At 37.0% G+C, this 115343-nt stretch carries 117 protein-coding genes, 11 tRNA genes, 1 riboswitch and 3 other annotated features (1 of these 132 running past the window's edge); of the genes, 17 read left to right on the top strand and 111 right to left on the bottom strand.

Annotated elements, in window-relative coordinates; all coding sequences use genetic code 11:
- From smc to AC6UC9_RS02600, 7 genes are all read right to left on the bottom strand, one after another.
- A protein-coding gene (gene smc / locus AC6UC9_RS02630) for a chromosome segregation protein SMC (protein ID WP_500701055.1) crosses the window boundary here: on the bottom strand, positions 1 to 2386 show its 5' portion. The gene continues 1148 nt to the left of window position 1, outside the view; 2386 of the gene's 3534 nt are visible here — the first part of the coding sequence; the start codon lies at positions 2384 to 2386; the stop codon falls past the left edge of the window.
- A gap of 13 nt (positions 2387 to 2399) precedes the next feature.
- The gene (gene rnc, locus AC6UC9_RS02625) at positions 2400 to 3131 is read right to left on the bottom strand and encodes a ribonuclease III (protein ID WP_500693716.1); all 732 of its coding nucleotides are present in this window, start codon (positions 3129 to 3131) and stop codon (positions 2400 to 2402) included.
- Positions 3132 to 3211: 80 nt separating this feature from the next.
- The gene (locus tag AC6UC9_RS02620; RefSeq protein ID WP_500693715.1) at positions 3212 to 3484 is read right to left on the bottom strand and encodes an acyl carrier protein; all 273 of its coding nucleotides are present in this window, start codon (positions 3482 to 3484) and stop codon (positions 3212 to 3214) included.
- Positions 3485 to 3496: 12 nt separating this feature from the next.
- Positions 3497 to 4528 (bottom strand): phosphate acyltransferase PlsX, encoded by a 1032-nt coding sequence (plsX, locus tag AC6UC9_RS02615; protein WP_500701054.1) that lies wholly within the window; start codon positions 4526 to 4528, stop codon positions 3497 to 3499.
- Between the two features lie 15 nt (positions 4529 to 4543).
- A complete protein-coding gene (gene recG / locus AC6UC9_RS02610; protein ID WP_500701053.1) occupies positions 4544 to 6574 on the bottom strand; it encodes an ATP-dependent DNA helicase RecG in 2031 nt (676 codons plus the stop codon).
- A gap of 76 nt (positions 6575 to 6650) precedes the next feature.
- Positions 6651 to 8351: a DAK2 domain-containing protein gene (locus tag AC6UC9_RS02605; protein WP_500701052.1), complete on the bottom strand. Its 1701-nt coding sequence runs from the start codon at positions 8349 to 8351 to the stop codon at positions 6651 to 6653.
- Positions 8352 to 8381: 30 nt separating this feature from the next.
- The gene (locus AC6UC9_RS02600; protein WP_010021513.1) at positions 8382 to 8744 is read right to left on the bottom strand and encodes an Asp23/Gls24 family envelope stress response protein; all 363 of its coding nucleotides are present in this window, start codon (positions 8742 to 8744) and stop codon (positions 8382 to 8384) included.
- A gap of 193 nt (positions 8745 to 8937) precedes the next feature.
- Here AC6UC9_RS02600 and rpmB point away from each other — a divergent pair, with 193 nt between their 5' ends.
- Complete coding sequence (gene rpmB / locus AC6UC9_RS02595; protein ID WP_500693710.1) at positions 8938 to 9123, top strand: 50S ribosomal protein L28; 186 nt, start codon at positions 8938 to 8940, stop codon at positions 9121 to 9123.
- A 61-nt stretch (positions 9124 to 9184) separates the two neighbouring features.
- On the opposite strand, the gene AC6UC9_RS02590 is transcribed toward rpmB, so the two are convergent.
- The 24 genes from AC6UC9_RS02590 to miaA all read right to left on the bottom strand — a co-directional run bounded on the left by AC6UC9_RS02590 (position 9185) and on the right by miaA (position 28564).
- Positions 9185 to 9829: a thiamine diphosphokinase gene (locus AC6UC9_RS02590; protein ID WP_500695682.1), complete on the bottom strand. Its 645-nt coding sequence runs from the start codon at positions 9827 to 9829 to the stop codon at positions 9185 to 9187.
- Positions 9830 to 9831: 2 nt separating this feature from the next.
- On the bottom strand, positions 9832 to 10491 hold the full coding sequence (gene rpe, locus AC6UC9_RS02585; RefSeq protein ID WP_500695683.1) for a ribulose-phosphate 3-epimerase: 660 nt from the start codon (positions 10489 to 10491) through the stop codon (positions 9832 to 9834).
- 2 nt (positions 10492 to 10493) lie between these two features.
- Positions 10494 to 11399: a ribosome small subunit-dependent GTPase A gene (gene rsgA, locus AC6UC9_RS02580; protein WP_500701051.1), complete on the bottom strand. Its 906-nt coding sequence runs from the start codon at positions 11397 to 11399 to the stop codon at positions 10494 to 10496.
- A gap of 9 nt (positions 11400 to 11408) precedes the next feature.
- Positions 11409 to 12749: a 16S rRNA (cytosine(967)-C(5))-methyltransferase RsmB gene (gene rsmB / locus AC6UC9_RS02575; RefSeq protein ID WP_500701050.1), complete on the bottom strand. Its 1341-nt coding sequence runs from the start codon at positions 12747 to 12749 to the stop codon at positions 11409 to 11411.
- Positions 12736 to 13680, bottom strand: coding sequence for a methionyl-tRNA formyltransferase (fmt, locus tag AC6UC9_RS02570; protein WP_500701049.1), 945 nt, complete (start codon positions 13678 to 13680; stop codon positions 12736 to 12738). The genes rsmB and fmt overlap by 14 nt, the downstream gene beginning before the upstream one ends.
- 10 nt (positions 13681 to 13690) lie before the next feature.
- Entirely contained in the window at positions 13691 to 16114 is a 2424-nt protein-coding gene (priA, locus tag AC6UC9_RS02565; RefSeq protein WP_500701048.1) for a primosomal protein N', read from the bottom strand.
- Between the two features lie 20 nt (positions 16115 to 16134).
- Entirely contained in the window at positions 16135 to 17340 is a 1206-nt protein-coding gene (coaBC, locus tag AC6UC9_RS02560) for a bifunctional phosphopantothenoylcysteine decarboxylase/phosphopantothenate--cysteine ligase CoaBC (protein ID WP_500701047.1), read from the bottom strand.
- 104 nt (positions 17341 to 17444) lie between these two features.
- Positions 17445 to 17648 (bottom strand): DNA-directed RNA polymerase subunit omega, encoded by a 204-nt coding sequence (gene rpoZ / locus AC6UC9_RS02555; protein WP_500693702.1) that lies wholly within the window; start codon positions 17646 to 17648, stop codon positions 17445 to 17447.
- Positions 17648 to 18265, bottom strand: coding sequence for a guanylate kinase (gene gmk / locus AC6UC9_RS02550; RefSeq protein ID WP_500693701.1), 618 nt, complete (start codon positions 18263 to 18265; stop codon positions 17648 to 17650). The genes rpoZ and gmk overlap by 1 nt, the downstream gene beginning before the upstream one ends.
- A gap of 82 nt (positions 18266 to 18347) precedes the next feature.
- Positions 18348 to 20054 (bottom strand): DNA repair protein RecN, encoded by a 1707-nt coding sequence (gene recN / locus AC6UC9_RS02545; RefSeq protein WP_500701046.1) that lies wholly within the window; start codon positions 20052 to 20054, stop codon positions 18348 to 18350.
- Between the two features lie 12 nt (positions 20055 to 20066).
- Complete coding sequence (locus AC6UC9_RS02540) at positions 20067 to 20885, bottom strand: TlyA family RNA methyltransferase (protein WP_500701045.1); 819 nt, start codon at positions 20883 to 20885, stop codon at positions 20067 to 20069.
- A 7-nt stretch (positions 20886 to 20892) separates the two neighbouring features.
- Positions 20893 to 21765: a polyprenyl synthetase family protein gene (locus AC6UC9_RS02535; RefSeq protein WP_500701044.1), complete on the bottom strand. Its 873-nt coding sequence runs from the start codon at positions 21763 to 21765 to the stop codon at positions 20893 to 20895.
- Positions 21752 to 22003 carry an exodeoxyribonuclease VII small subunit gene (locus tag AC6UC9_RS02530; protein WP_500693697.1) on the bottom strand — a complete coding sequence of 84 codons (252 nt, stop codon included), beginning with the start codon at positions 22001 to 22003 and terminating at the stop codon, positions 21752 to 21754. The genes AC6UC9_RS02535 and AC6UC9_RS02530 overlap by 14 nt, the downstream gene beginning before the upstream one ends.
- Positions 22003 to 23352: an exodeoxyribonuclease VII large subunit gene (xseA, locus tag AC6UC9_RS02525; RefSeq protein ID WP_500696733.1), complete on the bottom strand. Its 1350-nt coding sequence runs from the start codon at positions 23350 to 23352 to the stop codon at positions 22003 to 22005. The genes AC6UC9_RS02530 and xseA overlap by 1 nt, the downstream gene beginning before the upstream one ends.
- A complete protein-coding gene (locus AC6UC9_RS02520; RefSeq protein ID WP_500695693.1) occupies positions 23342 to 24205 on the bottom strand; it encodes a bifunctional 5,10-methylenetetrahydrofolate dehydrogenase/5,10-methenyltetrahydrofolate cyclohydrolase in 864 nt (287 codons plus the stop codon). The genes xseA and AC6UC9_RS02520 overlap by 11 nt, the downstream gene beginning before the upstream one ends.
- Before the next feature lie 91 nt (positions 24206 to 24296).
- Positions 24297 to 24695 (bottom strand): transcription antitermination factor NusB, encoded by a 399-nt coding sequence (gene nusB, locus AC6UC9_RS02515; RefSeq protein ID WP_500693694.1) that lies wholly within the window; start codon positions 24693 to 24695, stop codon positions 24297 to 24299.
- Positions 24692 to 25120 (bottom strand): Asp23/Gls24 family envelope stress response protein, encoded by a 429-nt coding sequence (locus AC6UC9_RS02510; protein WP_500695695.1) that lies wholly within the window; start codon positions 25118 to 25120, stop codon positions 24692 to 24694. Before AC6UC9_RS02510 ends, nusB begins: the two co-directional genes overlap by 4 nt.
- 43 nt (positions 25121 to 25163) lie before the next feature.
- Entirely contained in the window at positions 25164 to 25724 is a 561-nt protein-coding gene (gene efp / locus AC6UC9_RS02505; RefSeq protein WP_039143941.1) for an elongation factor P, read from the bottom strand.
- Positions 25725 to 25838: 114 nt separating this feature from the next.
- Complete coding sequence (gene rpmA / locus AC6UC9_RS02500) at positions 25839 to 26135, bottom strand: 50S ribosomal protein L27 (RefSeq protein WP_010021538.1); 297 nt, start codon at positions 26133 to 26135, stop codon at positions 25839 to 25841.
- Positions 26136 to 26161: 26 nt separating this feature from the next.
- Positions 26162 to 26482, bottom strand: coding sequence for a ribosomal-processing cysteine protease Prp (locus AC6UC9_RS02495; protein ID WP_500701043.1), 321 nt, complete (start codon positions 26480 to 26482; stop codon positions 26162 to 26164).
- A 5-nt stretch (positions 26483 to 26487) separates the two neighbouring features.
- Positions 26488 to 26796: a 50S ribosomal protein L21 gene (gene rplU / locus AC6UC9_RS02490; RefSeq protein WP_500693691.1), complete on the bottom strand. Its 309-nt coding sequence runs from the start codon at positions 26794 to 26796 to the stop codon at positions 26488 to 26490.
- Between the two features lie 16 nt (positions 26797 to 26812).
- Positions 26813 to 26886 (bottom strand) — a sequence feature (ribosomal protein L21 leader region).
- Between the two features lie 98 nt (positions 26887 to 26984).
- Positions 26985 to 27058: transfer RNA gene (locus tag AC6UC9_RS02485), tRNA-Arg, on the bottom strand.
- 74 nt (positions 27059 to 27132) lie between these two features.
- A complete protein-coding gene (locus AC6UC9_RS02480; protein ID WP_500701042.1) occupies positions 27133 to 27657 on the bottom strand; it encodes a hypothetical protein in 525 nt (174 codons plus the stop codon).
- Positions 27644 to 28564: a tRNA (adenosine(37)-N6)-dimethylallyltransferase MiaA gene (gene miaA, locus AC6UC9_RS02475; RefSeq protein WP_500701041.1), complete on the bottom strand. Its 921-nt coding sequence runs from the start codon at positions 28562 to 28564 to the stop codon at positions 27644 to 27646. Before miaA ends, AC6UC9_RS02480 begins: the two co-directional genes overlap by 14 nt.
- 92 nt (positions 28565 to 28656) lie before the next feature.
- Here miaA and AC6UC9_RS02470 point away from each other — a divergent pair, with 92 nt between their 5' ends.
- Positions 28657 to 28833, top strand: a complete 177-nt coding sequence (locus AC6UC9_RS02470; protein ID WP_500693688.1) for a DUF3042 family protein — start codon at positions 28657 to 28659, stop codon at positions 28831 to 28833.
- A gap of 43 nt (positions 28834 to 28876) precedes the next feature.
- On the opposite strand, the gene AC6UC9_RS02465 is transcribed toward AC6UC9_RS02470, so the two are convergent.
- The 7 genes from AC6UC9_RS02465 to AC6UC9_RS02435 all read right to left on the bottom strand — a co-directional run bounded on the left by AC6UC9_RS02465 (position 28877) and on the right by AC6UC9_RS02435 (position 34139).
- Positions 28877 to 29281, bottom strand: a complete 405-nt coding sequence (locus AC6UC9_RS02465) for a rhodanese-like domain-containing protein (protein WP_500696736.1) — start codon at positions 29279 to 29281, stop codon at positions 28877 to 28879.
- 20 nt (positions 29282 to 29301) lie between these two features.
- Entirely contained in the window at positions 29302 to 30264 is a 963-nt protein-coding gene (locus AC6UC9_RS02460; protein WP_500693686.1) for an ROK family glucokinase, read from the bottom strand.
- 1 nt (position 30265) lies between these two features.
- Positions 30266 to 30493, bottom strand: a complete 228-nt coding sequence (locus AC6UC9_RS02455; RefSeq protein WP_010021549.1) for a YqgQ family protein — start codon at positions 30491 to 30493, stop codon at positions 30266 to 30268.
- Positions 30494 to 30529: 36 nt separating this feature from the next.
- Positions 30530 to 31204, bottom strand: a complete 675-nt coding sequence (locus AC6UC9_RS02450; protein ID WP_500701040.1) for a rhomboid family intramembrane serine protease — start codon at positions 31202 to 31204, stop codon at positions 30530 to 30532.
- A gap of 10 nt (positions 31205 to 31214) precedes the next feature.
- Positions 31215 to 31748 (bottom strand): 5-formyltetrahydrofolate cyclo-ligase, encoded by a 534-nt coding sequence (locus AC6UC9_RS02445; RefSeq protein ID WP_500701039.1) that lies wholly within the window; start codon positions 31746 to 31748, stop codon positions 31215 to 31217.
- Between the two features lie 55 nt (positions 31749 to 31803).
- Positions 31804 to 31953, bottom strand: coding sequence for a 50S ribosomal protein L33 (gene rpmG / locus AC6UC9_RS02440; protein WP_500693683.1), 150 nt, complete (start codon positions 31951 to 31953; stop codon positions 31804 to 31806).
- A gap of 122 nt (positions 31954 to 32075) precedes the next feature.
- The gene (locus tag AC6UC9_RS02435; protein ID WP_500693682.1) at positions 32076 to 34139 is read right to left on the bottom strand and encodes a peptidoglycan D,D-transpeptidase FtsI family protein; all 2064 of its coding nucleotides are present in this window, start codon (positions 34137 to 34139) and stop codon (positions 32076 to 32078) included.
- A 147-nt stretch (positions 34140 to 34286) separates the two neighbouring features.
- Between AC6UC9_RS02435 and AC6UC9_RS02430 the strand changes: the two genes are divergently transcribed.
- Positions 34287 to 36926: a YfhO family protein gene (locus AC6UC9_RS02430; RefSeq protein ID WP_500701038.1), complete on the top strand. Its 2640-nt coding sequence runs from the start codon at positions 34287 to 34289 to the stop codon at positions 36924 to 36926.
- A gap of 45 nt (positions 36927 to 36971) precedes the next feature.
- Here AC6UC9_RS02430 and greA read toward each other — a convergent pair whose 3' ends face one another.
- From greA to AC6UC9_RS02390, 8 genes are all read right to left on the bottom strand, one after another.
- Positions 36972 to 37448: a transcription elongation factor GreA gene (gene greA, locus AC6UC9_RS02425; RefSeq protein ID WP_500693680.1), complete on the bottom strand. Its 477-nt coding sequence runs from the start codon at positions 37446 to 37448 to the stop codon at positions 36972 to 36974.
- 63 nt (positions 37449 to 37511) lie between these two features.
- On the bottom strand, positions 37512 to 38186 hold the full coding sequence (gene udk / locus AC6UC9_RS02420; protein ID WP_500701190.1) for a uridine kinase: 675 nt from the start codon (positions 38184 to 38186) through the stop codon (positions 37512 to 37514).
- A gap of 12 nt (positions 38187 to 38198) precedes the next feature.
- Positions 38199 to 39326, bottom strand: coding sequence for an endolytic transglycosylase MltG (mltG, locus tag AC6UC9_RS02415; protein WP_500701037.1), 1128 nt, complete (start codon positions 39324 to 39326; stop codon positions 38199 to 38201).
- Positions 39327 to 39339: 13 nt separating this feature from the next.
- Positions 39340 to 41751, bottom strand: a complete 2412-nt coding sequence (pheT, locus tag AC6UC9_RS02410; protein ID WP_500701036.1) for a phenylalanine--tRNA ligase subunit beta — start codon at positions 41749 to 41751, stop codon at positions 39340 to 39342.
- 14 nt (positions 41752 to 41765) lie between these two features.
- Positions 41766 to 42803: a phenylalanine--tRNA ligase subunit alpha gene (gene pheS / locus AC6UC9_RS02405; RefSeq protein ID WP_500701035.1), complete on the bottom strand. Its 1038-nt coding sequence runs from the start codon at positions 42801 to 42803 to the stop codon at positions 41766 to 41768.
- A 262-nt stretch (positions 42804 to 43065) separates the two neighbouring features.
- The gene (locus tag AC6UC9_RS02400; protein WP_500693676.1) at positions 43066 to 43404 is read right to left on the bottom strand and encodes a winged helix-turn-helix transcriptional regulator; all 339 of its coding nucleotides are present in this window, start codon (positions 43402 to 43404) and stop codon (positions 43066 to 43068) included.
- A 17-nt stretch (positions 43405 to 43421) separates the two neighbouring features.
- Positions 43422 to 43904, bottom strand: coding sequence for an HDIG domain-containing metalloprotein (locus AC6UC9_RS02395; protein ID WP_500693675.1), 483 nt, complete (start codon positions 43902 to 43904; stop codon positions 43422 to 43424).
- Between the two features lie 87 nt (positions 43905 to 43991).
- Positions 43992 to 44759, bottom strand: a complete 768-nt coding sequence (locus AC6UC9_RS02390) for a TrmH family RNA methyltransferase (protein WP_500701034.1) — start codon at positions 44757 to 44759, stop codon at positions 43992 to 43994.
- Positions 44760 to 44845: 86 nt separating this feature from the next.
- Here AC6UC9_RS02390 and AC6UC9_RS02385 point away from each other — a divergent pair, with 86 nt between their 5' ends.
- Together AC6UC9_RS02385 and yidC are read left to right on the top strand one after the other, a co-directional pair.
- Positions 44846 to 45130 (top strand): acylphosphatase, encoded by a 285-nt coding sequence (locus tag AC6UC9_RS02385; RefSeq protein WP_500693673.1) that lies wholly within the window; start codon positions 44846 to 44848, stop codon positions 45128 to 45130.
- Positions 45131 to 45200: 70 nt separating this feature from the next.
- Entirely contained in the window at positions 45201 to 46172 is a 972-nt protein-coding gene (yidC, locus tag AC6UC9_RS02380; RefSeq protein ID WP_500695709.1) for a membrane protein insertase YidC, read from the top strand.
- Positions 46173 to 46259: 87 nt separating this feature from the next.
- Here the strand turns inward: yidC and rpmF are convergent, their stop codons facing one another.
- From rpmF to AC6UC9_RS02255, 25 genes are all read right to left on the bottom strand, one after another.
- Entirely contained in the window at positions 46260 to 46439 is a 180-nt protein-coding gene (gene rpmF, locus AC6UC9_RS02375) for a 50S ribosomal protein L32 (protein ID WP_010021570.1), read from the bottom strand.
- A 42-nt stretch (positions 46440 to 46481) separates the two neighbouring features.
- A complete protein-coding gene (locus tag AC6UC9_RS02370) occupies positions 46482 to 47036 on the bottom strand; it encodes a YceD family protein (protein WP_500696743.1) in 555 nt (184 codons plus the stop codon).
- A gap of 82 nt (positions 47037 to 47118) precedes the next feature.
- Positions 47119 to 48237, bottom strand: coding sequence for a nucleotidyltransferase (locus AC6UC9_RS02365; protein WP_500701033.1), 1119 nt, complete (start codon positions 48235 to 48237; stop codon positions 47119 to 47121).
- Positions 48238 to 48242: 5 nt separating this feature from the next.
- On the bottom strand, positions 48243 to 48980 hold the full coding sequence (locus AC6UC9_RS02360) for a class I SAM-dependent DNA methyltransferase (RefSeq protein ID WP_500701189.1): 738 nt from the start codon (positions 48978 to 48980) through the stop codon (positions 48243 to 48245).
- A gap of 1 nt (position 48981) precedes the next feature.
- Positions 48982 to 49341: a ribosome silencing factor gene (gene rsfS / locus AC6UC9_RS02355; RefSeq protein WP_500693669.1), complete on the bottom strand. Its 360-nt coding sequence runs from the start codon at positions 49339 to 49341 to the stop codon at positions 48982 to 48984.
- An 8-nt stretch (positions 49342 to 49349) separates the two neighbouring features.
- A complete protein-coding gene (gene yqeK, locus AC6UC9_RS02350; protein ID WP_500701032.1) occupies positions 49350 to 49952 on the bottom strand; it encodes a bis(5'-nucleosyl)-tetraphosphatase (symmetrical) YqeK in 603 nt (200 codons plus the stop codon).
- The gene (locus AC6UC9_RS02345; protein ID WP_500695712.1) at positions 49945 to 50514 is read right to left on the bottom strand and encodes a nicotinate-nucleotide adenylyltransferase; all 570 of its coding nucleotides are present in this window, start codon (positions 50512 to 50514) and stop codon (positions 49945 to 49947) included. The genes yqeK and AC6UC9_RS02345 overlap by 8 nt, the downstream gene beginning before the upstream one ends.
- A gap of 11 nt (positions 50515 to 50525) precedes the next feature.
- Complete coding sequence (gene yhbY / locus AC6UC9_RS02340; protein WP_500695713.1) at positions 50526 to 50837, bottom strand: ribosome assembly RNA-binding protein YhbY; 312 nt, start codon at positions 50835 to 50837, stop codon at positions 50526 to 50528.
- A 12-nt stretch (positions 50838 to 50849) separates the two neighbouring features.
- Complete coding sequence (gene yqeH / locus AC6UC9_RS02335; protein ID WP_500701031.1) at positions 50850 to 51968, bottom strand: ribosome biogenesis GTPase YqeH; 1119 nt, start codon at positions 51966 to 51968, stop codon at positions 50850 to 50852.
- The gene (locus AC6UC9_RS02330) at positions 51968 to 52513 is read right to left on the bottom strand and encodes a YqeG family HAD IIIA-type phosphatase (protein ID WP_500693958.1); all 546 of its coding nucleotides are present in this window, start codon (positions 52511 to 52513) and stop codon (positions 51968 to 51970) included. The genes yqeH and AC6UC9_RS02330 overlap by 1 nt, the downstream gene beginning before the upstream one ends.
- Before the next feature lie 103 nt (positions 52514 to 52616).
- The gene (gene rplT / locus AC6UC9_RS02325; RefSeq protein ID WP_010021582.1) at positions 52617 to 52973 is read right to left on the bottom strand and encodes a 50S ribosomal protein L20; all 357 of its coding nucleotides are present in this window, start codon (positions 52971 to 52973) and stop codon (positions 52617 to 52619) included.
- Positions 52974 to 53007: 34 nt separating this feature from the next.
- The gene (gene rpmI, locus AC6UC9_RS02320) at positions 53008 to 53202 is read right to left on the bottom strand and encodes a 50S ribosomal protein L35 (protein ID WP_010021583.1); all 195 of its coding nucleotides are present in this window, start codon (positions 53200 to 53202) and stop codon (positions 53008 to 53010) included.
- A gap of 41 nt (positions 53203 to 53243) precedes the next feature.
- Entirely contained in the window at positions 53244 to 53750 is a 507-nt protein-coding gene (gene infC / locus AC6UC9_RS02315; protein ID WP_500693664.1) for a translation initiation factor IF-3, read from the bottom strand.
- Positions 53751 to 53788: 38 nt separating this feature from the next.
- Positions 53789 to 53913: a sequence feature (ribosomal protein L20 leader region), on the bottom strand.
- Between the two features lie 17 nt (positions 53914 to 53930).
- Entirely contained in the window at positions 53931 to 55904 is a 1974-nt protein-coding gene (gene thrS / locus AC6UC9_RS02310) for a threonine--tRNA ligase (RefSeq protein WP_500701188.1), read from the bottom strand.
- Between the two features lie 261 nt (positions 55905 to 56165).
- Positions 56166 to 57092, bottom strand: a complete 927-nt coding sequence (gene dnaI / locus AC6UC9_RS02305; protein ID WP_500701030.1) for a primosomal protein DnaI — start codon at positions 57090 to 57092, stop codon at positions 56166 to 56168.
- A 2-nt stretch (positions 57093 to 57094) separates the two neighbouring features.
- A complete protein-coding gene (locus AC6UC9_RS02300; RefSeq protein WP_500701029.1) occupies positions 57095 to 58438 on the bottom strand; it encodes a DnaD domain protein in 1344 nt (447 codons plus the stop codon).
- Positions 58435 to 58926, bottom strand: coding sequence for a transcriptional regulator NrdR (gene nrdR, locus AC6UC9_RS02295; RefSeq protein ID WP_500693661.1), 492 nt, complete (start codon positions 58924 to 58926; stop codon positions 58435 to 58437). Before nrdR ends, AC6UC9_RS02300 begins: the two co-directional genes overlap by 4 nt.
- Positions 58927 to 58943: 17 nt before the next feature.
- Positions 58944 to 59537, bottom strand: a complete 594-nt coding sequence (gene coaE / locus AC6UC9_RS02290) for a dephospho-CoA kinase (protein WP_500701028.1) — start codon at positions 59535 to 59537, stop codon at positions 58944 to 58946.
- Positions 59530 to 60372, bottom strand: coding sequence for a DNA-formamidopyrimidine glycosylase (gene mutM / locus AC6UC9_RS02285; RefSeq protein ID WP_500695718.1), 843 nt, complete (start codon positions 60370 to 60372; stop codon positions 59530 to 59532). Before mutM ends, coaE begins: the two co-directional genes overlap by 8 nt.
- A gap of 12 nt (positions 60373 to 60384) precedes the next feature.
- On the bottom strand, positions 60385 to 63048 hold the full coding sequence (gene polA / locus AC6UC9_RS02280; RefSeq protein ID WP_500701027.1) for a DNA polymerase I: 2664 nt from the start codon (positions 63046 to 63048) through the stop codon (positions 60385 to 60387).
- A gap of 93 nt (positions 63049 to 63141) precedes the next feature.
- A complete protein-coding gene (locus AC6UC9_RS02275; protein WP_500693657.1) occupies positions 63142 to 63843 on the bottom strand; it encodes a Bax inhibitor-1/YccA family protein in 702 nt (233 codons plus the stop codon).
- A gap of 12 nt (positions 63844 to 63855) precedes the next feature.
- Complete coding sequence (gene murC, locus AC6UC9_RS02270) at positions 63856 to 65187, bottom strand: UDP-N-acetylmuramate--L-alanine ligase (RefSeq protein ID WP_500693956.1); 1332 nt, start codon at positions 65185 to 65187, stop codon at positions 63856 to 63858.
- Between the two features lie 77 nt (positions 65188 to 65264).
- The gene (locus AC6UC9_RS02265) at positions 65265 to 67583 is read right to left on the bottom strand and encodes a DNA translocase FtsK (protein WP_500701026.1); all 2319 of its coding nucleotides are present in this window, start codon (positions 67581 to 67583) and stop codon (positions 65265 to 65267) included.
- 44 nt (positions 67584 to 67627) lie between these two features.
- Complete coding sequence (ytpR, locus tag AC6UC9_RS02260; RefSeq protein WP_500693655.1) at positions 67628 to 68266, bottom strand: YtpR family tRNA-binding protein; 639 nt, start codon at positions 68264 to 68266, stop codon at positions 67628 to 67630.
- A 19-nt stretch (positions 68267 to 68285) separates the two neighbouring features.
- The gene (locus AC6UC9_RS02255; RefSeq protein WP_500699529.1) at positions 68286 to 68609 is read right to left on the bottom strand and encodes a thioredoxin family protein; all 324 of its coding nucleotides are present in this window, start codon (positions 68607 to 68609) and stop codon (positions 68286 to 68288) included.
- Positions 68610 to 68691: 82 nt separating this feature from the next.
- On the opposite strand from AC6UC9_RS02255, the gene AC6UC9_RS02250 reads away from it, so the two are divergent.
- Positions 68692 to 69024 carry a hypothetical protein gene (locus AC6UC9_RS02250; RefSeq protein WP_500693653.1) on the top strand — a complete coding sequence of 111 codons (333 nt, stop codon included), beginning with the start codon at positions 68692 to 68694 and terminating at the stop codon, positions 69022 to 69024.
- Here AC6UC9_RS02250 and trmB read toward each other — a convergent pair.
- From trmB to AC6UC9_RS02235, 3 genes are read right to left on the bottom strand one after another with little or no spacing between them, the layout of a single operon-like run.
- The gene (gene trmB / locus AC6UC9_RS02245; RefSeq protein WP_500701187.1) at positions 69021 to 69662 is read right to left on the bottom strand and encodes a tRNA (guanosine(46)-N7)-methyltransferase TrmB; all 642 of its coding nucleotides are present in this window, start codon (positions 69660 to 69662) and stop codon (positions 69021 to 69023) included. The genes AC6UC9_RS02250 and trmB overlap by 4 nt on opposite strands.
- Before the next feature lie 9 nt (positions 69663 to 69671).
- Positions 69672 to 70886, bottom strand: a complete 1215-nt coding sequence (locus AC6UC9_RS02240) for an ABC transporter permease (RefSeq protein WP_500701025.1) — start codon at positions 70884 to 70886, stop codon at positions 69672 to 69674.
- A complete protein-coding gene (locus tag AC6UC9_RS02235) occupies positions 70879 to 71616 on the bottom strand; it encodes an ABC transporter ATP-binding protein (RefSeq protein WP_500701024.1) in 738 nt (245 codons plus the stop codon). Before AC6UC9_RS02235 ends, AC6UC9_RS02240 begins: the two co-directional genes overlap by 8 nt.
- A 115-nt stretch (positions 71617 to 71731) precedes the next feature.
- Between AC6UC9_RS02235 and AC6UC9_RS02230 the strand changes: the two genes are divergently transcribed.
- The 3 genes from AC6UC9_RS02230 to AC6UC9_RS02220 all read left to right on the top strand — a co-directional run bounded on the left by AC6UC9_RS02230 (position 71732) and on the right by AC6UC9_RS02220 (position 73468).
- A complete protein-coding gene (locus AC6UC9_RS02230; RefSeq protein ID WP_500701023.1) occupies positions 71732 to 72172 on the top strand; it encodes an HIT family protein in 441 nt (146 codons plus the stop codon).
- Between the two features lie 3 nt (positions 72173 to 72175).
- Positions 72176 to 72466 (top strand): hypothetical protein, encoded by a 291-nt coding sequence (locus tag AC6UC9_RS02225; RefSeq protein ID WP_500693648.1) that lies wholly within the window; start codon positions 72176 to 72178, stop codon positions 72464 to 72466.
- Positions 72467 to 72586: 120 nt separating this feature from the next.
- Entirely contained in the window at positions 72587 to 73468 is an 882-nt protein-coding gene (locus tag AC6UC9_RS02220) for a peptidylprolyl isomerase (RefSeq protein ID WP_500695727.1), read from the top strand.
- Positions 73469 to 73504: 36 nt separating this feature from the next.
- Here AC6UC9_RS02220 and AC6UC9_RS02215 read toward each other — a convergent pair whose 3' ends face one another.
- From AC6UC9_RS02215 to AC6UC9_RS02185, 7 genes are all read right to left on the bottom strand, one after another.
- Positions 73505 to 74464: a 3'-5' exoribonuclease YhaM family protein gene (locus tag AC6UC9_RS02215; RefSeq protein ID WP_500701022.1), complete on the bottom strand. Its 960-nt coding sequence runs from the start codon at positions 74462 to 74464 to the stop codon at positions 73505 to 73507.
- A gap of 15 nt (positions 74465 to 74479) precedes the next feature.
- Positions 74480 to 77041 (bottom strand): AAA family ATPase, encoded by a 2562-nt coding sequence (locus tag AC6UC9_RS02210; RefSeq protein WP_500701021.1) that lies wholly within the window; start codon positions 77039 to 77041, stop codon positions 74480 to 74482.
- On the bottom strand, positions 77031 to 78242 hold the full coding sequence (locus tag AC6UC9_RS02205) for a metallophosphoesterase family protein (RefSeq protein ID WP_500701020.1): 1212 nt from the start codon (positions 78240 to 78242) through the stop codon (positions 77031 to 77033). Before AC6UC9_RS02205 ends, AC6UC9_RS02210 begins: the two co-directional genes overlap by 11 nt.
- Positions 78243 to 78301: 59 nt before the next feature.
- Positions 78302 to 78649, bottom strand: coding sequence for a YlbF family regulator (locus AC6UC9_RS02200; RefSeq protein WP_500693643.1), 348 nt, complete (start codon positions 78647 to 78649; stop codon positions 78302 to 78304).
- A gap of 53 nt (positions 78650 to 78702) precedes the next feature.
- Complete coding sequence (locus AC6UC9_RS02195) at positions 78703 to 80817, bottom strand: transglycosylase domain-containing protein (RefSeq protein ID WP_500701019.1); 2115 nt, start codon at positions 80815 to 80817, stop codon at positions 78703 to 78705.
- A 100-nt stretch (positions 80818 to 80917) separates the two neighbouring features.
- Complete coding sequence (argS, locus tag AC6UC9_RS02190; RefSeq protein ID WP_500693641.1) at positions 80918 to 82609, bottom strand: arginine--tRNA ligase; 1692 nt, start codon at positions 82607 to 82609, stop codon at positions 80918 to 80920.
- 220 nt (positions 82610 to 82829) lie between these two features.
- Positions 82830 to 82900: transfer RNA gene (locus AC6UC9_RS02185), tRNA-Gly, on the bottom strand.
- Positions 82901 to 82961: 61 nt separating this feature from the next.
- On the opposite strand from AC6UC9_RS02185, the gene AC6UC9_RS02180 reads away from it, so the two are divergent.
- On the top strand, positions 82962 to 83327 hold the full coding sequence (locus tag AC6UC9_RS02180; RefSeq protein ID WP_500701018.1) for a DUF1516 family protein: 366 nt from the start codon (positions 82962 to 82964) through the stop codon (positions 83325 to 83327).
- 22 nt (positions 83328 to 83349) lie between these two features.
- Here the strand turns inward: AC6UC9_RS02180 and AC6UC9_RS02175 are convergent, their stop codons facing one another.
- The 4 genes from AC6UC9_RS02175 to AC6UC9_RS02160 form a co-directional block, all read right to left on the bottom strand.
- The gene (locus AC6UC9_RS02175) at positions 83350 to 84075 is read right to left on the bottom strand and encodes an aspartate/glutamate racemase family protein (protein WP_500701017.1); all 726 of its coding nucleotides are present in this window, start codon (positions 84073 to 84075) and stop codon (positions 83350 to 83352) included.
- A gap of 4 nt (positions 84076 to 84079) precedes the next feature.
- Entirely contained in the window at positions 84080 to 85336 is a 1257-nt protein-coding gene (locus AC6UC9_RS02170; RefSeq protein ID WP_500701016.1) for a carboxylate--amine ligase, read from the bottom strand.
- The gene (locus AC6UC9_RS02165) at positions 85326 to 86873 is read right to left on the bottom strand and encodes a UDP-N-acetylmuramoyl-L-alanyl-D-glutamate--2,6-diaminopimelate ligase (RefSeq protein WP_500701015.1); all 1548 of its coding nucleotides are present in this window, start codon (positions 86871 to 86873) and stop codon (positions 85326 to 85328) included. The genes AC6UC9_RS02170 and AC6UC9_RS02165 overlap by 11 nt, the downstream gene beginning before the upstream one ends.
- A gap of 210 nt (positions 86874 to 87083) precedes the next feature.
- A complete protein-coding gene (locus AC6UC9_RS02160) occupies positions 87084 to 87542 on the bottom strand; it encodes a MarR family winged helix-turn-helix transcriptional regulator (protein WP_500693637.1) in 459 nt (152 codons plus the stop codon).
- Between the two features lie 131 nt (positions 87543 to 87673).
- Here AC6UC9_RS02160 and AC6UC9_RS02155 point away from each other — a divergent pair.
- A tRNA-Leu gene (locus AC6UC9_RS02155) sits at positions 87674 to 87757 on the top strand.
- A gap of 111 nt (positions 87758 to 87868) precedes the next feature.
- Here AC6UC9_RS02155 and AC6UC9_RS02150 read toward each other — a convergent pair.
- From AC6UC9_RS02150 to AC6UC9_RS02140, 3 genes are all read right to left on the bottom strand, one after another.
- On the bottom strand, positions 87869 to 88714 hold the full coding sequence (locus tag AC6UC9_RS02150; protein ID WP_500701014.1) for a glycosyltransferase family 8 protein: 846 nt from the start codon (positions 88712 to 88714) through the stop codon (positions 87869 to 87871).
- A gap of 104 nt (positions 88715 to 88818) precedes the next feature.
- Positions 88819 to 90090, bottom strand: coding sequence for a BspA family leucine-rich repeat surface protein (locus tag AC6UC9_RS02145; RefSeq protein WP_500701013.1), 1272 nt, complete (start codon positions 90088 to 90090; stop codon positions 88819 to 88821).
- A gap of 297 nt (positions 90091 to 90387) precedes the next feature.
- On the bottom strand, positions 90388 to 90624 hold the full coding sequence (locus tag AC6UC9_RS02140; protein WP_500693634.1) for a hypothetical protein: 237 nt from the start codon (positions 90622 to 90624) through the stop codon (positions 90388 to 90390).
- 588 nt (positions 90625 to 91212) lie between these two features.
- Between AC6UC9_RS02140 and AC6UC9_RS02135 the strand changes: the two genes are divergently transcribed.
- On the top strand, positions 91213 to 91440 hold the full coding sequence (locus tag AC6UC9_RS02135; RefSeq protein WP_500693633.1) for an SH3 domain-containing protein: 228 nt from the start codon (positions 91213 to 91215) through the stop codon (positions 91438 to 91440).
- 32 nt (positions 91441 to 91472) lie between these two features.
- Here AC6UC9_RS02135 and AC6UC9_RS02130 read toward each other — a convergent pair whose 3' ends face one another.
- From AC6UC9_RS02130 to AC6UC9_RS02120, 3 genes are read right to left on the bottom strand one after another with little or no spacing between them, the layout of a single operon-like run.
- Positions 91473 to 91973 carry a phosphatidylglycerophosphatase A family protein gene (locus tag AC6UC9_RS02130; RefSeq protein WP_500693632.1) on the bottom strand — a complete coding sequence of 167 codons (501 nt, stop codon included), beginning with the start codon at positions 91971 to 91973 and terminating at the stop codon, positions 91473 to 91475.
- A gap of 3 nt (positions 91974 to 91976) precedes the next feature.
- Positions 91977 to 92603 (bottom strand): hypothetical protein, encoded by a 627-nt coding sequence (locus AC6UC9_RS02125; RefSeq protein WP_500701012.1) that lies wholly within the window; start codon positions 92601 to 92603, stop codon positions 91977 to 91979.
- Between the two features lie 14 nt (positions 92604 to 92617).
- Positions 92618 to 93292, bottom strand: coding sequence for a CPBP family glutamic-type intramembrane protease (locus AC6UC9_RS02120; protein WP_500693630.1), 675 nt, complete (start codon positions 93290 to 93292; stop codon positions 92618 to 92620).
- A gap of 169 nt (positions 93293 to 93461) precedes the next feature.
- On the opposite strand from AC6UC9_RS02120, the gene AC6UC9_RS02115 reads away from it, so the two are divergent.
- Positions 93462 to 94094 (top strand): deoxynucleoside kinase, encoded by a 633-nt coding sequence (locus AC6UC9_RS02115; RefSeq protein ID WP_500701011.1) that lies wholly within the window; start codon positions 93462 to 93464, stop codon positions 94092 to 94094.
- Positions 94095 to 94131: 37 nt separating this feature from the next.
- Here the strand turns inward: AC6UC9_RS02115 and pepV are convergent, their stop codons facing one another.
- Positions 94132 to 95535, bottom strand: a complete 1404-nt coding sequence (gene pepV, locus AC6UC9_RS02110) for a dipeptidase PepV (RefSeq protein WP_500696766.1) — start codon at positions 95533 to 95535, stop codon at positions 94132 to 94134.
- Positions 95536 to 95645: 110 nt separating this feature from the next.
- Here pepV and AC6UC9_RS02105 point away from each other — a divergent pair, with 110 nt between their 5' ends.
- The gene (locus AC6UC9_RS02105; protein WP_500701010.1) at positions 95646 to 96470 is read left to right on the top strand and encodes an NAD(P)H-hydrate dehydratase; all 825 of its coding nucleotides are present in this window, start codon (positions 95646 to 95648) and stop codon (positions 96468 to 96470) included.
- Positions 96471 to 96513: 43 nt separating this feature from the next.
- Here AC6UC9_RS02105 and AC6UC9_RS02100 read toward each other — a convergent pair whose 3' ends face one another.
- Positions 96514 to 98196, bottom strand: coding sequence for a putative polysaccharide biosynthesis protein (locus AC6UC9_RS02100; RefSeq protein ID WP_500693626.1), 1683 nt, complete (start codon positions 98194 to 98196; stop codon positions 96514 to 96516).
- A gap of 73 nt (positions 98197 to 98269) precedes the next feature.
- Entirely contained in the window at positions 98270 to 100687 is a 2418-nt protein-coding gene (leuS, locus tag AC6UC9_RS02095; RefSeq protein WP_500701009.1) for a leucine--tRNA ligase, read from the bottom strand.
- A 62-nt stretch (positions 100688 to 100749) separates the two neighbouring features.
- Positions 100750 to 100943: a binding site (T-box leader), on the bottom strand.
- A gap of 87 nt (positions 100944 to 101030) precedes the next feature.
- On the opposite strand from leuS, the gene mnmM reads away from it, so the two are divergent.
- The gene (gene mnmM, locus AC6UC9_RS02090; protein ID WP_500696769.1) at positions 101031 to 101600 is read left to right on the top strand and encodes a tRNA 5-(aminomethyl)-2-thiouridylate-methyltransferase MnmM; all 570 of its coding nucleotides are present in this window, start codon (positions 101031 to 101033) and stop codon (positions 101598 to 101600) included.
- Between the two features lie 2 nt (positions 101601 to 101602).
- Here mnmM and AC6UC9_RS02085 read toward each other — a convergent pair whose 3' ends face one another.
- Together AC6UC9_RS02085 and metK are read right to left on the bottom strand one after the other, a co-directional pair.
- The gene (locus tag AC6UC9_RS02085; protein WP_500701008.1) at positions 101603 to 103072 is read right to left on the bottom strand and encodes an MDR family MFS transporter; all 1470 of its coding nucleotides are present in this window, start codon (positions 103070 to 103072) and stop codon (positions 101603 to 101605) included.
- Positions 103073 to 103133: 61 nt separating this feature from the next.
- A complete protein-coding gene (gene metK, locus AC6UC9_RS02080; RefSeq protein ID WP_500695744.1) occupies positions 103134 to 104321 on the bottom strand; it encodes a methionine adenosyltransferase in 1188 nt (395 codons plus the stop codon).
- Positions 104319 to 104400: riboswitch (SMK box riboswitch) on the bottom strand. It overlaps the preceding gene by 3 nt.
- A 105-nt stretch (positions 104401 to 104505) precedes the next feature.
- Between metK and AC6UC9_RS02075 the strand changes: the two genes are divergently transcribed.
- Positions 104506 to 105201 (top strand): hypothetical protein, encoded by a 696-nt coding sequence (locus tag AC6UC9_RS02075; RefSeq protein ID WP_500701007.1) that lies wholly within the window; start codon positions 104506 to 104508, stop codon positions 105199 to 105201.
- A 37-nt stretch (positions 105202 to 105238) separates the two neighbouring features.
- On the opposite strand, the gene AC6UC9_RS02070 is transcribed toward AC6UC9_RS02075, so the two are convergent.
- The 7 genes from AC6UC9_RS02070 to AC6UC9_RS02040 form a co-directional block, all read right to left on the bottom strand.
- A complete protein-coding gene (locus AC6UC9_RS02070) occupies positions 105239 to 105976 on the bottom strand; it encodes an amino acid ABC transporter ATP-binding protein (RefSeq protein WP_500701006.1) in 738 nt (245 codons plus the stop codon).
- The gene (locus AC6UC9_RS02065) at positions 105976 to 106692 is read right to left on the bottom strand and encodes an amino acid ABC transporter permease (RefSeq protein WP_500693619.1); all 717 of its coding nucleotides are present in this window, start codon (positions 106690 to 106692) and stop codon (positions 105976 to 105978) included. The genes AC6UC9_RS02070 and AC6UC9_RS02065 overlap by 1 nt, the downstream gene beginning before the upstream one ends.
- A gap of 24 nt (positions 106693 to 106716) precedes the next feature.
- On the bottom strand, positions 106717 to 107496 hold the full coding sequence (locus AC6UC9_RS02060; RefSeq protein WP_500693618.1) for a transporter substrate-binding domain-containing protein: 780 nt from the start codon (positions 107494 to 107496) through the stop codon (positions 106717 to 106719).
- A 314-nt stretch (positions 107497 to 107810) separates the two neighbouring features.
- Positions 107811 to 109112 (bottom strand): uracil-xanthine permease family protein, encoded by a 1302-nt coding sequence (locus AC6UC9_RS02055; protein ID WP_500701005.1) that lies wholly within the window; start codon positions 109110 to 109112, stop codon positions 107811 to 107813.
- Between the two features lie 229 nt (positions 109113 to 109341).
- On the bottom strand, positions 109342 to 110397 hold the full coding sequence (locus tag AC6UC9_RS02050; RefSeq protein ID WP_500701004.1) for a zinc-dependent alcohol dehydrogenase family protein: 1056 nt from the start codon (positions 110395 to 110397) through the stop codon (positions 109342 to 109344).
- Positions 110398 to 110474: 77 nt separating this feature from the next.
- Positions 110475 to 111710: a cytosine deaminase gene (codA, locus tag AC6UC9_RS02045; RefSeq protein ID WP_500701003.1), complete on the bottom strand. Its 1236-nt coding sequence runs from the start codon at positions 111708 to 111710 to the stop codon at positions 110475 to 110477.
- Position 111711: 1 nt separating this feature from the next.
- A complete protein-coding gene (locus AC6UC9_RS02040; protein ID WP_500701002.1) occupies positions 111712 to 113076 on the bottom strand; it encodes a purine-cytosine permease family protein in 1365 nt (454 codons plus the stop codon).
- A 745-nt stretch (positions 113077 to 113821) separates the two neighbouring features.
- On the opposite strand from AC6UC9_RS02040, the gene AC6UC9_RS02035 reads away from it, so the two are divergent.
- Positions 113822 to 114355: an Ltp family lipoprotein gene (locus tag AC6UC9_RS02035; RefSeq protein ID WP_500695751.1), complete on the top strand. Its 534-nt coding sequence runs from the start codon at positions 113822 to 113824 to the stop codon at positions 114353 to 114355.
- A gap of 189 nt (positions 114356 to 114544) precedes the next feature.
- On the opposite strand, the gene AC6UC9_RS02030 is transcribed toward AC6UC9_RS02035, so the two are convergent.
- The 8 genes from AC6UC9_RS02030 to AC6UC9_RS01995 all read right to left on the bottom strand — a co-directional run bounded on the left by AC6UC9_RS02030 (position 114545) and on the right by AC6UC9_RS01995 (position 115341).
- Positions 114545 to 114629 (bottom strand) — tRNA-Leu (locus AC6UC9_RS02030).
- A 30-nt stretch (positions 114630 to 114659) separates the two neighbouring features.
- A tRNA-Cys gene (locus AC6UC9_RS02025) sits at positions 114660 to 114730 on the bottom strand.
- Positions 114731 to 114787: 57 nt separating this feature from the next.
- Positions 114788 to 114860 (bottom strand) — tRNA-His (locus AC6UC9_RS02020).
- Positions 114861 to 114874: 14 nt separating this feature from the next.
- Positions 114875 to 114945 (bottom strand) — tRNA-Trp (locus tag AC6UC9_RS02015).
- A gap of 10 nt (positions 114946 to 114955) precedes the next feature.
- Positions 114956 to 115038 (bottom strand) — tRNA-Tyr (locus AC6UC9_RS02010).
- A 6-nt stretch (positions 115039 to 115044) separates the two neighbouring features.
- Positions 115045 to 115117, bottom strand: a tRNA-Phe gene (locus AC6UC9_RS02005).
- A 68-nt stretch (positions 115118 to 115185) separates the two neighbouring features.
- Positions 115186 to 115260: transfer RNA gene (locus AC6UC9_RS02000), tRNA-Asp, on the bottom strand.
- An 8-nt stretch (positions 115261 to 115268) separates the two neighbouring features.
- Positions 115269 to 115341, bottom strand: a tRNA-Val gene (locus AC6UC9_RS01995).
- Positions 115342 to 115343 lie beyond the last annotated feature (2 nt).

Raw genomic sequence — 115343 nt, 5'->3', positions numbered from 1 at the left:
TCTGACTTTTGATTGAGGTATTCTTAGACTGATTTTGCTTAATTTGCATTTTTAAATCATTAATCTTATGAGAAAGATCAATCTCATTTACACCATCATCACTAGTTGTGTTTTTTAATTGTAATCGAATTGCATCAGCATTTCTTTGAGACTCCTTTAAACTACTTTGATTCATACTAATGCTTTTTTGTTTAGCTTGAATCTCTCCTTTTAATTCATTTAATTTTTGACGAAGTTCATCGTGCTTATCCTGCTTTATTGTGTGCTGATCTTGGAATTTTTTGATAGTCACCTCACCAGCATTCATCTTCTGGCTCATTTCTTCAACTTGCTGATTTAAGTGGACCAATTTTTCTTTTTGACTTAGTAAGCCAGTGGACTGGTTGCGATTCGATCCACCGGTGATTGCACCTCCAGCATTAACGACATCCCCATCTAAAGTTACCACTTTAGCCTTATGACCAATTGTCTTACTGATCTTTGTAGCACTTTTTAAATCAACTGCAATCATCGTACCACCCAGCAGGTGATTCTTAATCCGTGTCATATTCGATGGCATTTTGACCAGGTCCGAAGCAATTCCAACAAAGCCAGAAATCGATTTTACCTCATTTAACACATTAGAGGATAAATAACGTTCATTAACGGCATTCATAGGCAAGAACGTAACTCTTCCCAGTTTCTTCTCGCTTAAATAGTGAATTGCTTCTCTAGCGTCTTTAACGTTCTCGGTGATAACCTGCTGAATCTGACTTCCCAGTGCTGTTTCAATGGCTAGAACATAACGATCAGGAACTTCAATAAAATCACTTACTGTTCCTTTAATACCAGTTAAATTCGCTTTGCTTTTTAATAAGTTTCGCGTCCCGCGATAAAGCGAATTATGATTTTCCAAGATTGACTTAATACTATCTCGTTCCGTTTTAGTCTCCTGAAAAACACGTAATGCAGCATACCAGCTTGCCTTTAATTCTTTTTCTTTGTCCCTTGAATCTGACAACTTCTTATCAACTTGCTTTAATTCATCCACCATTTGTTTCTGGTTGTTTTGAAGTTTCGATAATTCGGTCTCTTCTGAAGTGATTTCTTGCTTTAAAAGGTTGCTTTGATCTTCAATCGCATTAATCCGCTGGTACTTCTCTTTTACCTCACTATCACTACGCTTGGATAATTTTTGCATTAACTTTAAATTATTCTTGGCACTGGCTAATGACTGCATCAAATCTATGTAATCATTTCTTATATTTTCAAGTTCTGTTTGTTTTTCTAATAAATTTTGCCGAATAGAAGCTGCTTCAAGCTGCTTCATCTTATGAGAATAGTCGGAAATGAGAGCTTGCTTTTTACTAATTTGGCTTTGATTATCAGTAATATTGTTTTTAACGTTTTCCAGTTGCTCTTTTAAATCACTTACTTTACTTTCTAAGTCGTTAATCTTTTGTTGATTAAATTCACGTCGTTGCTGAGATAACTGCTGATCACTATGAGCTGATTCGAGTGATTTAGTGTCACTTAAAAGTTGATTTTGAAGTTGTTCACGCTTTTGACCCAAACTTTTAATCTTATTCGTTAACCCTTGTTTGCGTTCTTTAACTTCCTTAACTTTTATTTTTAAATTAGTAAAAGTAGTGTCTTGCTTTTTAAGTTCATTTTCTAGATTCAATTTTGCGTCTTCATGATTTTTAATCTTAATCACTAATTTAGAATACTTCAATTGATCAAGATATTTTTTCTTATCCAAATAGAGGGACGCAGCATCACTTTGCTCCTTTAGAGGCCCAATTTGTTTGTCCAACTCGTTAATAATATCTGAGATTCGATCCAAATTTCCTTGAGTATCAGCTAACTTTTGTTCAGTTTCCACCTTTTGTTTTTTATATCGATAAACTCCAGCAGCTGTCTCAATAATTGATCGCCTTTTTTCAGCATCATCATTGAGAATTTCATCAACATTCCCCTGAGAAATAATGGAAAGGGAACCTTCACCTAATCCAGTATCCATAAAAAGATTATTAATATCCTTCAAACGACAATCTTTATCATTGATTGAATAAGAACTATCACCATTTCGATAAACTTTACGTGTGATTTTAATTTCGGTATAATCAGAATCCAAAAAATGATCAGAATTATCAAAATAAATGCTAACTTCTGCACGACTAAGAGCTCTGCGCCCCTTGGACCCAGAGAAAATGACGTCTAACATTTTTTTACCACGTAAAGTTTTGGCCGACTGCTCACCTAAAACCCAACGAATTGCCTCGATGACATTACTTTTTCCGCTACCATTTGGACCAACAATTCCAGTAAGCCCATCCTGAAAGTCAATTGTGGTTTTATCTGCAAAAGATTTAAATCCTGCAATCTCAATTGATTTTAACTTCACCTTAATGCCTCATTTACTTAATACTTGTGCTTACTCCCAGTTCATTGAGTGCTTTCTTTGCCGCTTTCTGTTCTGCATCTTTCTTGGAATGTCCTAACCCGACTCCCATTTCTTTGCCGTTAATTTTTACCGCAACTTTAAATTTACGGTCATTATCAGGACCATCTTCACTAACTAGTTCATAGTCTAAATCTACTGGGCCATTTTCTTGAACAACTTCCTGTAATTCAGTTTTATGATCAAAGAATTCGTCAAACCAACCCTCATCAAGCTTAGGAAAAATCACAATCTGACAAAAATTCCTCACCGTTTCTATTCCTTGATCGAGATACACCGCTCCAATAAATGATTCAAAAATATCACATAAAAGTGAGTCACGTTGTCTGGCATTCGCCTTTTCTTCACCTTTGCCGAGTCGGATATACTTGTCAAAATGACATTCACGGGCAAAACGACTAAAGCTATGCTCATTAACCATCGCAGCCCTTAATCTAGTCAGTCGACCTTGTGGTAATTCTGGAAAACGTCTAAAGATGTAGTCTGAAACCACTAATTGATAGACAGCATCCCCTAAAAACTCCAGACGTTCATAAAATTTTAATCCTTGACCGGGATGCTCGTTCACGTATGATGCTTGGGTCATTGCTTCATCTAAAAGTGCTTCATCGTTAAACTTAATATTAAACTTGTCTTTTAACAAGTCATCAAACTGCTTTTGCAATTCTATTTCCTCCAAAGGTAACATTTTTTCTTTTAATTATATCATTAATGCCTAAATTACGATAATTGCATAATAAAAAATGACCCGTCATAACAACGAATCATCTATTTCTTTGCAATGTGTTTTTTCGTTTTTGGATCAATATCTCGCATAATTACATTTACTAGATCGCCGACATCACTGATATTCTCAGTATTTTCACTGGTGAAAACATCGCCAAACTCATCCTCTAATTCAACGATAAATCCCGCCATATCAATAAAATCAGCGCCTAAATCATTAGTAAAGTTTAAGTCATTCGTTACCTTATCAACCGGAACCTTAAAACGACTTGAGGTGATTTCTGCTACTTTTTTAAATACTGTTTCTCTATCCATCAGTGATCCCTCCTACTGCTCACCATTTTTAATACTATCCATTTCATCAGTATGATTAGAAAAATATTCTTTCACTGAATCAACAAAATTAGAATTAATAATTTGCTGAATTTGAAGTATCGTATTTCTAATTGTCTTAGCCTTACTACTACCGTGGCTCTTCACCACTGGGGCCTTCAATCCAAGTAGGACGGCACCCCCATACTTAGTGTAATCCATCTTGTGGGCAATCTTTCTTAAAGTATTCTTGAGTAATAAAGCACCCACTTTGGACTTCACTCCACCATTTATAATGCCGTCTTTTAACATATTAATCATTGACAATGCAGTTCCTTCAATACTCTTTAAAACCGCATTACCGGTAAAGCCATCGGTTACCGCTACATCGGTAACTCCATTCAGCAACCCTCGTGATTCGATGTTACCAATAAAATTAATGTCATCATTTTTTCTTAAAGCACGATACATTTTTTGATGAATCTTATTTCCTTTGTCAGACTCAGTGCCATTATTAATCAACCCAACCCGTGGATTTTTAATCTTTAAAACTCTTTCAGCATAATACTTACCTAGTAGTGCATACTGATAAACGTTAACAACCTTAGCATCAGCATTTGCTCCACAATCAATTAACGTGAAACCAGTATCGTTATCAATTACTGGTAAAGTAGTAACCAGTCCCGGACGATCAATTCCTTTGATTCTACCGATTATCAATAAACCAGCAACTAGAATGGCACCAGTATTTCCACAGGAATAAAATGCATCAGCTGTTCCATCTTTAACAGCTCGAGCAGCCATGACCAGACTTGATCCCTTTTTTTCTTTTACTGCTTTAACGGGTTCATCTTCCATTTTAATAACTTCATCTGATTGAATCACTTTGATATTTTCTTTGTTATTTAACAACGAATTGATTTTATCAGAATCACCAAAGAGTTGAAACTCCACGTGATCCATTTCATCACGAGCGAGCTCAATCCCTCTGACAATTTCATCAGGTGCATTATCGCCACCCATTGCATCAACAGCAATTTTTATCATTATAGGCAAAGCTCCTTAATCAAACTTAACATCTTGATTTAAAGATTTAAGTCTTTTTACTAACTTTCGATTTTGCGGTTCCTGTTCCCAGTTAACATCATCAACAATTTCTTTTGCAACGGTCTGCGCTGTGCTCAAAATATTAATGTCAGCAACTGGATCTCCAACTTTAAAGGTTGGCATTCCAGACTGATTTTTACCGAGAATGTCCCCAGGACCTCTTAATTCTAAATCTTTTTGTGAAATAAAGAAACCATCAGTTGATGAACACATCACATTCATTCGTTTTCTACCAGTTTCATTTTTAGGATCAGCAATTAAAATACAATAAGCTTGCTGGTCCCCTCGCCCCACACGACCCCGAAGTTGATGTAGTTGAGCCAACCCAAAATGGTCAGCATCATAAATCACAATGGTACTTGCGTTGGAAACGTCAACTCCGACTTCAATTACGGTTGTAGAAACTAGAACTTGTACCTTATTAGTCTTAAAAGCATCCATTACTTTATTTTTGTCTTCATCACTCATTTGACCATGGAGTAAGCCAACCGTGTATTTATCACCAAGTTCTTGCTGAAAGTTTTGGTATGTATCAGTCACGTTTCTCATATCCACTGCTTCAGATTCACCGATAAGGGGGACTACCACGTAAACTTGTTCTCCATGATTTAAGCGCTTTTTGACAAAATTAAGCATTGCATCAATCTGTTGATTCTTAATCCAAGCCGTTTTAATTGGTTTTCTACCACCTGGCAACTCATCAATTACCGAGACATCCATTTCACCATACGCTGTGATCGATAGAGTTCGTGGAATAGGAGTAGCGGTCATCGATAACACGTTCGTTGATTTACCCTTTTCTCGCATGGCCTTTCTTTGGTTAACTCCAAACCGATGCTGCTCATCAATGACAGCTAATCCTAAATTATGGTATTTAACCTCTTTTTGAAACAATGCATGAGTACCCACCACCAAGTTAATCTCGCCACTTTCAATACGGGGTAAAAGTTCATTTCGAGCGGATCTAGAAGTATCACCAGTCAATAGTCCAATACTAACACTAGTATTCTTAAAAAGATCAGCAAGTCCGTCAGCATGTTGTTCGGCTAAAATTTCAGTGGGAGCCATTATTACGGCTTGTTTCCCAGAAAGAACCGCAGCATAAATTGTGATAGCCGCTACAACCGTTTTTCCGCTCCCAACATCTCCCTGTAAAAGCCGATTCATCTGATATGGGCGCTTTAGATCAGATAAAATTTCTGAAATAACCTTTTTTTGTGCCAGGGTCAATTCGTACGGAAGAGAACTCACAAACGTCTGTAATTTAGCACGATTAATGGTTATCGCAGAATTAGGGGCCTGATTTTTCTGACGTTTTAAAGTTTGCATTCGCATTTGAAACAAGAAAAATTCATCAAACTTTGCGGTTCTACGTGCGAGTGCTGCTGCTCTTTGATTTTTTGGAAAGTGCATGTTAGAAATGACACTTTTTAAATTTTCTAATTTATACTTTTTTAAAACCCAATTGGGGATGAAATCTTCAATTTGACCTTGGTACTGATCATAGGCTTCGGTTACCAATTGGCGAATGGTATTCTGGGTAATCTTATGGCTAGCGGGATAAATCGAACCAAATTTTTCGCCATCACCAGCTTTCAAAATTTTAATTCCGGCCATCGATTTTTTATTTGCATCAAACTTTCCGTAAATCAAAATTTCATCCCCGGCTTCAACCTGTTTCTTTAGCCACGGCTGATTAAAAAAGGACACCGGAATCACATCATTACCAACTAGTAACTTAATAGTTAAACGACTTCTACGTCTTCCAAAAAAATTAACCGTTGGATTGATAGCAACCTTACCCTTCAGAGTGACCACCTGCTGATCAGAAATTTCAGAAAGATCTTTAGTTCGAAAATCTTCATAACGAAATGGAAAGTATGTCAGTAAATCATAAATGGTCACAATCCCCAAATCATTTAGAGCTTCAACTTTTTTGGGACCGACTCCTCTAAGCGTTTCCACATGGTCATCTAACCCACTCATCAAATTCACCTCCTAAAAAGACTGTTAATCCACAAGGACTAGCAGTCTTATTAAGTATCTATCTATATAATATTACCTATTCAACGGAAATAATCAACGGATAAACTGGTTGATCCCCCTCATGAGTCTCAACTTCTAATTCATCGTCCACTGATAAGGCAGCATTCGAAACTTTATCAGCATCATCTTGATCAGCGTCTTTTCCAAAAATAATCGTAACGTTTTCGCTATCATCATCTAACATTTTTTTCAGCATCTTAATAGCTGCATCATCTAAAGAAGAACCAAGGACCTGAATGTCTCCATCAATAATTCCCATGTAACTACCCTTTTTAATGTCCATTCCATTAATCTTTGTATCACGAACAGCAGTCGTCACTTGGCCACTTTTAACGGTATCTAAAGAGTCGTCCATCTGGGTCTGGTTTTCTTTAAAAGTATTATCAGGATCAAATGAGAACATCGCGGTTAATCCTTGTGGGATTGTCTTGGTGTGGACAACTTCCATCGGAATGTCTGTGATTCCCTGGGCTTGCTCTGCCGATAGGAAAATATTCTTATTGTTAGGGAGAACGATCGCCTTTTTAGCATTACTGTTATTAACAGCGTCAACAATATCTTGCGTACTAGGGTTCATCGTTTGTCCGCCACTAATGATGTTAGTTACTCCTAAGCTCTTAAAGAGCTTCTCTAAACCTGCTCCCGCAACCACCGCAATAATTGCTAAGTCACGCGGCTTTTTATGCTCTTTTTCTTCCTTTAAATCATCGGTCTTTTGAGCTTTTTCATCGCTTTCCATGATTGACTCTTGTTGCAGTCGCATGTTATCAACTTTAACGGTTGCTAAGTCACCAAATTGTTGTCCCCACGATAAGACCTTGCCAGGATGCTCCGTGTGAACGTGAACGCGAACCACTTCATCATCATTAATAACCAAAAGTGAGTCCCCTAATTTCGCCAGATAGTTATAAAAAGTATCGTAGTCGAATTTCTGGGTAACCTGCTTTCCCTTCCCAATTCGCACCATAATTTGGGTACAATACCCATAAACAATGTCTGCTGGGTTTAATTTACCTTGAGCACTCTTATGATGCTCAACATCAATCATTTCGTTCATTTCTTCAGAATTAGGTTGATGTTCGCCTTTATCTTCAATCTTTCGACCATTTAAAACATCATCAAAAGCTTGAAAAACAAATACCAATCCCTGTCCACCAGAATCCACCACTCCCACTTGCTTTAATACTGGGAGAAGATCTGGAGTTTTTTTAAGAGCTTTCTCAGAAGCATCAAGAATTGAGTCCATTACCCTTATAACATCATCAGTATCTGAAGCAGTATTTTCACCAGCTTTAGCAGCTAGTCTAACTACCGTCAAGATGGTACCTTCAGTGGGCTTCATGACCGAACTATAAGCAGTCTTAGCTCCAGCGATAATAGCATCTGCAAATTCTTGAGCATCAAGATCCTTTTTACCTTCAACGTTTTTTGCAAAACCACGGAAAATCTGAGACATAATGACACCAGAGTTACCTCGCGCTCCCATTAATAGACCCTTAGCAAGTGCAGAAGCTTTACCGCCAATCGTATCATCATTTGATTTATCGACGTAACTTTCCCCACTTGATAATGACAAACTCATGTTCGTTCCAGTGTCTCCGTCTGGAACTGGGAAAACATTTAACGAATTAATAAAATCCGTATTATTATTAAGAACGACCGCGGCGGCTTGAACCATTTGGTCGAACTCTTTAGTAGTAATCTTAGTTAATGACACTATTATCAAATCCTCCTTATACTCAAACCACTAGTCGTTAATAACCTTAACACCCTGAACAATTACGTTTACTGAATCCGCATTAATCCCTAACATTGATTCCAAATTATATTTAACTTTTGACTGAACATTACGAGAAACTTCAGAGATCTTGGTTCCATAACTCACAATGACGTTGACGTCAACTTGAACTTTCTTGTTAACTTCTCTGACAACTACTCCTTTTGAGTAACTATCCTTTCGAAGAATTTCATTCATATTATCTTTAAATTGGTTTTTGCTAGCCATGCCAACAACTCCATAATTATCAGTTGCGGCACCGCCGACTACTGTAGCAATTACATCATTATCAATATCAATTGATCCATATTGAGTGTTTAACTTTACAGCCATCGTTTGCATCCCCCTTATCCTTTCGAGCTCATAACGATATCTAATGTTACCACACCCCATTATAAAACAAAAACATGAATCATGGTGTCAAGGACATTTACTTGAAAGAAACTTTGCATTTATGACGGTATTATGGTAAGTTATTTAGGTGAACTATTGAATATAAAAGAATTCCAAAGTAAGGAGGGATATTATGGCTAAGGATCAAATTAATGGTAAGAGAACTCATTTCGGCAATCGTCGTTCTCACGCTTTAAACTCATCAAGAAGAAGTTGGAAGCCAAACCTACAAAAGGTACGCATCTTAGTTGATGGTAAGCCCAAACGTGTTTGGGTTAGTGCCAGAACTTTAAAATCTGGTAAGATTACCAGAGTATAATCATTATTATTTTAATTAATTAACTAAAAACAGTACAACCATTGAATGGTTGTACTGTTTTTTAGTCTCGGCTTTGAATCACCATCAATACTCCTTCATCAAAAACAAACGAAGCACTATCTCCAATAAATTCATTACTTGAATAAGAAGTTGGATACCCCACCCAATGATGATTTAATTGATATCTTTCATCACTGAGCGTTAAATGCATTGGTAACAGCGGACAAAAGTCTAAATATTTCATTCCAGTGATTTTCTTAATATGATACGACCCACTTAGAAAGTATCGGATTACATTTTGACTATCAATGAGTCTCAGCCTTGAAAGATAGGGTTTAATATTTGGCTTTAAGACCATCAAAAAATTGGTCAGCAAGTGATCAAGACGCCCGCCTGAAAAGCCATAAATATCGATCTCATTCTTAGGAAAATACTTGCCAGCGGTCCTGATACCCAATTCAGTATCAGTCTCATCCTTTACCGGATCAACCCGAATAACGTGCTTGGCTTTTTGTAATATTATTTTAAATTCCGAATCTGAAACCGAATCGAAGTCACCAACAGCGTATTCAGGAATAATGCCCAATTTGATTAGTCGTAAACTTCCTCGATCAACCCCAATGAAGGGACCCTTTATTTTTTTTGTCTTTAAGTTAGATGGCCATAACTCAATTGGTCCCCCAACAACGACATTTACCTTATTCATAACTAAAAATTAGTAGCGTTCTTAAGAGCCTGAATACGAGCAGCAGGATCTTTTGCATCAAAAACATATGAACCAGCTACAGCGACGTTTGCGCCAGCTTTATAGGCGTCAACCACCGTCTTATTGTTAACACCACCATCAATTTCAATGTCATAGGAATATGAATCATTTTCTTCACGTAATTTATTTAATTCTCTAACCTTACTAATCGTTTCAGGAATAAACTTTTGACCACCAAATCCGGGATTAACAGTCATAACAAGAACTTGATCAACCATGTACAAGACTGGCTTAATCATCTCCACTGGGGTTCCCGGATTAATTACGACTTCAGCTTTAACGTTTTTATCTTTAATCATTTGAAGAGCACGATGAATATGGGGAGTTGATTCAACATGAACCCCAATAATATCTGCGTTAGCATCAGCAAAAGTATCAATATATCTTTCAGGATTCTCAATCATTAAATGACAGTCAAGTGTTAATCCAGTAATGGGGCGAATCTCTTTGACCCAGCCTGGACCATAGGCAATCGCTGGAACAAACATCCCATCCATAACATCGATATGTAGTAATTCCGCACCACCCTTATCGACCTTTTCAATGTCTTTTTGTAGGTTTACGTAATCCGCACTTAAAATTGAAGGAGCAACTTTAATCATGTTTAATTTCCTCTTTTCTTATTATAAATTGGCTTTTGTGCTTTTAATAAATGATATTCTTGCAGATAATCCTCATACCTGCTCGATAGAATTGTACCACTTTCAACTCCAGCTTTCACGGCACAACCAGGTTCATTAACATGCAGACATTCACGAAACTTACAGTTGGGTGAAGCACGTACAAATTCCGGGAAATAATTTTTTAATTCATTTGACTTAATTTCCAAAGTATCAAAAGAAGAGAAGCCTGGTGTGTCAGCAATCAAGCCGCCATTTACCGTCAGTAAAGACACCTTCCTAGTGGTATGCTTCCCTCGACTTAAAGACTTAGATACGACTCCAGTTTTAAGCTTTAACTTAGGGTCAATTTCGTTAAGCAGTGTTGATTTTCCTGACCCAGTCTGACCCATTACGATTGATTGTTTGTGAGGAAGTAACTTCGAAACATCGCTCACTGCATTTACATCATCTTTTTTATCAGGTAACACAACTTCATAACCAATTTTCCTATAATCAGCCGCAACCGTTTTAAAAAAATCAACCTGCGCTTTTGACGTTAACAAGTCAGTCTTACTAAGATAAATAATCGGGATAATCTTCTGCTTTTCGAGGGCCACAAGTTGCTTATCTAATAGTGAGAAAGAAAAAGCAGGTTCAATGGCTGAATTAACTACAATTGCCTGATCAGTATTAGCAACTGGCGGTCTAACTAATTGATTAAACCGTGGTAAAACCCTTAAAATGTATCCCTCGTTCACATTAGTTTCATCAAACTCAACCAGGTCGCCAACGATGGGTTTAATATTTCTTTTTCTAAAGTTCCCTCGTGCTCTCGTCCGGTACATTTTTTCATCGGACTCAACGTCATAGAACCCACTCAAAGATTGATAAATCTTGCCTTTTCTCACATTAATCTCCTATTGAATCCTCTGAAAGCCCGCGATAAAGAAGCCATCAGAATCATAGTCGTCTGGATAAATTTTTAAAGCATCTGTATCACGATTTGGCTTTAGGTCTTTTCTTGTCTTGACCCAAACCGGTTTAAAGTTTTGGTGCTGATCTAAAAACCTGCTGACATTCTCACTATTTTCTTGATTCATGATGGTACATGTACTAAATACCAACTGTCCGCCCACTTTGAGTGTTGGTGCCACAGCATTCAAAATCTCAGTTTGAATCTTTACAAGATGTAAAACGTCATCAAGCGTCTTATCGTATCTAATCTCTGGTTTACGCCTCATCAATCCAAGTCCCGAACAGGGAGCATCAACCAGGATTTTATCAAAAGTACTTTCACCAAATAATTCAGAAGCATTACGAGCGTCAATGGCATGAACTTCAATATTATCTTTCACACCCATTCGGGCTGCATTTTGCTCAATTTTGGTTAATTTTTTGAGGTGCAGATCTAAAGCTTCAACCTTACCAGTAGTCAAATATTCAGCAATTTGCGTGGTTTTACCACCAGGAGCCGCACAAGCATCTAGTACATAGTCATCATTTCTAATGTCCATGGATTGAACTGGCAACATGGCACTTTCGTCCTGAATCGTAAACAAACCCTCTTTAAACAGAGGACTACCACTAGCACTTTTACCAGATAAGATAAGCGCATGATCAGCTACTTCACTACTCTTAACCTCATATCCCTCTTGGACAAATTTCTTCTTTAAATCATCATCAGAAATCTTACGATGGTTTACCCGGACTGATTGCTTAGCTGGCTGATTAATACTCTTAAGTATATCAACCGTCTTATCCATACCAAGTTGCTCATTAAGTTGCTTTACAATCCACAGCGGAACACTATAAAAGATTGAGTCATAAGTGGCAGTGTCTTTAATTTTATCAATTGGCGGCAATCCATTTCGTTGGATGTGGTGAAGGACTCCGGTAACAAGTCGTCTAATACCATCATGCCCACGCTTTTTGGCAATCTTAATTGATTCATCAAAAATCGCACGATCTGGTATTTTGTCTAAATACTGCATTTGATAAATTGCTGTATACAGTAATTCTTTCACCCAACCATCAAGTTTGTCAGATCTTTTTACTAAGTGGTCAACATAATAAGCTAACGTCAACCGGTGCTGAATCACACCATAAACGATATTAGTATACAGGGAAATATCTTTGGGACTCATCGTGCTAGAATCGATCACATTGTTGATTTGAAGATTAGAATATGCACCGCCATGAACACGCTCTAGTGTTTTTACGGCTAAGTATCGTGGATTACTTGAGTTATTTTCTGTCAATAAATTGATCTCCAATTTCTAATTTCTGGTTGCCGTTCAAATATTCGGTAATTGACTTTTTTGGCTTCCCAGACGGTTGAATTTCTTCAATTCCCAAAACCGTTCCGTTCCCAGCAGCAATTTTTAAATGGTGTTTATCTTTACTAACCACCTTACCAGGATCCAAATCAGTCTGCTCATCAATAACCGTTGTTTCCCAAATCTTATTTGGTTTCCCATTCACCATTGCAAATGCGGTCGGATCGGGTCTTAACGATCTGACTTTTGCATCAACCAAACTAGCAGGTTGAGAAAAATCTAACTCTTCTTGTTCTCGCTTAATGTTTGGCGAAAACACAACTTGTTCTTCATCCTGTTTTTGGGGATGTGCAGTTCCATTAATAACTTCTTTTAAAGTCTTTAAGAGAAGGTCACGTCCCACTAAACTCAACTTTTTAAACATACTATCAGTATCGTCGGTGTTTTCAATCTTAACAGGTTGTTGAGCTAAAACGTCACCAGCATCCATCTTTTTGACCATGTACATAATCGAAATTCCGGTTTCTTTATCTCCGTTCATAATGGCATATTGAACCGGAGCCCCACCACGATATTTCGGCAGTAAAGATCCATGAACATTGATATCCGCAATTTGCGCTGCTTCAAGCAATTTAGTCGGCAAAAATTGGCCAAATGCAGCAGTAATAATAAAATCTGGCTTCATTTGAATGATTTCTTCCATTTCGGGACTTCCACCTAATTTTTGCGGTTGTAGTACCGGTAACCCTAAATCTTGACTAGCTTTCTTAACCGGTGATTCTTCAATTTGATGTTTTCGCCCCACCGGTCGATCTGGCTGGGTTACCACTGCCAACACTTTGTAGTTCTGATTTAAAGCTTTTAGGATTGGAACACTAAATTCAGGCGTTCCCATAAATACAATTGATTTCATAATAATTCACCTACATAAAACTGACTGGTTCTGGATCAATCCCGATCCGTAAACCCTTTCTAACTTCTTTTTGTGATATTTGTAAAATATGCTTTAGGCTTTCATTAAGTTTTAAGTCACGTTTGTACTTAATAATGATTTGGAAATAATAACGTTTTTTCATTCGAGCAATCGGCCTAGGGGTTGGCCCCAAAATAATGGTAGTTTGATCAAGCGACTTTTTAAGATAATTAGCAACCTCATAAGATTCATTAGCCGCCTGCCTCTCATTTAGTGAACTAATTGAAACTTTAATGGTAAAAAAGTATGGAGAATAATCAGCTAAATGTCTTAATTGCATTTCTTTTTGATAAAATGCTTCATAATCCTGGTCTTTAGCCAATTGAATCACATAATTATCTGGATTATAGGTCTGAATAATGACTTCTCCATCCTTATCAGCTCGTCCAGCTCGTCCGGAAACTTGAGTTAATAAATCAAACGTTCGTTCACTAGAACGAAAATCAGGTAAATCCAATCCGGTATCAGCATTTAATACCCCCACCAAAGTTACATTCGGAAAATCCAGTCCCTTAGCAATCATCTGCGTTCCTAGTAAAACATCAGCATGATGTTCACCAAATTCACGAAGTAACTTCTCATGAGAACCCTTTTTCCGGGTTGTATCGACATCCATTCTGATTACTCGCGCTTTTGAAACGAGTTCATGTAATTGTCGCTCTACCTTTTCAGTTCCAGTACCAAAGTAACGAATATTTTTACTGTGACAGTTGGGACAATACTTAGGAATTGGTTCCTCAAATCCGCAGTAGTGACACTTCATCGTATGAGAATCCATGTGAAGCGTCAAAGAAATATCACAGTTGGGACACTTTAAAACATAGCCACAATCTCGACACATCAGAAAAGACGAGAATCCCCGACGATTAAGCATTAACACTACTTGTTCGTGCTTTTCAATTCTTTGCTTAATCGCACTAAGTAATTGGTGCGAAAAGATTCCATCATGAGTCTCTTCCTCTCTGGTCATGTCAACAACTGAAACTTCTGGTAAACGCCTTTGATTAATGCGATCGGGAAGGCGTAAAAATTTATAAACTCCCTTTCCGGCACGAGCCCTTGACTCAAGCGAAGGTGTTGCACTCCCAAGTACGACTGGGCAATGATGATAATTGCCACGCCAAATGGCAACATCCCGCGTGTGATAACGCGGATTATCATCCTGCTTGTAACTTGTATCGTGTTCCTCATCAAGAATAATAAGCCCAATATCAGAAAGAGGAGCAAAAACTGCTGATCTTGCCCCTACTACTACCTTTGCCCTTCCATTATTAATTCTACGCCACTCATCATACTTTTCCCCAGTTGACAAACCACTATGAATTACAGCAACTTGATTACCAAACCGATTTTTAACTCGATTAACCATCTGGGGGGTTAAAGAAATCTCTGGAACTAACATCAACGCCGTCTCACCTAAATCCAGAGCCTTTTGGATGGATTGAAGATAAACCTCAGTCTTACCTGATCCAGTTACTCCTTCAAGTAGATAGGTTTCATTTTGATGGGCTTCAATGGAACGATCAATTTCACGAACGGCATGTGCTTGATCAACGGTTAACTTTTTTGGTTGATCAATTGTAATATCATGTTTGTACGGATCACGATACTTCTCAACCTGAACTTTTTTTATCCAATTCTTCTTTTCAAAACTGCTAATCGCTGAATTGGATATTTTAAGATCATTAACGAGGTGGGTCTGAATAATTGGTTGATCAGTATGGTGCTCTAAAACAGAAAGTAAGTTTAATTGAGAAGTGGCATTCTTACGAAGCTGTTTTTTTGCCTGGCCAAAATCACTTAATTGATTTAAAATGGCCGTTTCCGTTTTCTTTTTGGCTTCATTTTGAACTTTGTAAATTACTTGGATTTTATTGTTCTTACGCAACTTAGCAAGTTTTCCCATCTCAGTACTATTAAAATGCTCCGTGTCAAACGGAACCATACTCTGGTCTTTAAACTTATCATTAAGCTCTTGATCGGCAAGATTTCCAGTTGCTTTTACATAGGTTGTATATCTTGCCTTCATCGCATTAGGAAGCATGGTCAAAAGACAACTAATTCGAAAAGAATAAGTTGTATCAGCCAACCACTTAGAAAGTTCAATCATTTCGTCGTTCAACACTGGGCTCAAATCCATGGTACTATCAACCTTTTTGAGTTGATTAAGCTGGTCCGGTTTCTCATCTGTAATATCAACGACAAAACCTTCAACTTTTCTGTTTCCATTCCCAAATGGAACAATGACCCTCATGCCTCGTTTCAGTTGATCTTCTAATCCAGTAGGAATTAAGTATGAATAGGGTACATTTGTTTGCATGGTCGGAACATCAACAATCACTTTTGCAATTTTCAAATTACCCCTTCTTTCCATTCTTGCATATTACAGATTAGCTATAAAAGGTCAACAACGACATTTAACACTTCACTAGCAACTTTTAATTTAGACTCAACTTCTGTCTTTTTGACCAAACCATCCTTTGAGATGATTGAAACCTGATTATCATCACTATTAAAACCAATTAATGAATTGGAAACATCATTTAATACCACTAGATCTAATTTCTTTTTCATCAACTTTTGCTTAGCATTTTTAAGAGGATCATTGGTCTCGGCCGCAAAACCGACCACCACCTGATTAGGGCTCTTCTGTTGTGCCACTTTTGCAACAATATCATCGTTCTTAATTAGATGGAGATCTAAAGAATCATGGTCTTGATCCTTCTTGATTTTTTGTTTTTCCGCATGAGCAGGTTTAAAATCACTAACCGCAGCAGCCATAATCAAAACCTGATTATCTGAAAATGAGCGTTGCACCTGGTGCTCCAGTTGATCAGCAGAACTAACTTTGATAACTTTCACACCATCTGGAATCTGGCACTGACTGTTGGCACTTACAAGTGTCACATTGGCCCCCATCTTTTTAGCAACCTCAGCAATTGCATATCCCATCTTTCCTGATGAATTATTTGATAAGTACCTAACCGGATCAATTGGTTCTCTAGTACCACCAGCAGTTACCAGTATATTAACCCCAGAAAGAGGTTGGTCATCATGATCACTTAATTGACTAACCACAAACTGATAAATTTCTTCTGGTTCAGCAAGTCGACCTAGAGCTGAATATCCTTCGGCTAGTGGACCAACTTGTGGCTCAATAAATTCGATACCATCATCTTTTAATCTTTGAAGATTTCTTTGGGTAGCTGGATTTTTTAGCATGACATCATTCATTGCTGGCGCAAAATACTTGGGGCACTCCATGGCTAACATAGTCGTACTTGCAAAATCATCTGCAATCCCATTTGCTGTTTTAGAAATAAAATCAGCGGTAGCTGGGGCAACAATTGCCAAATCGGCCCATTTAGCTAGCCCAATATGATTAATCGTTGTTGAGTCATCAAAATAACTTTGATCATCATAGACATCATTCTTCGATAAAACTTGAAAAGTTAATTTCGAGACAAATCGTTTGGCAAACGGTGTCATTACAACTTTGACACTAGCACCATTCTTTTTTAAAAGTCTCAATAAATAAACTGCCTTATAGGCAGCAACGCTACCAGATACAAATAAGACAATTTGCTTCCCGTTTAACAAAATTATACCCTCCAAAGTATTTCTTATTAATTATACTACACATCCCTTATTATTCATTTAATAAAAAAAGACCCTGTGATGAGATTCATCACAAAAGTCCTTTCTTACTTACTTTTTGGAGCGATGGTTAACACGCCGGCAGCAATTTCTTCCAACGCCATTCCAACTGATTTTACTGACTTATAATGGGAAAGCAGTGGTTTCGCACCTTGATCAAGTTCTTCAGCTCTTTTGCTGGCTAACATAACGAGCGAATATCTTGAATCAACGTGTTGCAATAAATCTTCAAGTGGTGGATAAATAAACATTAAACTTCATCTCCTAATTTATTAAGATAATTTGGCATAACGCGGTTTACCTTTAAACGTTCGCTTTTAACAATTGTTTTAATTCGGTCTACCGCATTTGAAACCTTATCATTCACAACTGCGTAATCATAGTTTTGCATCATTCGGATTTCCTTAGAAGCTTTTTCAATTCGTTTGTTGATAACTTCAATATCATCAGTCCCACGGCCAACCAAACGATCCCTAAGTGAATCAATGTCAGGTGGAGTTAGGAAAATAAAAACTCCATCGGGGCAGTTGGCACGCACCTGCATGGCACCATTAACTTCAATTTCCAGAAAAACATCTCTTCCTGAATCTAATGTCTCGTTTACGTATTGTAACGGGGTGCCATAGTAATTGTCAACATACTTAGCATACTCCAGCATCTTACCATTTTTAATATTCTGTTCAAATTGATCCTTTGAAACAAAGTAATAATCAACCCCGTTAACTTCTCCCTCACGGGGTTTTCTGGTAGTCATCGAGATTGAATACTTGAAATCGACATCAGGCTCATTAAAAAGGGCTTTTCTAACCGTTCCCTTCCCCACTCCACTTGGACCAGAAAGAACAATTAACATTCCTCTTTCACTCACTTAAACCGCTCCTTTTTCGTAACTTCTTTATATATATTATGCAATTTATAAATCAATTAATCAATAAGAGATAAAATGAATGCTATTTAATTTTTTGTCTTTTTTGTTGATTGGCCAAGTTTAAAAGTTCAGAAGCGTGTTCCATGGTTAACTTAGTAACTGTAGTTCCTGCTAACATTCTAGCAAGCTCCTTAACTCGTTGCTCACCTGATAAGGGTTGAACCGAAGTTTCCGTTCGATTATTAGAATCAACATGCTTCGAGATGAAATCATGATTATCAGCCATGGCGGCAACCTGTGGCAGATGGGTGATACACAAAACCTGGGATTTCTTACCAATTGCACTAATTTTATCAGCAATTGCTTGAGCCACTCTTCCCGAAACCCCCGTATCTACCTCGTCAAACACGATTGAAGTTACTCCTTGGACGCGGGAAAAAATCGTTTTAAGAGCTAACATAATTCGAGAAAGTTCACCACCAGAGGCAATTTTGGATAACGGTGCCATGTCCTCACCCGGATTCGTTCGGATGTAAAACTCAACTTCTTCAATTCCATTTCGATTAAAAGTATCTTTAGGTAAATTGGAAAAACGAACTTCGAACTGCGTTTTATCCATGTACAAATCAGCTAATTGTTGATGAATTTCAGCCGTTAACTTTTCGGCTTGCTGATGTCTAATATCACTTAACTTTTTCCCAAGTTTATTTAATTCTTTGACGGAAGCATTGAAGCGTTCTTCTAAATTATTGCCACTCTTTTCATCCGTCTCCATATCAGTTAATTCACCAGAGATTTTATCGTAATACTTTAAAATCTGTTTAATCGAATCACCGTATTTTCGTTTTAACTCAAAAATAGTATTTAAGCGTTGCTCAACTTCGTTCAATCGGTCAGAGTCAAACTCCAAATTATCCATCTGATTACTAATCTCTCCAGAAGCATCTTGCAGCGTATAATAAGCATTTTTAACATTCTCAGAAATTGACTTAAACTCATCATCTAACCGTTCTAAATCTTCAAGAGCATTCATGGCATCCCCGATCATATCAATCGGACTAATACTTTCATCACCATTAATATCATTAAAACTTCTTCCTAGACTATCGCTAATGGCTTGAAAATTATTTAAACGATCCCTTTCGGCTATCAGATCTTCTTCTTCGCCATCCGTTAAATCAGCCGTTTCAATTTCATTTACCTGGTACTTAAGCATATCAATGCGTTGAGCCCATTCTTTTTCATTTTTATTTTTATTATTTAATTCTTTCTTTAATTTAAGGTATTTTTCATATTGTTCCTGATAAAGCTTAAGCGTAGGTTTGAGGCTGTCGCCAGCAAATTCATCAAGTAACCCAATGTGCTTATCAGGTTGCATCAGCGCTTGATGTTCATTTTGTCCATAAATATCAACCAAAGTTTCGCCAACTTTTTTTAGCGTATTTGTATTCACCAATATACCATTGATGCGACATACGTTGCGGCCATTACGATATAATTCACGCTGTAAAATTACCGTATCATCATCATGTTCGATCCCAAATTTATCCAACACATGAGCAGTAAGACCATCTTTAGGAATAGCAAACATTCCCTGTAAAATTGATTTGTTTGCACCCTTTCTAATAAAGTGAGACGATCCCCTACCACCAGCAAGTAGACCAACGGCATCAATAATAATCGACTTTCCTGCACCAGTTTCTCCTGACAGAACTGTCATCCCTGAGTAAAAATTAACTTCCAATTGATCAATAATCGCAAAGTCTTTGATTGAAATTTCCTGTAACAACTTCTCACCTTCTTAATTATTTAAACTTTTATAAGCCTGATCCATGACACCATCAACTGCAACATCGTTTCCTACTTCAGGGTCATCAGATGACTTTAGATAAATCAAGAATTCGATATTCCCTTCACCACCCTTGATGGGAGAAAAATCAAGTCCTAAAACAGAAAAACCAGCCTCGGTCGCAAACTGAATGACGTTATTAATCACCTGTTTATGCACGTTTTTGTCCCTTACAATGCCATGCTTACCAACGTTTCCACGACCAGCCTCAAACTGGGGTTTTATTAATGCCACTACTTCCCCATTTTTAGCTAAAATTGATTTTAAGGGCTTTAAAATTAATTTAAGAGAAATAAAAGAAACGTCAATTGAGGCGAAACTAGGTTCTCCACAAGTAAAATCTTCTGGTTTACTGTACCGAAAATTAGTATTCTCCATTACAACAACACGAGGGTCGTTTCTAAGCTTCCAAACTAATTGGTTTGTCCCAACATCTAAGGCGTAACTCAATTTAGCTCCATTTTGTAACATTACATCCGTAAACCCCCCGGTGGAGGATCCGATGTCCAAAACGATTCTATCACGAACACTAATATTAAAACTTTTGAGTGCTTTTGCTAATTTTAATCCACCCCGACTGACAAAGGGAAGTGCATTGCCCTTTAAATGCAGCTTGGTTTCAACTGGAATCTTCACCCCAGGCTTATCCATGCGTTGTTCATTTTTTCCAAGTACTTCACCAGCCATGACGGCTCTTTTTGCCCTTTCGCGTGTGTCAAACAATCCTTGCTTGACAAGTAAGACATCAACCCGCTCTTTATCCTTTGCCATTATAACCTCACTTTTTCACCACAAAATAAGATAAAAATGAATCTAACAAATCGGGTGAAAATTCATCCGGTAACTTACTTAATGCCTCTTGACTTTTACTAACAGTCTCATCTAATTTTTGAATTGCTCCATTAATTCCCAACAAATTTACATACGTATTTTTATCAACGTCATCCTGATTTTCAAGGTTAGGAGCATCTTTAATATCATCAAATATTTGAAATGCTAGCCCAAAATTCCAAGCAAACGCAGATAAACATTTCCGACTTGCTTGATCAGCATCAGCAATGGTCGCCCCTGCTATAACACAATAATGAAACAATTCACCGGTTTTGTTTCTATGTAAATGCATTAATTCATCCAGATTCAAATGTTGGTTATCTGAACTAACATCTACAGTTTGACCAGCTACCATTCCGTCTGGACCAGCAGCATGGGACAATAACTGAATCAATTGAACTCTTTTTACAGCTGACAAATCAGCTCTTGAAAGCCAGTTAAACGCTAACGTCAACAATCCGTCTCCAGCTAAAGTTGCAATATCAGCGCCAAATTTTTTGTGATTGGAGAGTTGACCACGACGATAATCATCATTGTCCATGGCTGGTAGATCATCATGAATTAAAGAATAGGTATGAACTAACTCAACCGCAGAACTGGTTTTAATGGCGGACTCGTCAACTTCGTAATTCAAAGTTTTTAGGGTAGCTAACGTCAATAATGGTCGTAACCGTTTTCCACCAGCCATCAAAGAATATTTCATGGCATCTACAATTAATTTTATCGAGCTCGACTTATCAATGTTTGTTTCTAAAGTTTGATCGATTTTCGGAATATATTCAGCTTTAAATTCTGAAAGAGTTTGTTTATTGGGTGTCATCACTGTCTCCACCTTGTTGATCACGATCAAATGGGATTTCATTATCACTGTCATCCATCATTTTAGTAAGCGTTTTTTGTGCATTTGAAAGTGTCTTTTGCATTTCGTTACTTAACTCAACTCCATCTTTAAATTCTGAAAGGGCTTTTTCTAAAGGTACGTCCCCCTGTTCAAGTTGATTAACAATTTCTTCTAATTTATCCATATTTTCTTCAAAAGTTGGTTTTTTATCTGCCATTATTTACTGTCTCCTTTAAGTCCAACATGATCAACGGTTGCACTAGCACTTCCATCACTGAACTGAATACGAATGTGTTCATCCTTTTTTAAATCCTTAGCCGACTTAACTAATTTCTCATGATCGTTTGTAACCATCCCATATCCAGAACTCATTAAACGTAGTGGGCTTAGATGGTCGAGTGCACTGACGTTTGAATTTAACTGATTCCGTTTTGTTTTCAAAATCACTTGAACGGACTTTTTCATCGATTCAAGATAATAATTAACCTGTTTTTGGTTTGCATTGATGCTATGAACCGGTGAGTTTAATTTTAGTTGTTCTAAATAAGCTTGAAGTTGATTATGGTAATGATTTAGTAAATCTTTCATGTTAGTACCCAGTTTGGTATTTAAAGTATCTAATTGCTGGACATAGGATTCATAAAGACGTTCGGGCTGGTTAAAAACGTAAGAATTCATTACTTTATCGTATTGTGACCTCGAACGGGCCAAAATGTTATCCATGGCATTATAAATCCTAGTCTGTTTAGTCTTTAAATCAAGAATTACATCACTAAGCACAGGAACTGCCAACTCAGCAGCTGCGGTCGGGGTTGCTGCCCGTTTGTCAGAAACTAAATCAGCAATCGTTGTATCAGTTTCATGTCCAACTGATGAAATCACTGGAATTTTACTATTATAAATAGCTCTTGCTACAATTTCTTCATTAAATGGCCATAAATCTTCAATAGAACCACCACCACGACCAATAATAAGAGTATCAAATCCACCAATTTCGTTGACTCGGTTAATTTGATGAGCGATCTCACTCGCTGCATTCTCACCCTGAACAGCTGCTGGAAACAGGACAATTTGAGCAATCGGGAATCTCCGTCTAACGGTGGTGATGATGTCCTTAATAACTGCACCACTTTGAGACGTGACTACAGCAATTCTCTTAGGATACATTGGAAGAGGTTTTTTATGAATTTCCTCAAACAAGCCCTCTTTGGCAAGTTTATTTTTTAACTGTTCGTAGGCTTCATAAAGTTGACCCACTCCATCCGGTTCCATGTGATCAATATAAAACTGATACATTCCGGTTTTTTCATACACGGAAACATGTCCAGTAACAAGGACTTTCATTCCCTCCTCTGGCATGAATTTAATCTTAGAGAAGGCTGATTTAAACATCGTAACGTTAATTTTTGAGTTATCATCCTTTAAACTAAAATATTGATGAGTTGGTCGCAAGCGAAAGTTGGAGATTTCACCGGTAAGATAAACTCGTCCTAGGTATGGATCAACGTCAAATTTCTTTTTGATATACTGTGTCAAAGCTGATACAGTTAAATATTTACTTGCCACTCTTTTTGCTCCATTCACACATATCAACAGTTTGTTGCATCAAGGTTGCGATTGTCATTGGTCCTACGCCACCCGGCACCGGAGTGATATATTCGATATTGTCACTTTTTGATTTGTATTCGACGTCGCCAGCCAATTTACCATTCTCATCCATATTTTGACCAACGTCAATAACAACGGCACCTGGTTTAAAATCATCATCATTTAATATGGCATACTTGCCGACCGCTGAAATAACTACATCAGCTTGCTTCGTGTACTTTGAAACATCATCAGTGTGGCTATGAACGTCAATCACGGTTGCATCGGCGTTAAGCATCAACGCTAACATTGGCTTTCCAACAATTGAACTACGGCCAACAATCACAACGTTTTTACCATCTAAGTCAATATGGTACTCCGATAGTAAAGTCATAATGCCCTTCGGAGTACATGCAACCGGGTAATTCTCCTTAAGATTAAGAAATAACTTGCCGACATTAACGGGATGAAAACCATCCACATCTTTTGTAGGATCAATTGCCTCAATCACTTTGTCTTCGTTAATATGATCAGGAAGTGGCGATTGAACTAAGATTCCATTGATTTCAGGGTTCTCATTCAAACTTCTCACAATTTGGATCAATTCGTCTTGCGTGGTTGATTCAGGTAAAGCTTTCTTAACGGAATAGATGCCTAACTCTGTTGCCTTTTTTTCTTTGCTTCGAACATATCTTTGACTTGCCCGGTCATTTCCAACGATTACTACCGCTAATCCCGGATTAATTCCAGCTTGTTTTAGTTTAAAAACTCGCTTTTTTGTTTTTAAGTTCAGGTCTTTTGCAACCTTTCTGCCATCAATTATGCTAACCACGAAAACATCTCCCGATACATTATTAGTACAATTCTAGCATATTATTTTTGTTCTAGCTAAATGTAAAAAAATAAGAACCCATAACGGGTTCCTATTTTTCAATCGCACTATCTAAAACGCCATTAATAAAGTTTCGTGACTTATCATCACAAAACTTTTTAGCTAATTCTAAAGCTTCATTAATGGCAACTTTATTTGGCGTTGCTTCTTCATACTTAATTTCATACAGCGCAATTCTTAAGATAATTAGGTCAGCTTTACTAATTCGATCAATCGACCATTTATTCGCTAAGTGATCCGTAATGATCTTATCAAGTTCACTCTTATGCTCTCTTACCCCATTAACGATTTCCAAGTAATATTCTGGTGCCCTTACATCTTCATTTGTAAGATAATCAAAAAATTCACTTGGTTCAACAGCATCATTACTTTCCATCGCAAATAAGGTTTGAAAAGCTAACTCTCTAATTTGATGTCGACTTATTTTCACTTTTTATCCTCATTATCGAATAATTTATCAGTATCAACTTTGCCAGTACTCTTTGGAGGAATCATTCCCTCAACGTGAACATTTACGGAACCGATACGAAGGTCAGTCATAAACAACAACTGTTGTTTTACTTGGTTTTGAATCTCTAAAGCAACTTTAGGAACCGAAACCCCGTAATTTAGGTATACAAAAATATCAACATTCAATTTGCCATTCTTAATTGCTAATCTGATGCCCTTACCGCGCTCTTTTCTTCCAAATAATTCGTTAACACTGGAAGAAAAACTACCACGCATCCGGTTAACTCCTTCAACTTGCACGGCCGCAATTCCAGCAATGACCTCAATCACACGAGGTGCAATTTTAATCGACCCTAGGTCTGATTTCTTATTGTCGAGTGTAATGAAACTTTCGTCTGCTGCCATAATATAACCCCCAATTGGCTAAACAATCAGATCATTCTGACCATTATGCCCGAGAAATGTAAGTACCGTCATCAGTATTGATCACTAACTTATCACCCTTATTTACAAAGAATGGAACTTGAAGCGTTAAACCAGTGGTCATAGTAGCGGGTTTAGAACCACCGGAAGCAGTATCACCTTTAATCCCAGGTTCAGTATCCGCTACTTCAAGTGTGACCGTCTTAGGCACTTCAACTCCCAAAGTTTCACCGCCGTACTGAATAACTTGAACTTCCATATTTTCTTGTAAGTAGTTCATTTCTTCTTTAACTTGCTCTCTTGGAATCGTTAGTTGTTCATAATTATCCATGTCCATGAAGACAAGTCCACTACCATCATCATAGAGGTATTGCATCTTTTTGGTTTCAATGTTAGCTTTTTCAACTTTAGCACTAGCCCGAAAAGTTTTTTCCTGAACGGCTCCCGTCCTTAAATTCTTTAACTTAGTACGAACAAATGCTCCACCCTTACCGGGCTTTACGTGTTGAAAACTAACAATCTTCCAGATGTTATTGTCAGCTTGAATGGTCATACCATTTTTTACTTTTACAATTGAAATTGACATTTTCATGCCTCCCACATATTTATGTTCCTATCATATCAATATTGATCACGTAAAAGCAAGTTACGATATTGATAAAAAAAGAGACCCCTGCGTTAACGCTAGGCCTCTTTGGATTTACTTAGTTGCTACTTCTGCTTCAGGGTAAACAGAAACTTGACGTTTGTCACGACCTAAACGTTCGAAACGAACAATCCCATCAACTAAAGCAAATAATGTGTCATCTCCACCACGTTTAACGTTCTTACCTGGATAGATATGAGTTCCACGTTGACGGTATAAAATTGTACCAGTTGTTACTGATGAGCCATCAGCAGCTTTAGTCCCTAAACGACGTCCAGCTGAGTCACGACCGTTAGATGATGAACCACCGGTTTTATGGTGAGAGAAAAATTGTAGATTCATTTTTAACATGCGTTTACACCTCCAAATTAAAAGTGTTATTTTACTTCAACGTAATTCGAATACTGTTTTGAAATATCCATAAGTCCATTCATAAAGCTTTTAAGTAACGTTTGGACCTTAACATCATTCAAATGTTCAACCGGAATCTTAACTTGAAGATATCCTCCATTTTTTTCATTCTGTTCTACATATGGATCAATGTCACAAACGGTAATTAACCCGTTCACAGAAGAAATTGCTAACGCTGATACTGCTGCACAGACGATATCATGCCCATACTCACCAGAATCAGCGTGGCCAGTTACTTTAAATCCGGTTATTAAATTATGATTTAAATCAAATGTAGCTTTAATCATACGACTTAAGCGTTAATCTTGTTGATAGTAACCTTAGTATAAGGTTGTCTATGACCCTTCTTTGATTGAGCACCCTTTTTAGGTTTGTATCTAAAGATACGGATCTTCTTACCCTTACCTTGCTTATCAACTTTTCCTTCGACTGAAGCACCATCAACTAATGGTGAACCAACCTTAGGGGTCTTGCCACTAACAAAGACAACATCATCAAAAGTAACCTTGTCACCTTCGTTAGCATCAAGTTTTTCAACAAAGATGGCTTCACCTTCAGAAACCTTGTATTGCTTGCCACCTGTTTCAATAATTGCGTACATGTAGTGCACCTCCTTATAATTTGCTTAGACTCGCCAGTATTAAGTACCCACTGGGCTTTAAAAACTCAAACTGAGCGGTTGTAGCTGTGGAAGTCCACAATTACAACATCATAAGTATATAAAAATTAATGTTATAAGTCAAATAAAAAAAAGACACGCCAGATATTAAGCGTGTGCCTTTTTCGAGATGTCGCAGGAGCGATTCGAACGCTCGACCTACGGTTTAGAAGACCGTTGCTCTATCCAGCTGAGCTACTGCGACATAAACTCAAACAACAAGAACAATTATATTGAATATCAAACTATAAGTCAATGGTTTTTAGTACATTGCTTGATTTAATGATCATTTAAAACCAGCTTTAAATCATCTTGCAGTAGACTGTTAAATATATCGGTGATTGCATCTGAACTAAAGCCTAAATCAACAAGGCCGAACTTTAAGAATAAAGTCCAAGCGTGCTTATATCCGATCTTGCTTTTCTCATAATAACTTTTTAGTAACATATTCAGCATTGATAAATATAAAGAATTAAGGTCATCAGTCTTTTTCATTCCTAATAACTTATTTAACATCTCGTCATCTACAGTAATCACATCCACCCAACTTTGTAGGTTAGCAATTAGCAAAAAATCCCTGAGAGTCCTAATGTAACTTTCGAGCTGGTTGTCACGATTGTTCTCGGAACTAGTGATGTCTGTTTGAAGCATCCCAGAATTTTTAGCCAATTCAGAAAAGTGAATGTCTAACGAAACGTAAGAACTTGAAACATGAGTTCCGGGTTTCCAGATTGTTTGATTTTTAGCATCTAATTGCCGATATAAGTTGACTGTATCCGAAACCATTTTGTTAATATCCATCATTATTTTGCCACTCCTTAATTTGCTGTTCAATTTGAGTAATTTCTTCGGGATGTTGAATTAAATCATACCAAGTAACGTCCATCTTGTTCCTAAACCACGTTAGTTGTCTCTTAGCGTAGTGTCTTGAGTCTTGCTTAACATCTTCTACTACTTGATCCAAACTTTCGTTACCCTTGAAATATGAGATGAATTCGCGGTACCCAATTCCCTTACTAGCAGGAATTTTACTCCCCCCATTTTCAAAAAGCCATTTATTTTCTTTAATTAACCCGTTTTCCATCATCTGGTCTACTCGTTGATTAATCCGCTGGTATAGGACATCACGACGCGTATTAAGTCCCACAATCAATTCATCATACTGCTGTCCCTGATTATTCTGCTTGGAAATTGGCCTTCCACTAACAAGGTATACTTCGAGAGCCCGTAAAATGCGTCGTGTGTTTTGCATAGGTGTCTTTGATGCCGTTACAGGATCAACCTGATTTAATTTATCCCACATTTTCATTGGACCAAATTCGTTAAGTTCATTAATCAATGTTGCTCTAATCTCAGGATCATTCTTACTTCCTAAATTTAATCCCCTTAAGAGTGAATTAAGATAAAATCCAGTGCCACCAACAATAATTGGAAGATGCCCTCGATTCGTAATTTCCTTAATTAATTTTTCAGCAGCTTCAACAAAATCAACCACCGAATATTGTTCGTCAACATCAATGATGTTTATTAAATAATGAGGAATTCCCTGCTGCTCCGTTCGAGAAATCTTGGCAGTCCCAATATCTAGATGACGGTAAACCTGCATTGAGTCGCCAGAAATAATTTCTCCATTAAACTGTTTTGCAATTTTAATTGATAAGTCCGTTTTTCCAACAGCCGTTGGACCAACAATCGCTAATAATTTGTTCATAAATTCACCTAATTAATGATGTTCTATACTGGATATATTAGCGCAAATAACGCATAATGGACAAGTAGATAATAAAAAAGGAGGCAATGACTATGAGTAAATTTACACAAGGATTTACTACAGGAGTTGCAGCATGTATTGGAATCGCTGCAGGGGTTTGGCTTTCATTCAAGAAAACGGTGGTTCAACCAATGGAGGAACAAGAGTCCAAAATTAATGAAAACCGTAAAAGAGCAAACAGAAAAAGTCATTCAGCTCATTTAAGTTAATTATTAATAATAAAAAGAGAACTCGATCGAGTTCTCTTTTTAGTTAACCCTTTTTAATTTTGCCATCCCATCGCTGGTAACCCTCGTTAAGAATTGAAATATTTTTAAAACCCTTTTTGTGAAGGAATTTGGCAGCTTTCATACTCAAAGTCTTATTCTGATCGTACAAATAAACTGGTAGATCTGGTCTCAGTTCTTGATAAAAACTTCGAAAAGTTGAATATGGCATGTTTCTTGAACCAAGAATATGACCATCATTAAAAGCTTTACTTTCACGTAAGTCAATAACTTGCGATTTGCGAATCCCACTTTGAAATTCATCTTCATTTAAAAACTTACAATAGCGTTTGGCCATTAAAATAGTAAATTCATGGTATAACCACCAAATTAACAGAACCACTCCTAGAGTGATCAGAAAATAAAGAACTGAAACTATCACACTACTCAATTAAAATCTCTCCAATACTTTTATCTAAATTGTAATGCTAACGAAGCTGCACCAATTACCCCAGCATCATTACCCAACTGAGCTAATTTAACTTTAGTTGAATCTCTAATTGATGGAAAGGCATTTTCCTGGAAATATCTAGTAGTTGGTTGAAGCAAAGTGTTTCCAGCATTCGAAACTCCACCACCAATAATGATACTTGCTGGGTTCAAAGTATTTCCAATATCAGATAAGGCTAGTCCAAGGTAAAAACAAATCTTATCCACAACCTGATTAGCAAAAATGTCGCCATTATCTGCTAGGTAAAAAACCATTTTTGAAGTGATTTTTTCATCAGTATTTTCGAGATCCTTTAACCGTGAATGTCCCTTAAAATCTTTAGACATATCCTTAGCTACGTGAACAATTCCAGTTGCTGAAGCGTACTGTTCTAAGCAACCTCTTTTGCCACAGGTACAAAGGTAACCATTTGGTTGAACAGCAATGTGTCCAACTTCACCTGCTCCACCATTAACACCATGAAGGAGTTTACCGTTAGCAATTACTCCACCACCAACTCCAGTTCCTAACGTAACAAAGACTACGTCGTCTTCAGTACTACCTGCACCCTTCCAGTATTCACCTAAGGAAGCCACATTGGCATCATTGTCTAATTGAAATGGTAATCCAACCCCATTCTGAATCAATTCTCGAACTGGTTGTTCATCCTTCCAGTTAAGGTTAAAAGCTTCGGAAACTGTCCCTTTTTCACGGTTTACAGTTCCTGGTGTTCCCATTCCAATTCCAACAAAATCATTAATGGTTTTGTCAGAATCCTCGATATGTTTGTTGATTGACTTAACAATGTTCTCAACGATGTGAGCGCCCTTATCACTAGTATCAGTGAGTACTCTCCATTTATCAAGAACCTCACCATTTTCGTCCAAAAAAGCCATTTTAGTAGTGGTACCACCTAAGTCAATCCCAATCAAATTCTTTGCCATTCTATAGACCTCCCGTCTCATTTTTAGATTTTAAGTTTTTTTCTTCAATCCTGTGTTCACGTGTTAATACTAGTTTTGCGGATGTAAACTCTCGATCACTAACTACATGAGCATCATGAAGATGGTCGAGTTCTAAGGCCATTACTTCAATATCCCAAAGTCGTTTACCGACATATACATATATTCCAAATTTTTTTAACAGTTGTTGAACATCATATAGAGTTGTCATTTTAATCATCATCCTAAATTAACTATGTACAACGTGTCAACGAACAGAACCTAAATAGTACATTATTATTATACCAATAATTAAAGCGGTTGCATAAAATAATCTCATAATTTTATTTAAATTGATATTGTGCTTTAATCCTACAACAAAACTAATCAGGTAACCACCAATGAATCCGCCAATATGACCAAAAATATCAATACCAGGCGTAAAGATATCAAATACAAGGTTAATTACTACAAAAAGAATAAACGTCTTTGCAGTACTTCTGACAAATGAATCACCACGATACTGAAAAGCAATCATCAAAAAGGCACCGAATAATCCAAAAATAGCGGTACTGGATCCTGCTGAAATTCCACTTCCAAACGCGAAGCTCATTAAATTTCCACAAAATCCTGCAACCATAAAAATGACAAAATATCTTAAATGACCAACGATTGGTTCAATTAATTTTCCCAAATAATATAAGGTGATTCCATTAATTAAAATATGTTGAAAACCAATATGAACAAAAATGGGAGTAATTAGACGCCACCACTGACCATCTTTTACTAAGGGGGTATATTGTGCACCAAACTTTAGTAGATTAACGGTGTTCTCTGAGCCACCACTTAAAGTCATCATTAAATATACAACTACCATGATGAACAGTAATAAGTACGTTACCCAGGGATAATTATTGACTCTTTTAAGTTTTTGTTTGATCATCTTAAATCCTCTAAAAAATAATCCGATCCAATCTAACGTCAAATGGATCTGGCTTCCAATTTAGCTCAGAAACGATTTGTGCTTTTTGGGCCAGTGAAACCTTATAGCCGTCAAATCGAGATAAATAACGATCATAAAATCCCGCACCATAACCAATTCTCTGATTACTATCAGGATTAAAAGCAACTCCTGGAACCACCATCAAATCAATCAAATTACTGATGATCGTCTTTCCATTAACGGGCTCCCAGATCCCAAACTTAGTCTTTTGAAACTTTAAAGTGTGGCTAAGCTCAACAAACTCCATCTGATGCTTAGGAAGTGTATGAGGAACCACCACCTTTTTCCCATCATTTAAAGCCGCAAAAATGATGGGAGCTGTGGGAATCTCAATGGAGGTATTCATGGTTGTGGCAACCACCTTGGCGTTCTGCCATTCTTGAAGGTCAAAGAGCGCTTCATACAACCCATAAAAGAATTGATCCGATGGCTTAGCATTTTTCATTCTTTTTAAAACCAATTTTCTAACTTTATTTTTATTCATTTACATCACCCATTAATTTTATAATAAAAAAGATTTTGGGTAAAAACCCAAAATCTTATTTTGTTTCGCGATGTAAAGTAACTTTTCTATCACGTGGGCAATACTTTTCTAATTCTAAGCGATCGGGATTATTTCTACGACTCTTAGTTGATAAGTAATTGCGTTCGTGGCATTCAGTACATTCCAAAGTGATATGAACACGCATGTCAAATACCTCCAAACATATTCGTTTTTTATAACTAATTCAACAATCATAATATTAACATCTTTAGCACTATATATCCAGTCTCATTTAAAGAACGTTAAGTAATTTTACTTAACAGTATTTTATGGCTTATTCTGAACATCATCCCAGTATGCTTGATAAATTTGTTTAGCAAGATTCAAGTTATTACTTTCAGCGTCAACCGGAAGATTAGGAATGGCTAACGCGACCACTACCTGTGGATCCTTTGATGGTGCATAGGAGGCCAAACTCAGAGTAACAGTTGGTTTACCATTGTAAAATGTTTGGGCAGTACCCGTCTTAGCAGATACTTCGGGAGATAGGCTTGACAAATCTCCACCGGTTTTATATTTATTGGTACCATGAACTACTTGATACAATCCCTGGGTAACAACGTTTCGTTCTTGTTGTGTCATTGGAATTTCATTTAACACCGTTGGCATCGTCGTATTTTGAACAGCTCCAAGTTGTCCGTTCTTGGTATTGGTTGATCTTACATTTTGAACCACATGTGGCTTCAAACGATATCCGCCATTAGCAATGGTGGACATGTATTGGGCTAATTGAATCGTAGTGTACGAATCATAGTTACCAAATGATTCATCCAAAGATTTCCCAATATTAGCAAACGTTGATGGTCCTTGAATGCCGGCAGTTTCACCCGGTAGATCAATCCCAGTCTTAACACCTAAACCAAATTGATTGAAGTAGTTTCGTTCGATGTTAAAAATGTTGGGACTCATGTTAAGTGATCCTCCTGCTTTATACCTGAAGCCCCCTTCTTTCATAGCAAGTTGCATCATGTAAGAGTTAGAGGAAACCTCTAGAGCACCCTGGGCGTTAACCGGCATGTTGGCCTCACCATTTTTGTTAAACCAAGAACTCTTCTTAGCTCCACCAATATCAATTGGCATATCTTCCATTGTACTGTTATTCGGTGTAATAACCTTATCCATTAGGGCACCTGAAACCATTGCACCCTTAACAACCGATCCCATTACAATGGCACTGTTGATGGTTCCTAATTCGTTTGGTGTAACTTTACCAGTCTTAGGATCACGGTTAACACCAGCCATTCCAATTACCGCACCGGTCTTTGGGTTCATAACAACGGCATAAGCCCCCGTTGAATCACCAACGCCCCCAGACTCTGCACCTTTAACTAAATCTTGGAGTTTATTTTGAAACTTAGAGTTAATGGACAACTGAAGATTCTGGCCCCGTTGGCCTGGATACTTCTTAACTTCCTTAACAATCTTGTTATCCCCTCCAACTTTAACCTCGGTCTGAGACTTAGAGCCACGTAAAATTGGTTCATATTGTTGTTCCAAATTACTTTGTCCAACTGAATCATTTCTTGAATACCCTTCAGCTAAAAGTTCATTAACCCGATCAGAAGGTAACCCAGTTTTACTAGATGAAACATTTCCAACAATACTTTGAATCTCGTTTCCAGATGGATAATCACGAGACCAACTTGTTCCAACCTGAACTCCAGGCATTTCAGAAGCATGTTCACCAACTTCAGCAATTTCTTTGTTACTTACACCATCCGTTTTAATGTTGGTAGTTGATAATTGATAAGCCCCACTCATTTCCGTAAAAATAGCAGCTGCGTTCTTCATTCGAGGAGTAACCTTTACAATTTTCCCATTCTGGATCATATCTAAAGCTTTATTGTAGGCTGCTTGTGGCGCTAACTTTGTTCCATTAGGAACTTCCTTAGTAGCGTTTGTAAGGTTAGTCTTATCGGCCAAGTAATATTCACCAATTTGCTTTTTAGTAAGCCCTTTAGTTGGGAGGGTGATGTAACTCCCAAGTTTATTGGCATCATTATAAATCTCCTGAGGCATTACGCTTAATCCTTTAGTATAGGTGATGGCCCGATGAGTTTTGTTACCAACTAAAACTTTCCCGGTTGAGTCATAGATCATCCCTCGCGGAACATTACCATACTTAACTGAATTATCGCTCTGATTAACATCAGATTTATAAACTGATCCTTGAAAAATCTGCATGTATGCTAGTCGAAATACTAAAACTGCAAACAATATTCCAACAATTGCGAAGATAAAATTCAGTCGAAATGGAATTTTGGAATTACCGTTTCGCCGGCTCGAATCCCGACTCCTTCTTCTAAATAACCGATCAAAAAAGTTTCTCACGATGCTAACGCTCCTTAACTAATTAATAACTCGAATTCATCACTTATGGCGCTTTTCTTAATTTATATATGATACTCTATTTATTAGAAAAACGACAAACCTAATCTTATTATAATTCATTACTTTATAAATTAATGAGGTAATTAAATGCTTAACCAAAAAATAAAAAAGAGCCTATCTAAAAACTTCGCATTGATCCTAAGCTTTTTAATACCACTAGTTATTATGGCATTATACGCAGCATATCGCAATATGGCACCCTTCGGAAATAATACGATTCTAACGGTTGATTTAGGACAACAGTACATTGATTTTTTTGCATATTTTAGAAGAGCCATCTTGCACCATCCTTCATCAATTCTTTATTCGTTTTCTAACGGACTAGGGAATGAAATGATCGGGACTTGGGCTTACTATCTAATGAGTCCATTAAACCTTATCTTACTCTTTTTTAATAATGCATCCCTCCCATCAGGGATTCTCATCCTATTACTTTTAAAGATTGGCTTATCTGGTTTGACCTTTACCATTCTAGTTCGCAAACTTCATCTTACTAATTCTTCACTCATACTGTCATCATTTGCAACTGCATATGCATTAAATGGTTGGATGATTGCAAATAACCTAAATATCATTTGGCTCGATGCCATGATTTTACTTCCTTTAATTGTGCTTGGTTTAGTTAAACTCTTAAAAAACAACCAAAAACTACTTTTCATTACATCATATACCGCTATGTTGATCATTAACTATTATATGGCATACATGATTACGATTTTTATCGTAGCACTAACTATCTACTATTTAGCCGTCCATGTTTCAAATATCAAAGATATGTTTGTTGAATTTTTGCGACTAGTCGCAAATGGATTAATTTCGGTGGGATTAGCTGCTTTCATTCTTCTGCCAACCATTTATTCACTGATTAACTCCAAGGGCCAGGGATTTTCTGATAAATTGAACTTTAAATTTGAATATCCAATGCTTGACTTAGTAACTAAATTTGCTCCTGGTGCTTTTAATTTTGACCAAATGCCTAAGGGCTTACCAAACCTTTTTATTTCAGAAACGATTTTGGTACTATTTTTGTTCTTTTTTGTTAATAAAACCTTTTCCAAAAGAACTCGAGTTTTAACTTTGGTAATGACCATCTTTTTACTGTTTTCAACGTGTTTTCAGCCACTCGACTTATTTTGGCATGCATTTCAGTTTCCAATCTGGTACCCCTACCGTTTTTCGTTTGTAATATGTTTTTGGTTCATCATGGTCGCGCTAGTTAGCTTATCTCACATTCAGGCAATTAGTTTTAAGCAAATTGGAACGTGGCTCATAATTTTATTGCTTGCACTAATGGTCGCTTACACCACCATTAGAATGCCTCAATATAACTACCTCAAATGGTTCACAATTGTGATTGAGGGACTTATGATTTTAGCCGCCATCATCGTTTTATTAACCAACTTTAGAAAAGAGAAATGGTTTAATGCTGGTATTTTTTCACTAATTGTCTTTGGCATTACCATTAATCTTATTCTCTCTTTAAACAACATCTCATACTTAAGTAACTCAGAATACCGTGGTTACGTAAATAAATTAGATCATGTCACAACTTACCTGAAACGTCATTCCTTAGATGGCCCATATCGAATCAGCAAGGACTTTTCCCGAACTAAAAACGACCCCTTTAACTTTAATTTTTATGGTGCCTCCCTATTTTCATCCGTCATGAATCCTAAAATGTCTGATCTAATTGGAAAGATTGGCCAGCCAAATGGCGATGATGTAATTGAATATTCCAGTGGGACCATGGTTTCAGATGCAATGCTTTCAATGAAATACCATTTGGCTCGTTCCTACACAGCTTCAGTTGACGTTCCCGGTATTAGAGAGTTCCCAGAACGATATGACCAAAACTCATACAAAAACATGGGATCATCTGAGGGATTCTCAATATACGAAAACCAGTATGCGTTACCAATGATGTTTAGAGCCAGTAGCCAATCAATCCACAAAAATGCTGCTAGTCCAGATCCCATCCAATACCAAGCACAGTTATGGTCAAGTCTAACTGGGGACAACCATGTCCAAAGTCACCTCTTTTCGAGCAGTAACTTCGATCACGTTAAATACAATAACGTTACCAAACACAATCAACTTACTGGCACCATCTTCAACAAAGTCAACGTCTTACAGCCGGCCTCGCTTGATCTCACGTTTAAGCCCAAAACTAACGACTCTTATTATTTGACGATGGGAACAGCGTTAAATAACGGTAACTGTGATTTATCAGTTGATGGTAACCAACTGTCACTTAGTCCTGAATCTAATTCGATTAAGATCATTAACATTGCCAATAACGCAAAAAATAAAAAGATTAAAGTAAAAATCAGCTTGAAAAAGTCATCACTTTGGTTAGAAAACTTTACTTTATACCAGCTAAATAATTCTTTATTTAAGCAAACCGATCGAAAACTTCAATCGGGAACCAAAAAAATATCCAGCCCAAACGCACGAACGGTAAAGGCTGATATAAAGACAAACAGTTCTAATTCAGTAATTGCTTCAAGTATCCCGTACTCGAAAGGCTGGAGTGCCCAAATAAACGGAAAGAAACATTCAATCACGAAATGGGATCATTACTTCATTGCACTTAAAACTGGAAAAGGAATGAAGCACATTCAGCTTTCATATTGGCCACCATTCTTAAATATGGGAATAATCATTAGTGCTTTGACACTTCTCAACTTAATTTTAAGAAGTTGGTTTAAAAAAAGATATACTAAATAGGGCAATCGTCACTTGAGACGATTGCCCTATTTTAAATTAAAATTATTATTTAACTGATAATATCTTGACATGCATTACGCCAGCAGGAATATCAATATCAACGTTTTCCCCTACTTTATGGCCAAGCAAAGCCTGTGCAATTGGAGAATCATTCGAGATTTTTCCACTCATCGGGTCAGCTTCAGCAGCTCCGACAATTGTAAATGTCTCTGGCTCTTCATCAGGTAGTTCCTTAAACTGAATTTCTTTTCCAACGGTCACTTCGTCTTCGTCGGTCTCTTCTTTATCAACCACTTGAGCATATTGTAGCATGTGCTCTACCGTAGCAATTCTGCTCTCTAACATACTTTGTTCGTTTTTGGCAGATTCGTATTCAGAGTTTTCAGATAAATCGCCGTAACTTCTAGCGACTTTGATTCGATCAACAATCTTTGGTCTTTGATTGACCTTTAAATCTTTTAATTCAGTTTCGAGCTTTTCTTTCCCCTCTTCAGTCATCGGGTACATTTCATCTTCAGCCATTCTTACACCTCACTATTTTATTCAAAATTAAAATACCATTTAAATTAAAGTTTGGCAACTTAATTATATTGTCGTATCAATTGCATTACTAATCGGATCGTCACCAACGTCATTTAAAATTGACTGAATTTTAGTAACTAGTAAGTCAATTGCTACTTGATTTTTGCCACCTTCAGGAATAATTATATCAGCATATCGTTTCGTGGGTTCAACAAATTGGAGATGCATGGGGCGAACGGTTGCTAAATATTGTTGAATTACCGAATCAAGCGTTCGACCACGTTCTTTGGTATCCCGCTCAATCCGCCTAATGACGCGAATATCAGCATCAGTATCTACATAAACTTTAATATCCATTATGTCCCGGAGCCTTTTATCATCAAGGATTAGAATCCCTTCAACAATAATTACATCACGTGGTTCTTGAGTGACAGTTTCACCACTCCGGGTGAATTTGGAATAATCATAAACCGGTTTCTCAATTGATTCATAGTTTAACAGCTGCTTCAATTGCTTAACCATTAAATCAGTGTCAAAAGCAAGCGGATGATCGTAGTTAACCTGTCTTCTTTCGTCCATCGTCATATTGGATTGATCCTTATAGTAAGAATCTTGCTGCAAGATTGCAATTGAATGTCCCAGCAAACGATTCAAGATTGACCTACTTACCGTTGTTTTACCACTACTAGAGCCTCCGGTAACTCCAATAACTACGGGTCTTTTTTTGCTTTTCACTATTTTAATCCTCCACTATCGATCCATATGAGTTTTAATGTTATTTTGCTGTTCTTTTAAGGTTTTAGCGTAATAAATCTTTTTAGTTTTCGGATCGGCCAAGAAATATAAATATCCTTTAGACATATCAGTTGGATATAGCACAGCTTGGACTGAGCTTACCGAAGGGTTATCAAATGGTCCAGGACCAAACCCTTTATTAACATAAAGATTATATTTGGAATTAACCATTAAATCACGTTTTGAAAGTGTCTTTGAGTTTTTATGAAGTGCATACAAAACAGCCACATCCGATTGAAGTGGCATCTTTTTATCAATGCGATTTCTTAACACACCAGCCATCTTATTACGATCATTTTGACCTACACCTTCACGTTCAATCAAAGATGCTAACGTTAAAGTTTGCTGAACCGTCAGCTTTTGCTCTTTCATTCTTTGATAATATGGACCATACATTTGATTGCTTTTAGCGAGCATTAAACTGACCATCATCTTCAACGACGAATGTTTAGGGACGGGATATGTCGCTGGATAAAGGTATCCTTCAAAAAGATAGCGGGTCCCCTTGGCATCTTTAGCGGACCCCAGTAATTCTGGATAATCCTTGGTCATTTCATCAAAGAAATTACGATTCTTCATCAGGGAAATAAATTCTGCCCTAGAAAAATCGGTATTTTTAGCCACAATATCCGCAATTTGGTCGATGTTAGCTCCTTCTGGAACGGTAACTTTACTATCATTACTTTGAATGGGTTCAAAACTTCCCCCCTTTTGTAAACTCCTAGCAATTGTATCTAGGGACATCGACGGCCTTAATTGATAATATCCTGACTTAAAATTAGTAATGTTGTGTGATTTTACATAGTAATTAAATACCATCCCACTTTTAACTACCTCTGACTTCTGTAAGATTGCCCCAATTTTTTTGGTGGAAGCACCTCTTGGAATGTCAACTTGAGTCACTTCATTATCATGAGGATCCAATGGTTGAAGTGAAGTTTTAAAATAGTGATGTCCAAATAACGCAATTGCAATTACTAAAATTACAATAATTGCAATCACGGAATAAATAATTTTCTTCCCAAATGAACTAGTTTTAATTTTGGAAATAAAACCACCCAAATGACTTTTTCTCTCACTCATTATGAATCCACCCTTATCTAATCTCAGCGCTTAATTCAGTGGTCAAACGTTTTTGTATTTTATCGACCGCTTTATCAACAGTCTCGTCTTTCAAAGTGGCGTTAGAATCTTCAAAAATCAATGAATAGGCAATTGATTTTTTGCCTTCAGGCACATTTTGCCCCTGATATACGTCAAACACAGTAGCATTTTGTAAGTAGGCCCCACCTCTTCTAATAATTACATTATATATGTCCTCATTAGTAATGGTACGATCCACTAACATAGCAATATCACGATGAATAGCAGGGTACTGACCAACCTTTTGGTATTGTTGTCCAGACTTAGGAGCCGCATTTAAATAATCAAGGTCAAGTTCAAAAACATAGGTTTCTTTAATCTTAAATTGTTTAGCGACTTCTGGATGAACTTCTCCCAAAAAACCGATGATGTGATCATCTAGTTTAACAAGCGCTGTTCTACCTGGATGCATTTCGAGAATTTTATCAGTCGCAACATAAGTAACGTCACCCTTTAAGGAAAGACTTTCTAAGTATTTTTTAAGAATTCCCTTAATTTGATAAAAATCAACTGACTTAGCTTTCTGGTCCCAGCTTGGAGCAACTAACGATCCAGAAATGGCACCAGCAATATGTTCCACTTCGTCTGGTCTTATCTGATCAGGAGTTTGCTTATAAAAAACACGACCTTGCTCATAAAGTGGCACATTAAGCACGTTTCGAGCCTGGTTATATGCCACATCATCCAATAATCCTGAAATTAAATTCATACGTAAAACGGCATGATCCTCTGTCATTGGCCACTGCAAATTAGTTTCATGACTACCATTTATCATAAACATCTTTGCCTTGGCTTTTGTAGTTAACGAATATGACATAGCATGCGTTAATCCAAGTCCCTCAAGTGTTTCTCTAGATTTTCGAATCATTAATTGCTTTGGTGTTAGTCCACCTTCAGTCGTTTGAGTGATTGGTAATGTTGACGGAATATTGTCATATCCATAGATTCTGGCAACCTCTTCAATTAAGTCAGCATCAATTTGAATGTCCCAGCATCTAGTAGGAACCGTGACCGTCAGATCGTCTCCAGATGCCTCAACTGAGAAACCTAGACGTTTAAAGATTGAAATGATTTCCTCGTCACTAAGATTAGTCCCAAGAACGTGATTAATGTGAGAAGTTGAAATTGAAATCACTCGTGGCTTAACCTCAACATCACTCCCACTAACAACCCCTTGTTGAGATTGACCAAGAGCTAAATCTTGGGTCATTCCCGAAGCATACTCAAGTGCTTGTTCAACGTTTCCATGGTCAATTCCCCGTTCAAAGCGTTGTGAGGCATCCGTGTGTAAGAGCTGTTTTTGTGCCATCTTCCTGGTTTTAACTGGATCAAAAACTCCTGCCTCCAATAAAATATTTTTAGTGTCAGAAGTAACTTCCGAATTTTTTCCACCCATTAGTCCTGCTAAAGCAATTGGCTGGTCAGCCGCAACAACAACATCCGTGTCGGTTAATTTACGGTCATTGCCATCTAGAGTCGTAATTGACTCACCATCTTTAGCATTTCTAACCTCAACCTTATTAGTTTTTAATTTGTCAAGATCATAGGCATGCATTGGCTGTCCAACCTTAGTCATAACAAAATTAGTAATATCAACGACATTATTGATTGGTTTAATGCCCGAATTCCATAATTTAATTTGAAGCCAAAGTGGACTAGGCTTCACGTTTACGCCCTTAACAACTTTAAGCTTATAAATTGGCGCTAAATTAGTATCAGCCTTTGCTGAAACAAATTTCTCGCTATCGTGCGTTCCAGTTGGAGCACTAGCATGTTCGATGAAGTCAACCGACTCATTAAATACCGCCCCCAAATCATAAGCAGTTCCACGAACACTTAACATGTCTCCACGATTAGGAGTGACGTCCAAATCAATTAACGATTCATTCATTCCCAAATAGTTATAAACCTCGTCACCAATTCGGGCATTATCTGGTAAGAAATAGATTCCGTCTTTCCATTCATCAGGTACCAATGACTTATCAAACCCGATCTCATCTAAGGCACAGAGCATACCGTTTGATTCAACTCCACGCATCTTGGACTTCTTAATTTTAACGTTATTGGCAATTCGCGCTCCAGATAAAGCAACAATAACCTTTTTGCCTACCTGAACGTTTGGCGCACCACAAACAATCTGAATCGGTTCCTGTTCGCCGACATCGACCTGCGTAATGTGAAGGTGATCTGCATCGGGGTGATCCTTAATGGACAAGATTTTTCCAACCACGATTTTCTTTAGTCCATCACTCCGCTTAAAAACGGAGTCAACTTCAACTGACGTTTTTTCAATTTTGTTAGCTAGTTCTTTTGGAGAAAGCTTAATTTGAACGTAGTCTTTCAACCATTCATAAGATATCAGCAAATTTATTTCCTCCCTTAATCAAATTGTGACAAGAAACGTAGATCATTAAGATAAAAGTCTCGAATATCGTCTACTCCGTATTTCAGCATGGCAAATCGGTCGGGACCCACCCCAAAGGCAAATCCACCATATACACTACTGTCTACTCCAGCCATTTTTAAAACGTTAGGATGAACCATTCCTGCCCCAAGGACCTCAATCCAACCAGTATTTTTACATACATCGCAACCCTTTCCATTACAATTAAAACAGGTAATGTCTGCTTCAACTGATGGCTCGGTAAACGGAAAGTAACTTGGTCTGAGACGGACTTTAAATTTATCCCCAAACAATTTGTGTGTCATTACCTCAAGAGTTCCCTTTAAATCGGCCATCGTAATGTGCTTATCAATCACAATTCCCTCTACCTGATGAAATTGGTGAGAATGAGTTGGATCATCAGTATCACGTCTATAAACTACGCCCGGGGAAACCATCTTTAAGGGGCCTTTAGAAAAATCATGTTTTTGAAGTGCTCGTGCCTGCATCGGTGAGGTATGAGTTCTCATTAAAATATCCTTGGTAATATAAAAAGTATCCTGCATGTCTCTTGCGGGATGGTTCTTCGGCAGATTCATCATTTCAAAATTATAAACTTCCTCTTCTACTTCAGGACCCGAAAGAACCTGGTAGCCCATTCCAATAAAAATATCATCAATTTCATCAATAATTTGTTGGATAACATGAGGATGCCCCTTTGGAACCGCGTCACCTGGCAGGGTGACATCAATCTTTTCATCCTTTAACTTTTGGTTTAGAGCGGCTTGATCTAATTCCAATCTTTTGGAATCAATCTTTTTTGAAAGTTCGTCTCTAACTTTATTCGCCAAGCTACCAATCTTTGGTCTTTCTTCGACTGGAAGTGATGATATTCCATGAAGGGCTTTTGTAATTGAGCCCTTTTTTCCTAAAAGTTTCACCTTTAAATCATTTAAAGCTTTACTATCACTAGTAGCCTCAATATCCTGCAACCCACTGGATTTAATTTGTTCTAAATCTTCTTTTAAAGCCATACTAACCTCCAATTCCATAAAAAAAGCTCCATCCCAAAAAAGGGACGAAGCATCGCGTTACCACCCAAATTCACACCAAAGTGCGCACTTATAATGATGAATAACGACATCGACCGAACATTTTAATATTCAATGCTAACATCAAAAAGCGAATTCAACCGTAACGTCCAATTTCAGCTAACATGAACTCTCTGTGTTCGTCGGTCTACTACTTCTTTTATCATTGTATTTAAATAAATATTATAGCAATTTTTATCACTGGTCAAGCATGATCAGGATCACACCACTTGTCAGACCATCCATGAACCGCCTTCATAATCGGACGAAGCTCTTCACCCTTAGAAGTTAACTGATAATAAACCACTCCAGAGTTCTTATCAGCTTGTCTTTTTACGATTCCCACTTTAGCCAACTCTTTTAAGCGTTCGGTCAATACACGATCACTACATTCCTCAACTTTATTGGCTAATTCGCGAAATCGAAGTGGTCCGGCTAATAAAAATGATTCAATGATTAAACCGTTCCATTTTTTCCCTAGAATTTGAAACGCCACTTGAAATTTAGGACACAAATGAATGATTTCTTTATCAGTTAAATCCATTCTCATATCCTCCTAACTTATCTTTTTAATAATCCTTTAACTTTTTTCTTCATCGGTGAGAAAAATTCATCAACTGCCGAATAATCATCAACAAGTGAAACAATCACACTTTCCATGTACTTGGGTCTTGCAAGGGTTAACCCCCACATATGTTTTAGAATAATATCTTGTTCCTTCGGAGTGATATCAGTGATCTTTTTGGCGTTTCTTAGGGCAACACGTGGATGAATATATGCATGTGAACCTAAATCAAACTTAGTGGTTCGCCAATCATAATAGAATAGATCATGCAATAATCCGCCACGGGCAGCCGCTCGATAATCTAAATTCATCTTTTTAGCAATTTTATAACTCTCATAAGACACTGCAATTGAATGCTTCAATCTAGTCGAATGGTGATGTTGGGTGTAATCACCTAATTTTTGAATTTGCGGACTTTCTAACAAATCAGAAATGATTGAAACATATTCAGGGTCATCTTTCCACGATTCTGTTTCCATACTACATTACTCCAATCCGTCTCTGGGTTAATTCTACCCAATTAGATAAGTTCCATTCAATCATAAGGACTCACTTTAAGAAACAATTTAATTTTTGATTCGAAACATGATAACAGCAGCCGCAATTGCCACATTTAAAGATTCAGCCTTCCCCTCAATGGGAATATACAAATTATCATCAGTTAATTTTAGTAAGCCAGGGCTCATTCCATTCCCCTCATTACCCATAATTAAAGCGAAATCATTTTTAGAAGGGACATCTCGATAGTTAATGGCACTGGAATTAAGCTCTGTCCCATATACCTTAATTTTTAGCTTCTTAAACATCTCAACGGCATGTTCTAGATTCATTTTAATAATCGGAAGATGAAACTGGCTTCCCTGCATGGCACGTAAAACCTTCCCGTTATATTCACTAGAAGTTCCGTCACCAAAGATCACTCCAGAAAAACCTGCGGCATCCGCTGTCCTTACCATCGTTCCGATATTACCGGGATCTTGAACGTTATCAAGCAGAAGCCAAGCTCCGCTAACTTTAGCAACATCAATCTTTGGTTCTTCAATCTTACACACGGCAAAAATTCCTTGAGTTGTCGAAGTATCACTTAATTCAGTAGCAACTTCATCTGATATAACAATGATATTTTCACCAGAAAGGTCATCTCCATGAGCCAAATATTGATCTTCGGTTGCTAAGATGGTTACCAACTGATCTGCTTTAAGATAATTCCTTGCTTCGGATACCAGATGCCAACTTTCAATTAAATACTCCCCACTCTTTTTTCTTCCCTTACTGGTATGTAACTTTTTAATATCTTTAATGGTTTGGTTTTGTTTAGAATTAATTCTTTCCATTTATATTCCCCTTAAAATGAATTAGAATTGATATTGTTATTATTATAATATCACAGTTACGGTAAACGCTTTTAAGGAGAATCATTTTGTCAAACAATCAGTCAGTCAAAATAATCGTTTCAGGACTTGTCCAAGGCGTTGGATTTCGATATAGTACTAAAAAAATCGCAGATCAATATTCGATTACTGGAAGTGTCCAAAACATGCCCAACGGAACCGTTTTAATCATCGCAAATGGGACTAAATCGGAGTTAGACGATTTTATTCATTCAATTAAAACTGCACCTAATAGTTTTGCTAAGATCCAAAACATTAAAACACAGTCAATTAAACTTCCAAAAGTTCCAAATTCATTTTCAATTAAAATCTAACTTGAAATTGCTGAAATATTCTTATTAGGTTAGTATGTAACATGTTACTTAAAAGTTAGGAGTTAACTAAATGAAAAAAATTAAGAAACTAGGTTTATTCGGTTTTATTGCCATGGTTGGCATTTTTTTAACTGGATGTGTAAGAACCGATTCAAAGGGACGTCCCTTTGGATTCGTTTATCATTATTTAGCCGTTCCCGGGCAACACGTTATGGATTGGCTAGCACAATACGTTGGTGGCTATGGATGGGCTTTAATTGCAATTACCGTAATTGTTAGAACCTTGCTTTTACCAATGATGATTAGTCAGATGAAAAAATCTACTATTCAACAGGAAAAAATGAATTTGGTTAAACCACAAATGACCAAGATTCAACAACTCCTAAAAAAAGCAACGACCAAAGAACAGCAGGTTGCCTTAAATCAGCAGATGATGCAACTCTATAAAGACAACGGAATCAGTATGACAGGTGGGATTGGATGCTTGCCATTATTGATCCAGTTGCCAGTGTTTGCTGCTCTGTATGCAGCTATTCGTTACTCACCTGAAGTTTCTCATACCGTCTTTATGGGCATTAAACTAGGCCAATCCAGCATCTTATTAGCCGTCTTGTCGTTTCTGGCTTATGCACTTCAGGGATACCTTTCAACCGTTGGGATCCCTAAAGAACAGAAAAAGCAAATGGCGATTATGATGTTAATTAGTCCGATCATGATTCTATTTGTTACTCTTTCATCCCCAGCTGGATTAGGAATTTACTTCTTTATTGGCGGATTATTTGCCTGCGTTCAGACCTTTATCATCAATTTGTCCCGTCCACGAATTAGAAAACAAATTAATGAAAAAGCCCAAAAGAATCCTCCCAAAGTTGTCATTCCAAAGGAATTAGAAGAAGAGATTGAGACAGGGGCCGAACCAAGTTCAACAACCAGCTCCAAAAATACAGTTTCTAAATCTGGAGAATCCGAAACTGAGATTGAACACGAAAACAACCGAAAACGTAATGCGGGAAAACAACAGCATCATAATCATAACGAGTAAATAAAACCGACAATTAAATTGTCGGTTTTTTATTACAAAAAAAGAACTTCAAAAACCCATGGTGTTTTTGAAGTTCTTTATTTTAAATTAACCCTTTTTGGCAACTACTTCTTTACCGTCATAGTAACCACAGTTAGGACATACAAAATGTGACTTACGTAGTTCGCCACAGTTAGGACATGGGCTCATGCCAGGAACTGATAAACTGTCATGCGAACGACGCATGTTTCTTCTTGCTTTAGAAGTTTTTCTCTTTGGTACAGCCATTATTCACAACCTCCTCTTAATTTGATTTCCACTAGTGAATTTTTAAGTCTTGTCATCGTCTGAAGGTTTGAAATCCTTTAATTTTGCAAGACGTGGATCAACATTTTTATCTTCTTCCACCTGTCGATTAAAATCATCTTCAGAAATAACTTCCCAGTCATTTCCTTCAGGCATTGCTTTGCCTTTTTGCTCTTCTGGTGAAAGAACTTGCATCGGAATGTTGACAATTATGTTATCAGCAACTGCTTTATCAAAATCAATCATCAAGTCATCACCAACAACTAACACTACTTCTTCATTATCATATCGATTTAGCGCAGTTTCAGTTAACACATAAATCTCACTAATGTTAAAATCCATGGGTAACTTAACTGGGGTTAACGATCGTGAAGAAGGAACTGTTACACTACCCTTGACGTGAGCATCTATAATCACATCTCCCTTGTCAGGAGTAGCAGATACATCAACATCAAAGGAAGTGGCATCAAGAATACTTTTCGGATATCGATTCATTAAATCGTCTTTTAAATCCACTGTCTCATGGGTTGTAAACGGCTCTTTCTTATATCCTAGTAGTTTTTCAAATGACCACTTCATAATTTAACCTCCAATGCAACACGACTAATTATACATACCATAAAATTCATTGTCAAGGTCCTATCCTTGATAGCACGGTCTTCTATATAACAATGGGATAAGTAAATTTATCTTGCATTCGACCATTGATCATTCCATAAAGAATTCCAGAACGGCATTCTAGTTCCAACGTATTATTAAATTCTTCTTTTCCAATTCGATCAACGATCGGATATGGGATTGCTTTTTTAACTTGATTCAGATAACTTTTCCCGGTATCGTTCATTCCCAAAACTCGGACAACTGGATTATAACTAATCATTTGTGTTTTCTTTATTTTAAATAACGTATAGACCAGCAGTCTTTGAATCCTAGTGTAGGTATACCGTTTTGTCTTAACATCTTTAATAAACGCCTGATAGGTTGTGTCTTTGACCGCCATTTGCTTTAGACGATTCTCTAATCCCTCAGTCATCTGATAAATTTGATTTAAATCAGCTATCGAACTCTGAGTCAATTCATAACGTAAAAAGGGCCAAAAATCTGACCAGAAAACTGGTTTTTCGTTGTCTAAGACGACAGAAGAATTGGGAATAAACTTTTGGTAACGACGATCATGTGATTTAATTGAAGCGCGAATAGCTTTGCCACTCGCAATTTTTCCCCTCAACTCTCCACTATTATGCTCACTACTGTACCGTTTAACCGGAACTAGTTTTAAAGAGGAACCCAACTTCTGATTGGCCTTTGCATACCAATACGCAAGTGTATCATTTGGCTTAATTAAATCAATTCCACTCTGTTCTTTAATTGTTCGTTGAAATAATTTTGGATAGGAAAAATTATAATTATGAAAATTATCAGACGGATGAACGTCAATAGATGCCAACTTCGTAAAATTCCAGTCACTGTGCTCACTACCAAACGATAAGTATGAACAGCCCAAAGCTTCTACAAGTTTCATCGACCGCTCTGCAAAAATACTGGCAGGTTGAACCGCATTCGATATTGGAAGTTCAATTACTAAATCAACCCCGTTATCTAAAGCCATCTGCGTTCGGATCCATTTATCATAGATAGCTGGCTCACCTCTCTGAGTCCAATTACCACTCATAAATATTACCGTTACATCCGCTTCAGTTCGTCTTTTAGCTTCCTGTAATTGATAAAGATGACCATTATGGAAAGGATCATATTCGGTTATTATTCCAACAGCTTTCATTTGGATTATTCCTCACTACATACAAAGAACCAACGGGTAGTATCATCTTTAACCTTATCTTTTCCAAAGTTACTCGTCACCTTAACGTTATTAAATCCGACTTCATTCAGTGCCTGAGTGTATTCTACCAAGGGGTAGGTTCGTTCTTTATGGGTTTCATTATACTCATCAAAACCGTTAATATTCCGATTGTAATCAAAAAAAGATAGATCATGTTCCACTGAATGAGGAAAATCACCAACAAAGGTATTCCACATAAAAGCATGGTCACCATCGTTGGTGTTAAACATATAGCCTGGATAAACAACATCGGTCTGATAAGGGGTGATCACATCAAATAAGAATTTGCCATTCTTAACAAGATGTCCTTTAACCTGAGCAAACATTGTTTTAACTTGCTCAATATTTTCTAAATAACAAATCGAATCGTCAAAACACGTAATGACACCATAATTGGGTACACCATCCAAATCTAACATATTGGCATTAATTAACGCCACGTCAAACACATGGCTTTCATTTAAATGATCATTCGCGATGGCCAGCATATCATCCGATAAATCAGCTCCAGATACGACATAACCTGCTTTTTTTAAAGTAACCAAAAGGCGACCAGTCCCGCAGGCTAAATCTAAAATATGCTTTTCTTTAGGGACATTATCAGCTACAAACTCATACCACTTTTGATATAGATGATTGTCAAATAATTTATCATAAAATGACGCAAACTCAGAATAAATCATATCAGTCTTCACTGACCCAATCAGTTATATCAAGATCAGGAGCGTCAGACCAAAGCTTCTCTAAGTTGTAAAAGGACCGTTGTTCACTCTTAAAGACGTGAATAATAATATCACCGAGGTCAATTAATACCCAAGATCCTGTATTTAGCCCTTCGACCCGTAAAACTTCAACGTGCTCCTCACTCAATCGATCAATAATATCATTTGCGATTGCCTTCACCTGACGAACACTAGGAGCATCCATAATGACAAAATAACGACCGACCAACGACAATTCTTCAATGTCTAAAACCACAATATCGTGGGCGCGTTTACTATCAGCAGTTTCAACAATATTTTGTAAAATCTTATTATTATCCATATAATCCCCTACTTTTTACCAGCAACAATTACATTAAAAGCTGTAATCGCACCGGGATAAATTGCTTTTCCACTATTCGCCAAATATGAAATGGTACTTTTAGTTTGATATTTAACACCATCCCATAAATTTTGATTGGTAATCTTACGAGCTTTTTCAACCCCATCAAAATCACGGGCCGGCTCAATGTAGTCAGCCATATAAGTAATCTGTGCAACTTTGTCCATGTCAGGCGATGCGATCGTATGATATTTAATCGCGTTTAGAATTCGACTATCATGAATCCCAAGTTCTGATTCCACAATCAGATAACCCACGTAGCCATGCCAAATAGCATTTCCATAATTAAGTAGTTCTGGATTCAAATGATGGGACTTAATAATGTCAATAAATTCCGAATCCGGCCGTTGTTTGGCATAATCATGAACCAGACCACTAAGTCCAGCTAAAGTTTCGTCCACATTAAACTCTCGTGCTAAGGTAATGGCGGTCTCTTCAACTCGCAAGCAATGTTGAAACCTTTTCTCTTTTAACGTCGCTTTTAGTTTGGCAACAATTTGATCACGATCATACTTAGAATATTTTTGATAATTAATTTTCTCTTTATCCATATAAATCATGCTCCTTAATGTACCGTAACACCGCATCTGGCAACAAATATCTGACACTTTCACCCTTTTCAAGATGTGATCTAATTAAAGACGATGAAATAGCTATCTCAGGTGAGTCAACAAAACTTACTGGGTACTTAGAAGACTCAGAATTACCCGGACGATTAACGCCAACAAATTTAACCATTTTAATAAGATCATCAATTCGATACCATTTTGGCAGATATTCGACCATATCGCCACCAATGATAAAGTAATAATCAACATCGGGATGAATTTTAGTTAATTCCTTAATCGTATCATAGCTATAACTTTTCCCCTTGCGATTTACTTCAATCATTTCAATTTTAAAATTAGCGTTATCCCTAATGGCTAAATTAATCATGTTAACCCGATCAGAAGCATCAATTGCGGACTTATGATCAACATGTGGTGGCAAATAATCGGGCATAAATAGAACTAAATCGAGGTTTAATTGGGTTAAAGCTTGTTCAGCCATAATTAAATGACCATAGTGAATGGGGTTAAAAGTTCCACCTAAAATTCCAACCTTTTTGCGCATCAATCAATCTCCTACAAATTTGCCACTTCAATCGATAATTTACGATAATTGTCCTTACTCGATTCCTTAAACAATAAAAGTGTCTTACCAATCGTTTGGACAACTTGGATGTCCGAGTTATTCTCAATAAATTGTTTAACGTCACTCACATCCACATCGGCAGACTGTTGAAGATTAATTTTAATTAATTCACGGTGATCAACAGCATTTTTAACTTCATTCATCCAAGTCTCATCTAACCCATTCTTTCCAACTGAGAAAATGGGCCGCATATGATTCGCTTTTGCTCTTAAAAATCGTTTTTGTTTTCCCTTTAAATTCATTATTAAATACTCCTAAAACATTGCTTTTCTAACTAACACTGACACACCCTTAGGAGCATATCCAGCAACCGTGGAACCTTTCGGAACGGTAATCCATCCCAGTCCTTCAATCACTAAATCACTTCTGTCAGTAATTTTAAATTCATGTCGTTTTAACTCAACGACGTTGTCCTTACCAGTTGGTGGGGTCAATAATTCACCGGCATGTTTCTCAAAAAATTCATCAGCATTTGTTAATTTGGTTCGATGAATCATCAGATTATTGTCAGCATAAACGGTAAAGCCATGACGTTCCCCTGAGATAAAATCAAACCGGCCAATTGCACCTAAGAATAACGTCTGCCCTGGATCCAACTGATAAGTCCTGGGTTTAATCCGCTTTTGCGGAGAAACATACTTCAAGTCTTTAGAACTTAAATAGTGAGCCATCTGATCTTCATGAACGACACCAGGTGTATCGATCAACTCTTTTCCATCTTCCAACGGTATTTTGATCAAATCGAGGGTAGTACCAGGAAACTTAGAGGTAGTAATAACCTGCTTCTCACCAGTGCTTTGTTGGATAATTTGATTAATTAAGGTAGATTTGCCAACGTTAGTTACTCCAACCACATAGACATCTCGGCCCTTCTGATTTTTTGAAATGGCTTTTAACAGATCGTCGACTGATTGATTCGTCTTGGCAGATACTAATTCAATATCAATGGGTCTAATTCCATTCTTATTTGCCATTTGACGTAACCAATCTTTAACTTTGTTCTGGTTGAACGACGATGGCAACAAGTCTGATTTGTTACCAACTAAAATAATCGGATTGTTACCAACAAAGCGCTGAATCCCAGGAATCATACTTCCATCTACATCAAATACATCCACGACGTATACTACTAACGAATCAGTGTCGCTAATTTCACTCAATAACTTTACAAACTCATCATTTGAGATGCTAATTGGTTCAATTTGATTATAATGACGAAGCTTAAAACAACGCTGACAGTATAATTTTCCAGAATCAATTCCCTTCTTGATTGCTGATTTAGGCGTGTAACCAGCCTGTTTCGGATCGGTATCTTGAATTTGTGCCCCACACCCAATGCAATATAAGGGCTCATTATTTTCATCATTATCCATTAATCAATATCATCCTTCCACTTTAAATCACTGTACTTTCGCATCAATTGTGCATATACAAACGTTTCAAAGAAACGATTAATCCGTGTGTTCCACGCATCTGAAGTAACCAATGGCTTTACCAAAATACTTCTAATTCGAGTATTATTAGCGGCCCATATATCCGTTAAAATTTGATCTCCCACCATTACCACTTGGCTTCGTTTTAAACGATACGTTTTAAGAGCCCTTAAAATCCCAAAAGTAAGTGGTTTTAAAGCCCGGGCAATAAATGGTAACTCAAGACTAGTAAGAGCTTTCTCTAGTCTTTCCCGATTATTATTTGAAACCACAATCACCCTGATTCCATGATCTCGAACTCTTTTGAGCCAATCGTGCAGTTCTACGGTTCCCTCAGGATTATTCCACGGAATTAGGGTATTATCTAAATCGGTCAGAATTACATTAATCCCGTAACTTTCAAGTTTTTCTGGGGAAATTTGATAAATATTGTTAACCATCCAAGTCGGTTTGAATAATGATAGCATATAGACCTCTCTGTAAATAAGAATTGATGTTTCTATTTTAAATCATTTATGTATAGATTGGGAGCATCCCAATCCGATAAAAAAACTTCCACCAAACAAGAGCGGTGAAAGTTTTTTAGGCTTATTTTAATGCTGCTTTGGCTTTTTCCGCTAATGCAGAAAAGGCATCAGCATCGTTAACTGCTAAGTCAGCTAACATTTTTCTGTTCATATCGATGTTAGCAAGTTTCAAACCATGCATGAATTTACTGTAACTCAATCCATTATTTCTAGTGGCTGCGTTAATTCTTGCAATCCAAATCTTTCTGAAATTACCTTTATTGGCACGACGGTCACGAAAGGCATATTCCTGTGACTTCATTACTTGATCTTTAGCAGTTTTGAATAAACGATGCTTAGCACCGCGGTATCCCTTAGCTAATTTAAGAACACGCTTACGACGATTACGTGTGGTAGTTCCACCTTTTACTCGTGGCATATTAAAATCCCCCTATACAAACTATATTATTCGCTTATTTTTGTAGTAATTCTTTGTAAGTCTTCAAGTTTGACTTAGCCATCATACGTGTTCCACGTAAATGTCTACGTTGTTTCTTAGTTTTACCGTGAAAACGGTGACTAGTGTAGGCATGACCACTCTTTAAACCACCATTAGCAGTTTTTCTAAAACGCTTTGCGGCAGCACGATTTGATTTCAATTTTGGCATATTATATTCCTCCTCATCGATTCATAACCCAATTAAATGAGTTATTTCTTTTCATTCTTACTTGGTGCAAGCATTAAGAACATACTTCGGCCATCCATCTTTGCTCGTTGAGTTACATCGGCAACGTCAGAAGTAGCTTCCGCCATTTTATTTAAGACATCTCTTCCAATACTTTTATGGGTAATGGCACGTCCCTTAAATCTAATAGAAACTCGAACACGTTCACCCTTTGTCAAAAACTTTTTGGCATTTTTAAGTTTGGTGTTGAAGTCATTACTATCAATCGTAGGACTTAACCTAATTTCTTTAACACTAACAGTTTTTTGACGCTTTCGAGCTTCACGCTCTTTCTTTTGGCGATCAAACCGATATTTCCCGTAATCAATAATCTTGGCTACAGGTGGTTTTGCTTTGGGAGCAACAACAACTAAATCCAAATTAGCTTCTTCAGCAATTGACAAAGCTTCTTTAGTAGATTTGATTCCTAATTGATCTCCATTAGCACCGATTAATCTCAACTCACGAGCATGGATACCCTCGTTAACCATCTTATCTCTTGCTATGGTAATTCACCTCCAGGTAATTTTAAGCAGAAAAATAGCGGATGCTACAGAGCACCCGCTACACCTAAAAACATTAGGACTTTCATTCGTAGATTGCCCAGCGATCAAAATCACTCAGGCGAGAAGCGGGAAGCTTCTGCTTTTGACTACATAATAGTACCAATTTTATTTAATTTTGTCAACTGACTTAGACTCTTCATCATCATTACGTGAGTAAGTAGCAATATCATGAAGAACTTCTGAAATAAAGTCATCAATTGACATATCTTTACTATCGTCTTCACCATACTTACGAACAGAAACCGTATTATTCTTAATCTCATCATCACCAACAACTAGTGTATATGGAATCTTCTTGGTTTGTGCATCACGAATCAAGTATCCCATCTTTTCACCACGTTCGTCGACATTGGAACGTAAGTTTAATGCACGAAACTTTTCGTTTAATTTACGAGCATAGTCACCGTGTTTTTCATCACTAACCGGGATGATTTGAATTTGATCGGGTGCAAGCCATGTCGGAAAAGCACCTTTATACATTTCAATTAAGTAAGCGGTAAATCGTTCCATGGTAGAAACAATTCCTCTATGAATCATAACCGGACGGTGTTCCTTACCATCTTCACCAACATAATGAAGATCAAATCGTTCCGGTAACATAAAGTCAAGTTGAATGGTAGATAACGTCTCTTCATTTCCTAGAGCCGTCTTAGTTTGAACATCAAGCTTAGGACCGTAAAATGCAGCTTCACCCTCGGCTTCAACGTAATCAAGGCCCAAGTCATCCATAGCGCCCTTTAACATCGTTTGCGCTTTGTTCCACATTTCATCATCGTCAAAGTACTTTTCGGTATTCTTGGGATCACGATAACTTAATCTGAACGTATAGTTATTAATGTCAAAATCATGATAAACTTCCATCATCAAATTCAAGATTTTTTTGAATTCTTCTTGAATTTGATCGGGTGCAACAAACGTATGACCATCATTTAAAGTCATTTCACGAACTCGTTGAAGACCACTAAGTGCACCAGACTTTTCGTATCGATGCATCATTCCTAGTTCAGCAATTCGTAGAGGAAGCTCTTTGTAAGAACGAATATGGTGATTGTAGATCTGAATATGAGATGGACAGTTCATTGGACGTAATTCCAACATTTCGTCATCATCCATCTTCATTGGTGGAAACATGTCGTTTCGATAGTGATCCCAGTGACCAGATTGCTTATACAAATCCAAATTAGCTAATACTGGGGTATAAACATGTTGGTAACCATGAGCAATCTCTTTATCAGTGATATAACGCTCAATTGTACGACGAATCGTTGCACCTTTTGGCATCCAGTAAGGAAGACCAGCCCCAACCTTTGGATCGACAAAGAATAAGTCGAGGTTATTCCCAATAACACGATGGTCACGCTCTTTAGCCTCTTTACGCTTCTTCAAATCTTCATCTAGGTCATCTGCTTTAAAGAAGGCCGTGCCATAAATTCTTTGAAGCATTGGATTGGATGACTTACCTTCCCAATAAGCACCAGCAACAGACAGGAGCTTAAAGTGTTTTAGATCTTTCAAACTTGGAGCTACTACCCCTTGAGCTAGCGTTTTAACACCATCGATACTGTAAAAAAGAATATTATCAGAATCAATGTTGGCAATTAGTTGTGCTTGATAAGGATCACCATCAACTTCTTTTAAAGCGTCATCTTTACTTAGATAAACCCTTTCGACCGTAGCATTATTTTTAATGATCTTTTTCATTTTATCAGCTAATTCATCAAGTTCATCTGAACTAACTTGACGATCTTCTTTGTCAGTATCAACAAAAAAACCATCTTCATCCGCGGCAATTTCACCAATGCGAATATCATGATACTTTTCTTTGACCGCCGTTTCCAGTAACTGAGCAGCACCCTGTCGTAGGATTTTAAGACTCTCATCAGAACCGGAAGTAATGATGTCAATCTTGCCACCATCTTTTAGTGGTTGCATCAAATCAACAACTTTTCCATCAATCTTAGCCGCAACTGCCTTTTTGGCTAGACTAACTGAAATTGACTTGGCAATATCTGCCGCAGTAACCCCCGAATCAAATTCTTTCTTGTTACCATCTGGAAACTCAAATGATAATTTAGCCATTTTACTCATTCCTTTCATAAAAAAAGTCCCTAGTAAATCAATACTAGGGACGCCATTAGCGCGGTTCCACCCAAATTCGTCCATTTATCTGGACATCTCGTTTAAAACCTATTTATTAATGTCATTTAATAAAGGTGGTAAGTAAGTTACTCCAAACAGATAGTTTCCAGAAAACCTATCCTCTCTGTGAAATTCGTAATCACTCATGTCCTTAACAACTAACAGTCTAAACAACGACCTGTCACATGTCAAGAATAATCATTATTTATTCCTGCGATTCGTACCATCAAGTTCAATGGGCTTTGCTAAAAATTTAATTCGTTCCATCAATCGCTTAGCTTTAAGTGGTTCCACATCTCCCTGAGCATTAACCTTTAAATGCTCTTGTTCCAATTGATCCATGGAAAAGTTAGAACTAAAAAAGGTGGGAAGCTCATTTTGCATTCGATACTCTAAAATAACCCCAAGAATGTCGTCTCTGATCCAAGATGACATTGAGTCTGCTCCAATATCGTCAATCATCAAAATTGGAGCAGTTTTAATTTCATCCAGCTTACCGCCAACTTGATTGTTTCCAATTGCATTTTTAATTTCAACGGCAAAACTTGGAAAATGAATCAAAACCGAACTATAACCGTCAGAGGCCAAACGATTGGCAATTGCTCCAAGTAAATAAGTTTTACCTACGCCAAAGGGACCGTATAGGTACAACCCCTTCTGAAAATGCTGAGGATTATTTTCATATGAACCAATAAAATCAAGTGCTCCTTCCAAAGCTTGAGCTCGTTCAGCTGTCTGTTCATAGTCACTTAAATTTGCCGATTTAATTTCTTTGGGCATTGAAATGGACTTAATGCGTAACGCAAATTGTTCTCGCTTCTGCTTGTTTAACAACGCTTGCGTAGGTTCGTACGAAACGTCAATCAAATGGTCACTTAAAACCAAGGTTGGTTGGTATCCCTTAGCAAAGTTAGCGTTTCCCTCTTCCAACTTTTTCTTTTCATTGACAAACTCATACAGTTTTGATGCTGACCGTTTCACAACATCATCACTTAACTCACTCTCATTGTCACTTAAAAATTGTTTAACGTCTGGATCAGAATAAACCGAATTCATTAACTGTTGGTAATTATGATTCAAATTTTTCTTTTTCATCAATTGGCTCATCTCATCACTAACATTCTTCATGATTACTCATCCCCAGACTTTTTATTTAATGAATTTAATTTCTCAGCAATTCGTTTTCGCTGAGTAGTCGAAATTTTTTCATTACCCCGACTTTTATTTTCCTTAGCCCAGTCAGGCAATGTTTCTTTGACATTTGTACGCCTTCGGTATCTTCTTTGTCGATTGTTTTTACTTTCAGTAACCTGTTCCTGACGGTGCTTAATATCGTCAATCGCTTTCGATGCACTATTAATTTTTCTTTGCGCCCAATCATTTGCAATGGTGTCAATTAAATTTTTATTAATGGTAGGTTTCCACTCGTCAATCAAGATGTGATAAACAAGGATATTGATCACTCCATTACTCAAAGTGTTGCGATTAATAAGTTCAGATAGAATCCTTTCTTCAGCGGAAGTAGTAAAACCACCTTTTTCACTCTTTAAAGAATCAAGAAATTCTACTGGAGCGGAAGAATCAGCAATTTGGGCCAATTGCTGTTCCTTGGCCGTTAGCTTACTTTGTAACTTGTCTGCCTCATGGACATGGTTTTGATTGGATTGATTTTCTGCTGGAGCCTTTATTTGATTTCGTCTAGAAATTAATATCTTAAACTTTTTAGGGTCAAAACGATTGTTAACCAAGTTACTGGCCTTCTCAATGTATTGTGCCATCTCAAGTTCACCAATTCCATATAATCGGTTGGTGTTACTAAAGAGTGTCTCATACTTTTTAACACTTTCATTTTCAACAAAGGACTTATCCAAAATATTCATCAATAGCTTAAAGTCAAACTGATCGTTTGAAAGCTTATCATCAAAGGAATCTTTTTTTACATTAGTCTTGTCTCGAACTGCCTTGATTACACTTGGTTGGTCATTTACTTTCTCATTATTAACTGAAAATACTTGCAGGAAATTACGAGTTTGATCATCTAACCCACTAAAATCAAAATGTTCTGGTAAGAGTTCATCTGAAAGTTGTAAATAGCGATCTTCACCAACCATTTCAAGTAATAACAGACTCAAAAGACTATCACTAAAGAATTGGTCAGGATTAAGTGGCAGTAAAAGTTGATACTCATACAAGTCGATTTCAAAAGAATGATCAACATACGTCTTAAGCAAACCGGATCCTTCAAGTTTCATAAGTGAATCATCTAGTTCTTTGGCATCAATGCTAAGATCAGACATTAATTCAAAATTAACGTGTTTCTCATCATCAATTAACCATAAACAATTGTATAAGGCATATGCATTTTTACCAATGACGGGCATGTACAACAAATCGACATAATGACGTTCAACATCACTAATGGGCTGTGATCGATAAACTTTAAAATCAGTTTTAGGATTAATTCCGTTGATCATTCTTTATTCTTATCCTCATTATTTTCGTCTTCATCATCCATTAATTCTTTGAGTTTATTATAAAAGACTGACATATCCTTAAATTGGCGGTAAACACTTGCAAACCGAATGTAAGCAATTTCGTCAACTTCTTTTAGTCCCTTCATAACACCCTCACCAATAGTTTGGCTAGCCACTTCATGGCTGCCATCATCAGCGTCATAAGCTATTTTTTCAACCTTATCAACAATATGGTTCATCTGTTCCATCGAAACTGGACGCTTTTCAGATGATCTGACAATTCCACGCAAAATCTTAGAACGATTAAATTCTTCTCGATCACCGTTCTTTTTTACAACTAACAAGGGGCTTGATTCAATCACTTCAAACGTCGTAAACCGAAATCCACACTCTTCACATTCCCGTCTTCGACGAATACTTTCACCATCTTTGACCCGACGACTTTCTAAAACCTTTGAACCGATATGATGACACCGTGGACATTGCATTTTTTCACCTTCACTAATTACATAACACTTACTAAATCATACCAATCTTTAACCGACGACTTCAATTGATCGAAAGTGCCAGAGTTATCAATACACCAATCAGACAGTCGTGCTTTTACTGGTTGTGCCCATTGAGCACCAATCATTTTACTAGCACGACTCATTGAAATATCATTTCTTCTAACTAACCGTTGCAGTTGAACAACTGGATCACACGTAATCATCAAATTAGCATCGGTTAAAATCTGAAATCCATTTTCAAAAAGGGTGGGAGCATTTAAAATCACTAAACGTTGATCGTGTAACTTGTTTAGCCGAGTATTAACTTCACGAAAAAGGTATGGGTTAACAATTTGGACTAACTTTTTCATACCATCACGATTTGAAAAAACAATCTTACCCAAAACACCTCGATCAATTTGCCCGTTACTTTTAATCACTAAACTGCCAAACTGCTCACTAATTTGATGAATTAACTCTTGATTATCCTGTTCTAACTCGTGTGTTATGGCATCTAAGTCTAATGTAGAAACCCCTAAAGTAACTAAATAATCACTTGCAGCTGATTTGCCGGTTGCAATTCCACCGGTTAATCCAATAACTTTACTCACTTAGATCACCATGAACTTTTTGACAATGAGGACAGAAACTAGTACCTCTTTGTGCAACCTTGATTTTTTCAATAGTAGTTCCACAACGCTCACACGGTTGTCCCTTTTTACCATAAACATGAAGATGATTTTGAAAGCTGCCCTCTTCACCAAAGGCATTTTTATAAGTAAACACCGTTGTTCCATGACCCTTGATAGCTAACTGAATTTCTTTAATGATGTTTTCCCTTAAAGTCTCAATTTCCTGATCACTTAAATAGTTAGTAGCCTGTTCCGGATGAATTTTAGACAACCACAAACTTTCATCAGCATAAATATTCCCAATCCCAGCAATGTTAGATTGATCTAATAAAAATGCCTTAATTTTTCGGTGAGACTTATGCAATTGCTTCTTTAAATAATCAAACGTTAAATCTTTCTCAGTTGGCTCCGGTCCAATTTTGTTCAATCCTGACAAATCATAAACCTGAGAATCCTTAACTAAATTCATCTTTCCAAATTTTCTTGTGTCATTGTAACGAAGCTTTCGACCATCGCTTAAATGAAAAACAACGTAAGTATGTTTTTGATTCTCAGTACCCTCAGGTACCACATCATATTTACCTTCCATTCGTAAGTGAGAAACTAAAGTATAATCGTCACTTAGCCGGATTAAGAGGTATTTACCCCTCCGATCAATTTGTAAAATATCCTTACCAGCTAACAAATCTTCAAATTCTTTTACTGGTAAATTCAACATTTTTGGATACAAAGCATCCACGGAAACAATCTTTTTACCCTGTACAAGATTGGTTAACCCTCTTCTTATCGTTTCAACTTCAGGTAACTCAGGCATTCCTACACCCCATTATTTTTTTATATCATACCAATTTGGTCCGTAATGACTTTCAACTTTTAGCGGTACATCTAGATCAACCGCAGAATCCATAACACTTGGAACTAATTTTTCTAAAATTGGAATCTCTTCTTTTGGTGCTTCAAAGATTAGTTCATCATGAATTTGCAGTAACATTGTGGCCTTTAAACCGTGTTTCTTAAGTTCTTTTTGCATTCTGATCATTGCAACTTTAACAATATCGGCAGCACTTCCCTGAATGGGTGAGTTCATTGCCGTTCTTTCGGCAAACGAACGTTTCTGAAATTGCTTAGAATTAATATCCGGCAGGTAGCGTCGACGTTTCATGATGGTTTCAGCATACCCATGATCTTCGGCGAACTTAACGCTATCTTGGGTGTATTTTTTGACCCCTGGATATTCCTTAAAATATTTATCAATAAATGCTTGAGCCCGTTTTCGTGATATGCCAGTATTTTTAGCAAGTCCATAAGCACTAATTCCATAGACAATCCCAAAATTGACAGCTTTTGCTTGTCTTCTCAACTCGGGAGTAACATCCTCGTTGCTTGGAAGTTCAAATATCCGTCGTGCGGTCGCTGCATGAATATCTTCCCCATTTTTAAAAGCTTCCTGCATGTTCTTATCTCCAGAAATGGCAGCTAAGACACGTAATTCAACTTGAGAATAATCCGATGAAAATAATTGCCATCCCTTATGACGAGGAACAAACGCTTCACGAATTTTGCGACCTTCTTCAGTTCGAACTGGAATATTTTGAAGGTTTGGGTCAACCGAGGACAATCTTCCAGTTTGAGTTAAGGTCTGCAGATAACGGGTATGAACTTTATGATCACGAGAATAAATGTCTTTTTTGATTCCATCAATATAAGTTGAAATCAATTTTGACAGTTGCCTGTACGCCAGGACATTATCGACAATCGGATTCAGACCCGCAATTTTTTCTAACACATCAACCGACGTAGAGTACCCTGTTTTGGTTTTTTTCACAACTGGTAATTTCAACTTATCAAACAGGATTTCACCTAACTGCTTTGGTGACCCGATGTTGAATTCTTCTCCAGCCTCCTGATAAATCGACTGCTCAATTTCTGATAAATGCTCAGTAAATTTACTCTTCAATGCTTCGAGGGTATCTACGTCCACCGTAATTCCCTCAATCTCCATTGCACTTAGCACATAAGACAATGGAACTTCTATGTTACGGTACAAATCTAATTGATTGTGTTTCTTTAAATCATCAATCATTTTATCTTTTAAATCATTAATTGCCAATGCTTTCCTGACAATGTGAGCAAAAAAAGTCTCATCATTTTCTGGCAACTGTTTTTTCTTTCCAGTTCCATAAACCTCACTATCCGGTTTAACCCCATAATATCCGTGCCGATTAGCCACTTTGGCCAAGTCATTACTATTATCAAGGGTATTCAGTAAATATGAAGCTAATAACATGTCAAAATCAACGTTATTTAACTGAATATGTTCGCGATTGGCAGCCACAATTTGCGCTTTAGCATCGAAAACATTTTTTTTAATATCGTGATTTTCTAAAATGCCTTTTATTTTCGGATCATCTAAAAGATCAATATCCTTACTTACAAACCAATGATCCTTATCCCCAATAACAAAACCAACAAATGGAGCAGTATGGTAATTTTCATCCAACATTTCAATGTTAAAGACAACATCTTCTGACAAGTGATCTAACTCGGCTAAATTGTCTTTATTTAAAATCGTATATTTAACATCTGGAAGTTTCTCAGCCGACTGACTCTCTGATCCTTCCATTTCCTTTAAAAAGGATTTCATGTTCATTTTCTTATAAAAATCAACTAACTTATCATTATCGGGACCATCATACTTTAAATCTGATAATGAAATTGTGAGGGGAGCATTGCAGTCAATGGTGGCTAATTTTTTAGACAAAAATGCCTGGTCTTTATCCTTAATCAAATGCTCTTTCAATTTTTTACCAGAAACTTCATCGATATGATTATAAAGATTATCAATACTATCAAATTTTTGAATTAACTTGATCGCGGTCTTTGGACCAACTTTTTCAACACCCGGATAGTTATCCGAGTTGTCTCCCTGAAGACCCTTTACGTCAATAATCTGTCTAGGAGTAATTCCCATCGTCTCTTTTACAAAGTCTGGCGTGTATTTCTCAATTTCACTCACACCCTTCTTCGAAATCGCAACGGTAACTTTATCCGAACAAAGTTGGGTAAGATCACGGTCTCCCGTTATGATAGTAACTTGATAGCCGTCATCAGCCGCTTTCTTTGAAAGCGTCCCAATAATATCGTCAGCTTCATAGTTTTTTAATTCATAGGTTTTAATTCCCCGATCATGGAGCAAATCCATTACAAACGGGAATTGTTCACGTAATTCGTTGGGCATTTTTGCCCGTCCGGCTTTATAATCTTCGTACATTTTGGTTCTAAAGGTTGTTTTACCTGCATCAAAAGCGGCAAGAGCTGACGTTGGCTGAACATCCTTTAAAATGTCATCTAGCATTCGATTAAAACCATAGATCGCACTGGTGTGCAATCCGTCTTCATTGGTAAAACGTTCCAAGGAAGTAAATAACGCAAAGAATGCTTTATACGTTAAAGAATTTCCGTCAATTAATAATAATTTCTTGTCTGCCATAAAATTCTCCTTTAGAATTAATTACTATTATTTTAACACTTATAATCAGTTCAATTGCGAAAAAAAACATGGTCAATCGACCATGTTTTTTTATTAATCTCGATTATTTCCAAAAATACCAAAGACCTCAAGAAGAAATGTAAATAGGTTTAGAAAATCAAGATACAACTGAAGTGCACCAGAAATTGCAAGTCCGTTTACATTAATGTTACCAGAGTACTGCATGTACATTTTCTTTAAGTTTTGTGTATCAGTAGCACTCAACGCAGTAAAAATAATGATCCCAACGGCTGAAATAAATAACTCAATCCATGGATTTCTCAAGAATAAGTTAATTACCATCGCAATAATTAAAGCAATTAATGCTGCAAACAATTGCGTGCTTAACTTGGTTAAATCTCTGTGAGTAGTGAAACCAATCGCACTCATTACCAAGAAAATACTAGCACTGGATACTAGCGCTGCTCCAATGGTACCAAGATTAAAGGCAATGAAAATGTAACTAAGTGAAAGCCCTGTTAAAACCGAGAAAACCAATAATCCGATAAAGCTTAACGTCGGATTACTTTGTGCAAATCCCGAAATCACAAAGGAAATTATGAACCAAACGATTAAAATTACTAATCCTGAGGCTCCACTACTGATGTTTGGCATAAAAACACTACTTAAATACGCAGAAATAGCAGAAATTAAAACCGCAATTCCCATAATCCCATATACTTTGGTAAAAAACGCGTTGAGTCCAGCATTATCGCCAACTACCCGACGACCACTTTCTCCATCAAAATTATTCATTTTTATTCTCCTTTAATTAACCTTCTTACTTAAATGACTTAACAATTCCTCGTAGGCTCTTTCGTACTTTTGAATATCTCCAGCACCCATAAATATTACCACGGCATCGTGATATTGCAACAGTGGAGACATGTTTTCTTCCTCAATTAAGCCACCATCTTTGGTAATTTTATTAACCAAATCCTCGCTCTTAACGTGTCCCGACTTTTCTCTTGGAGAACTATAAATTTTAGTAACGTATACCTTATCTGCTTTGCTTAACGTTTTAGCAAAGTCATCAAGATAGGCAATCGTTCGACTAAAAGTATGGGGTTGAAAAACAGCAATGATCTCCTTATTGGGATATTCTTGTCTAGCGGCATCTAAAGTGGCCTTAATCTCAGAGGGATGATGTGCGTAATCATCAATAATTGTCATATCGCCAACTTTAACTTGAGAAAAACGACGCTTAACCCCCTTGAAAGTTTGAAGTTCACGTCTGATTTCGTCCAAATTAACGTCTTCAAAATATGCAACGGCAATTACCGCCAAAGAATTTAAGACATTGTGTTCTCCATACAAAGGAATACTGAATTCCCCTAGGTCCTTTCCGTCATATTTAACGTGAAAAGTCGATCCAGCAGTTGTTCGCTTAATATCCACCGCCTGAAAATCGTCATCATCACTAGTTCCATAGTAATAAATTGGAACTGAAGCTTTTAACTTCCGTAAATTCTGATCATCGCCCCAAGCAAAAATAGCCTTTTTAACCTGGTTTGCAAAGGTTTGAAAAGCGTCAAAAACGTCCTCAATTCCGGTATAGTAATCCGGATGATCAAAATCAATGTTAGTCATAATGGCATAATCCGGATAAGTTGCCAGAAAATGGCGGCGATACTCGTCGGCCTCATAGACAAAGAAACGCGCATCAGTGGTTCCTTTCCCAGATCCATCACCAATCAGATAATCAGTTGGTGCGATCCCGCCTAATACGTGAGAAAGTAGTCCAGTGGTACTGGTTTTTCCGTGAGCACCACATACTCCGATGCTCGTGTATCCCTCAATTAATTCTTCCAAGAAATCAGGATAACTATAAATTTTTAGTCCTAACTCTTCGGCTCTTTCAATCTCCGGATGCGTATCAGGGAAAGAATTCCCTTTAATAATCGTCATTCCCTTTTTAATATTATCAGGATTGAATGGTTCAATCTTAATTCCAGCATTTTCTAATCCTTGCTGAGTAAAGGTGTATTTTTCAATGTCAGAACCCATGACCTTACAACCGCGATCATGGAGAATAAGTGCCATCGCACTCATCCCAGTACCCTTAATTCCTACAAAAAAATAAGTAGTGTCTTTATTTATGTTAGTCATTTAGTTGGAATTCCCCTTTTTATTGTCTGGTTTAATAATACCAATTAAAGTAATGAAAATCTAAAAATTTAAATATTCAATTTAGCAAGTTCATTTTTCGTCAAATAAACATCTCGCGGTTTAGATCCATGCTCACCTGAAATAAAATTATTTTGCTCCAAATCATCAATAATACTTGCAGCACGATTGTATCCAATGGAAAACACTCGTTGCAATTTTGAAGTTGAAATTCCATCTTCGTCTGCAATATAACTCAAAACTGATTTCCACAAGTCATCATGTTGTTGAGCTTGTTCTGCACTTTTAAGCAATGATTTGGGCTGAAACTCGTACTTTGGTGTTTCCTGACTTCGAACTTGATCACAAACTCGCTCAACTTCTTGGTTAGTAACAAAAGCACTCTGAAGTCGCACTGGTTGACTGGCACCACTACCCAGATAAAGCATATCTCCCTTACCAAGTAGTCGTTCAGCTCCGCTTTGATCAATGATTGTTCTTGAATCAATCTGGCTTGACACCATAAAGGCAATTCGTGTTGGAATATTATTCTTAATGGTCCCAGTTACAATATCAACGCTCGGTCTTTGAGTAGCAACAATCAAGTGAATCCCAGCTGCCCGAGCTTTTTGTGTAATCCTAACAATATAATCTTGGACTTCTGTTGATGCAACCATCATCAGATCAGCAAGTTCATCAATCACAACTAGGATTTGAGGCAACTTATCCGCATCACGGCCATTTTTATGTGCCGCTTGATTATACTGAGTTAAGTTTCTTACCCCAGCAGCAGCTAATCGCTCATAACGGTTGTCCATTTCCTCAGTAACCCATTTTAAAGCAGCGGAAGCCTCTTTCGGATCTGAAACAACCGGAGTTAACAAATGTGGAATCCCATTATATGGCGCTAATTCAACCGCCTTAGGATCAATTAAAATCATCCTTAAATCACGAGGCGAATTGCGATACAACAATGAAACAAGCAAACTGTTTATGAACACACTCTTTCCAGATCCCGTTGCACCAGCAATCAAAGCATGTGGCATTTTTTGAATATCGGCAGTCTTAGAAGCGCCACCAATACTCATCCCTAATGCTACTTCTAACGGTGAATGACTAGATTCAAATTCATTTGAATCTAGAATCTCTGAAAGCATCACTGGTCTAGGCTTTGGATTAGGAATCTCGATTCCAACCGTCGACTTACCAGGAATTGGAGCCTCGATTCTAATATCTTTGGCTGCTAGGGCCATCTTTAAATCATCAGTTAGGTTAGTGATTTTGCTTACTTTAACACCAAGTTCCAACTTAACTTGAAATTGAGTAACGGTCGGTCCATCGGTCCAATCGACTACGTGACCATGAACCCCAAACGCCCTTAATGTATCATCAAGTGTTTTAACTTGCTTTTCAATCCATTCACTCAAACCATCATCAGAAGTCGAAATTGGTGGATTAAGCAGGTCACGACGAGGAAATTGATAATTAGTCTGACCCTCCTGATTGCTTGAAGTGTCAGCCAAATGCCTATGATTCGTTGTGGTTTCACTTTTTGAATCAGTAAGCTCGTTAGCAGGTTGAAGAAGTGCTTTTCCCTCATCTTGACACTTATCAGTACTATCAATTGGAGAAGACGTCTTCTCGTTATCGCTTCTTTCATCAGGTTCTTTTAACTTATCTTGTGGATCCGATTCACTTAAAGTGGGATTACTTGATACCGTACCTGATGCGTTTTGATCATCATTATCTTCTCTATCATCACTAAACAAAGCTAGATTAGCCGCTAAGCCACTCTCCTCTTTAAAGATATCTGCGAGCGAGTGGCCTAATTCACGTTTACTGGCTGAAGATTCTTTATCATCTTCAGAGTTATCCACAGGCTTAGAGTTATCCACAATGTTTTCATTCTTATTTACATTTTCTTTAACAATTGGTTGAACGTCATTTTCCCATAAATCTAGATCATCAGCTGGAACGGCAGTTGGATCTTTAGGATTTAGATAAAGAATAAAATCATCATCATTCTTCTCCAATTCAACGGCTGCATCTTGATATGGTTTTCCGACTGACTGATGAACGGAATAGAAATTACTATTTTGGTTACGGGAACGCGGAGTAAATTCTTTTGTTCTTTCCACTAAGGAATTTCGGGACTCAACATAGTGCTTTTTATCATCTTTAAATCGCAACTGAAATCCGCTCTGATACTTTGGTTGATAACGAGACTGATAGACTGATTGTTTAACATTAGAATCGTCACTACGGATAATTTCTTGATTTGATTTTTTTGTTGTTCTATGAAAATCATTGATTTTTTTATCGCTACTCTTAAAGGGAACTTTCCCATTAAAGTATTTACGATAAAATGCCGGTCCATCATAATGTTCCAATTTAATCACCCTTAAAGAATTATGTATAAAAAAACGAATAGAAACTATTCGTCAAAAAGATTTTTTGCTTTATCAAAATCAAATGGTTGCCCAACTTCATAAGAATCGGGTAAAACTAAAGCTCCTGGTTTATCGGGTGCATTAGGAATGTCTAATTCTCTCCCAGAACAAATCATTCCATCACTTTTTACCCCACGAAGCTCTCCTGGCCAAATAATCTGTCCATTTGGCATCATGGCTCCAACTTCCGCTACGACAACTTTGATTCCCGGTCTCATATTGGGAGACCCACTAACAAGTTGCAGCATTTCCCCATTCTGGACTTTTGTTTGAGTTATGTGAAGATGATCAGACTTCGGATGATCTTCCATTTTTTCAACGTAGCCAACCACAAACTTTGGTTCGGTACTAGTAGGTAAGAAAGTTTTAAACCCAGCCTCTTTCAACGCATCATTTAAAACTTCAACATCGTTACTTGAAAGATCAACTTTTCCATTCTCTGATTTTAAGTTCCCTAAAATCTCACTGGCATTGAAAAAATTATAGCCAACTACGTGTCCCTTCTTATCTTTAATCTGAACAATATCATTTGATTTTGATATTTTCTGTGGTTCCGATCCTTCTCCAAGAATGACAACCAAAACATCACCCATTTGGCTTGGATTATAACTTGCGATCATCAAATTTAGCTCACCTCCGAATTTATTGTGGAAGAGATTTAATAAAATCTTCTACTTGTTCCTTGGTTTTTCGATCTTTATTAACCAAACGACCAGTCTCAATCCCATTATCAAAGGCAACGAAGCTTGGAATTCCAAAAATGTTCATTTCCTTAGCTAAATCGATATTTTCATCCCGATCAACTGCAATAAAGTCATAGTTTGGAAAATCTTTTACAATTTCTGGCATAACAGGCTTGATAAACGCACAATCTGGACACCATGTGGCAGAGAAAAATAGGATGTACTTTCCATGCTTAATTTTTTGCTTTAATTCGTTAAGATTCATTACTGGTAATTGTTCCATCGTATCCCTCCTAAACATTAATATTATAACCCACTCGTATTAAAAATGTTATATAATAAATTCAACAAATTCAATCGAAGGGATGCTTTTTATTATCATAAAACACAAACTAGCTTTTATTACTGGATCCGTAATTGCGGGAGTTTCGCTGTATTCACTTATTAAATTCAAGCAAGAACGCGACCAAGATCGGGTTAGACGTCACTTGTCCGATACATTAAGCAAAAAGTTTGATAATAGTGAGTTGTATGGTTACTGGATCGACTTTAACCAAAACGAAGATGGCCAGTTCCTTGGCGGAATCAACATTTTAGACGATGATAACCATGACATTAAATCATATGGATTTACATTCGATTTGACCACAAATAACCTCGATAACGTTCAACTTTTAAACACAAAGTCGATTAGTTAATCAACAAATTGGGCTACAATCTTATAGATTGGGCCCTTTTCTTTAAATTTCTCTTCATATTCAGTTTCTACATTATCTTTAGCAGCATCGCTAGCATGCAAGTCAAGATTAACGGATTCAAACTTCATCCCAAAATTATTTAAACTAACCAACGAATACTCAAATAATCCACGATTATCAGTTTTAAACTCCAGTTTAGCTTGGTCAGGTAGCACGTCTTGATAACTCTTAAGAAAACGCGGCGAGGTAAGTCGCCGTTTTGTATGTCGTTTCTTTGGCCAGGGATCAGAAAAGTTTAGAAAAATTTTTGAAACCTCACACTTTTTAAAAATGGTGTTCACAAGACCGCCATCAGTATGAATCAATTGAACGTTATCTAAACGACTATTTACGACTTTTTTTAGTGCCATTGCAATTACTGACTTTTGAATTTCAATCCCAATAAAATTAATATTGGGATTTTTTTCTGCCATTTCAGTAATAAATTTTCCTTTACCACAACCAATTTCGACATAAATTGGGGCGTCTCTAGAAAAACGTGTTTCCCACTTTCCCATGTATTTTTCTGGATCATCAACAATTAATTCAGGATGATCTAAAATAAATTGATTTGCCCAGGGCTTATTTCTAACTCTCATCATTTAACCTCAGTTTCTAATTTGTTTAACTTTTTTATTTAAATAGGGAATCGTTAAGACATATCCCTCAACAATCCAAATTACCATCGTTATTAAGATTACAGGAACCGACATCCGGGCGATTAACATTGCAATCAGGAGGATAAAGCATTCAAACAAAAGTAAAATTTGAACGATCTGTCGAAAATCCGTCAGCTGGATCTTCTGACTAACCGGATAAATATGGGTAAACACATTACTTTCAAAATGCTCATAAAATGGGATTAACTGAAATCCGACTAAATAAACAAAAATAATTGTCATTAACGAAACAATAATTTGATTAGGAATAATCAATACCAAAATAACGGCAATAATTATTAAGCGAAAGTATAGTGAACCTGGTCCACTATCTCTTAATAATGATCGAAGATACAAATTCGAATAGACGTGACCTTGATCTTTTTTTAACAACTTAAAAATTGGATCCAAGTATTTTCTGCGGTGAATCCGACCTGAAAGTTCAGGGACTTCGGTGAATAAACTATAAAAGTGATAAATCCGATTCATACGAGAATCTTCATGTTCAATTGCATAATTCCAGTTTAAGATCTTATTTTTGGTTAGAATAGCGACATACATTAACAATGCAGCCACAACTAATGCTAATAGTGCAGCTATAAAAACATTAAAGTACAATGCTAATACCAGAATAATAAGGGGGATAACCCACTCAGTTACACCGGCTAATACTACATGTCGATTTAACTGAAAATAGAGTTTGATTACTTGATATGACATCCAACCGGTTTTCAAAAGCAAAATTACGATTAACAACCCGATTAACTCTGAAATTGTCCATCCAATCGAAACACTTAAAAATGGCATTAGTACAAACCACGTTACTAAATCAATCAGCAATGCCATAAACAAACTATAGAGAAATGCTCCCTTAAAGTAACCAGCAAATTGGTATTCCTTAGGGGCCATAAAAACCTTATCAGCGGACTTGATTAAAGTTGCCAATCCACCAAGTTGAAGCACCACTAGTAAAATCAAAATCGCAATCGGGCGCTCCCACCATAAATTGCCTGATAATTGCTTTAAAAATCCAGAGTAAGCGTAGCCAAGGCCACCCACAAAGAACATAATCGCAATCACAAAAAAATCGTTAAAAACATATTTAAGGTATTTAGTCATTTCGATTAAATGATTGCTTAACCTTTTTTGGAAAATCCTATTCATTTTTATCATCCCTTGCTAAAGACAGATAAATATCTGAAAGTGACTTCCCATCATTTGGATACTCTTTTCTAATCTGTTCCATCGTTCCTTCCGTTTGAATCTCACCTTTGTTAATTAACACAAAACGATCACAATACTTTTCTGCGGTATCAAGAACATGAGTCGACATTAAAATACTGGCACCCTTACTCTTCTTTTCTTCAATCAACTGCAAAAGATCATCGACCGCGAGCGGATCGAGACCTAAAAATGGTTCATCAATTACATAAAGCGACGCATTAGTAATGAACGCACAAACAATCATCACTTTCTGACGCATTCCCTTTGAAAAGTTGGCAGGAAACCAATCAAGTCGTTTATCCAACCGAAAAGTCTTAAGTAAATGATTAGCTTTCTCCCACGCTACTTGTTTATCCAAATTATAAGCCATGATAGTAGTATCAATGTGTTCTTTTAAAGTTAATTCTTTGTATAATACTGGCATTTCCGGAATATATGCAATTTGTTGTTTGTATTTTTCAATGTTTTGACCAATCTGCAAACCATTGACTTTAACGGTTCCAGTAAATGGCTTCATGAGTCCAATAATATGATTAATGGTAGTTGACTTCCCAGCACCATTTAAACCAATTAAAGAAACTAATTCGCCATCATTAACATCAAAAGTCTCATTTTTTAAGACTGGCACACTAGAGTAGCCACCAGTCAAGTCTTCTACTTGCAAACTCATATTTACCCTTCATTTCTTTTCATTATTATAATCAGTATACCATAATTGCTTGCTATCACTTATTATGCAGGTAATGTTAGTGTATAATTGGATTAACTTGAAGGGAGAGATTTATATGACTGATTACGATCCAAATTGCGTTTTTTGTAAAATTGTCAAGGGTGAAATCCCTAGTTATAAAGTTTATGAAGATGACGAAATTCTTGCATTTTTAGATATTTCCCAAACAACTCCAGGCCACACTCTGGTGATTCCTAAAAAACATATTCAGGATATTTTTCATTTTGACTCAGCTACAGCTAGTAAAGTATTTGCGAAAGTACCAGAAATTGCACGTGCGGTCAAAAATTCTAACCCAAACATCAAGGGAATGAATATTGTCAATGATAACGGGAAAATTGCCTATCAATCTGTTCCACATGCTCACTTTCATTTAATTCCCCGCTACAGTGTGGATGATACTTTTTCAATTAACTTTTCTGATAATTCTAAAGAATATGACGAAACTAAATACCAAGAAGTTGCCGATTCAATTACCAAACAATTGGGGGATTAACTCATGAAAAAAAAGACCGCTTGCTTAGTTAGTGCCGGAATAATAGTTGGTGTTTCTGTTACGGGTCTACTACTTTTAAAAAGGAAGTCTAATCCCACAGATAACGTAACCACTGCCGACCTTAAAAACATTTTTCATTCAGCTAGTTCAGTTAAACAAAATTTAAACCAATTCACAAAAGCTTTAAATGATGCAAAACCAATAATAGATGGTCTTAATCGTGACGTACAGGAAGCCCAATTTCAGCTAAAGCCTAGAATTGATCTTTTATCTAACGAAATAAATAACATTTAATTTCAATTAAATTATTCGACCAAATATTAATTTGCATCAAATATATGTTATATTAAAAATAAATGGAGTACTGAATGTCTTGAGTACTTTAATATTTTGAAGAAATGGATGTGCTAATATATGAAGAAAAAATGGCTCGTTGGAGTTGCAGGATTACTTTTAAGTGTTTCACTAGTTGCCTGTGGTAGTAAAACAGTTGCTACTACTAGTGGTGGTAAAATTACAGAAAGTCAATATTACAATAGTATGAAGAAGACCCCACAGGGTAAAACAGTTCTCCAAACTATGATTTTGAACAAAGTTCTTAACAAAGAATATGGTAATAAAGTCAAATCATCTCAAGTTGATGACCAATTTAACCAATACAAGTCACAATATGGTTCTCAATTTAAAACCCTTCTCAGTCAACAAGGTTTAACTGAGAAAAGTTTAAAAGAACAAATCAAAGATAATCTTCTGTTAAAGCAAGCTGTGATTGCTAACACAAGTTTCTCTGACAAAGATTTGCAAAACCAATTCAAGAAATATCAACCTAAAGTAACCGTTAATGAGATTACCACCAAAAATCAAGGTGACGCTGAAAAAGTAATTTCTGGCTTAGAAAACGGTCAAAAATTCTCTGACTTAGCCAAGAAGTACTCAACTGATGCTAACAAGAAAGACGGCGGCAAGATGGCTCCATTCGATAATATGGATCCAAGTCTTGACAATAACTTCAAAAATGCTGCCTTTAAACTCAAAAATGGTGAATACACCAAAGAACCTGTCAAAACTAAAGCTGGATACCAAGTAATCCAAATGGTCAACCACCCTTCCAAGGGTAAATATCAGGATCACAAAGCTGAATTAAAAGACCAGTTGGCAACTGAACGCATGAGCGATAGTAATGTCTTACACGCTGTCGTTTCAAAAGTTCTTAAAGATGGAGATGTAAAGATCCAAGACAAAGACTTACAAAACATCTTGGCTGATTACACATCAACTCCAAAACCAATGAAATAATCAATCACAAAAAGAAAATGGTCAGTAACTTAAAAGTTACTGACCATTTTCTTTTTTATCAGGTTTATAAAACTTATTTCGATCCATTCCAAAAATTCGTTTACTAAATGATCCTGCTTCCGTATCATTTAAAGCCCCAGTAATCATGTTAATTGAAGCATCAAGTTCATCTAAATCATGGAGAATCTGTGCTTCCAGCAATTCAGGCGTAACCGTGGATCCATACTCCTTAATCCCATGATGTGAGAGCACCATATGTCTTAAAAGTAATAAATCTTCAGAATGCTGATCGATTTTTAGTTGGTCAGCAGCTTCAACAATTTCCCCATCAATAATACTGATATGTCCTAACAGATCACCTTCACTAGTATAAGATGTCGAAACAGGTCCTGACAGCTCAGTAGTCTTGCCTAAATCATGAAGGATGGCACCTGCATACAGAAGTGAAGAATTAACTTGTGGATAGAGCTTAGCGACTTCCTTGGCCAGCTTCAAAATCGAAATGGTGTGAAATGCTAATCCGCCTGCATAAGCATGATGATTCGATTTAGCTGCCGGAAAAGTAAAGAATTCATCCTGGTGCTTTTTAAGAAGTACCCGAACAATTCGATTCCACGTTGGATTAATAATTTCGAAAATTGTCTGACCAATATATTCTTCCATCTCGGAACGAGTCATTTGAGCATGTTGCATAAACTTAGATGGATCACTGGGTTCACCAGATTCTGTTTGTCGAAGATGATTAATCTTAATTTGTGGACTTCCCTGGTAAGCTTCCCGTTTGCCATTAATGTGAACGACCTGCCCAGCTTTAAAAGTCTTTACATCCTCATTACTGGCACCCCAAAGTTTTCCACCGATCTCTCCGGAATTATCTTCAAAAACAAACGAAATGAATTGTTTTCCGTTATTAGCAATTCTAGTATCGGCCGACTTAACCAATACAAACGCATCGATTTCTTCATCCATTTGATATTCTTTCAATTTTTTGCTCATTTGACTCCACCTCCATTACTTTAATTCAATTAAATGATCGCCACTTACATCATGTCTAATTCGATCATCAGCCGTAAAATAAATCACCTGCGTGCTTTTAGCCAAAGCTTTCATTAATTCAATTGCCTTATCAGTTCTAAAGTGATCAAAGTCAGCAAAACCATCATCAATCATAATTGGCATCGGATATTCATCACTAAAAGCCAACGTTAACGCAAAAACCAACGATAAGTATAACTGCTGCATGGTTCCTTTTGAAAGTTCCTCAACCTTGAACTTAACCCCATCAGAGTTAACAACCGTAATACTTCTCTTATTATAATCAATTTTACTATAATGACCATCCGTTAGTGTTTCAAAGAATTTAGCTGCATCCTTTCTAACTTTAGGAATTCTTCCACTACTAGCGGCATCGAGTACTTTTTCAATCCACTGATTAGTTAACTGGTAAACCAACCACTTTTGAACCAATTCGTTAACTTTAGTATCCATACTGGCCAATTCCTGGGTCAATGAATCAAGCGTCCCATCTTTTTCCATGTGATTAATTTGCACGTTAAGTTGCGCCAACCGATCAGATTGATCGGAAAAATCTGCGTCCAACTGTCCAATTTGTTTCTGAAGATCATTAATCAAGTTTTTTAACTGATTAACATTATCGTATTTTTGTAATCTTTCAACAATTGTTTGATCAAGTGAGTTTTCTAACTCCATTTTACGTTTGTTTTTATCCGTAGCGATCCGCTGCTCATCGTATAATTTTTTAAAATCACTACTACTTGCAACGTTTCGTTCCCTTAGGAAATGGTCAAGCCGATCACTTACTTCTTTCAACTGCTCACGATGGCGATCAACCATTGAAGTTAAACTACTCAATTCATGGCTCACCTGTTCTGCATTTCGCTTTTGATCATTTACATTTGAGATGAACTGTTTAATTTTACTTAATGCTACCATTTCATTATCGGAATCACTTAAACCAATTTTACTGGAAGCAAAATTCCAACGATCGAGGTAACTCTCAACCTTCTCATTCATTGTCTTTTGGTTTCCAATGAAATTCTGTAAACTATCACGATCTAAGTCACGTCGTTTAATGGAGTTTTGTAAAGCACTTGTCCATTGGTTAAATGGAATACTCTGGATGTGATGCTCGTTTCCCATTTGACCCAACTCTTGCTCAATCTGAGTCAATTTTCGCTTTAAATGGTCAGTATCATTCTCCTCTTTAACTGGTTGGTTCGATTTTTGCACATAACGATAAATGCCAAAACCAATACACAATAACCCAATGACCACCAAAATAGGAAGAGTTACTCCACCCATAAAAATTCCAATTCCAATAATTATTAGACCAACCGCATCAGCAATTAATGATAACGAATTATCTCCGCTCTCATTTGTGGGCATCGCATGAACCTGATAGTTTATTTGTGCTTTTACATTTTGATACTCATCTATTAAGGTCGATATTTTGTCAATCTCATCATCATTAAACGGAATACTTTCACTTCCACCAGCATCAAATTCATCATTAGCCAAACGAGTCTGATATGTTTTGATATCATGATCAAGCTGTTCAATCCGTCTGACCTGTTGGATTTGGCCGTCCAGTTCTAAATATAAATTACGAATTAAATCAGCATTATCATTGTAAAATTTCAAATCAGAATTGGATTCCTGATGCGTATTCTTAAAATCAATAATGTTTTGTTCATCATTCTTAATATCTAATTGAATATTACTAATCTTATTTTGGATGTCTTGAAATGTTTCAAAGTCATGCTCAGAAAAGCCGTGTTTAACCGCTAATTTATCGTCTTGTAATTGTCTTAATTGAGCATATTTATCCCAGTTCGCTAAATCTTGATTAACCTGATTTAATCGCTCAGAAAATTTATTTCTTTTATTGCGATTCTGAGTCTTTTTTTCTTGTTCTTTTTTAGCTTGAATGGTCAATTCATGGTACTTGGGATATTCATTACTGGCTTCATGTACTTTCGCGTTCAATCTTTCTCGATCAACTAAAAGTCGGTTTAACTCAGGCTTTTTACCAGTCGGCTTATAGATCTTACCACCATTTTCCTGATTTTCGTCCTCTAGTTCAATCCAGTTATCAATCCCTACGACCCCAACACGCTGTATTCGTTTTGACAATTCTTCACGATTTAATCTCGAAATATCATTTAAATCAACGTTGCCAAAATAAAACAGGTTATCATATGATTCCCGATTGATTGGACCTAAAATTTTATCCAAAATTCCAGCAGGTAATTCATTTTTATTTTGATCAAAAACGGTTAATAACCCACCATTTTTACCTTCATTTCTTTGAACAAGATAAGTAGTTCCATTTTGTTCAACCGTTAAACGACCACCCATTTTATAGTCATCTTTGGGAGTGAAGTCTCGCTTACTCCGACTGTCCCGAAAGCCAAATAAAACATCTTTAATGAAATTTAAGAGGGTTGTTTTTCCAGCCTCGTTTCTTCCATAAATAACCTGGAACCCACTAAAGTTCAGTGTTAAATTATGAAGTTTTCCAAAGCCGAATACTTCAACTTTTTTAATCCTCATCCTTCACGTTCCCTTTCGTTTTACTAGTAATTAAATTCATACTTTCATCAAGTAATTTAGAGATGGCTTCATCACTTAAAAAGTTGTCACGAATGTAAGAGTGCTTAAAAAGCTTCTTCGCCAAATTTTTAAGGTTTTCTTCATTATAAACTTCATGCTTAGTGTCATCCCAGAATTTCTGATCTAGATCATTAAATTTCATCCCAGAATTATCAACAACGTCAATTTCATAAACCCAAGCATTAAATCGTTCAAAATCATATTGTAACTTTTCCTTAACCCGGTCGAGCAATTCTTCTGATGAAAAATTGGCTTCTTCATTCATATTTAACTTCACGCTCAACAAATTAAGCTTAGAAAAATCACTCGACTCAATTTTTTCCATAATTTGATTAACGACCGCTTCTTCTGAGTCAGCTCCCCGTAAATTCATTGAAAGATTTGACCAAATGAGCGGACAGGTGGGTTCAAACTGAACGTTTAAACCTCCATTAGTCTCATCACTGACTAATAAGTACCCCTTTTCACCCATTTCATTTTTATGACGGCCCTGGATATTTCCCGGATATTCAATTAAAGGATGATGACCTAACTGCTGACGCTTATGAATATGCCCTAATGCCCAATAATCATATCCCAAATTTTCCATTTCGTTAATGGTAAACGGTGCATACTGTGAGTCGTTGCCACCCTTAATAGCACCGTGAACCATCCCAATTTGGTAGTCAGCGTTTGAACGTTCTGGAAATCCAGAGATAATATCATCTGAAATATTCCTAGTAGCGTAACTAAAACCTGTAATAGCAACTGTTCTTCCGTCTTTAAGAGTCAATGTGTGCGTCGTCACTTCTTTGGGAAATACGTAAACATTAGCCGGAAAATTGAAATTTTTGGCACCTTCACTTTGATAATCATGATTACCAAACGAAAGAAGTACAGGAATATCATGTTCATCCAATCGTTCTAACTGTTTAATCAAAAAACTAATGGCTTTGACACTTTGGTGACTACTGTCAAACAAATCTCCCACTAGCAAAACAAAATCAACATCATCTAAAATGGCATCATCAATAATCTTCTTTAATGAATTGAATGGAGCCTCGTGCAAAATGTCCCACAGCTTACTCGGAGTGGTAGCATCCTCTCTGATTCCTAAAAACGGACTATCCAAATGTAAATCTGCCGCATGAATAAACTTCATTATAATTTCTCCCATACAAAAAAATCGGAGCACCAATGGGCGCTCCGATTAACGATCAATTAAGCTTCATACATATCACGTAAAGGCTTAGTAATTAACATATTAGCATCATCAATGACTTTGCCCATTGCTTTTTCTTTACCCATCAATTTTTTGATGATATCAAGACTGTTCATTTTATTGGCAAGATCTTGAGCTTTTTTCATATCATCTTGCGAAATTTGTTGACCAGCCATTTGCTTTTGTCTTAATTCATTTTGATTAGTTTGAAAGTCCTTAAATGTCTTAAAAGCATCTTTGTCCTTCTTTAACTCATCGTATGTGGCTTGGAGTTCTTTAAATTCATCAGTCTTTACTAGTGCATCCTGTAAAGTTTGTGCGTCTTTCATTACATCATTTTCTGCCATAATTATTTCCCTCCTTAAATATTGTTACAGTGTATATTTTAACATACGTAAAGCTATCGGCCTAGTAAAGCTTTCGCACCGCTAATAACTTCTGAGGCACCCTTTTTAATTCCACTGGCACCTTCTTTAACGATTCCCTTAACGACTTTACCAGTATCATTAGTAATACCCTTAAATAGTTTAGAATTCTGCGTATCATTATCTTCATCACCATCACGTGCCACCGTTTGTGCGTCTTGGACACCAAATTGGGTTCCCTTGGTGTACGGAAGAATTTGTTGCATTTGTGTCTTGTACAACGGACCAACGTCGGTCCCAGTCAAATTCTCTAAATGATGCGTAGAGTTGGTACTATCAAAGCCTTCCCAAGTTGCTACCACAACGTTAGGAGTGTATCCGATGATCCATTTATCTTTGGTAGCATCGGAATCTGGAGTATTATCAGCCTCAGTACTTCCAGTTTTTCCGGCAACTTGATACCCGCTCGGTTTAGCATCAACACCAGTTCCATTATCAAAGACACCAAGCATCATACTTGTCATCTGTCGTGCCGTTGAAGGAGACATGATTTGTTTTGAACTTGGATGTTCATTATCAACGACCGTCTTCCCTGTCGAATCAACGATCTTAGTAATATAGAACGGCTGTGAAATTTTCCCTTTATTAGCAAAAGCAGTATAGGCACCAGCCATTTGTTGTGGGGAAACTCCGTTGGACAAACCCCCAAGGGCCAATGCTAGATTCTTATCCTTATCCGTGACCGGTAAGTTGAATTTTTTAACCGAATCGTATCCCTTGTTCACTCCGATCTTATTTAATAACCAAACTGCGGGCGCGTTCATACTCTGTGCTAGAGCTTGGTACATCGGAACTTTTCCTGTATAAACATCATTGTAATTATGCGGAGTATAGTGATTTGATCCATACGATTTCTTCTGGTTTTCAAGTTCAGAATCATAATAATACCCGTTTTCAAGAGCTGGCGTATAGACCGCAAGTGGTTTCATCGTCGAACCAGGCTGACGTTTAATATCGGTCGCACGATTATAACCACGGAAAACCGTCTTACCACGTCCACCAACAACCGCTTGAACCCCACCATTTTTTGGATTCAAAGCAACCGATGCAGCTTGGACCTTGGTCCCATCCGAAGCATCATTAGGAAACAAATTAGGATTTTTAAAATCAGTCTGAAAGCTTTGCTGCTGTTGCTGATTTAGATTCGTATAAATTTTATACCCGTGATTCATGATGTCAGATTCAGTTAATCCATATTTTGAGATAGCCTCATTAATAACAGCATCAAAATAATAGGGATATTTATACCCATTAGTAGAACGATAGGAATTTTTAGTGTTCAACGGCATGGCTTGGTATTTTTTTGCCTCTGAATTAGTGATCTTATGGTTCTTTGCCATTAAATCAAGAACCACATTTCTCCTCTGACGTGCCGCCTCCGGATGATCAATCGGATTATTACTAGGATTCGATAGCATCCCTGCTAACACAGCTGCATCCTGGACCGGTAAATTTTCCGCAGACTGCCCAAAGTATCGCTTCGAGGCATCTTCGACCCCATACACGCCATTACCAAAGTAAGCGTTGTTCATATACATCGTCAAAATTTGGTTCTTTGAATAAACGTTCTCAATCTCAATTGAAATGAATAATTCTTTAAGTTTTCTGGTTAAAGTTTGTTGCTGGGAAAGAAAAGTGTTCTTGGCTAACTGCTGCGAAATTGTACTTCCTCCACCACTAATGTAGTCACGACCCAGTACCCTATTCTTAATTGCAAGTAAAATGGCTCTCCCGTAACCACTAACCGAATAGCCATGTTCCTTATAGAAATTACGATCTTCCGTCGAAAGAATCGCATTAGGAATATTTTTTGAAATCTTATTCATCTGAACGTAAGTACCCTTTTGTGCGTACAATTTGCCAGCTTCTTGGTGATGTGAATCATAAATCACAGTCGATTTTGATAAATTAGACTGAAGATCACGAACGTGCGAAGTCTTTGCCACAATCGTCAAATAACTACTTAAAACCAAGATAACGAATAAAACAACTACAATAATCCATCTCGTAATTTGAAATCTACGCCAGAATTTTCTGAAGTAACCCCAAATTCTTTTAAATATTGACTTACTTTTGCTGTTGTTATCCATAAAAGTCCAAATCTCCTTTTATCATTAAATGCTATTGTAACACATGGACATTAATGGATTTTAAAAGATAAAGTGGATGTCAATTGACATCCACTTTATTCTACATTTGATCGGGTGCTTTAATTCCCAACAATCTTAACGACTCTTTTAATACAATCGCAACACTTTTGACAAGGTCGAGACGGGCGTCTTGCTCATCATCGTCCGCTAAAATCTTAGAATGAGCATAATATTTGTTGAATGACTTAGCTAGTCTTAGCGAATATTTAGCAATATCGGAAGGCTCAAATTCATTTCGAGCTTGTTTTACAACTTCTGGAAAGGCCTGAAGTAACTTAATGACTTCAAAAGCACCTGCATCAGTCAATTCATTTGCTGATTCATCAAATTCTTTTTTACCAGACTTCCGCAAAATACTCTCAGCACGAGCATGGGCATACTGAACGTATGGGCCAGTCTCACCTTCAAATTTTAATTGGTCTTTAAGTACGAAATCAATGCTATTGATTCGCTCACTCTTAAGATCACCAAAGATAATTGCACCAACCCCAACTTGTGTAGCCACTTCATCTTTATTTGGTAAATCAGGATTCTTCTCAGCAATTTGTTGTTTTGCCATGGTAATTGAATCATCTAAAACCTTGTTTAATAAGATAATATTCCCACGTCTAGTTGAAAGCTTTTTTCCATTAACCGTAATTAAGCCAAACGGGATATGATGAACACCGTCCGCATTCTTTATGCCCATCTTTTTTAAGACAGCTTTTAGTTGATGGAAATAATTAGTTTGTTCGGATCCTACCACGTAGAGATTCATGACTGGATGATACGTCCGTTCACGGTATAACGCCGTTGCAATGTCTCTAGTAATGTAAAGAGAAGCCCCATCGCTCTTTAAGATAAGTGCTGGATTTAGGTTAGCGTTACTTAAATCGACCACTTGAGCTCCTTGAGATTCCTGAAGCAATCCATCTTTTTTTAGAATGTCAACCACTTCATCCATTTTGTCATTGTAAAATGACTCACCATTATAGGTATCAAATTTAACGCCCAGTTTTTTATAGGTATTATTAAAAGCCTCTAACGACACATCCCTAAACCACTTCCATAGTTTGGTAGCTTCGGGATCACCATCTTCGAGTTTTTTAAACCATTCGCGTGCTTCTTCGTCTAGTTCAGGATTTTTCTGATCTTCCTTATGAAATTTGACGTAATACTGAACTAAGTAATGAATTGGATGACGCTTTACGTCCTCTTCATTTCCCCACTTTAAGTAAGCCGTAATTAACTTACCAAATTGGGTTCCCCAATCACCTAAATGATTATCTTTAATTGTTTTATATCCATTTTTTCTTAAAATTTCGGAAATTGAATTTCCAATCACAGTGGAACGAAGGTGTCCCATTGACATTGGCTTAGCAATATTTGGAGAAGACATATCAATGGTCACGGTCTGATCCTTGCCATCGTAATTATCACCATAGTGCTCTTTATCCGTCAAAACCTCTGACATGACTTGCTTACTAACTTTTCCTTTATCCAAGAAGAAGTTAACGTAAGGACCAACGGCAACGACTTTATCAAACTGACTTCCATCAACATTATTGACGATATCCTTTGCGATCTGTTGAGGAGCTTTATGTAACTCCTTAGCTAGAATGAAAGTTGGAAATGCTAAGTCCCCGTTATCTGAAGTTTTCGGTTTCTCAATTTTTCCGTAAATATCACTCGTTGAAATTTGGTTGTTAGTTGCATCAGCAACTACGTCTGCAACTTGTTGTCTGTAATCCATAATATCCTCCTCATAAATAAAAAGCCTCTTACATTAATTAAATCAATGCAAGAGACGAGATCACCCGCGGTACCACTCTATTTGGAAATACCCACTCATTATTAAATTTGTATACCTAGAAAGGACGCCTTCCCAATCACAATTTATCTAACTCACATCAACTTAGATTTGCTTTGAAATTATAATTAGTACTACACTCTCATCGTTGGTAGCTTCCCAAAGCGGGTGACGGGAATCGAACCCGCGACGTAAGCTTGGGAAGCTTAAATTTTACCACTAAACTACACCCGCAATACGTGTATAATTATATCATGAATTATACCCCTTGTCATCAAGACTTCTACAGAGCCGTATGATAAAATTTGATTGGAGGCTAAACATCATGTTAATCTACATAATTACTTTACTATGGATTCTTTTATTAATCTCACTAACAATCGGAATCACGCGGAAACAAGACAAAAAGATTATTAAGGGTGTCGTCTATACGCGCGCGTTTTACATTCTTTTGTTGATTAGTGAAGTGGTTTTTACCCTGAATCACTTTAGCGATCATCGCTATTTGGTCTCTTTAAGTTTTATAATGACAATCGTCGCGATTTCTTTCATTGATATTTGTTACCAGAGAAAAATCCAAGGTAATTTAAAACCCTACGTAATTTTATTGACACTGATTTCGATTTTAATCTCAATTGGGCTTTTGTTTTTCATTCAATAATTACTACTAAAAAATCATCCAATCACTTGGATGATTTATTTTTTTGCATTTTTTCAGCTAACCGAATTGATTCATCAACTAGCTCCGCTTGCGCATCAATCACAGGGTAGTCATGATTACCAGCTCGCTCTTCTGCTACCGAAATCTCAGTACAACCTAAAATCACTACATCGCTATCCAATTCATTAACCATTTGATTTAAAATATGATGGTATAATTTTGGATCGACATAATCGTGCTCCTTAACACCTTTATAAATTAAATCCATCGTCTCGTCCGCAATTTCAGCGGTAGGGTGCACAACTTCATATCCAGCTTTAGTAATTTCTTTATCATATACCTTGTCCTTTAGAGTTCCCTTAGTGGCAATTAGTCCCACTCTTTTAGCGTGTGGAAACTTCTTGGCAATTGCGGCTACCGCTAACCTAGGCATATGCAAAATTGGAACATCCGTCATACTCTGTAACTGATCATAAAAATAATGGGCAGTATTACATGGTAACGCAAAAAATTCTGGTCCCAGTTTGCTCTGTTGTTTAATATCTTCTTCAAGTGGAACTAGTGGGCTCGGATTATTTTTTGGGTCAGTAATATAATCCGTCCGGTCCGGAACCGTCGCATGATTAACTAATATATAATTTAAATAATCTTGATCACAGTGAGCTGGGGTCCGTTGATTTAGTAAATGAACATAACTCTCAGTCGCTTGGGTCCCCATCCCACCAATAATTGTGAAAAACTTTTTCATTATCTTATTCCTTATTCATATGAAAATATTTTTTGAAGTTTTTTGCGTAATTATGGTCCATCCATTTCATAAGTAGCCAACGCATGAAGTTTTCATCTTTTTTATACCAAAAAGTCGTTCCCCACTGACCTTTTTTGATCAGCTCTTCTGCCTTCTTTTTATCTTCATTATCTTTGGCATACTTACGAAAAACACGATTGGGCACCCCTAACCATAAATAATATTTCTTAGGATCTTGATTGGCATACACTGTCTTTTGGTCCGCTAGGTCATCTTGAACGTAATCACGAACCACCCATTGAGCAAGGTTATATCCATTTAGGGTGACAAAGAAACTGCTGCGTCCCTGTCTCAAATTGATTTCAAACAACTTGTACGTATCGTCTCTAACATCATACTTCATGTCAAAATTAGCATACCCAATAAATTCAATCGACTCTAAAAACTGTTGAATCTGATCATAAATCCGTTGATCAAAGTCAGGAATAATCGTGACGTAGTTACCAATTGCAGACGGTGCCGGATCTTCCAAAAGTGGATGGCCTAAACACATCATCTTAACATGATGATTCTTGTCAACATAAGCATTTAAGACCCGCATGTTGCTGTCATCACCTGGGATGAAATCTTGGACGATCAAGTCGGAAGTATAACCATTATTATAAATTTTTGAAACAATGTCACGATACTCGGCATCACTTTTAATGGTAAAAGCTTTCTTTCTTCCCTCAAAACGGATATCCAACCATTCCACGCTATTGGTTGGTTTAAGTGCAATTGGATAATCAAATGGTTGATCAAAGTCATTATCTTCAAAATTGCTTTTGGAAATAATCTTGGTGCCGGGATATGGCATTCCATATTTATCACACATTTTATAAAAATTTTCTTTACTATTAAGTTGTTTTATTAACGAATAATCAACGTATGGACAGACAAAGACATCTTCTAAATCTTTCTTATGTTTAGAAATTAATTCAGCATAACCATCCCCACACCCAATTAAAATGACCGGTTCTTTGTGGTTGGCATACTTCTTTTTTAACTTTTTCATCTCTTTAAACCATACGGGATCCTCACTAAAGCCGGGAATAAACGTCAGATCCACAATTTTGGTAAATCTTGTGGGGGCTAATCGTTCCTGGGCATAAGCCTTGACACGCTTACCATACAACTCGTAGAAAGAACGCGCCATCCCGTACACATTAAAATCACTTCCAAGTAAGATTGGAGTGAAGTCTGGAACTTTCTCATTTGTCATTACTATTTAAATCCTCCAAGTAATCTTCCACGATAACCGAATCGGTTGGATAAGGTGTATCAACACCATTAATCTTTTGATAAGGATCGCGTCCTTTACCCGCTACTACAATGATATCTCCACGTTTGCCAAAATTAATGGCCTTTTTAATGGCTTTTTCACGGTCCATTTCGAAATGAACGTCAACCTTATCATGATCGATATGACTATCAATTTCCTTTGCAATCTTCATGGGATCCTCATAAGCGGGGTCGTCAGTAGTTAAAAACGCTACATCGGCATTCTGAGTCAACGCTTTGCCAAATCCCTCTCGACGGTCGATTCCCTTATTGCCTGGGCTACCAACCACTACAATAACTTTTCCACTGGGGTCTTGTCGTTTTAAAAATCCTAGTAATGCATTCATACTAGCATAATTATGGGCATAATCCACATGAACGTTCCCATGGTTTTTAGACTTAAAGATTTCCATTCTTCCAGGAATTTTTGCTCCTGCCAAACCATCTAACATATCACCACGTTTAAAGCCAGCAAGTCCAGCCGATATGATCGAAGCGGTTGCATTTGATTCATTGTAATCACCTGGAATACCAATGCGATAATTTCCGTCTAAGCCTAACTTTTTAGCTTTATCAGAAATGGAACTTAATTGAATATCGTTATCAGTCAAGCTATCTGAAACTGGCTCGTACGTGAAATCAAGGTCGATTTCAAGTTGTGGAGTCGTCCCCTTTTTACCAAACAAATAAATATTTTGGGGATCAGTTGTGGTTTTGGCAGCATAATAAATATCAATCAGGTGGTCTGAATCGGCATTCAAAATGCACTTATTTGAATTAACCAAGAGTTGTTCTTTACAGTGCAAATAGTTTGCAAAAGTCGGATGCTCGTTTTCCCCAATGTGATCGGGAGAAATATTTAAAAAATTACCTACGTTATACTTTAATCCAAAAACCCGATTTTTTAAGTATGCCTGAGACGAAACTTCCATAATGAGATATTTCATCCCATTATCGACAGCGGCTCTCATATTCTTAAAAATATCTAGTGATTCTGGAGTAGTTAGATGTGACTTAAATGTTTGATTTGGTTCATTACCAACCACGGTATTGATAGTTGAAAATAAGGCGGTTTTATTCCCACTCGCCCTCCTAATTGCATCCCGAGTGAAATATGAAGAAGTCGTTTTCCCCTTAGTACCCGTAAAGGCAATGATGAACAAATCGTCTTGTGGATAATTGAAAAATGCAGCAGAGATCAAGGACATTGCTTTTTGAATATTAGTAACCAAAATCTCATTCATTCCGTCACTTTCAGATAAATGATCTTCACACACGATTCCAGTTGCTCCAGCCTTTTTTGCTAACGTAACAAATTCAGGTTTAAAGTTTCCCTTCCCAAAGAATAAGGTTTTCGGTTTTATGTCTCGTGAATCATAACTAACGTAGTTAAAATCATTATCATTAGTCTGATTAACTGATTTTAATAAGTCATGTTCACGAAGAATATTTTTAATTTCTTGAATACTTAGTGACAAAAAATTCAGCTCCATTCCGCTAATTTTTGTAATGGAAATCCAAATAAATCATTCGGACTTTAATTTTGTTTTTAATTTACTCCTAGACAATTCTACCAAAAGAAAGAGATAATGACTAACTCAAAACCAATAATGAAAACATAAATTAATATAATAAAAAACATTCTGCGTAAACTAAATTAATTCCAGTTCACACAGAATGTCTTTTTACTACTTAACATCTTTTAACTTTTGCTCACTAACATTATCCAATCGGTCACCAACTGCATTCACCATCTTCAAACATTTTTCAATATCATCCTGGCTCATATCCAAAACAGAAAAACATTGATTAACGTGTTCATATACTTTATCACGACGTTCCTTAGCGTATTCTGTAGTGTCAACGATGACAACTCGTTCATCTTTATGACTACGTGTTCTTGTCACCCATCCCTGCTTTTCAAGCCGTTTCAACAACGGGGTTAAAGTCCCACTATCTAAGTCTAAGTAGGATCCAAGCTCACGAACGGTCATTGGGGCATGTTCCCATAACACCAACATGGTAATGTATTGTGGATAAGTTAAATTAAATGGAGATAAAACGATTTGGTAGTACCGACTAAACTTTTTACTTGTATTATAGATTCCAAAGCACAATTGGCTTTCAATCTTACGTGGTTCAACCATTATAATCTCTTCTTTCTAAAAACTCTTGTACTATCTTATATTTTACACAATTAAATAATAAATACAAGGATACCACAAAATTGAGTGTTTATTTTACGACATTTTTATTGTATGATTGAAGGGTAGTAATTGCCAGAGTGGCGGAATTGGCAGACGCGCAGCGTTCAGGTCGCTGTTCAGTTTACTGAGTATGAGTTCGAATCTCATCTCTGGCATTCGTTACTAACAAGACGTTATCAAGCTTATTGATATCGTCTTTTTTCATTAATAGTAATTAAATTATGTAAACAAAAAGAGTGGACAATTGTCCACTCTCTCACTACTTTTTATCTAATATAATCGCCTAGATCGTAAATTAATTGGTTCTTAGCTTGGTAATAATAATTGCGTAATGGATGAAGATGGTTATTTTTAACTATCCATGGCTTATCAAAATTAGTGTAATGAATAATCACAGGATGCTTAAGTGCGTCTGCCTCAGCTGCTCGACGTTCTGGGATAGGATTTAATCCACTCTCACCCTTAACTAAATGACTTTGCAAATTATACTTAGGGTCAAGTTTCTTCCAGTGTCCATTAAAAATGGCGTTTAGAGCATCTTGGTCTTGATACTTCAGCATATCAGGTTTATCAATTGCTAACTTTCTAACCTTTTCAGAAGTATCATTATCATTCCAAGCTTTCGTATCAATCAGCAATAGACCAGCGTTAAAATATTGACCCGGCGCATCACTAATATGCATCCTTTTTAACCGATCAACGTAGCCAGAGTCCTCAACGGCACCGACAATATTGCCATCAAGATCGGTATTAAAAAGATTTGAAATATCACCCACACATACCATGTCAGCATCCAAATAAAGGATCTTAGGTTCATGAACTTCTTCAGGAATCTCAATTCGATAGTAAGTGTTTTCCTTAATTGCACTATCCGGAGATTTTACATTAGCATCCTTATATGCAGCGGTGTTGGGCTGCAAAAAGTTAATTGCCTTACAGTTGTCGTAGACTTTTTCCAGGGCCTTTAACAAATCAGCACTGTTGGAACTCAAACGATCATTAACAACGTAAAACGTGAAGCTTGAATTCTTATTATGGTTCAATATTGACGAATAGTTGACTGCCAGCGGTATCGCCATATTGTTATCAGTAGTAGATGCAATTGTAATCATACACATTATCCCCTTCAAAAATATTTGAAACTATTTGGCCACTTGTAAAAATAAGTATCACTAATTTTCGTAGCGATATTTATAAAAGTGGACCACTTTATGACCTATCTATTTCGAACAACAACAACGTTTACCGTCGCATTTTTACTTCCAATGGTAATGGTAGCGTTATTATTCTCAAATCGATATCCAGTTGGAGCAATTAAAGTTTGCTTTTCACCTGGGATACCAGTAACTGAAGTTGCATTCACGTACTGCCCCTTTTTATTTACAAAATTAACTTGTTCAGTTATGGAAATCGAAGGGACATTGTAATTGGTTGCCCAAATCCAATTACCGGGATGTGATTGTCCATCTGCAAGACTTAAATTATTCTGCAATTGATTGTTATTATCAATGTTCATCCAATTGGGTGATTTAACAGTGTAATCTTTTCCGTCAAATACAAACTGGGTACCTACTACCGGTTCTGGAATAATTGGACCTGCACCAGGTGCATCAGGAGCCTTTAAGATTGTCTTATCACCTAACTTAATTTGGTGAAGATTATTATCACCCTTCATGAAAGCGGACAATCCATTATATTTACCCTTAGAAGCTGCCTGAGTATCGAAGCTAGTTAAATCTAGGCTTTGTAACTGATGGTCATCCTGAAACATATTACTCAAACTACGATTATTAGGATTAATTTTAAAACTCGTTAAACCGGCAATGTTTTTAACAGCATAGTCATAAACAAACATTGAACTCATATCAATAACTTTAGAAGTGTCAAAATGACTGACGTCGATGTCTTTAAGAAGAATATCGGCACCAAACATCAGTCTCATACGATTAACATTTGAGGTGTCAAAGTGAGTGACATCAACACTTTTTAGTGCTGTATCACCATTAAACATATAATCCATACCAGATACTTTTGATGTATCCAATTTATCGAGACCATTAATAGTTTGCAGGTTTTTTAAACCCTGATTGCCCTGGTGGAGTGGATCATCATCTGCCGATTGAGAAAAAAGATAATCAGAATTTGATGGGGCATACATCTTATCTTGGATATTAATAACTTGCGCGTCATTTAAAGCCTGACGTAAATCTCCAAGTTGTGAATATGCATAGGTTCCCAAGGTTTTATCTTTACCGCTCAACGTTAAAGTCCGATTGATCTCATTATAGTTCCAGTTGACCTGTCCCCACGTACCACTATCATATCTTAATTTAGAAATCCTAGGTCTAGCTTGTGAGGTCATTTCCTTAGTATCCGTTGCTGCTGCATATGTATTTTTAGTGTGATTTGCTGAACTATTCATCTGCAAGCCAAAGAATAAACCAACGGTCACACCTGCGATTAATGCTCCCTTAATTACCTTTTTCATTAGATCATCTCACTCTCTTATATTTCCTTACACTTCTAAAGTAGGCCATAAATGCCGTCATGTCAACATTTATGCTTTATCATGTGAAAAAAATACCATAATAATTACATTAATTATGTAAAAAGAGAATAATAATGTGCGTTATTATTCCCTCTTTTAGTTTCTATAAATCTATATCATTGGATTTATATAGTTATAATCTATCCATAAAAACATTGATTAAACTATCACCATGCCAATAAAAATCATTGGAGTCTATGTAAGAACCAGAAGTATTAGCTTCTGGCTCTACAATAACTAGTCGTTTAGACGAATAGTAGCGTGATAAGAACTACCATCTGTGGCCTTGCCAAAATAATCGTCTGTAATCGAGCGAAAAACCATTTTCCCGTTCGGTAAGTTCAAATATTCGGCATCATATGGAAAAACAACGGAGTAATTGTTTTTATTTCCAATACTGTAATAGTAAATAGTTCTACCACTAAGCCGAACGCTTCGATCTGTACTTGGAACTACTAGTTTAAACTCCTTCATTATGACTCACCTCCTTTCCCATCAAAAAAGGTCATACTACGAAGTAGCATGACCTAAATGGTATTTCAGAGTATTCATCATATTGAAATACGAATAAATTCGCATAGTTGTTTTAATTTCAAATCTTATAACAAGACATAGGCTATCATTAAATGATTTTTCACGTACTCAATAACACTTATCTTCCACCAACTTATCATTTATGACAGTATTAATTACGGTGTTAAAAGCTTCTCACACTTTCTAACACCACGTGAACACTATTTCCTACATTAGCATTCACAAAATTATCTAGTTATTTTTAATCTCAACATTCAATATTTCATTATGAATCTCTTACTGCTTACTTCACAATTTAGATTATAAACTTTATTAAAAACAACGACAATAGAGTCTTAAATTTCACAAAACATAATTATAATACCTTGACATCAGTATTTACCCTAATTATTAATTCACTTTTGTCTCATAATATAATAATTATTATTATATAATATAACCAATCAGTCGCTTTATTGACAAAAATTTACTGCATAATTTTAGCGATTAAAACATAATTTGATATAATTAACCAATGGAGGAAATAATATGAAAACAAAAGCTTATGAAACTTATAATTTAGTTGAATACGATAAAAATCTTCCTTATGAAGTTGGCGATTTAGTCGAAGTTACATTTGTTAACCCAACTGGCTTAGGTGATAACCAAGACGATTGGTTAAAAGTCGTGAGACATGACGTTGGTGAATCAACCAGTATTCATGATGAATTCAGGTTTAATTCAAAATGCATCAAAGCAGTAAAGAAGTCAAACTAAAAAAAGGTCCTCACAAAAGTGAGGACCTTTTTTTAAGCATTATCATGTGCAATTTTAGCGGCAGTAGCGCCAGCAATAGCTCCAACAATATCATCAATAAAAGTATTGACAATTTGACCGTTTGTATCGAGTTCTTTTACAATTCCATTTTTATTAGTGTCAATTTCACCATAATTAGTAACCCCAATCGTCCCATAGATTGAAGCAATTCCAAGTGCCAACGTTTCATCAACGCCAAACACCCCTAAATCATGAGAGACAATGCTTTCAAGTGGCTCTTCTAACTCGCCATCTTGTGCTAAACGATCCAGTTCAAGCCCTACCATTGCGTTATTCAATACTTCCCTTTTATGCAAAATATCATTAACAATCCCACAAACATAGTCTAAATCAGGAACATTTGAATATTTTTTCTGTAAATCAATTGCAATCTGTGCAATATCTTTAATCGTTACTCCATGTTCATTCAGTCGCTTAAGCACAAAATTATACGCCTGAGTGTCAGGATATTTATAGTCTCCTCGATCTACCATTAGTTAATCTTCCTCCATATCTTTCATCAGGGTCATATCATATTCGTTTGGATAATTATCTTGAGTAATCATCATTGTCATTACACTTTTATCCTTAAGATGACCCTTTATAATTGCATCAACGTACATCTCTTTATGAAAATCTCTTTGAAATTCGGCAAAACTCGATAAAAATCTAAAGTTCAAAACCACGTCACTACTATTTCTAGAACTTAAAACGCCAATAACCTTTATTATTTTACTCTTCTTCATCTCGTTAACTATCGGAATAACGACATTCTTATAAAATATTTCAACTTCACGTAATTTTTGAGTTAAATTATGAATTCGTTGATTAATTACGTTACACTTCTGAAAGTCAGTATTATTCAACTCTTTCATCCCATTCAACAAATAATCCTTATCATTATTGAGTAGGGCATTTTTTAAATCCGCTGACTTTTGATCGTCATCCCCATCGTTTAAAACACTAGCTAATTCATCAATTGTGTTCACGTCATAATCATTTTTGAGTTGATCAAGATTCATGATCCAGTGTAAATACTGCTTTTTAAGCTGCTCCAACTCTTCATCAGCCACCATTAATTGATTCTTTAATTGATTAAAATAATTAAATTCAACTACGTCCATTTTTCACTCCACCACTATAAGACTGCCATTAGCATAAATCCGGTTGCAATTAGGTTATTTAAAAAGTGGACCCCAATCGAAACTTCAATTTTCCCCGTTTTCTTGTATACATACGCTAAAATCATTCCCAAAATAGCATAAATCATGAAACTAATCACGTTAGAACTCATATGACCACAAGAAAAAAGTAACCCACTAAAAACAATTGGCAGCCAAAACGCATTTTGATTAAAAAAGGCATTAATAAAAAATCCTCTAAACACCAATTCCTCTAACACTGGGGATAAAAAAATCGCCGAAAAGCTCATCAAGACCAACACCGTCATGTTACTTTGAAAAAGACTTAAAATGGCATTATTATTCTTTGTTCCCAGTTGGTTAAAAATCAATTTATTTAAAACTTGAAGCACAATCTCAATAACAAAAAAGCTAAAGATTGACAATAAAATAATCTTTAAATCGTGACCAGTAAGCCGATGACTTCGTTGCCTGTACACACTTCGATAAGCCCATAGCGCTAAACTAATTACGACAAGAAAAATAACAATGTAAGAGGATCCATAAAGAAAAGCCTTGAATCCATGATAATCGTGAATTCCAATCATTTGAACTGGTACTTGAACCGCAAAAATCAAAAAAATTAGTCCAATAAATACAACGGCTCTTTTCAAAAATTTAATTAAACTCATTTCCCACTTCATTAATCCAATTCATCTCCAAATTTTTCCACTAACATAGAATACCATAATAATAAGGTCTGAAACAAAGAAGGAAAATTAGTGTTCAAATCTATCGTTAACCTAACTGATTCGAAATGATATACTAAAAGACGTTATTAAACTAAAAGAGGAGCTAAGCATGGTGATTATTACAGCTGGAATGATTGGTGTCGGTAAAACAACCTTAACGGGAAAAATTGCCGCACATTATGGAACAGAGCCCTTCTACGAGCCAGTGGGAGACAATCCTGTTTTGCCACTTTATTATAAAGATCCAAAACAGTATGGCTTCTTACTCCAAATATACTTTTTAAATAAACGCTTTTCGATGATTAAAAAGGCGTTAAAACAAGACAACAACGTGTTGGATCGATCTATTTACGAAGACGCGCTTTTCACCAGAGAAAATAATGCTGAGGGAAATATTTCTGACGTTGAATTGGAAGTTTATTTAAAACTACTTGACAATATGATGGATGAACTTAAAGAGCTTCCAAAAACAAGTCCCGACCTTTTAGTCTATGCCTACAGCGATTTCGACACCATCTTATACCGAATCCAAAAGCGTGGTCGTGATTATGAACAATGGGACAACGATCCAGGACTGGAAGAATATTATTACAAAATGTGGAAAGCTTACCAAAAATGGTATGACGAATACAACGTCAGTCCTAAGATGAAAATTAATCTTCAAAAGTACGATCTAGAAGATCCCCAAAACGTTTCTAAGGTATTGGCAAAAATTGATAAAAAATTAAAAACGATCCGATAAAAAAACTTTGAACACGATGTTCAAAGTTTTTTTATCTCTACTTAGACAATTCATAAATTGACTGACCGTAAATCGACATTGCCAAAATCAAATCATTAACAGGTGTGTATTCGTTAGCTTGGTGCATCGTGTCCTCTGTTCCTGGGAAAAGTGCTCCAAAGGCAACCCCACGTTTCATCATTCGCGCATACGTACCACCACCAACAACTTCTGGTTGAGCGTCATCCTGATCAGTTTGATCGCGATAAACACCCATTAAGGTTTTTACAATGGGATCGTCTGCATCAACAAAGTGGGGCACCATTTGCGAAATTTGTTTGGTTGACCCGTTAAACCGATCAGCGGCATCTTGAACTTTAGCTAAAATTTTATCAGTCGTAATCCCCTTGGGATACCTAAAGTTAGTGTTGACCATCCCACCATTTTCATGATCAAAATTCATTAGACCGACGTTCATGGTTAGTTCTCCCATCACATCATCAGTAAAATTAAGCCCCAATTTATGAGCACGAGAATCATCATGCAGTTTTTCGTCGATGAAGTTCAGGATATTAGCACCACTAGTATCAAAACTATAATCAACCAAAAAGTCAGCTAAATAGGTTCCAGCATTGATACCGTTCTTAGGTTCCATTCCATGGGCTGCTTTCCCGACTACACTGATTTTAATATTGTTCCCTTCGATTTCATAGCTTCCAGTTACGGGAACCCTATCTAAATATTTTTCAAATTCATCGGCCATTTTGGAGACATCCGCAGCAACAACGTCAGCTTCTGCATCACGTGGTACCATATTTTCACGCAATCCGGCATTAAAATGCATCAGGGTGTTCTCACCATCACTTTTATTGGAAGCAAAATGCGTTTCAAGCGTCACATTACCCTTTTCCCCATTGATCAAGGGAAATTCGGCGTCTGGCGAAAATCCAAATGAAGGATCTGGTTCAACCTCAAAATAGCGTTTCATTCCAGTCCAGTCACACTCTTCGTCCGTTCCAATTATCAAGCGAATTTTGACCTTCGGCTGAATCCCTGCATCTTTAAGCATTCTTAATCCATAATAGGCGGCAAGTCCTGGTCCTTTGTCATCAGAAACTCCTCGACCAATTGCATTGTCACCCTCAAGCTTTAGTTCGAATGGATTGGAATCCCAACCTGCGCCACCGGGCATCTCATCAGCATGTGACAAAATTGCCATGGTTTCATCGCCTGAACCATACTCAATGTATCCCACTACGTTATCAATGTTTTTGGTGGTAAACCCATCACGATCACCAAAAGAGAGAAACTGTTGTAATGCATGAGCTGGACCTGGGCCCAATGGGTATTCGTCCGTTGCGTGCTCCAAGTCCCTCGAACTATCAATTGAAATCAATTTTTTTAAGTCATTTAAGTAATCATCTTTGTAATTTTGTGCTTTATCTTTCCAGTCAATTGCCATGTTATACCCTCCTACTTAGTTATTCCTTATTCTAACATAATCAAGAAAGTAACAACTCATTTGGACAACATTCAACCAACGCATGATATAATGCAACCGAGGTGAACAAAATGAAGAAAATTGATAAATCAATTCTAACTAAAACCATCCGCATTCGACCCAAAAATAGTTTTAAAGGAACTTACGGTAAAATCGCTTTAGTTGGTGGAAACGAAAACTTTGGTGGTGCAATCATAATGAGTTCGCTTGGAGCAGTTTACTCTGGCGTTGGACTCACAACTACTATCACGGATCCAACGAATCAAAGTGCGCTCCACTCTTGGCTACCCGAAGCAATGTTTGCAGACTATAACGACACTGATCAAATGGTTCAACTCATTAAAGCTATGAAAGTTATTACCATTGGCTCTGGGCTTGGGACCGATGATCATAGTTGTGAAATTATGGAAACCGTATTTGATAATGTCACCCCCGATCAAATCCTCTTAATTGATGGTTCGTCCATCACGATGATCGCTGAACGTGGGTTAAAATTACCACAAGCCAAATTAATTTTTACCCCGCATCAAATGGAGTGGCAACGTTTATCCGGAATTAAAATGGCCGATCAAACTGAGACACGTAACCGAGAAGCCCGCGACAAAATTGGTGGGATTGTCGTTCTTAAATCTGATCGTACTCAGGTTTATACCCCAGATGAAGTATACCAAAACACGACTGGGACGCCTGCTCAAGCAACTGGGGGAATGGGGGACACTCTTGCTGGAATTATCGGTGGATTTGTTGCCCAATTTGACGACGAAGTTGATGCTGTTTTAGCAGCCGTTTATTCCCACAGTGCAATTGCCGATGAACTAGCAGCCACTCAATATGTAGTTCTCCCTCATCAAATCTCACAACGGCTTCCATGCTTCATGCATGAACACGAAGCATGAATTTAACTGATAAAAAAGAAGATCCTGACTGGATCTTCTTTTTTTATCGAATGTGTAAAAACTTCCTTACACTTTGCATCTTATTTCCTAAGACCTTATCAGCTACCCGACTTTTAAGTACCAAGAATAGGTACACAAATCCACCAGCTAACGTAGCCAAAATCGAAACAAACAAACTGATTAGTGAACTATTATAATTAACTACCATCCCAAACAAGAAGTTAGCTCCATAAACTACAATTAAGGCCACAAAGTATGTGATCAAAGCAAACGCTAAAATTTTAACAGAATTAGATTTAATACTACTCATTTCCAATCCAAACTCATGTCTTAAGGAATGCACAATCAGATAGTTAGCAACTGTAAATCCAACTGCGGTTGCCATTAAGGCTCCAAAAGCTCCAAAGAAGTAAACTAAAGGAACTTGCGCCACTAACTTAATTACAATTCCAACCACAAAGTATTTAACTGCTCGTCTATTTTCAGAAATTCCTTGCATTAATGCGGTAACCACCGTAAACAAGCCTAGACTAATTGAAATGATAGCAGAAAACGTTAAAATGTCCGCTCCTAAATCCATATTGGCAGTTCCATAAAAGGTTCGATTGATCGGACCAGCAATAGCTGCCATCCCTAAAGCTGCAGGAAGCATGACGAATTCAAATAAAATTAACGCATTACTAAGTTGCTTACTAATTGAATGAATATCACCTTTGGTTCGGGCTTCAGAAAGCAACGGAACTACGGTAATTGCCAAGGCGGAAGCTAACGAAACCACAATCATAATCAATTTATTCGCATTAGCCGCAAAAATAGCATAAATATACTGTAAATTAGTATTAGTATAATTAGTTGCCCAACGCATAATACTAAAAAAGGAATATTGGTCAATTAATTGAAAAATGGTAATGCCAGAACCAAGAATAATAAACGGAACCGCTTGACTAATAATTTCTTTATAAAGATCGTTAGTCTTAACGTTAATAGCGTTATCACTTGAAGCAATAAGCCCCTGAAAATGATCACGTCGTCGCCAGTAATACCATCCTAGTGCTAAAAAGCCAAAAATAGCACCGATGAAGGCGGCAAAAGTTGACTGGGTAACGGCGGTTACCCAACTTCCGTGGATCACGATCATAATGAAGAAGGCTGAAGCCAACATGTAAATGACACGCGCGAGTTGCTCAACAAATTGTGACATTGCTGACGGAGCCATCTGTTGGAAGCCTTGAAAATATCCACGAGTTAAACTCATCGCAGGAATAATTAGGACGGCCCATGCTAACGAACGAATCACCGGAACCGCATTTTTACCCCCACTACCAGCTAAGATTGGAGCAAAAAAATAGATTAAAAGTGCACAAACGACTCCGGTAATAACCGAAAGGGTAATTCCCTTCTTATAAAGTCGCGCACTTACCCCATACTCATTTAACGCATTATAATGGGCCACTTCTTTTGCAACCGCCGACGGAATCCCCGCAATGGCAATTGTCAAAAACTCACTATAAATGTTGTAACCCATGGTATACAACGTGTTGGCAAGCGGAAACAATGACGCTCCAAAAATCAATCGCCAAGGAATGATGTAAATGGCACCAAGAATTCGTGAGAGGATGCTTCCAATGGTCATCCAGGCTGATCCTTTAACCATCTTACCTTGTGATCTTTCACTATCTTCAATTTCTTCTTTTTCTAATTCATCTTGTTCGAAATCGTTGTTCACAAATTTCCCCTACTTTCACGTTACAAATATAAATTTTAACCATTTCGAAAAATAATTTCAAATTTATTCAAGCTTAATTTGCAACAATATTAACAATTTTCTTTGGAACGACGATTACCTTTCTAACAGTCTTTCCATCAAGGAATGATTTAACATTTTCATCATTTAAAGCAACTTTTTCAGACTCGTCCTTCCCAGCATCCACGCCAACTTTAATGTGACCTCTCACTTTTCCATTAACCTGAACCACCAGCTCAACTTGGTCTTCTTTTAATTTACTTTCGTCAGCTTCTGGCCATTTGGCAAGTTCAATGGAATGATCATGACCTAACTTTTGCCATAATTCTTCGGCAACATGTGGCGTAATTGGTGAAAGAAGTTTAATGAAGCCTTCCGCATACTTCTTAGGTAACTTTTCAGCTTTATAGGCTTCATTAATAAATACCATCATTTGAGAAATGGCAACGTTAAAACGCATATTTTCAAAGTCATCAGTCACCTTTTTAACGGTTTGGTTATAAACCTTATCAAGCTTTCCGTCATTGTCATCAACGATCACATCACTTACCGTGTCATCATCATTCATGTACAAGCGCCAAACTCGTTTAATCCAACGATTAGCACCAACAATTCCATCTGTATTCCACGGTTTAGATTCAGATAGTGGTCCCATAAACATCTCGTACAAGCGCAACGTATCAGCACCGTACTGTTTAACAATATCATCGGGATTAACTACATTTCCCTTAGACTTGGACATTTTTTCATGATTAGTACCAAGAATCATACCTTGGTTAACTAATTTTTGGAACGGTTCTTTTGTTGGAACCACCCCTAAATCATAGAGCACCTTATGCCAAAACCGCGCATACAACAAATGAAGAACAGCATGTTCAGCACCACCGACGTACAAATCAATTGGAAGCCAGTACTTCAATTTTTCTAGATCAGCAATCATTTTATCATTATGAGGATCAACGTATCTCAAGTAGTACCATGAACTGCCGGCCCACTGTGGCATCGTATTAGTCTCACGCTTACCATGACGACCGTTTTTATCTGTCACGTTCACCCAGTCAGTAAGATTGGCTAACGGACTCTCACCGGTTCCAGATGGTTGAATGTCAGCCGCTTTAGGAAGCCGTAATGGTAACTGGTCTTCTGGGACTAAGGAAGTTGTGCCATCATCCCAGTGAATTACTGGGATGGGTTCACCCCAGTAACGTTGACGACTAAAGATCCAATCACGTAATCGATAATTAACCTTTTTATGACCAGCATGATGATCTTTTAGCCATTCGACAATTTTATCGATAGCTTGTTTTTTATTCAACCCGTCTAGAAAACCGGAATTAATGTGAACCCCATCGCCTGTGTATGGTGCTTCATCAACATCTCCACCCTCAATCACTGGAATGATAGGCAGATCAAACTTCTTAGCAAAATCAAAATCTCGTTGATCATGAGCGGGGACGGCCATGACTGCACCGGTTCCGTAACTTGGCAGAACGTAATCACCAATCCAAATTGGAATTCTCTTTTGGTTCACAGGATTAATTGCATAAGCTCCAGTAAATACTCCCGATTTATCTTTGTTTAAATCAGTTCTTTCAAGATCTGATTTAGAGGCAATTTTAGCCCGGTAGTTTTCTACATTGGCCTTTTGTTCTGGTGTCATAATTTTATCTACAATCGGACTTTCTGGTGAAAGCACCAGGTAAGACACCCCATAAATAGTATCAGGACGAGTAGTAAAGACTTCGATCTTTTCATCTTCTTCATTTACATCAAATGAGATACTAGCCCCAACGGAACGGCCAATCCAATTTCGTTGCATTTGTTTAATGCTTTCAGGCCAGTCTAAATCGTCAAGATCATCTAACAAACGGTCAGCGTAGGCAGTGATTTTCAAAACCCACTGTTTCATAGGTTTTCTGTAAACGTCATAACCACCACGTTCAGTTTTTCCATTAACAACCTCTTCGTTTGAAACAACGGTTCCACCCATGAAATCGGGGGCCCAATTAACCTCAATCTCATCTTCATAGGCTAATCCCATTTTGTACAACTGTTCAAAAATCCATTGGGTCCATTTATAGTAACTAGGATCCGAAGTATTGACTTCACGATCCCAATCATAGGAAAACCCAAGCGATTTAATCTGACGTCTAAAATTGTCAATGTTTTTCTTCGTAAAATCACGTGGGTTGTGACCGGTCTTTAACGCATATTGTTCTGCCGGCAGCCCAAAGGCATCCCATCCAATTGGATGAAGGACATTTTTACCCTGCATTCGCTTAAAGCGCGCCATGATATCAGTGGCAGTGTAACCTTCTGGATGACCGACATGAAGCCCCTGACCTGATGGATAAGGAAACATGTCTAGCACGTAATATTTATCTTTCTCTTGTTTATCACTGGTTTTAAAAGTTTGGTGATCATCCCAATACTTTTGCCATTTCTTTTCAATTTTTGAATGATCGTAAGCCATCAAATTCACTCCTTATTAGTTCATTAAAAATCACCATAAAAAAAGCCTATAGAAAAACAATTCTATAGGACGAGGTTCCGCGGTACCACCTAAATTTCTCATAAGAGACCCTTGATTCCATAACGCGGAAAAACGTTTAACTTTTAATTCGGTTAAAACTTCGATGATAAGTTCAATCATTCTATTTCCAAGTTTGCATCACCCACTTGGTTTCTGAAAAATAAAACAATCTAATACTTCACCTACATGATATATTATATGATTAAATAAACTCTACCAAATTTTATCCAAAAAAACAAGTTAATCACAAACAACTGATATAATAATCAGTGAGGTGTTTCAAATGAAACTACAATCAGCATTAAATTTTAGCCATACTCTACTAAAACAAATTGTTAAACCAGGTGAAACCGTAATCGATGGAACGGCCGGACTAGGCCACGATACCCTTTATTTAGCTCAACTCGTTGGTAAAAACGGCCATGTTTTTAGCTTTGATATTCAACCGAATGCCGTTTTAGCTACCAAACAACGCTTAACGAAATATGGTGAGCAAAAACAATGTCAAGTTATTCTTGATGGGCATGAAAACGTTAAGAAATACGTTCAGAACAGTCCAATTGCGGCCGCAATTTTCAACTTAGGATACCTTCCCACTGGTGACAAAAGAATCATAACAAAACCCAAAACCACCATTAAAGCTATTAGTGATATTCTTGAATGTTTAACTCCCAACGGAATCATCATTTTAGTACTGTACTATGGTCACGCTGGCGGCAAAGAAGAAAAGGAGCAGGTTTTAAAATTTGCTAGTAGTCTCAATCAGCATAGGTACCACGTTTTAAAATATCAATTTATCAATCAAATCAATGATCCACCAATCCTAGTGGCAATTCAAAAACGAGCTAAGTAATGTTAGTTCGTTTTCTTTTGCGTGTTTTTATGGTCAAACCAGTTCACAACATACGATAAAATCACTAATAATAAAGCCAAAATAAAGATATGATGAATGGCACTGTAAAGAATCTCATGCAGTACGGGCAGAACTTTTTTGGATAAATTAACCGCCGTCTGGGGATTAATTAGTGTATTCATCATTTTTAAGTTAGTCCCTGGATGTTCACTAACTCCTTTTGCCATCGAGGTGTTCATCACAATTCCAAAAATAGAAATCATAATTGTTTGACCGAGAGTTCGGCTCAGAGTATTGAATGAAGAAGCTACTCCAACGTGTTCTGGTGAGACCTCGTTTTGAACCGTAACGGTGGAAGTAGTAATGGTAATTCCAAAGCCAGTTCCTAAAACGGCTGAAAGAACAAAGAAAACCCAAAATGGCGTAGTAATCGGAAGTAGGACCATACAAATTGCTCCTAGCAAAACAAATGCCAAACTAAAGTTCATAATTTGTTGTGGCCGGTACTTCAGAATCATTTTTCCCGAAATAAAAGAACCAACCAGCCATAGAACGGAACTTGGTGTGATCGCAAAACCAGCCATGGTGGCCTTTAATCCTAAAATACCCTGGGTCCAATCCGGCAAATAAACCTCATATCCAAAAATAAAACCACTAATCAGAGCTGCAATTAAATTCTGGGTGACAAATGTTCGACTTTTAAACATCTGGATTGGAATTAGTGGATCAGTCGCTTTTTTCTCCTGTCGATAAAATAAAATTCCACTAATAACTGCTACCACCAAACATCCAGTCACCATTATCCAATTGATCGGATCTTCACTTAAGACTTGAAACATGTACATAACCGAAAACAAAAGAACCGCAATCAAGACGACACCAGGTAAATCCATCTTACTTTCAATCTTGCGTTTTGGTTCGTGCAAAAATAATGCAATCAAAATAATCGTCAGTATCCCAATCGGAACATTAATGAAGAAAACCCAGTGCCAAGAAAGATTGTCAACCAAAAATCCACCTAGTAACGGTGCAACCACCGAGGCGATTCCCCACGCTGATCCATTTAAACCAACCACTTGAGCTCGTTTTTCAAAAGAATACATGTCAGCAATAATGGTAAAGGATACTGGCATAATTACTCCTGCACCGACTCCTTGAACTGCTCGCCATAAAATCAATGTTCCCATACTATTGGACATTCCTGACAACATGGAGCCAATAACAAAGACCACCAGACCAAATATAAAAACCGATTTACGACCTAATTGATCGGCTAACTTCCCATAAATTGGGGTGGCAATTGAATTTGTCAAAAGAAAAATTGAGAAAACCCAGTTCATCAACGACACCCCATGAAGATCACCGACAATCGTGGGCATTGCCGTCGAAACAATGGTTCCCTCAACTGCGCTCATAAATGTGGCAACAAATAATGCAATTGTCACAACTTTAACGTTTGTTTTACCCTTCATATTTCATCATCTTTCTATTTGATACAATAAAAAACGACCATTGAAGGTCGTCATTTAAATCCTATTTAAAATAATTTTGTAGCTCTTTTACCTTATCGGTATGCTCCCATGGAAGATCAACATCCGTTCTCCCAAAGTGACCATAAGCAGCCGTTTGTTTGTAAATTGGTCGCTTTAAATCAAGCATCTTAATAATTCCAGCTGGCCGCAAGTCGAATACTTTTCTAATGGCAGCGACTAACTTATCGTCTGAAACTTTTGAAGTTCCAAACGTATTAACTGAAATTGAAACTGGTTCAGCAACCCCAATGGCATATGCCAACTGAATTTCAATCTTTTTTGCAAGTCCAGCCGCAACAATGTTTTTAGCGATATACCGCGCTGCATAACTTGCGGAACGATCAACCTTAGTTGCATCTTTCCCAGAAAAAGCACCGCCACCATGATGAGCTGCCCCACCATATGTATCAACAATGATTTTTCTTCCAGTCAATCCGGCATCGCCAACGGGTCCACCAACCACAAATTTTCCGGTTGGATTGATTAAATACTTAGTGTTCTCATCAAGATACTTAGACGGGATCGTCGTTTTGATAACCTTCTCGATAACATCTTTTCGAATCTGTTCTTGAGTAACATCAGGATCATGCTGAGTACTTAAAACCACGGTATCAACACGCTTAGGATCATCATTTTGATCGTATTCAACCGTTACTTCCGCTTTGGCATCCGGTCTAAGATAAGGAATAGAATCATTTTTACGAAGCTTAGAGAGTTTCTGCATTAAATGATGACTCAATGAGATTGGGAGTGGCATTAACTCAGGGGTCTCACTGTCTGCATAACCAAACATAATTCCCTGGTCCCCAGCACCAATCTTATCAAGAGGATCGACGTCTCCACCACGAGTCTCAACCGACTCATCAACTCCCTGCGCAATATCTGGTGACTGTTCATCAAGTGAAACTAACACAGCAACACTGTCTGCATCAAATCCGTATTTAGGATCATTATAACCAATTTCACGAATTGTATCTCTAACAACTTTTTGAATGTTAACATAGGCACTAGTTGAGATTTCACCAAACACCAATACAAGCCCTGTAGTAACTGAGGTTTCACAGGCAACTCGTGCATCTGGATCTTTTTTTAAAATTGCATCCAGGATTGCATCACTAATTTGATCGGCAACTTTATCCGGATGACCTTCTGAAACTGATTCAGAAGTAAATAAACGCTTTTCTGACATTCTTATTCCCCCTATTGTTTGTGGTTACAAGGCAACTTCACTCTTCGTGAATCCTATCGGGAATCTGCTCATAACTTTATAATAATAACATATTCGCAAGTAATTAAAAAGCACACAAAACCTCCATTGAACAAATTTACATAATTGATTAACATGGATTTATTAATACAAAAAGGACAATATTATGAAAACTTTTATTGAAAAAAATCAAACGACCTTACATGCCCTAATTCTTACGGTATTCATCATCTTGAATACACTAATATGGCTCTTTGCTTCGCAAGTAGACTTACTATCAGTACAATGGAATACCAGACTGGTGGTGCTAATCCTATCAGAGTTTCTTTGGTCGGCTTCCCTTCTACTTTTCATCATTCGTTATGATCCGAGGATCAATTTATTTCTCAACGTCATCCCAGTGTTATTAGCGATTGTCTCCTTGTTTCCCATCTTATTAATCATCCTGTTTGTCATCCTTGGAATCACCAACATCATTGTAATGATGCCCAAATTTAAACTCGAAAATTACTATGGACTGGTTTGCTTTTCCTTTTTAAATTCAATTGCTCCGGTCATTTCTTTTTGTTATCTCGATAACCAATACCTAGAATCAAGTGTCCTCGTAAACGTTGGAATTCTATTTTGCTTATACTGTTTGTTCTTTGTTCCGTTCTTTAATCACCGACTTGAAACTAAATTAAACTTTATCTTCATTTTAATCTTTGCAGCGCTTCTGCTAGCAAATTTTTCCTTATTAAAATGTGCGATTTTAATTGCTTTAGTATTAATCTCATACGGAATTCAAATTTTCAGCGAAAAAGAAACCCCAGAAAATTGTTTACTTTCATTTATAATTATTGGATTAGCAGCTTTCATATAAAAATGAGGACTTCAAAATATGAAGTCCTCATTTTTATTTACTGTAAAGAAATTGCATCTAAAAATTCTTTGATTCTTGGAGATGGGTTATTAAAAAATTCGTCCTTTGATCCATCAAAAATCTTCTCCCCATTTTCGATGAATAACATTTTATCAGCAGATAATTTAGCAAACTCAATGTTGTGAGTAATCATAATCATTGATTGTCCCTGATCAGCTAGCTCTTCCAGCATTTCTAAAACTTGCGTCTCTAACTCTGGATCAAGCGCACTGGTAGGTTCATCTAATAAAATGTACTTAGGTTTGACCGCTAATGCCCGACAGATCGAGATTCGTTGCTGCATCCCACCAGATAATTCATCGGGATAGAAATTAGCATATTTTTCAAGCCCAACCCGTTTCAATAGTTTTTCTGCGTGGGCTACCGCATCTTTTTTCGCAATCTTATGAACGTGGATTGGTGCAGCCGTAATGTTATCAATCACCCGTAAATTAGGAAAAAGATTCCAATTTTGAAAGACCATGCTAGTCTGTGCTCGTAATTTCTTACTCTGTTTACTAGTAATCTTATTCGCGTAGTTTAAGGAAAAATTAGGAAAACTGATAACACCTGAATCGGGATGAACCAACAAATCCAGTGAACGTAGTAAGGTTGACTTTCCAGAACCAGAAGGACCAACAATTACGGTTGTTTTTCCCTCGGGAAATTCCGTACTAATTTTATCTAGAACGGTTTTCCCATCATACTTTTTTACAATGTCTTCAATCTTAATCATTAGCCTTCATCCCCCTTTAAGTATCTTGAAGAACGCTTTTCGAGATAGTGTTGAAGGATCGTTAAAATACTGCACAAAATAGCGTAAAGAGCGGCTACTTCTGTGTACATAAGTAGTGGCTGATAGTTGTGCGCCGCAATTTGTTGACTAACCTGAAACATCTCTGTGATGGTAATCGTACTTGCAAGAGAGGTATCCTTAACTAATCCAATAAATTCATTAGATAGTGGAGGAAGTACGATTCGTGCTGCTTGTGGTAAAACAATGTACCACAGGGTTTGAGTGGTGCTAAAACCCAGAGTATATGCAGCATCCCATTGATCTTGGGGAACAGACATCAGAGCTGACCGAATGGTTTCCGAGGCATAAGCACCAGTATTTAACGAAAACCCAATTATTGCTGCCGTAAAGGCCGGAATTTCAAAATTAAAACCGGGAATGAAATTTTGCAGATTCGGTAAACCAAAATAAATAATGAACAACTGAACCAACAATGGAGTGGAACGAAAAGCCCACACGTATACGTCTGCAATGGCTCTAAAAATGCCCCACATAACTCTAACAAATGCATTCCCATGTGGTTTTAAAAACTTTATCAGTGCGGTAACAATCGCAAGAATTAAACCAAAAAAGAATGAAATAATTGTTAGTGGAATGGTGTATTTAATCATTGCCTCTAAGAGACTCGGTAATGATGAAATGATAATGTCCCACATAATTCTTTAAGCTCCTAACTAATATTATTTATCGGTAATATTCTCTCCGAAGTACTTCATTGATAATCGTTTCAAGGTACCATCTTTTCGAAGTTCATTAATTGCTTTGTCCATCTGTTTATTTAACTTAGCAGACTTCTTGTTCATCATTGGAGCAATTTGACTTTGTGGAATAACATTAGTTGGAACTAGTTTAGCTTGAAGGTCAGTATTCTTATGACTTGCATACCAACTTTGCCATGCTGGTTGAGCATTTAAGGCACCAACAACACGACCTTGATCAATCATTTGCATTGAAGTATTAAAGTCTGGTGAAGTAACTGGTTTAGCATGCAGCTTTTCGGCGTTATTCCAGTTATCAGTCCCAGTACCTTCAGCGACCTTTTTACCCTTAAAGTCTTGAGCATTTTTAATTGGTGAATCTTTCTTAGTAATCATGATTGCCTTTGAATAAATGTATGGAGTGGCAAACCGATACTGCTTTTTTCTAGCTGGATTAATTGCCATATTGTTAAAAATAACATCGTAAGAATTAGAATTGAGTCCCTGAATTAATGAATCCCATCCAGTTAACTTGTATTGAACCTTCATCCCCATCTTTTTAGCAACATCATTAGCCAAATCAACTTCAAAGCCGGTTAACTTACCGTTCTTATCCTTGTAAGAATACGGAGCATAAGTTCCTTCCATACCAACCGTCAAAGTCCCAGGCTTTTTAGTCTCAGATTGTTTCCCACATGCGGTAACGGTAAGAGCCAACGCGGCCACTCCTGTTAGTAAAAGTAAAGGCCATCTTTTCTTCATAATTAAAATCCCCATTCATTAAAATATATTGTGCAAAATTAACTAACTCGCTATGTTTATTTTACTCTAAAAATTTAAACAGACAAGTAACTTTTTCATGATGCTACCTCCTAAATAATCACAAAAGAACACAAAAAAGAGGACTGGATCCACCAGTCCTCTCATAATTATAATAAATTAATATCATTTATAGAGAAACCTTTGAGTGCATACCAAAAGTGTTGTCAGATTTTGTCAAATCTTTTTTACAACAACATGGTTTACACATAATTAGTTTCTCCCTTCGTGTTCTTTAACATAAAATCATAATATTACTATTTCTTTACTGGGTCAATAGATTGATCTTCAAGATCTGGATCATCATGTTCATCTTTCGGTAAAAGTAAGTTTAAAATAATTCCAATAACGGTTGCTAAAGCCACTCCAGTAAACTGGAAACTTCCAATTTGAATATATGCATTACCAATTCCAATTACCAAGATAACCGACGCAATCATTAAATTGCGTTTCTTATCCATGTCCAATTTATTGTCAATCATCACTTTGACACCATTAGCAGCAATTGTCCCAAATAGGAGAAAACTAATTCCACCAATAACTGGGAGCGGCATTTGCATGATTAAAACATTTAACTTATTCACGAACGCAAAGATCATGGCAAAAATCGCTGCTCCGATTATGACCCAAACACTGTAAACTTTGGTAATTGCCATGACTCCAATATTTTCGCCATAACTAGTTACCGCGGGCCCACCAAGAATTCCAGCTGCAAGCGATGCGGCTCCATCCCCAGCAAGCGTGCGATTTAAACCTGGATTCTTAAAGAAATTCTTGTGGGTCATTTCGCCGAGTACCATCAAATGACCCATGTGTTCGGTCATCGTAACAAAAGCGATTGGAGCCATAATCAAGATGGCATTCCAGTCAAACTTGAAGCCTCGCTCGGTGCCAATGATATGAAACGGAGGCATTTTAAACCATGAAGCAGTGGCAATTGCGTGAATATCAACTAATCCACACGCCATCGAAATTAAATACCCGCAGACAATTGCCAATAAAATCGGAATTAATCCCAAGAATCCCTTTAATTTAACGTTGAAAAAAATTGCTAAAAACAGGGTGGCCATCGCGATGCTAAAGAAAACCAAACTATATTTTCCATGATCCATCATTGCATTTTGAGCAGCGCTCCCTGCAAGTGATAGTCCAATCACCATTACGATTGGTCCCACTACCACCGGTGGTAGAATCTTATCAATCCAATCGGATCCAATAAATGAAATAATCGTGGCAACCACCACATAAACTAAACCAACGGCAACTACTCCTTGTGAAACTCCTGAAATTCCGGTCGTTTTCATTAACGCCATCATGGGAGTCACAAAGGCAAAACTCGAACCCATATATGCCGGAATTTTCCCCTTAGTAATTAGAACATGGAGTAAGGTCCCAATTCCCGATGCAAAGAGCGCAATACTTGGGCTTAAACCTACCAACAATGGAACAATTACTGTACTACCAAACATTGAAAACATGTGTTGTAAGGAAAGTCCGACCCACTTTAACGGTGATGGACGATCATGAATTCCTAATACATAGTCCTTTTTCTGAGACATTTATACTGACTCCCCTTCTTTAATAAAAAAACTGCTGTCCAAGTGGACAACAGTCTTCGATTAAATAAAGTTTCACAGTATCACTTTAAAATTCGAAATCTTGCTGCCTCACTGGACACACTTAAAGATTTATTTAGTTAAAATGATATATTTTATATGATTGTTTGTCAATAAAATTTCCAACCGAAAAATTTTATAATTGGTAGATCCCTTTTATTTTATTTAGAAACTAATCACTCTCTAACCCGACGTTTAAAACGCACGCACCTTTCAAATCACCTTTTGCGACCCTTTTCAATGCTTCATCCGCCTTTGAAAGTGGAAACTCAGTAACGTCAGGTTCGATGTGTAGCCGATCAGCTAAGGTCAAAAACTCTTCGCCATCACTTCTCGTATTACTTTCAACGCTCGTTAAGTTCTTTTCGTGAAAAATATGATCTTCGTAACTCATCTGAGAAATATCAGTCATATGAATTCCGGCTAATGCTAAAGTCCCTCCAGAAGCTAAACTTTTCAACGCGTTAGGAACAGCCTCACCGACTGGTGCAAAAATAATCGATGAATCTAGAGGAACGGGCGACATATCATATGTGTTATTTACTGATTTTGCCCCAAGTGACAAGGCAAATTGTTTGGCATCTTCACCTCGTGTAAAGACGTGAACGTCAATTCCCTGATCAATCGCCAATTGCGCGGTGATGTGAGCAGACCCACCAAAGCCATAAATTCCAAGGGTACCACCAGCTGGAATGTTAGCACGTTCAAAAGCCCGATACCCAATGATTCCAGCACAAAGCAGTGGGGCTGCTTGAAGCGAATTAAACCGTTCTGGAATTCGATAAGCAAATCCCTCTGGAACGGTTGTATACTCCTCATAGCCACCATCATGATCCCATCCCGTATATTTAGAATATGGACATAGATTTTCTCTGCCAGAACGACAATACTTACATACACCACATGTTTTCCGTAACCATGGGATTCCGATTCGATCACCAATTTTAAATCGACGAGTATGAGGACCATTTTTAACTACTTTACCAATAATTTCATGTCCAGGAGTTAGATCTTTTTTATGGACAGGTAAATCACCCTCGGTAACGTGTAAATCCGTGTGACAAACTCCACACGTTAACACCTTAACCAAGACTTCACCATCACCAGGTGCTGGAACGTCTTTTCTAACATATTTTAAGGGAGATTTCCTTCCGTTAATCGGTCCAGGTTTAACAATTTCCCAAGCATTCATAGTTTTAGGGATCTCGGTATTAGCTTCTTCTACCATTATAATTGCCTCCTCAATGTAATCTTTACGTTCATCATATCACAAGAAAAATGAAAGTGAAGTACACTGACTAAAACCTAACCAAAATGAGTTTGAACTTCTTCTGGTTGTTTTTTAACCAAAACTTTCCCGTTTCTAATCGAGTATAAAAGCGTTCTTCTTTCGTTAATTTCATTATAAAAATTATCTGTATCAAAGATTAAGAAACTAGCGGGTTTCCCCTTCTCAATTCCATAATGATCACTAACATGTAAAGTTTTAGCAGCGTTGGTAGTAATCAACTTATATGAATCCATAATCTGATGATACCCCATCAATTGACTCGCTAAAATACCAACGTAAAGCGCATCCAGCATGTTACCGTTCCCCATTGGATACCACGGATCTTTTACATCGTCCTCTCCAAACGAGACGTTGATTCCATGCTTTAAAAGTTCCTTGACTCTCGTTAGACCACGTCGTTTAGGGTAAGTATCAAATCGACCACCCAAATGCATATTAACTAGTGGATTGGCTACCATGTTAATCTTTGACATCTTAAGAATTCTCATCAACTTATCGGCATATGCATCGTTATACGATCCAAGAGCCGTTGTATGACTTGCAGTAACCCGATCACTTAGTCCTGATTCATACGCCAAAGTAGCTAGAACTTCCAAATTTCTGGAATTGGGATCATCAATTTCATCGCAGTGAACGTCAACAAGTTTGCCATATTTTTCAGCTAAGTTCATCAAAAACGTTAGTGAATCACGCCCATAATATTGATTAAATTCGTAGTGGGGAATTCCACCCACGGCGTCAACTCCCATTTTGACAGCTTCTGTTAGTAAATCTTTGCCATGTGGAAATGATAGAATCCCCTCCTGTGGAAAAGCAACTAATTGGAGATCAATAAAACTAGATACCCGTTCCCTTACCTCAAGAAGTGCTTTAAGAGCGGTAAGATTGGGATCAGTAGTATCAACGTGACTTCTAACGAACTGAATTCCATGTTCAGCCTGATTCTTGAGCGTTTTAATGGCGCGCTCCTTAACGTCTTTTTCAGATAAGCTTTGTTTTCGCTCAGACCAAATTGAAATACCCTCAAATAGAGTTCCACTTTCATTAAACCGGGGTTCACCGGCTGTCAGAGTAGAATCTAAATGGACATGTGAATCAATAAATGGTGGAATAATTAATTTACCATTCGCATCAATCACCTCTTCTTTAGGATCATCAATGTGATCACCAATCTCTTTAATCTTTCCATCTTTAACTAAAATGTCTTGTTTTTTTGTCGAATTCTCAATATATCCCTGTTTAATAATCATTTTATTTGTCCCGTCTTTCTAACGCCCGACCGATAACGTAGTAGAGAACAGCAATAATTGCCATTACAATAAAAGTTGCCCCAATGGTATTTTTAACAATTGCAACATTTTTCAACATTAAGTATAACAAAATTCCTAAAATCCAAAGTGCAAACGCAAACCAATTCACTCCATGGCTATACCAAAACTCTCCTTTCGGATCTCCAAATGATTCCAAACGGTAGTCACGATCATTAAGAAGAAAGTAATCTACTAGCATGATGGAGATGATTGGGCCTAAAAACATCCCAATATAATCAAGGAAGGCCGTAAAAGCAGAAAGAAAGCTTCCACTTAAAAGTGGGGTAAAGGTTAAAATCATCGCCACCACGGTGACAATCAACAACGACTGTTTTAATGTCAATTTATGACACATATTCGTTAATGCTGATCCAGCCGCCTGTAAATTAACAGCATTAGCGGTCATACTGGTTAAGACAATCACAATCATTGCAATCATTCCTAGACCCAATTTATTGGCCACTGTACTTGGATCAGAATTATTGGGATCATAAACTCCAGACGTAATGGCAATACTGATGGTAGTGCATAATCCGATGGATGCAAAACTGACTGCCCCTAGTAAAGCTCCAAAAAATGGTGCACTTGTTGAAACACGCTTTTTATTAGTAAATCTAGTAAAATCAGCTCCACTGGTAACCCATGCCAAGTTAAACGCAGCCAGACTATCAATTGCTGCTCCAAACGGCATCCGATCCTTTTTGGGAACCATATAATGAGCAAGTTGGGTAAACGAAACATCTCTAAACACTACCAAGACTTCCCATATTACAAAAACAATAACTAGAATAATTCCAACTCTTTCAATAATTCTAATGGATCGTTGTCCTGATATAACACTAAGAATATGTAAAATACTCATAACCAGAATTCCGACAACTAAACCGAACGTTCCACCAGGCTTCCCAAAGATTGGCCAACCAAAGAATGAATTAAAAATATAGGATAATGAAGTTGCCGCAATAAAAGTATTAACCGCGGTCCAACCCATAAACATCACTAAATTGACAACCGATGGGATCATGCTTCCCCTGATTCCAAATGTCGCCCGACTCAAAGTTGTCGTCGATAACCCCGTTTTATACCCCTCATATCCAATTAAACTTAGAAACAGATATGAAATAATTGAGGCAATCATCAAAGCACTAAAACCGCCCCATAAACCACAAGCGGCAATAATACCCCCAATAAACCAAGTTCCATTATTAGCGTTTGCTCCAAACCAGTTAGCAAACATATCCCAATAGCTCATGTTGCGTTCGTTCTTTGGAATGGGATGAACTTCGTACTTATTTTCGTTTTCCATTTTTTTCCTCCCTTGAATTAAAATGATACCCAAAATTCACATTGAACCAATTATAGTAATTCTTAAAGTGATTTAAAAGCTAAATTTAGCTATGAAAATGATGATTGGATTATAAAAAAGAAGAGTGTATCATAAGTACTAGTTCAATTAAGGGGTTGATCAATGTGCTTGGGAGACGTGAAGCAAGACTTAAGCGTGAAAAGTTACGATTAAAAAACAAAAGTTAAAGCTTAAGAAACAAAAATTAAAATTGAGAAAGTTAAAAATAAAGCTTCGGAATAAACGAAAATAGGGATCACCATTTGGTGATCCCTATTTCATCTTAATGCATCAATTATCATAATTAGCTTAGTCATCAAAAAACAGGTCTAAGTCCGGGTAGTTAATAAATTAACAACAATGAAGGATCAACAGAACCCTAATGTACCCGGAATCATCCCTGCATTATTAGTATATGTCATATCAGTGTTACTTAGCAAGAAGAAAGCTTAATTACCTGACCTCTCCCTCAATCTTTGCCGCGTGTACGGTGGAATAAGGAACGTCAACTATTTTGACAAAACTACTTTATCATCAATAATTATGTGTCAGCAACTAAAGATTAAGTTGATGATTTTTTTATTTATGCTACTTTGATATACTAAATAGGTAGTGTTTCGGGTGTCATTAAATAATAAATAATCAGTATGATTATAAAATACGTCCAAAACCGATTGACGTTAAAAGCTAATATAAGGAGTTTGTTATGGCAAAGGAAAAACAAAAAAAGAAATGGTATAAACGATTCTGGGTTTGGATCATAATTGCAATCATCATACTTGTAGTAATCTTCGTTGTTGGAAGTAACAGTGATAAAAAGAAAAGTAGTTCTGCAACATCGGACAGTCAAACATCCCAAAAAGTAAAATTAGAGAGTTCGTCTAAAACGGCGTCGGCAATTTCAACAACTGATAGCGCAAACACTGAGAGCAATAATGCATACAATACCGCTAAAAGCTATATGGAATCTGTTCCAATGTCTAAGAAGCGTTTATACACTCAACTAACATCACAATCTGGAAATAAATTTAAACCAGAAGCGGCTCAATCGGCCGTTAATAAATTCAGTGATAAAGATTATCAAGAAAACGCGGTTAAATCAGCAAAAAACTATTCGAAAGAACAACATTTATCAGCTCAACAAGTTTACGATCAGCTAACTTCTGAAGCTGAGGGATACACCCCTGAACAAGCTAAGTATGCCATTAATAAAAACAACTTAGGTCAAATTAACCAATAAAACATAATAAGATAAAAAGTCATTTTACGATGGCTTTTTATTTTGGTCATTTTATTTCTAACACGTATTTAAAGGGTGTGATCCACTTAAAAATTAAATAAACTATACACAGTAAGATCAAAGTATAAAAAAAGAACGTTGTTATGACAACGTTCTTGATTTGCTAAGATAAGCTATATAACTATGTTATACCGGAGGTGGGGTTCGAACCCACACGATCGCAATGATCACTGGATTTTGAGTCCAGCGCGTCTGCCAGTTCCGCCACTCCGGCATGCTAATGATTGCTAAAGCAGTAAAACAAAGGCGGTAACCGGATTTGAACCGGTGATGAAGGTTTTGCAGACCTCTGCCTTACCACTTGGCTATACCGCCATAAAGGCACTAAGCCTTAACAACTGCCCTTCCCTACTGGAACCAAGCAATCAAAAGGGCGGTAGGTGGGAATCGAACCCACGCGTGTCGGTACCACAAACCGATGTGTTAACCACTTCACCACTACCGCCATAACATCATAAACAGGGATAGTAGGAATTGAACCCACATCAACGGTTTTGGAGACCGGTATACTACCGTTGTACGATATCCCTATAAATAAAATGGAAGGAAGTGGATTTGAACCACCGAACCCGAAGGAGCGGATTTACGGTCCGCCGCGTTTAGCCAGACTTCGCTATCCTTCCATATAATGGCGCGGGACAGAATCGAACTGCCGACACACGGAGCTTCAATCCGTTGCTCTACCAACTGAGCTACCGAGCCATTGTCTTTTATGACATTTATAATAATAAAACTATTTAATTAATGTTGCAAGGGTTACCCACAACAAACGGTCCGTACGAGACTCGAACTCGTGATCTCCTGCGTGACAGGCAGGCGTCCTGAACCAACTAGACCAACGGACCATATGTTATGGAGGATACAGGGATCGAACCTGTGACCTCCTGCTTGTAAGGCAGATGCTCTCCCAGCTGAGCTAATCCTCCAA

This window comes from Fructilactobacillus sp. X7R4C1 (assembly GCF_059901115.1).
Note: the sequence above shows the minus strand (reverse complement) of the source record. Positions and strands in the feature narration are given on the sequence as shown.

Coding starts and splice junctions, on each gene's coding strand:
- rnc (WP_500693716.1), bottom strand. CDS start 3,131: ATGTTACCTTTGGAGGAAATAGAATTGCAAAAGCAGTTTGATGACTTG.
- AC6UC9_RS02620 (WP_500693715.1), bottom strand. CDS start 3,484: ATGGATAGAGAAACAGTATTTAAAAAAGTAGCAGAAATCACCTCAAGT.
- plsX (WP_500701054.1), bottom strand. CDS start 4,528: ATGATAAAAATTGCTGTTGATGCAATGGGTGGCGATAATGCACCTGAT.
- recG (WP_500701053.1), bottom strand. CDS start 6,574: ATGAGTGGGTTAGATGACCATGTGGAAACGCTTAGAGGAGTCGGTCCC.
- AC6UC9_RS02600 (WP_010021513.1), bottom strand. CDS start 8,744: ATGGCTGTAAAGTTAAACACTCAATATGGATCAATTGATATTGATAAT.
- rpmB (WP_500693710.1), top strand. CDS start 8,938: ATGGCTAAGGATCAAATTAATGGTAAGAGAACTCATTTCGGCAATCGT.
- AC6UC9_RS02590 (WP_500695682.1), bottom strand. CDS start 9,829: ATGAATAAGGTAAATGTCGTTGTTGGGGGACCAATTGAGTTATGGCCA.
- rpe (WP_500695683.1), bottom strand. CDS start 10,491: ATGATTAAAGTTGCTCCTTCAATTTTAAGTGCGGATTACGTAAACCTA.
- fmt (WP_500701049.1), bottom strand. CDS start 13,680: ATGAAATCAATTGTATTTATGGGAACGCCTGAATTTAGTGTTCCAATC.
- priA (WP_500701048.1), bottom strand. CDS start 16,114: ATGGAAAGAAGGGGTAATTTGAAAATTGCAAAAGTGATTGTTGATGTT.
- rpoZ (WP_500693702.1), bottom strand. CDS start 17,648: ATGTTTATTTATCCACCACTTGAAGATTTATTGCAACACGTTGATTCA.
- AC6UC9_RS02540 (WP_500701045.1), bottom strand. CDS start 20,885: ATGGCAAAGGATAAAGAGCGGGTTGATGTCTTACTTGTCAAGCAAGGA.
- AC6UC9_RS02535 (WP_500701044.1), bottom strand. CDS start 21,765: ATGACACCCAATAAACAAACTCTTTCAGAATTTAAAGCTGAATATATT.
- AC6UC9_RS02530 (WP_500693697.1), bottom strand. CDS start 22,003: ATGGCAGATAAAAAACCAACTTTTGAAGAAAATATGGATAAATTAGAA.
- AC6UC9_RS02510 (WP_500695695.1), bottom strand. CDS start 25,120: ATGGCAGCAGACGAAAGTTTCATTACACTCGACAATAAGAAATCAGAC.
- efp (WP_039143941.1), bottom strand. CDS start 25,724: ATGTCAATTTCAATTGTAAAAGTAAAAAATGGTATGACCATTCAAGCT.
- rpmA (WP_010021538.1), bottom strand. CDS start 26,135: ATGTTAAAAATGAATCTACAATTTTTCTCTCACCATAAAACCGGTGGT.
- AC6UC9_RS02495 (WP_500701043.1), bottom strand. CDS start 26,482: ATGATTAAAGCTACATTTGATTTAAATCATAATTTAATAACCGGATTT.
- rplU (WP_500693691.1), bottom strand. CDS start 26,796: ATGTACGCAATTATTGAAACAGGTGGCAAGCAATACAAGGTTTCTGAA.
- AC6UC9_RS02480 (WP_500701042.1), bottom strand. CDS start 27,657: ATGATGGATATTAACAAAATGGTTTCGGATACAGTCAACTTATATCGG.
- miaA (WP_500701041.1), bottom strand. CDS start 28,564: ATGAACAAATTATTAGCGATTGTTGGTCCAACGGCTGTTGGAAAAACG.
- AC6UC9_RS02470 (WP_500693688.1), top strand. CDS start 28,657: ATGAGTAAATTTACACAAGGATTTACTACAGGAGTTGCAGCATGTATT.
- AC6UC9_RS02460 (WP_500693686.1), bottom strand. CDS start 30,264: ATGGCAAAGAATTTGATTGGGATTGACTTAGGTGGTACCACTACTAAA.
- AC6UC9_RS02455 (WP_010021549.1), bottom strand. CDS start 30,493: ATGACAACTCTATATGATGTTCAACAACTGTTAAAAAAATTTGGAATA.
- AC6UC9_RS02450 (WP_500701040.1), bottom strand. CDS start 31,204: ATGATCAAACAAAAACTTAAAAGAGTCAATAATTATCCCTGGGTAACG.
- AC6UC9_RS02445 (WP_500701039.1), bottom strand. CDS start 31,748: ATGAATAAAAATAAAGTTAGAAAATTGGTTTTAAAAAGAATGAAAAAT.
- rpmG (WP_500693683.1), bottom strand. CDS start 31,953: ATGCGTGTTCATATCACTTTGGAATGTACTGAATGCCACGAACGCAAT.
- AC6UC9_RS02430 (WP_500701038.1), top strand. CDS start 34,287: ATGCTTAACCAAAAAATAAAAAAGAGCCTATCTAAAAACTTCGCATTG.
- greA (WP_500693680.1), bottom strand. CDS start 37,448: ATGGCTGAAGATGAAATGTACCCGATGACTGAAGAGGGGAAAGAAAAG.
- mltG (WP_500701037.1), bottom strand. CDS start 39,326: ATGAGTGAGAGAAAAAGTCATTTGGGTGGTTTTATTTCCAAAATTAAA.
- pheS (WP_500701035.1), bottom strand. CDS start 42,803: ATGGCTTTAAAAGAAGATTTAGAACAAATTAAATCCAGTGGGTTGCAG.
- AC6UC9_RS02400 (WP_500693676.1), bottom strand. CDS start 43,404: ATGGATTTAACTGATAAAGAAATCATTCATTTGTGTCCTAAATTTCAA.
- AC6UC9_RS02395 (WP_500693675.1), bottom strand. CDS start 43,904: ATGGAAACAGAATCGTGGAAAGATGACCCTGAATATGTTTCAATCATT.
- AC6UC9_RS02390 (WP_500701034.1), bottom strand. CDS start 44,759: ATGGAAAGAATTAATTCTAAACAAAACCAAACCATTAAAGATATTAAA.
- yidC (WP_500695709.1), top strand. CDS start 45,201: ATGAAAAAAATTAAGAAACTAGGTTTATTCGGTTTTATTGCCATGGTT.
- rpmF (WP_010021570.1), bottom strand. CDS start 46,439: ATGGCTGTACCAAAGAGAAAAACTTCTAAAGCAAGAAGAAACATGCGT.
- AC6UC9_RS02370 (WP_500696743.1), bottom strand. CDS start 47,036: ATGAAGTGGTCATTTGAAAAACTACTAGGATATAAGAAAGAGCCGTTT.
- AC6UC9_RS02365 (WP_500701033.1), bottom strand. CDS start 48,237: ATGAAAGCTGTTGGAATAATAACCGAATATGATCCTTTCCATAATGGT.
- AC6UC9_RS02360 (WP_500701189.1), bottom strand. CDS start 48,980: ATGATTTATTCTGAGTTTGCGTCATTTTATGATAAATTATTTGACAAT.
- rsfS (WP_500693669.1), bottom strand. CDS start 49,341: ATGGATAATAATAAGATTTTACAAAATATTGTTGAAACTGCTGATAGT.
- yqeK (WP_500701032.1), bottom strand. CDS start 49,952: ATGGATAAAGAGAAAATTAATTATCAAAAATATTCTAAGTATGATCGT.
- AC6UC9_RS02345 (WP_500695712.1), bottom strand. CDS start 50,514: ATGCGCAAAAAGGTTGGAATTTTAGGTGGAACTTTTAACCCCATTCAC.
- yhbY (WP_500695713.1), bottom strand. CDS start 50,837: ATGAATTTAAAGGGAAAACAAAAACGATTTTTAAGAGCAAAAGCGAAT.
- yqeH (WP_500701031.1), bottom strand. CDS start 51,968: ATGGATAATGATGAAAATAATGAGCCCTTATATTGCATTGGGTGTGGG.
- rplT (WP_010021582.1), bottom strand. CDS start 52,973: ATGCCACGAGTAAAAGGTGGAACTACCACACGTAATCGTCGTAAGCGT.
- rpmI (WP_010021583.1), bottom strand. CDS start 53,202: ATGCCAAAATTGAAATCAAATCGTGCTGCCGCAAAGCGTTTTAGAAAA.
- infC (WP_500693664.1), bottom strand. CDS start 53,750: ATGGTTAACGAGGGTATCCATGCTCGTGAGTTGAGATTAATCGGTGCT.
- thrS (WP_500701188.1), bottom strand. CDS start 55,904: ATGGCTAAATTATCATTTGAGTTTCCAGATGGTAACAAGAAAGAATTT.
- dnaI (WP_500701030.1), bottom strand. CDS start 57,092: ATGAAGAATGTTAGTGATGAGATGAGCCAATTGATGAAAAAGAAAAAT.
- AC6UC9_RS02300 (WP_500701029.1), bottom strand. CDS start 58,438: ATGATCAACGGAATTAATCCTAAAACTGATTTTAAAGTTTATCGATCA.
- nrdR (WP_500693661.1), bottom strand. CDS start 58,926: ATGCAATGTCCACGGTGTCATCATATCGGTTCAAAGGTTTTAGAAAGT.
- mutM (WP_500695718.1), bottom strand. CDS start 60,372: ATGCCTGAGTTACCTGAAGTTGAAACGATAAGAAGAGGGTTAACCAAT.
- polA (WP_500701027.1), bottom strand. CDS start 63,048: ATGGCAGACAAGAAATTATTATTAATTGACGGAAATTCTTTAACGTAT.
- AC6UC9_RS02275 (WP_500693657.1), bottom strand. CDS start 63,843: ATGAATAATTTTGATGGAGAAAGTGGTCGTCGGGTAGTTGGCGATAAT.
- AC6UC9_RS02255 (WP_500699529.1), bottom strand. CDS start 68,609: ATGGAACAATTACCAGTAATGAATCTTAACGAATTAAAGCAAAAAATT.
- AC6UC9_RS02250 (WP_500693653.1), top strand. CDS start 68,692: ATGCTTTTTATTATCATAAAACACAAACTAGCTTTTATTACTGGATCC.
- trmB (WP_500701187.1), bottom strand. CDS start 69,662: ATGAGAGTTAGAAATAAGCCCTGGGCAAATCAATTTATTTTAGATCAT.
- AC6UC9_RS02240 (WP_500701025.1), bottom strand. CDS start 70,886: ATGAATAGGATTTTCCAAAAAAGGTTAAGCAATCATTTAATCGAAATG.
- AC6UC9_RS02235 (WP_500701024.1), bottom strand. CDS start 71,616: ATGAGTTTGCAAGTAGAAGACTTGACTGGTGGCTACTCTAGTGTGCCA.
- AC6UC9_RS02230 (WP_500701023.1), top strand. CDS start 71,732: ATGACTGATTACGATCCAAATTGCGTTTTTTGTAAAATTGTCAAGGGT.
- AC6UC9_RS02225 (WP_500693648.1), top strand. CDS start 72,176: ATGAAAAAAAAGACCGCTTGCTTAGTTAGTGCCGGAATAATAGTTGGT.
- AC6UC9_RS02220 (WP_500695727.1), top strand. CDS start 72,587: ATGAAGAAAAAATGGCTCGTTGGAGTTGCAGGATTACTTTTAAGTGTT.
- AC6UC9_RS02215 (WP_500701022.1), bottom strand. CDS start 74,464: ATGAGCAAAAAATTGAAAGAATATCAAATGGATGAAGAAATCGATGCG.
- AC6UC9_RS02210 (WP_500701021.1), bottom strand. CDS start 77,041: ATGAGGATTAAAAAAGTTGAAGTATTCGGCTTTGGAAAACTTCATAAT.
- AC6UC9_RS02205 (WP_500701020.1), bottom strand. CDS start 78,242: ATGAAGTTTATTCATGCGGCAGATTTACATTTGGATAGTCCGTTTTTA.
- AC6UC9_RS02200 (WP_500693643.1), bottom strand. CDS start 78,649: ATGGCAGAAAATGATGTAATGAAAGACGCACAAACTTTACAGGATGCA.
- AC6UC9_RS02195 (WP_500701019.1), bottom strand. CDS start 80,817: ATGGATAACAACAGCAAAAGTAAGTCAATATTTAAAAGAATTTGGGGT.
- argS (WP_500693641.1), bottom strand. CDS start 82,609: ATGGATTACAGACAACAAGTTGCAGACGTAGTTGCTGATGCAACTAAC.
- AC6UC9_RS02180 (WP_500701018.1), top strand. CDS start 82,962: ATGATAAAATTTGATTGGAGGCTAAACATCATGTTAATCTACATAATT.
- AC6UC9_RS02175 (WP_500701017.1), bottom strand. CDS start 84,075: ATGAAAAAGTTTTTCACAATTATTGGTGGGATGGGGACCCAAGCGACT.
- AC6UC9_RS02170 (WP_500701016.1), bottom strand. CDS start 85,336: ATGACAAATGAGAAAGTTCCAGACTTCACTCCAATCTTACTTGGAAGT.
- AC6UC9_RS02160 (WP_500693637.1), bottom strand. CDS start 87,542: ATGGTTGAACCACGTAAGATTGAAAGCCAATTGTGCTTTGGAATCTAT.
- AC6UC9_RS02150 (WP_500701014.1), bottom strand. CDS start 88,714: ATGATTACAATTGCATCTACTACTGATAACAATATGGCGATACCGCTG.
- AC6UC9_RS02145 (WP_500701013.1), bottom strand. CDS start 90,090: ATGAAAAAGGTAATTAAGGGAGCATTAATCGCAGGTGTGACCGTTGGT.
- AC6UC9_RS02140 (WP_500693634.1), bottom strand. CDS start 90,624: ATGAAGGAGTTTAAACTAGTAGTTCCAAGTACAGATCGAAGCGTTCGG.
- AC6UC9_RS02135 (WP_500693633.1), top strand. CDS start 91,213: ATGAAAACAAAAGCTTATGAAACTTATAATTTAGTTGAATACGATAAA.
- AC6UC9_RS02130 (WP_500693632.1), bottom strand. CDS start 91,973: ATGGTAGATCGAGGAGACTATAAATATCCTGACACTCAGGCGTATAAT.
- AC6UC9_RS02125 (WP_500701012.1), bottom strand. CDS start 92,603: ATGGACGTAGTTGAATTTAATTATTTTAATCAATTAAAGAATCAATTA.
- AC6UC9_RS02120 (WP_500693630.1), bottom strand. CDS start 93,292: ATGAGTTTAATTAAATTTTTGAAAAGAGCCGTTGTATTTATTGGACTA.
- AC6UC9_RS02115 (WP_500701011.1), top strand. CDS start 93,462: ATGGTGATTATTACAGCTGGAATGATTGGTGTCGGTAAAACAACCTTA.
- pepV (WP_500696766.1), bottom strand. CDS start 95,535: ATGGCAATTGACTGGAAAGATAAAGCACAAAATTACAAAGATGATTAC.
- AC6UC9_RS02105 (WP_500701010.1), top strand. CDS start 95,646: ATGAAGAAAATTGATAAATCAATTCTAACTAAAACCATCCGCATTCGA.
- leuS (WP_500701009.1), bottom strand. CDS start 100,687: ATGGCTTACGATCATTCAAAAATTGAAAAGAAATGGCAAAAGTATTGG.
- mnmM (WP_500696769.1), top strand. CDS start 101,031: ATGAAACTACAATCAGCATTAAATTTTAGCCATACTCTACTAAAACAA.
- AC6UC9_RS02085 (WP_500701008.1), bottom strand. CDS start 103,072: ATGAAGGGTAAAACAAACGTTAAAGTTGTGACAATTGCATTATTTGTT.
- metK (WP_500695744.1), bottom strand. CDS start 104,321: ATGTCAGAAAAGCGTTTATTTACTTCTGAATCAGTTTCAGAAGGTCAT.
- AC6UC9_RS02075 (WP_500701007.1), top strand. CDS start 104,506: ATGAAAACTTTTATTGAAAAAAATCAAACGACCTTACATGCCCTAATT.
- AC6UC9_RS02070 (WP_500701006.1), bottom strand. CDS start 105,976: ATGATTAAGATTGAAGACATTGTAAAAAAGTATGATGGGAAAACCGTT.
- AC6UC9_RS02065 (WP_500693619.1), bottom strand. CDS start 106,692: ATGTGGGACATTATCATTTCATCATTACCGAGTCTCTTAGAGGCAATG.
- AC6UC9_RS02060 (WP_500693618.1), bottom strand. CDS start 107,496: ATGAAGAAAAGATGGCCTTTACTTTTACTAACAGGAGTGGCCGCGTTG.
- AC6UC9_RS02055 (WP_500701005.1), bottom strand. CDS start 109,112: ATGTCTCAGAAAAAGGACTATGTATTAGGAATTCATGATCGTCCATCA.
- AC6UC9_RS02050 (WP_500701004.1), bottom strand. CDS start 110,397: ATGGTAGAAGAAGCTAATACCGAGATCCCTAAAACTATGAATGCTTGG.
- codA (WP_500701003.1), bottom strand. CDS start 111,710: ATGATTATTAAACAGGGATATATTGAGAATTCGACAAAAAAACAAGAC.
- AC6UC9_RS02040 (WP_500701002.1), bottom strand. CDS start 113,076: ATGGAAAACGAAAATAAGTACGAAGTTCATCCCATTCCAAAGAACGAA.
- AC6UC9_RS02035 (WP_500695751.1), top strand. CDS start 113,822: ATGGCAAAGGAAAAACAAAAAAAGAAATGGTATAAACGATTCTGGGTT.